This is a genomic window from Dysgonomonas sp. UBA7630 (genome assembly GCF_002483985.1).
Classification (GTDB): domain Bacteria; phylum Bacteroidota; class Bacteroidia; order Bacteroidales; family Dysgonomonadaceae; genus Dysgonomonas.
This window is the reverse complement of record NZ_DLIY01000016.1, coordinates 40,785-154,864: the sequence shown is the minus strand read 5'-3', so window position 1 is coordinate 154,864 and position 114,080 is coordinate 40,785. Positions and strand designations below refer to the sequence as shown.

Genomic DNA, 114,080 nt, shown 5'->3' with positions numbered 1-114,080 from the left:
ATACAAAAAAGACGCACTTTTGCTATTATAAGTCACCCCGATGCGGGTAAAACAACCCTTACAGAAAAGTTATTACTATTTGGAGGAGCAATACATGTTGCCGGAGCAGTAAAATCAAATAAGATAAAGAAAACTGCTACATCGGACTGGATGGAGATAGAAAAGCAACGTGGTATTTCTGTTGCCACCTCCGTTATGGGATTCGAATACGATGGTTATAAGATCAACATACTCGATACTCCCGGTCACCAGGATTTTGCCGAAGACACTTATCGTACCCTGACTGCAGTCGACAGTGTGATCATTGTTGTCGATTCTGCGAAAGGAGTTGAAGCACAAACACGCAAGCTGATGGAAGTCTGCCNNAATACCAGGAAAAATTAGACCTATACACTCCAAGTAAACAAACTGTTACAGAGTCGATAGGATTTAAAGATATAAACAGCCCAGAGCTGGAGACATACATTGGTGTACCTTTGGCTGCAAAGCTGAGAGATGACATCGAGTTGATTGACGGAGTATATTCCGAACTGGATATGGATACATACCTCAAAGGACAAATTGCACCTGTATTCTTTGGGTCGGCTCTCAACAATTTCGGAGTAAAAGAACTGTTGGATTGCTTTGTAAAGATAGCACCATCTCCACGGCCGGTAGAAGCAATTGAGCGTGAAGTAAAACCTGACGAACAGGCTTTTACAGGATTCATATTTAAGATACATGCCAATATGGACCCAAATCACCGCTCATGTATTGCCTTTGTTAAGATATGCTCGGGAAAGTTTGAACGGAATGTAAACTATAAACATATGCGATTGAACCGTTCGATGAAGTTTTCCTCTCCTACTGCCTTCATGGCCCAAAAGAAAGAGACCGTAGATGAGGCTTATGCAGGCGACATTGTCGGTTTGCCTGATACCGGAAACTTTAAGATCGGTGATACACTCACATCGGGAGAAGACTTGCATTTCAAAGGTTTACCTAGCTTCTCTCCTGAAATGTTTAAGTATATCGAAAATGCTGACCCGATGAAGTCGAAACAGCTTCAGAAGGGAATAGACCAATTGATGGACGAAGGAGTTGCCCAGTTGTTTACAAACCAGTTTAACGGACGCAAAATTATTGGGACAGTTGGTCAGCTGCAATTTGAAGTAATCCAATATCGTCTATTACATGAATATGGTGCTCAGTGTAGATGGGAAGCAATCAACTTGTATAAAGCTTGTTGGATAGAAAGTGACAACAAGGAACAACTAGCTGACTTTAAAAAGCGTAAGGCTCAATATATGGCAGTGGATAAAGAAGGACGAGATGTATTCCTTGCAGACTCTAACTATGTATTGATGATGGCTCAACAAGATTTCAAGGATATAAAATTCCATTTCACTTCTGAGTTTTAAGATGGTAGATATTGTTATTAATCCCGAATATAAATATCTGGAAGGTTTTGTAGAAAATCTTCCTGCCTCTTTTGCTTATGAAGGTGAAACACTATATGCCGCTCGGAATATTATAAAACTATTTGATGTAGATGGGTTTAAAGTAAATGTAAAGTTCTTTAAAAAGCCTATTTTTATCAATCAGATAGTATACAGGACATTTAGAAAGTCTAAAGCTCGACGATCATACGAATATGCCTTTAAGCTAAAGGAGAAAGGACTTCACACCCCCGACCCGATAGCGTATATAAAAGAGACTAAATTCGGGTTGCTTAAAAACAGCTTCTATATATCAAAGCATGAGCCTTTTGATGGCACAATGCGTGAACTAAAAACATCGCTCCTATCAGAAAAGGAAGAGCTGATAAAGCAGTTTGCGAGATATACAGCCGGCCTGCATGAACAGCAAATACTTCATTTAGACTACTCTTCAGGGAATGTCTTATATAAAAAGGAAGGAGACGATTATATCTTTTATCTGGTAGACCTTAATAGAATGGAGTTTGATAAACCCATCAGCATGGATACAGCTTGTTTTAACTTTAGACGATTATGGGGAAGCGATGATATGATTTTCTTATTTATTAAAGAATATGCCCAAAGCAGAAACTTTGATGTAGAAGATTGTCTTAAACGAACGTTATACTACAGAAAAAGATTTTGGGATAATTTCACAAAAAAGCACCCGGGATCATCACCATATAAAACTAACTACTAAATAGTTATTGAAGCATCTATTAATATTTATCTAACCCATTTTTACAATAGGTTCCTTCGCTATTAATAGTTTCCAAGAAGGTTTTGTGATTTTGATTGGCTTTATCTCTACTATTCACAGGATGATCAATATGATATTCTACAGCACCCATCTTTAAGAATTGTCTTTTTATTCCGGCAAAAGTAAGGCGTGCAGCTATTTCAGTATCTTCGTATCCCCAACCTATAATATCTTCGTTATATCCATTTACCTTTAGCAAATCTTCTTTCCAGAAAGCGGCATTGCAACCACGAACGAAGTAAGGATGATCGGCTTTGTATCTGAACCGAAAATAGTTTTGCAAGAACTTTGACCTTAATCTATTTGGTTGAAAGAATGATGACCATGAAAAAGGAATATCCACCGTGCCATTCCTTAAGATTTCCGCACTAGATTTTGGCGATAACTTCACTCTACTTCCTGATGTGAAGTAACCTTTTTGAGCAAAATAGTAATGATCTTCGACAAAATGTTTTTCTAAAATGATATCCCCATCTATTTGAATAATATAATCACCCGAAGCTTTCATTATAGCTTTATTTCTTATCTCAGACAACCTGAAACCATTGTCTTCATGCCATACGTGGATAAGTTTGCATGGGAAAGACTTTTGCATCTCTTCTATTAGTTCTCTTGTATCATCTCTTGAACCATCATCCGCTACGATTACCTCTATTGGTAAATATGTCTGATTGGTAACACTAAGCAATGAAACCTTAAGAGCTTCAGGCCAATTATATGTTGATATGATAAGTGTGATAGAAAAGTCGTTATTATTCATGAATACTATTTGAAGTTAATAGATATAAGATGTTAAGTCTTCTATATTTGTTATATTATATTTCTCGCAGGAAAATACGAACGTTTTGTTGGNNTAAATCACTTTTAAATCGATCCCGTAAATTTACCTCTATACCCTCCGGATGGAAGAGTAGCAATCCCGAATAAAATTCCGTTTTCTCAATCTCACGACTAAATGGGAAAGCATTAGTTATCTGCCCTTTATCATTTACCTCTATAATATAATTTTTCAGATATATATTCGGATATATAAAGGTATAATGCGAATAATAGCGTTTCATTTCAATACTTTGATGGTATAGGAATTTCGAGTTTTTAATTAGGTTCCGGACGACCTATACTTTCCTTACGGATATTATCTGTTGATCGGTTCGGTTGCCTTTTAGAAAGACCGTCTTTATGTCTTGTAACAGCTACTGAATCTATATAGCTTATATTATGTATCAAGACATTTGATCCACTACTTGTATTATTTTTAAGGTGTATATATCCTGATATGCTGTTCAGTAAGCTATCAGGCAACGAAGGTTTACTTATTGAATAATGACTATTACTTTGGATAGGAATCCGTGTTTTAACTAAGGTGTCCTTATAATTGAAATAAATTGCAGCCTCAGCTTTTTGCTTAGCACTCAATCCTTGTATATCAAATTCTAGGTGAAAATCGGAGATATTCTTTATACTCTTCATCTTCAATGTATCTATATTGAAAGAAAGAGTTGGAGTATAACTATTCAGATAGTAAAATGTAGGTATTATCAAATTACTGCGTGATCCCCTACTTAGCATCGCAGATCTTGAATTTAGAAGCGATTCATTTCTAAACTTGAGACGTGCGGCTACAGTATCATTTATTGCTGCATAATATTGTATATTATCCGAGTACCACAAAAGAGATGTATCTAGTTCGGCTTGAGTTATATTATGCTTTTTAAGCACTCCGGCCACTAACGCATCTTTCATGTCATCAGACCTGAATTGAGGATCGTCATTGAAAATAGATTGAGCTAGCCTTATATCATATAAGACATCTGTCATCTTATCGGGAGAGATTACATATCCCGGTCTTCTTCCGCAAGAGCTAAACAGAATAAGGATAGAAATAATGATATAAATAACAGATCGTTGCATAATTATGCTTTGCCGTTTTTTTCTAAAGATAATGCAAGAGTCTTACGATAGAAAAGAAGAAGGATGAAAATACCAACAGTAATAGCTGAATCAGCGATATTGAATATGGCACTGAAGAAAACAAATGGTTGTCCGCCCCATACAGGCACCCATGAAGGGAAAGTGCTTTCAATCAAAGGGAAGTACAACATGTCTACAACTTTGCCATGCAGCCAGCTCGAATATCCGTCTCCCAAAGAAACAAAGGATGCGACATGACCTGAGTAGCTAGCTGAAAATATTTCGCCGTAGAACACACTGTCTATGATATTACCAAATGCTCCGGCTAATATAAGCGATATACAGATAATATATCCTGTTTTGTATTCGCCATTAATCAGCTTGTATAAATAATAGCCAATAAAACCGATAGCTACGATGCGGAATATAGAAAGAAACATCTTACCGATGAATTCCATCCCAAAAGCCATTCCGTTGTTTTCTACAAAATATATCTTGAACCAGCTTGTTATTTCAAGACTCTCAAAGAGAGACATGTGGGTCTTCACCCAGATTTTAGATGCTTGATCTATTACAAGAACGAGTACTATTACTAGGATTGCTATCAGTCCTTGATTCTTTTTCTCCATATATCAGCTGATTCCTGTAAAGAAAGCGAAGAAAAAACAGGCATAATTCCCCCTTGCTTTTTCTTCCTTTCTTCTATGCTTTTTTTATTTAATTACTACTTATTTTACTCCGCTGTTCTTAGCCTCAATACTTAATGTAGCATGAGGAACAGCACGCAACCTTTCTTTCGGTATCAATTTACCTGTTTCGCGACAAACACCGTATGTCTTATTTTCGATACGAATAAGAGCCGATTGAAGATTTTGGATAAATTTCATCTGGCGTTGAGCCAAACGGCCGGCTTCTTCTTTCGACAATGTAGATGCACCTTCTTCCAGGACTTTGAATGTCGGTGAAGTGTCAGTAACATCATTCCCATCGGCATTTGTTATAGCCGCTCTCAACTCTTCATATTCTCCTTTAGCTTTATTTAGCTTCTCAAGAATAATATCGCGGAATTCATTTAATTCCTCATCAGAATATCTTGTTTTTTCTGCCATAACCGTTAGTTTTATAATTCCTGTTTCTTATTTTACTTAAAGATAATACATTTTCAGACTTTTTCAACAGATATCTGTAAAATATAATCATCCATATCAATATTTTGCCCATCTACAGACTCCAACAGTTCTATTTTGTCAGCAAGTACCTGTGACGCTATGTAATTATTATATTCCGAGACAGTCTCTCTTATCTGCTCCAAGTCTGTCAATTTTATATTTATTCTGTCAGTTATTTCCAGTCCACTGGATTTACGTATATTTTGTATACGGTTTACCAGCTCGCGGGCTATACCTTCTTTTCTCAGATCGTCTGTTATTGTCACATCAAGTGCAACAGTCAGTTTTCCTGCATTAGCAACCAACCATCCCGGTATATCTTCAGATATGATTTCAACGTCAGCCAATTCTATAGTAGCTGCTTGTCCATCAATATCGAATGTATATTTTTCTTCTTTTTCGAATGTAGCGATAGCTTCCTGACTCATTCCCTGCACTTCTGCGGCAAGCTGTTTCATGATCTTACCATAACGAGGCCCAAGTTTTTTGAAATCGGGTTTTACTTTCTTCACCAAGATACCCGCAGCATTATCTACATGCTTAAGTTCTTTGACGTTTACTTCATTCAATATCAGTTCGCGCACAGCATCCAAATCTTTTCCTTGCTGATCATTCAACACAGGTATCATGATTTGCGTCAATGGCTGACGTACCTTGATATTGGTCTTACGGCGCAAAGCTAAAACAGCGGAAGATATATCTTGTGCTATCTGCATACGTTCTTCCAGATTCTTATCTACTACTGATGCATCATAAGTAGGGAAATCCGAAAGGTGCACCGACGCTACTTTTTCATGCTCTGTTACAACAATCAAATCACAGAAAAGTTTATCGGCATAGAATGGAGATATCGGAGCCATAAGTTTGGCTATTGTCTCCAAACATGTATATAAGGTCTGATATGCAGATAATTTATCTTTTGTCATTTCTCCTCCCCAGAAACGTTTTCTGTTGAGGCGCACATACCAGTTGCTGAGATTATCATTTACGAAATCAGAGATGGCACGTCCGGCCTTTGTTGGTTCGTATGTATTATAATACTCATCCACATCCTTGACTAGGGTATTGAGTAACGATATTACCCAACGATCGATCTCCGGTCTTTCCGAAACAGGTATCAAGTCTTCCTTAAAGGAGAAGTTATCCACGTTTGCATACAGAGCAAAGAATGAATAAGTATTATAAAGTGTTCCGAAAAATTTACGGCGCACCTCTTCTACTCCCTCAATGTCAAACTTAAGGTTATCCCACGGCGATGCATTGGTTATCATATACCAGCGCAAAGGGTCTGAGCCATATTTATCTATTGTCTCAAAAGGATCGATAGCATTGCCTAAGCGTTTCGACATCTTTTGTCCGTTCTTATCCAATACAAGTCCGTTGGAAACAACATTTTTAAACGATATGCTGTCCTTGAACATTGTAGATATAGCATGTAGAGTAAAGAACCATCCACGGGTCTGATCTACACCCTCAGCTATAAAATCAGCCGGGTATACTTTTGAGAACTCATCTTCGCTGATATTCGGATAAAATACCTGAGCAAAAGGCATTGCCCCCGAATCAAACCAAACATCGATCAAATCTTTCTCACGTGTCATTGGTTGTCCCGAATCGGATACAAGTATTATATCATCAACATACGGACGGTGAAGATCTATTTTCTCATAGTTTGCCTTATCCAGATTCCCTACTTCGAAACCTGTCCAAGGTATTTCTTTCATCACACCGGCATCTACGGCTTTTTGCATTTCGGCATAAAGCTCTTTCATCGAACCGATGCATTTTTCTTCTTTTCCATCCTCTGTTCTCCATATAGGAAGAGGCGTTCCCCAATAGCGGCTACGGCTGAGATTCCAGTCCTGCAGGTTTTCGAGCCATTTTCCAAAACGGCCTGTACCTGTCGATTCCGGCTTCCAGTTTATTGTCTTATTGAGTTCTATCAAACGTTCGCGACAAGCAGTGGTACGTATAAACCAGCTATCGAGCGGATAATACAGCACTGGTTTGTCGGTACGCCAACAGTGCGGATAGTTGTGTACATGACGTTCTATTTTGAATGCGCGATTTTGTTGTTTCAACATCACGCAAAGATCGATATCTAAAGTTGTTGCATCAGCAGGAAGCGTATCGTCGTATTCGTTTTTCACATAACGACCGGCATATTCCTTATATAACTCAACATTTACATTATCACTAACAAAGCTAGGATCTAAATCCTCTAAGTTGAAATACTTCCCGGTGAGATCTACCATCGGACGTTGATTCTCGTCTTTGTCCAACAGAAGTAATGCAGGTACATTATTTGCTTTTGCTACACGGGCATCATCCGCACCAAATGTAGGAGCTATATGTACAATCCCTGTACCATCTTCTGTGGTTACGAAGTCTCCTGCAAGAACTTTAAATGCACCTTCTCCCGGATTAACCCATGGGATAAGTTGTTCATATTCCATTCCTGCCAAGTCTTTACCCTTCCATTCTCCTACAATCTTATAAGGTATAAGCTTATCTCCTACCTTATAATCATCAAGAGCTATGTCTTTGGCTTTCTCGTTGAACATACTGAACACAAGAGACTGTGCCATTACGGTAGTTATCTTATTTCCTGTATACGGATTGTAAGATTGTACCGCTACATAGGTTATCTCGGGCCCTACAGCTAAAGCCGTATTGGACGGAAGAGTCCAAGGGGTTGTAGTCCAAGCTAAAAAGAAAGCCTCTCCAAACTCAGACATTTCAGGTTTCGGAGACTTTATCTTAAACTGCGCAACACAGGTTGTATCTTTCACATCACGATATGCACCCGGCATATTCAATTCGTGTGTACTAAGTCCTGTTCCGGCAGCGGGCGAATATGGTTGTATTGTATAACCTTTATAAAGATAGCCTTTGTTATATAGTTCTTTCAGTAAGAACCAAAGTGTTTCTATATAACGATTGTCGTATGTGATATATGGGTCGTTCATATCCACCCAATATCCCATTATACGGGTAAGGTTTTCCCATTCCCCGGTATATTTCATTACCTCTTTACGACAGGCGTCGTTATACTCTTCTACTGTTATTTTCTTGCCGATATCTTCTTTGGTTATACCCAGTTTCTTTTCTACAGCAAGCTCCACAGGCAAGCCATGAGTATCCCATCCAGCCTTACGGTTTACAAGAAAACCTTTCATAGTCTTGTAACGACAGAAAATATCCTTAACCGATCTAGCCATAACATGGTGAATACCGGGCATACCATTAGCCGACGGAGGTCCTTCATAGAAAACAAATGATGGCGCTCCGGTGCGTATTTCCAAGCTCTTTTGGAATATGCCTTCTTTATCCCATTTTTCTAATATCTCTTTATTGACATCAGATAAGTTAAATCGATTATATTCTGAAAATTGTTTACTCATAATGTAAAATAACCTGCTTAAAAAATTGAGGACAAATATAATGAAAAAATCTATACGGTATAGTGTACGATTTTACGTTAGTTAATATAATAAGGTAAAAAAAGATAATTCACAATGATCACGACTGATTGCAAATAAATACAAAACTCATGCCAAAGAATAAAAACAAAAAAAGTAACAAAAGTAACAGATTCGTATCTGTTTTTTGATGTCACTTTTTATTTCGGATGTAAAAACCCTATACTTTATTAAGAGATAAATTTATGATGCATCGATAAACTGTCTCTTTACCCAATCCTTTCCCTCCGCCAAACGGGTTACCATCATTGCACAAACCACATTACCCGTAGAGTTGAGCAGTGTAGCCGGAACATCGATTATAGTACTTATAATCATCAATGTGGCTGCAAACTGTGGTGAAAATCCAAAGATAGAACAAATCAACAATTCGCCCGTCATGCCTCCGCTTGGGATAGCACCTACAACCGCAGCAGATAGTACGGCAACACCTATAATCATAAACATATTGGAAGAAGATGTTATCTCTTGCCCGAAAATAGTAAATAGAAATATGATCTTCAAAACACCGCCTATGATAGAACCATCCTTGTGCATATTTGTACCTAACGGAATCACTGTTTCGGCAATACGCGAAGGAATACCCATTCGCTTAGAAGCTTCTATATTGACAGGAATACACGCTGCGCTGGAAGATGTGGCAATCGCCGTAAGTAATGGAGTCAATATATTCTGCCAAAATGAAACAAAGCCTTTTTTACCTCCCGCCCAAAACACATATATAGAGTTGAGCCCGAAAAAGCTAATTCCTGTAAGGATAAGGAAAAGAATGAAAACATGCATATACCCATTCAGTATCTGTCCACCCAGATTCCCAACCGTATCGGCAAAGTAACAGCCTAGTCCGATAGGAGCCGCTTTCATTATTATATCCATCATTTTCATAATTACATGAGTGGAAGCATTTAAAAAGTCTGCCACTATTTTTCCTTTCGTACCCGAAAAAGAGGTAGCCAAGCCAAAGAAGATAGAGAATATAATAAGAGGCAGCAGATTCGCTTTTGTAAATAGCTGCTGAAAATCGGAAACAGTAAAAATATTCACAAATATTTCGGCAGAAGTCAATTGTTTTACAGTTTGTTGGGGCAGCCCTAATAAGAATTCCGACTGATTAACTCCACCTAGAGGATTATACAAGAGCGTAAAAAGATAGGATACCGCAGCAGCCACAACCCCGGTAAAAAGAAATACAAAAACAATGCTTCCTATCACTTTACCGACCATGTTAGAGTCGCGCATGTTGTAAATAGATGACGCTACACTAAAGAAAACAAGCGGCACGATGAGCACAAACATCAAATTGAGAAAAATATCCCCCACAGGCTTTACAACGCTAGCCCCTTCTCCAAAAATAATACCGCAAATACCACCAATCAGAATACCGAGAAGCAAAAAGATCGTAAATGCGTAGTTCTTCAAAACATTCATTAATCAAACTCTTATATAAGTCGACAAAAATACACTTTCATTTCGAAATATCTGTATTAAAAGAACATAGATTTTATAAGCGAAGAGTCTAAATAAAAAAGATTAAGATTTTTCATCATACCCCTTGCTAATACAAGAAAAATGCATATATTTGCACCGCAATTGCAAAACGGTGGTTGTAGCTCAGTTGGTTAGAGCGTCGGATTGTGGTTCCGAAGGTCGCGGGTTCGAGCCCCGTCTTCCACCCTAGAAAAGAAACTGTTAAATAAACAGTTTCTTTTTTTTATTATATATATCCAAACTTGGAATACTTCCTCTTTAATCCGTGATTGACTCTCATTCAATACAATAACAAAATCCCTTTCCAAAAAAGATCGAAGACTTATTCAACAACAATCAATATTCTTTTATTAAATTTGAATATTGTATTTATAAAAAATAAACATTACATTTGCAAACAAACTTTGACACGAACTCATTTAACATAACAAACTTTATAAAACAAAAATTAAACCGTTCGATATAAGGAAATTTTACAAAATTAATACCCAGAGAAAATCAAATTATAGTCTTTAATACTAATAGATAATAAAATATTACTCTTTTATCTATTTTGTAATTTGTTTGCACAAAGCATTTTGGGCATACCATACACACAAACATATCATAATGAAATGTCAGGAATTTCAGACTTAAATACACAAACAATTAACTTTTACATTTATGACAACAAACAATTTACTTAATTACTTTTTAATTCACCTTAACGGATTAAAGGAAAAGACAAAAACAAGGAAAACCAAAAGTTTCGCTTACCTATGCATGACCTTTGCTTGCTTTATGATCGCAAGTAATGCTACGGCACAAGTAACAATAGGTTCGAATGTATCACCGGAGGGAGGTTCCGTTTTAGACATCAAGGAATTCACCCCCAAAAGTGAAAACCAAACATCAGACAAAGGTGTAGTTCTCCCTCGTGTTCTACTTACAAATAAAAATGAGCTATACCCGATGTATTGGAATACTTCTACAAATTCAGAGGTGGCTGAATACACAAGCAACAAAGCGGATTTAAAGAGAACGCATGTCGGAATGACAGTATTCAATGTAACAAACACCGGCGATTTCGTAAGTGGCGTACACACATGGACCGGTACAGAATGGAGAAAAATAGACGACAGCCCTGTAATACAACCTCAAATTACATCACTAATATGTAGTGGTTCTCAAATGACGCCTAATACCTACACGGCAAATGTTCCTTTTGAAGGAATACTAAAAGTACCTTATTTAGGAGGAAATGGAGGATCATACTCAGGAACTGTTGCGGCATCAATAGGTAACGGCCTGTCGATGGAACGAATTGGGGGCAAACTCGCCTACGGAGGAGGAGAAGTTATGTACCGAATATTTGGGACACCGACAGTATCATCACCAACAGCAACAATTATACCTTCTATCGATTTTTTGGGTCAGAGCTGTAGTAGTATAAAAATCGGTGACGGTATGATCGGTATAAACCTAAAAAACTTAACCAGTGATATTACTATCAGCACAACTTATAATAGTGTAAGTGGCGATCATTCTCAGGCAAATCAACTTCCATTCGGAGATATAACAATAACGGAATCGGGAAGCTATGCATTCTCCCTGCGACTTTACGGACGAATTGGAACAACCTCCCAGAACCGTTTACCATTCTATATATATCTTCAAAAGAATGACAAATCTACACTTATGGATGCTGCTGAAATTGACGTAGTAGTTTTAGGGCTACCAACTAACCAACAAGACTATAGTTATAGCGTAACATTAGGAGGAACATTTGATGCAGGAGATAAGGTTATTATCAGCATGCTTAGACCCGATTTATCGAACTGGACATTAAGACAGGGATTAAGTTCAAATAGTGCTATACGCACCAGCCTTATTTACTGGAAGCTTTAAACATAAAACACTATTAAACAGTAAAGTATAGAATAAAGCATATCGATTAACACATTAAGGTTAAAATAAAAAACTCAGAAAGTTTGTAATACATTAAGTCTATAATTGGAGTTGTCCTTTTCAATGACAACTCCTTTTTTATTGATGCAATAAGATTCAACCCTTCCATAAAAAAAAGAGTCATCGGAAAACCCCGACGACTCTTTTTGTAATATTTCTCTCTGGCTTTATTTCTTTATACCATTTCTTTCCAGCAATGCATTTACAGTAGGTTCTTGCCCTCTGAATTTAACATACAAAGTCATTGGTTCTTCGGTATTCCCTTTCTCTAGAATGTTTTCACGGAACGAACGAGCTGTATCTTTGTTGAAAATACCTGTTTGTTTGAACAATGCAAAAGCATCTGCATCCAATACCTCCGCCCATTTATAACCATAATATCCGGCAGCATATCCTCCGGCAAATATATGGCTGAATGATGTAGACATATTAGTGCCTTCTACTACTGGCAACAAGGCTGTTTTGTCCATTGCCTTACGCTCAAATGAGATCACATCACCTGTATATGGTTGCTCTAATGTATGCCATGCCATATCAAGGTATCCGAATGATAATTGACGATAGCATAGATATCCTGCATTATAATTGGCGGCATCTACAAGTTTCTTGACAAGATCAGCAGGTATTTTTTCTCCTGTTTTGTAATGAACGGCAAACTTATCTAGATATTCTTTTTCTGTTAACCAGTTTTCCATTATCTGAGAAGGCAGCTCTACAAAATCATGTAAAACATTTGTACCTGAAAGTGTTTCGTAAGTACATTTGGTTAACATACCATGCAAAGCATGTCCAAACTCATGAAGGAATGTTTCTACCTCGTCGAAAGTAAGTAAAGCCGGTTCAGTCTCTGTTGGACGTGTAAAGTTCATCACAATAGTAACAAACGGACGAGAGTCTTTTCCTTTTTCTACATACTGTCCCTTAAACTCAGACATCCATGCTCCTTGACGTTTTCCTTCACGTGGATGAAAGTCTGTATACAGAACAGCCAAAAAATTACCATTCTCGTCTAACACATCAAAAGCTTCTACTTCGGGATGATAAACCTGTATTTTAGTATTCTTTTTAAATGTGATTCCATATAGATCTGTTGCCAGACCAAAAACACCTTTCTTTACATTTTCCAATTCAAAGTAAGGACGCACCAATTCATCGCTTACACTATATTTGGCATCTTTAAGTTTTTCTGAATAGAAAGACCAGTCCCAAGGTTGCAGGTCAATTGCTTTTCCTTCCATCCCTACTGCAAAGCCTTCTACCATCTTCACATCTTCACGAGCCGCCTGCGCATAAGCACTAAACAGGTCGTCTAACAAACCGTAAACATGCTCCTTATCTTTTGCCATCTTGTTACGTAATGTATAAGTAGCATAATCCGGATAACCCAAAAGATTCGCTATTTGCATTCTGGTTTTAGCTATTTCTTTCACATTCTCCTGATTGTCGAACTCTCCACCTGCTACGCATTTTGTATTATATGCCATATACAGTTTCTGACGAAGGTCACGGCGAGTAGAATATTTCATAAATGCGATATAGCTAGGCGCAGAAAGATCGAAGATATATCCCTCTTTTCCTTTAGCCTTTGCTTTGGCTGCCGCAGCATCTTTCACCATCTGAGGCAATCCTGCCAAATCAGCCTCATCTGTGAGAAGCATCTCAAATTTATTACTTTCTTTCAAAGCATTCTGTCCAAAATCTAAAGTCAATTGGCTCAACTTTGTAGAAAGTTCTTTGTATGTATCTCTATCTTTTCCTACAAGTGTTGCCCCGCTATTTTCAAAGCCACGGTATGTTTTTTCTACCAAACGGATTTGCTCGGGTGTAAGGTTCGATTCCAGACGTTTATCATAAACAGCCTTCACTTTTTGAAACAAACCTTCATTCAATGTTATTGAATTGGAATGTTCCGAAAGTTTTGGTTGAATACGCTGTGCTATTTCCATCATCTCATCATTGCTCTCTGAGCTGAGTAGGTTAAAGAACACAGATGTTACTCTACTTAGCAACTTTCCGGACTCTTCCAAAGGAACGATTGTATTCTCAAAGGTAGGAACCGCCCTGATCATTACTATCTTGTTTATTTCAGCCTGATGCTCTGCTATTCCTTTTTCTATAGCAGGTTCGTAATGCTCGTTCTTGATTTTATTGAACGGCGGTGTATCGTAAGGCGTTTTATACGCCGAAAAAAACGGGTTTTGAGCTTGAATTGTAGTCATAGCTATTGTTAATAATAAAACGAAAAAACACTTTTTTTTCATATAATTCAAATATTTGAGGTTATCAATTATCTCTTTATTTAACTTCCATTATCAATTTTACCGATATATAAATGATTTGCTTGATTTAGGACTCTATTTATCGTTATAGTTTTAAATTAAATAATTCAATGGAAACATACAAAGGTACAAAAAGTAACACAAAAATCTTACCTTTGCCCATTAAATAAGAAGCCTGAATGGCAAACACGAACAAGAAAGATAGAGTATTTGATTTTTCATTTTTAGATTATTATTTAATGGCATACGCAAAGAGGCGTGATATAAGAATTTGGATTTGATAGCAAATATCCTTAATTTATTATGCGTATACTATATAAGACAAAAGTTAAACAACCTCTAAATCGTCTTGAAATATACTTTTTTTAATATTTACACGTTATAAATTAGTAAAATTTACGAACCGATTATGATAGATTATATAAAAGGGGATATCGCTGAACTGACCCCTACTTCCGCTACACTCGAAACACATGGTATAGGTTATTTTATAAACATAAGCTTAAATACATATACCAGTATATCAGGACAAAAGAGTGCCAAATTATACATATATGAGGCAATAAGAGAAGACGCCTACCAGCTATATGGTTTCTCCGAAAAACAAGAACGTGAGCTATTCATCTTATTGATAAGCGTTTCGGGCATAGGAGCAAGCACGGGTCGTATGATTCTATCGTCGATGACTGTGCAGGAATTAACAAACGTAATAGCCTCTGGCAATTCGGATATACTAAAAACCGTGAAGGGCATAGGCACTAAGACCGCCCAACGTGTAATTGTTGACCTGAAAGATAAAATCAAGGTCAGTGGAATTGAGTCTGTAGAGATGTTTGCAAAAACAAGTCAGGCCGGAGAAGAAGCTATCGCAGCACTGGTAATGTTAGGCTTTCCACAGCAGGCTTCGCAGAAAGCAGTATCCAAAATATTGAAGGACAAACCGGACAGCACTGTTGAGCAAGTAATAAAGACGGCACTAAAAATGCTCTGATCATTCACTCTATTTATATTTACCTTGTCGGATTGAAGAAGAAACTTACAAAATATTTGTTTTTTATCACGCTTTTAGTAAGCTCGATCAGTTTATTTTCCGGTATTTACGGAAAAAAGGAAATCGATATTGCCCAAAAAGAAAGCTCTTTGCTAGAAACAAATGATACTGTACCTCTCTTTCCGGTAAAGAAAACTCAGATAGAAACTTATAAAGACCTCAACGCTAATCCTCCGGCAGACCTCAAAGATCCCGACAACCTAAAGAAGTCTGTAGAATATGACCCGGCCAGCGGACTGTATATTTTCCGTACAAAAATCGGAGACCAAGAAATATCCACTCCTTTTTCTTTAAGTTCTGACGAATATATGGATTACACCCTCAAGCAATCCATGAGTAGATATTTCAGATCTAAAAATGCAGAAGCATACGACAAGAAGGACGAAAAAGATGAGTTTTCGCTGAAAGACATAAAACTAAACTTAGGTCCGGCCGAGCGGCTTTTTGGACCCGGTGGAGTAAAGGTGAGAACACAAGGATACGTTGAAACTACAATGGGCTTTAAGCGAAGTAGTACAGACAACCCTACCCTCTCGGAACGCAACAGAAGTCACACTACCTTTCAGTTCAAAGAAGATATTCAGATGAACGTAACAGCCTCAGTTGGTGATAAAATCAACTTCGGCATGAATTATGACACCAAGGCCTTATTTGATTTCGACTCTAAAAAGCTGAAATTGGGGTACGATGGAAAGGAGGACGAAATAATAAAGAAGATAGAGGCCGGAAACGTAAGCATGAGTACAACAAACTCGCTCATCAACGGAGGAACAGCCTTATTCGGGATCAACGCAGAACTTCAGTTCGGAAAACTACGGATAAATACAGTTATCTCTCAACAGGAGTCTCAGTCGCAGACAGTAAATACAAAGGGAGGAATACAAACAACCGAATTCTCTTTTAAGGCTGATCAATACGACGAAAACAGACACTTCTTCTTGGGATACTATTTCCGTGATAGTTACGATAATGCAATGAGTAGAATCCCTTATATCAACTCACCTGTATCAATCACTAAAATAGAAGTGTGGGTTACGAATAGGAGAAGCGACTTTATGCAGTCTAGAAATATTGTTGCCTTTGCCGATATTGCAGAGCGTGACAATATTAAAAATCCAAAATGGATAGGGACAGGCTCTGTAAAGACACCATATAATGCCGCTAATAACCTATATGGTACGATGACCACAGCACACACCAGGGCTAGGGATATTTCTCAAGTAACCAGCGAGTTTAATGGCTATATAGAAAGCGGACTCGACTATGAGAAAATAGAAAGTGCGCGAATGCTTAGTTCTTCGGAATATACATACAACGCACAACTAGGGTACTTATCTCTAAACTCTGCATTACAAGCCGACGAAGTACTTGCAGTAGCTTACCAGTATACAGTAAATGGAACTACATATCAAGTAGGAGAACTATCAACGGATATATCTGCCAATTATGAGTCAAGCAACCCCAAATCAGGTGCTTTGTTTGTAAAATTATTAAAGCCCATCTCTCTGTCTCCACGCTCATATACATGGGATTTGATGATGAAAAACATTTATTCCCTTGGTGCAAGCAATATACAACAAGACCGTTTTAGATTAAACATAGCCTATCAGTCAGACACTTTAGGTACATACATAAACTATCTGCCTGAGGGAAACATTAAAAATCAACTTCTGATAAAGGTGATGAACCTAGACAGATTGAACTCTCAGAATAAAGAAGTTACCCAAAAAGACGGAACAAAAGGCGATGGTATTTTCGACTATCTTGAAGGATATACCGTCCAGTCTCAGAACGGACGCATTATATTCCCTGTGGTTGAACCGTTCGGAAAGCATCTGGCGAATAAAATAGGCAGTCCTATTATTGCAGAAAAGTATGTTTACCCGCAATTATATGACTCGACATTGACCGTAGCCAGACAAATCGCAGAAAAAAACAAATTCAAGATATACGGTTCATTCAGAGGATCATCGAACAGTAAAGCTGAAATTGACCTGATGTCGACAAACATACCACAAGGATCAGTTAAACTTACAGCCAATGGTATGCTCCTCACCGAAGGAACAGACTATATAGTTGACTACACATCAGGTATAGTCACTATCATAAATCAGAACCTGATAGATTCCGATGCCAATATACAGGCTTCGTTAGAGGAACGATCGTTAGGTATGCAGCGAAAAACAATGATGGGGCTGAATCTGAGCTACGATATCTCAAAGAATTTCAACATCGGCGGTACAATTATGCATCTATACGAAAAACCCCTTACCACTAAAACAGTTATTGGCGAAGAATCTGTCAATAATACCTTATGGGGATTGAATACGTCATATAAAACCGAGTCGATGTGGCTCACCAACCTGATTGACAAGATACCGTTTGTGAATGCAACACAACCTTCTCAAATTAGTTTTATGGGTGAGTTTGCGCACATGATACCGGGACATTACCAAAATAAAGATACGGGTGGATTCTCTTATCTCGATGATTTTGAGTCGTCGCAATCACGCATCGAACTCAAAAGCCCTTATGCATGGAATCTTGCGTCAACACCGAAGGAACTACCTAAATATGTTTATCCTCCTACTATATCAGGGAATAAACCTTCGGATAGTATCCAATATGCAAAAAACAGAGCCATGTTATCTTGGTTTACTATCGATCCGCTATTTACACGCAAAGGGTCGTCACTTACACCAAGTTATATAAATAGTGACTCTTTATCAGATCACTATGTAAGGGAAATTGGTATCACCGAAATATATCCGAACCGAGATATCAGACAAACAGAATCGGCAACAATACCAACATTAAACTTATCGTACTACCCTAACGAAAGGGGGCCTTACAATCTGGATGGAGAAAAAATAGATTCGGATGGGAAATTATTAAATCCACGAGATCGCTGGGCGGGCATTACACGTAAAATGGATGTGCGTGACTTCGAAGCATCAAATATCGAATACATTGAATTCTGGCTAATGGATCCATTTGTAAAAGATTTTTCAAGTTCGCACAAAGGAGGAGACCTTTATTTCAATCTGGGAGAAATATCAGAAGATGTTTTGAAAGATGGGAAAAAGTTTTACGAAAACGGACTACCTGTCAATGATGATCCTACAGCATATACAAAAACTGTGTGGGGAAAAGTACCTACGCGCCAATCTACCGTATATGCATTCGATGATAATTTGGGAGCTATTGCCCGCGAAAAACAGGATGTCGGGCTAAATGGATTGAATCAAGAGGAAGAAAAAACATACGGCGTATATAAGGATTTCTTAGACAATCTGAAGACTAAGCTACCTCAAAGCACGCTTGATGAAATGGTAAACGATCCTTTCTCTCCACTCAATACTCCTTCGAGAGACTTATACCATTTCTATCGTGGCTCAGACTACGACCGCGACCGAAAAGGGATACTCGACCGCTACAAATACTATAACGGTACGGAAGGAAATTCGAAACCGACAGATCAGAGTGGCGAAAGGTATTCTACCGCAGCACGTGGAGTTCCCGATGTAGAAGATATAGATCAGGATTACACGCTGAATGAAAATGAATCGTATTACCAATATCGGGTATCACTGAAGCCGGATAGCATGAATGTCGGTCGCAACTATATTGTAGACGAACGAGAGGTTACTGTCCCGCTCCGAAACGGAAAAGAAGAAAAGGTAAGATGGTATCAGTTCAAAATTCCAATTCGCCAAGGAAAACGAATTGGAAATATTAACGACTTCAAGAGCATCCGTTTCATGAGAATGTTCCTGACTGATTTTGAACAACAAACAGTGCTGCGATTCGGAACCTTACAGCTTGTAAGAGGTGATTGGCGTGTTTACGATCAGGACTTAACAAGTGGAGCTAAGATGGGAAATGGGTCTATTGATATTTCGACAGTAAATATCGAAGAAAACTCTGAAAGAAAACCTGTAAATTATGTATTACCTCCGGGGCTAAGCAGATCATTAGATCCTGACCAAACGCAATTGACCAAAGAAAATGAACAATCGCTATCGATGCGCGTGACAAATCTCGATCCGGAAGATGCACGAGCCATATACAAGAATACATCTTACGACCTGAGACGCTATAAGCGTATACAATTATTTACACATGCCGAAAATCTTATAAATAGAACTGAGTTGGCAAATGGAGACATATCTGTATTTATGCGTTTAGGTTCTGACTACAAGAACAATTACTATGAATATGAAATACCTTTAACAATAACACCCGAAGGTAATTATGGAAACGGAGACAGGGCTGTGGTATGGCCTAAAGATAATATGTTTGATTTCCCTCTCGAGTTACTGAAAAATATAAAACTGAACAGAAACAGAGAAAAAAGAAAGTCGGGCTCAACAGTATCTTATACAACCCTATACCATGAGTATGATCCTGATAAGCCAAACAATAAAGTAAGTGTAATGGGCAATCCGTCTTTATCGGATGTTTACGTAATCATGATCGGTGTCCGAAACAACTCCAGACTAACAAAATCGGGTGAGGTATGGATTAACGAGCTTCGCCTGACCGATTTCGACGAAGAAGGAGGATGGGCGGCTCAGGGTAGCCTGAATGTTGCTCTTTCGGACCTGGGAAACATCAGCGTTTCGGGACGGAAGGAGACAGCCGGATTCGGAGCTCTGGATCAAAGCCTGATGGAAAGACGACAAGACGACTATCATACATACAGCATAGCCGCAAACATAGATTTGGGAAGGTTTTTACCTGAAAAGGCAAAGGTTAGTTTGCCGCTGTATTATTCATATTCCAATCAGACGACAACGCCTAAATACGACCCATTCGATCAGGATGTAACGCTGAAAGAATCATTCAGCTTGGTAGAAACTAAAGCAGAAAAAGACTCGATAAAAAGTCTTGCTCAAGAAAAGTCTACCACAAAGAGTATAAGCCTCAATAATATAAAAGTGAATATACAAAGTAAGACGCCGATGCCTTACGACCCGGCAAATTTCAATATCGGATATTCATTTAATCAGACTGAAATTAAAAATCCAAGTACAGTCTACGATGTTACTAAAAATTACAACCTGACTTTTGGATATAATTATAGCCCGATAGTAAAAACGTGGGAGCCTTTCAAAAATACAAAAAGTAAATCCGGCGCGGCTAAGTATGCCAAATCGCTCGGGTTCAACTACCTGCCAAGCAACATTGCCCTTAACTCAAGGATTACCCGTTATTATAGCGAGACGCTTTTACGTGACATAGAAAGTTACTCATTGGGCGGAAGTAATAATAATGAGTTCTTGTCGTGGAGTCAGTCTTTCTTGTGGGACAGAGATTTTAATATCAATTGGGATTTTACAAAAAATCTGAAATTCTCATTCCAATCGGGAACCAGAGCCGAAATAGAAGAACCATACTTACAGGTAAATAAGAAACTGAATCGAGAGCATTACGAAATATGGAAAGATTCGGTTATGCACAGTATCAGAAACTTAGGCAGCCCCCTATCCTATCGCCAGATAGCCAGAGTAACTTATCAATTGCCATTCAAGAACATTCCGGCTACCGACTGGCTCACATCCAATGCCAGCTACACAAGTGGCTATCAGTGGGATCGAGGAGCACAAGTAGAAGGAATAGAGGTAGGAAATACCATAAGCAATAATGTAACCCTAGACTTTACCAATCGCATCGACATGGTTTCTCTATACAATAAATGGGGATTTCTCAAAAAAGTAAACGATCGATTCGATTCGAGAAGAAGACAGTCTCCAACTCAAAGACAGCAAGAAAAGAGACAGCCTGAAAGAAGGCGCTTTACTCAGGATATTACATTGCGAAAGGATACAACATATACTCTAAGGCACGGACTGAATACGAAAAATATACAGGTATCAGCAAAGCTAGACGGTAAACCGTATTCTGTAAAATTCAAAAAGACAGATACAAATACAATATTAATAACGAATAAAGACTCTGCAAATATCCTGATCAACGTCGAGAGTAAGATCAATGATCCGAATAGCTCACAGCTTCTGACTGATATCTTAGATTATTCGGCTAGAGGCTTAATGTCATTACGCACCCTGAATATTAATTACTCGAAACGAAGAGAAACACATCTTTCAGGATTTATTCCAACCATTGGAGACATGTTTGGGCAGAAAGACACAAATGAGTACGGACTTGTTCCGGGTCTGGGGTTTGCATTCGGTCTCGAAGGTGGAGAAAAATTCATCAACAAATCGTTGAGTAGAGATTGGTTGGTGATGGATACTATGAATATCTCGCCTGCTGTATATAACAGTGCCGAAAAGTTGGAACTAAGAGCTCAGATAGAACCTATCAAGAATCTCAAAATAGAGCTTAATGCCAATTACGAAAATAATAAGAGAACTGAAATCCAATATATGTCGAAAGGGATGCCACGCACACTGGGCGGAAACTTCTCTATGACTACTATTGCTTTAAAAACAACACTTAGAGGCAGCAACTCAAAAAATGACTATCAATCCGATACATTCGACAAATTCTTAGCTTATAAGGAAATAATTAAAAACAGGCTACAAAAACAGTACAACAATGTAACCTTACCCGATGGCTTGGCAAGTGGAAATGCCGCAACAGTAAATGCAAACTCGGGAGACGTACTTATTCCTGCTTTTATAGCAGCCTATACAGGGCGCGATGTAAACAACATCTCCATGTCGGCATTCCCATCTATATGGTCTATCCTGCCGAACTGGAACATAACCTACGATGGCTTAAGCAATATACCTCTTATTAAATCTAAGTTCAGATCGTTGAGGCTGAGTCATTCCTATAGCTGCTTTTATCAGGTAGGAAGTTACAGCTCTTTCTCCGGCTGGCAACAAGCCATAGGCGGAGGTGATGACTTGGGGTATATACGTGATGTACTCGGAGGTAACCCTATCCCATCATCGCCATACAATATATCATCAGTAGGTATTACGGAATTGTTCAGACCATTGATCGGAGCCGAAGGAATACTCAACAACAACATGAATATCAACGCTCAGTACAATAGTGGGCGTACACTTACGCTGAACATGTCGTCTTATCAGATCATCGAATATCTCGAAAAAGAATTTGTATTGGGATTCGGTTACCGTATCAATGAATTTAATAGGGTAATAGGATTAACATCCAGAACACCGAAGAATTTCAACAACGACCTGAATATAAAAACAGAGGTATCTTACAAATCATCAGAAGCCTTGTTGAGAAAAATAGAAGAATATTTTACCCAAGCCACCAGTGGGGTTACAGTTTTTACATTAAAGATATCAGCCGACTATACTTTGAGCCGTGCGCTCACCCTAAGGGCATTCTATGACAGGATTTTAAATAAACCGTTGATTTCAGCATCTTCTTATCCAACAACAAATAGTAATTTTGGAATAAGTTTAAAATTTACACTTGTACAATAAAAAATATTGATAAGTTTGCATAAGAAAAAAAAATCATATAAGTTTATTTCCTCAAATGTTAAACAATATCTTACTCTCAATTGTTAAATAGTTGTTCAGTGCAAAAGGTTAATGTTTGATAATTATCGCATTATTTAATTGACTAGAGAAGACTGAGGATATTAAGAGAAAATGAAAAAATCGACAATTTGGATACTCGCAGCAATAATGGCTGTAGCATTCTTTGGTCTGTTGTATTTACAAATAACCTATTTACGCGAATCAATAAGATTGAGGAGCGATCAGTTTAATGAAGCGGTAAACCGTAGTTTGGCTCAAATTTCAAGAAATTTGGAACTCGATCAAACAAAAAAATATCTGGATGAAGCGTTCATTGAAACACAGAAGAAGGATGCAGCGGCTTACAATCGCTCTATGGCATTAAGAAATCAGCCACAGGAAGAAACTGTTACACAGCAGCAAAGAACAAAGATGACCGCGCCCGACGGTACAGTCATTTATATGGAACACAATGTGACTACGGTACAAACAACACCGCCTAAACAGGTATTCCAGTCGCCTAAAAGCGGCACAAATGCGATCTCAAAAACATTCTTCGACCTACAGGAAGAGCAGATAAAGAGATACCTATATGAAAAAGATATCATGAATGATGTCTTGAACAGGATTTTCAAATCGGCAAGTGATGTGCCTATAGAAGAAAGGATAAACTTTAAAGATCTGGAGACTAAGATAAAGAATGAATTAAAAAACAATAATATAGAGTTACTTTTCCAGTACGAAGTTGTAGATAAAAATGATAAGCCGGTTTATAGGCAACCACGTTTTCTGGATAGAGACAAAAAATATGCATATCAACAAGTACTATTTCCGAATGATCCGCCCAATAAAGTTACCTATCTGAAAGTTTACTTTCCCGATAAAGGGCACTATCTATCAAGCGAGGTATCATTCTTGTATCCAGCCATAATATTTACTTTTATCTTGTTGGTTACATTTATAATAATAATATATATCACATTCCGACAAAAGCGTTTATCGGAAATGAAGAATGACTTTATGAACAATATGACCCACGAATTGAAAACACCGGTATCGACTATATCTTTAGCCGCCCAGATGTTAAAAGACGGGGCTATTACAAAATCACCCGAGGTATTTAAACATATATCCGGGGTAATAAACGACGAAACGGAACGATTGAGTTTTCAGGTAGAAAAAGTTCTTCAGATGTCGCTATTCGAAAAACAAAGAGCTACACTAAAACTCAAGGAACTGGATGCCAATGACATTGTGGTAGGGGTTGCAAACACATTCCAAATCAAAGTTGAAAAATTTGGAGGAAATCTCGATATCGATTTAGAGGCTACCGAATCTGCAATCGAAGCAGACAAGATGCACATTACAAATGTATTGTTCAATCTGCTCGATAACGCCGTGAAGTACAGAAAAGAAGATGTTCCTTTGCAACTGATGATTCGAACGTGGAACAGCAATAATAAATTGTACATCGCTGTAGAGGACAATGGTATCGGAATAAAAAAGGAATATGTAAAGAAAATATTCGAACGGTTTTATCGGGTATCAACAGGTAACAGACATGATGTCAAAGGTTTTGGACTAGGACTTGCATACGTAAAAAAAATAATAGAGGATCATAAAGGAACAATAAAAGCCGAGAGTGAGCTGGGGAAGGGCACCAAATTTATAATTTGCCTGCCTATAATGAAGAGTAAAAGTTAGTTAAGCAAAATAAACTGTAAATAAGTAAGTTATGGAAGAAAAATTGAAACTGTTTTTATGTGAAGATGATGAAAATCTTGGTATGTTGCTAAGAGAATATCTTCAGGCCAAAGGGTACGACACAGACCTCTACACCGATGGTGAGGTTGGATACAAAGGCTTTGTTAAAGAAAAGTATGATTTGTGTATATTGGATGTTATGATGCCTAAAAAAGACGGTATCACTCTTGTGAAAGAGATCAGAGCAATCAATACAGAAATACCTATCATATTCTTGACAGCCAAAAATATGAAAGATGATATTCTGGAAGGATTCAAAGCCGGAGCAGATGATTATATCACGAAACCATTCAGCATGGAAGAACTTGTTCTTCGTATCGAAGCAATCTTCCGTCGTGTGAAAGGTAAAAGAAGCAAAGAACAACAGCTTTATCAGTTTGGTAATATGAACTTTGATACTCAAAAACAAATTTTGACGATCAATGGAGAAAGCACTAAACTTACAACTAAAGAAGCAGAACTTCTTGCTCTATTGTGTGCTCATGCCAACGACATTCTGGAAAGAAATCATGCCCTAAAGCAAATTTGGGTGGACGATAACTACTTCAACGCTCGTAGCATGGATGTTTACATCACTAAATTACGTAAGCTATTGAAACCTGACCCAAGTATTGAGATCATCNNGGTAAACGAAGAAGAAAGCGCAGAGTAATAAATGCAATTATATATGAGAGGCTAATGATAGAATATGATCATTAGCCTTTCTTTTTAGTAATTCTATAACCTTTGCAAGAGGCAGCAAAAGCATTATCTACATCAATCCAAAATAATAATATTGAAAAGTGAATTAAGAAGTAAAGTATGTCTTTTTAACTCATACTTTTTTTATTTGTGCATTATCAGTGTCTTATATCTCATTTTTTTACTAATTTTGCACCCTGAATTGAATTGCTTATATAAATTATAAATATTGAAAATGAAAGCATTTGTATTCCCAGGGCAGGGAGCTCAGTTTGTAGGAATGGGTAAAGACCTTTACGAAACATCTCCTGTTGCTAAAGAAATGTTCGAAAAAGCGAATGAGATTTTAGGTTTCCGCATAACAGATTTAATGTTTAACGGTACTGACGAAGATCTCCGTCAGACTAAAGTTACTCAACCGGCTATTTTCCTCCATTCGGTAATATTGGCTAAAACAATTGGCGATGAATTTAAGCCGGATATGGTTGCGGGTCACTCTTTAGGAGAGTTCTCTGCTTTGGTTGCTGCCGGCGCCATGTCTTTCGAAGATGGTTTAAATCTTGTTTATAAACGTGCTCTTGCTATGCAGGAAGCATGCGAAATGAATCCTTCTACAATGGCAGCAGTGTTAGGATTGCCAGACGCTAAAGTAGAAGAAATATGTGCATCTATCAAGAATGAAGTAGTTGTACCGGCTAATTATAATTGTCCCGGACAGGTGGTAATATCAGGTTCTAATGCAGGTATTGATGCTGCATGCGAATTGTTACTTGCTGCCGGAGCAAAAAGAGCTCTTAAGCTGAAAGTAGGAGGAGCATTCCACTCTCCATTGATGGAGCCTGCAAAAGTAAAATTGTCGGAAGCTATAAACAATACAATTATCACAGTCCCTACATGTCCTGTATATCAGAATGTGTCTACAGTAGGAGAAACAGATCCTGCCGTTATAAAGGACAATTTGATAGCACAATTAACAGCACCTGTAAAATGGACTCAATCTGTAGAACATATGGTTGCAGATGGAGCTGTTGAATTTGTGGAACTTGGACCGGGTAATGTTTTACAAGGTCTTGTAAAGAAAATAGCACCACAGGTATCTGCAACAGGCAAGCAACAATTGGTTAGCTGCATTTAAAAAATAAATCAAAATGGCTTTTTTTTCAGGAAATAAACAAGCCGACGATCAAGATGAAACAGCGAAGAATATTTTTCTGTTCGAACTCGTTCAGAAAAATATTCTTGTTACAGGATCTAACGGACAGTTGGGAAATGAGATAAGACGAATATCGGCTAATCATGAAAACAACTTCCGTTTCTTCTTTACAGATGTAGCGGAGCTTGATATAACCGATCTTAGGGCTGTAGATTCCTTTATAAAAGAAAATAATATAAAGTATATTATCAACTGCGCAGCTTATACAGCTGTGGACAAAGCAGAGGATGATGTAGATTTATGTTATAGAATCAACCGTGATGCTGTTGCCAATTTAGGATTGGCAGCAACAAACAACAATGCTAAAGTTATACATATATCCACAGACTATGTGTATGATGGAACAGCAAACAAACCTTATGTTGAGACTGATACGGTAAACCCTCAGTCTGTATATGGCAAATCGAAGCAAGAAGGCGAAGCTGAATTATTGAAAGCTTGTGCTGATAGTATTATCATACGAACAGCATGGTTGTATTCCATTTTTGGGAACAACTTTGTGAAGACAATGATAAAGCTAGGCAAAGAGCGCGAAACACTAAACGTTGTAGCCGATCAGAACGGCACACCTACCAATGGGACAGATCTGGCCAAAACAATTGTAAAAATACTTGATTTCAGTGAAGCTAACGGATTTAAACCCGGTATATACCATTACTCCAATGAGGGAGCTACTACCTGGTACGATTTCACATTAGCAATCCACAAAGAAGCGGGTATCAATACATGCAAGGTGAACCCTATAACGACCGAACAATATCCGGTAAAAGCCACAAGACCTAAATATAGTGTACTGGACAAAACCAAGATAAAATCTACATTCAACCTTACTATCCCTAAATGGGAAGAAAGTTTAAACAATTGCATCAAAGAATTGTTATCTATTTGAACTTAGTTAATTTACAATCACATTCTAGCTACTAAAATGAAAAAGATTTATCTTTTCAGTTTTATATTTTTGGTCACAATCGTATCCTGTCAGAATAAACAGTCTGAAAATAAGCAAGCTCAGTTGGATACATTAAATGTTGAGCTTTCAGAAACCCAGTTAAGCAATAAGGCAGACAGCATGGATCTGACGGATATCGCCAGACTGACTGAAAAAGAGTATACCGATCTGCAGTTGTTCAATGTTAAAGGTTTAGAAGGTTACAGTGCCGAAGATTTATCGATGGGGCGCATTTTACTGGCGAATGAGAATGGTAAAATATTAACCGTCCTAGTGATAACAGATGGTGAAATAACCGAATATTTGTTAAGCTACGACAAAAGCGGAAACCTGCAAGATAATTTGCTTGTCGCTTACGAAGATATGGTAGAGTATTACAGCGAAGTATCATCAAAGATAAATAGCAAAGAGATTATTGTTCAGACTATAAATTTCACCTATAGCGACAACGATGATGACCAAGTGGAAAAATCAGATACTGCTTTTGTGAAATATCAAATTACTCCTGAGTTTAAATTTATAGCAAATTAGCATATCCAATATTAAAGAATAAATCAACAGAGGTTTTCCTACAAAGAGACCTCTGTTTTTATTTATAGGCAATAACATTGAGCTCTGACGTTTGACTACAGATATCAGAACCTTGTATTTTCTAATTATTAAATTGTCTTATATTAAAGATCGTTAGCATTATTGAATAAAGAAAAAGGTGACAACAAATAATATACTTAAAAGTGTTACTTTTGTTACTTTTTCTGTTTAATTTATTTTATATATGGAAGTTAAGAGAAAAGGAGCAAAATCCTTAAAAGATATACCGGCCGAAGTATTGCAACAACTGAATCTGGGTACGATAGAGTCTGTTAATCTGACAGAGTGGCTGGCTGTTGACCAAAAAGAGCTTTTGAAAAACGTTCTGCCGGAGAAATATGCGACGGCCTGTTTATCAGACCTTGAAGTGTTGGAAAAAGCAAGCACAATGCAAACAATACGCAGAATCGGAGAAACGCTTTTGAGAGAAACACTTCAAGAAACAGATAAGAAGCTGTTGAAAGAACTAAAAAGTCACATATCCGATAATGTACGCTGTTGGGCTGCTTATATGATAGGTCTAGACAAATCAATATCTTTTGCCGATAAATTGGAAGCGATCAAAGATTTTGCAGCCGATGGTAATTTGGGGGTAAGAGAGATTGCATGGATGGCCGTTCGTGAAGATATGAATCGCAATATAGAAAATGCTATACCAATATTATTAGGATGGACTAGAGACAAAGATCATAATATTCGCAGATTTGCATCAGAAGCTATACGTCCGAATGGGGTATGGAGCAAACATATCGAAAAACTTAAGCAACAGCCCGAAATTGCTTTGCCAATTCTAGAAGCGTTGAAGTCGGACTCTGAAAAGTATGTACAAGATAGCGTAGGCAACTGGTTGAATGACGCAAGTAAAACCCGTCCCGATTTTGTAATTGAAGTTACAAGCAAATGGGAAAGCAATAATCCGACAAAGGAGACGAAATATATAATCAAGAAGGCACTTAGAACGATTAACAAAAAATAAGAGATCAACAATGAAAAGAACTACATATAATATACTCATTATATTATTCTTTCTGAATATCCTTTCGCTAAGAGGACAAGAGTCGATAGTCCCCGATTTGCAAAAATTGTATGAATATACAGACTCGCACTTTGTTGATCTGAGAGCAAAACAGCAACCATTGATCGGAGTCTCTGCAAGCCGCACAAGCAATGGTGGATCGAGCGTGCCCGGAACATATATAGAAGCTATTCTCAAAGCCGGAGGACGACCTCTTATTATCCCTGTGATGACAAAAGGANNGATATTGTAAAGGATCTTGACGGATTAGTAATGACCGGCGGTGAAGATTTCAACCCGCTATACTATAAAGAGCAGGCGATCCCGGATATGAATGACATAGATTCTATCCGTGACATTTACGATTTGGTACTTTTAAAGTTAGCGACAGACCGCAACATCCCTGTGTTGGGGATATGTAGAGGAGAGCAGGCGATCAATGTTGCTTTTGGAGGAACACTCTATCAAGACATTCCCACACAGCATCAGAATAAAAGCGTAAAACATAGGCAAAGTGAGCCTAAGGAAGTCGGAACACATAAAGTCTCTATTGCAGAAGAGTCTCAGTTGAGCAAGATACTTGGAAAAACAGAAGTATTTGTCAACAGCTTCCATCATCAGGGTGTAAAAGATGTGGCTCCCGGATTCAAATTGGCAGCAACAGCACAGGATGGCATTGTGGAAGCGATAGAAGCCTATCCCGACAGAAGAATAATCGGTGTACAATGGCATCCCGAAGGACATGTGGCCGGGGGAGATACTACGATGCTGAAATTCTTTAAATTCATAGTTTCTGAAGCCGAAACTTTCAGAAAGGCAAAAGAACTGCATAAACATATATTTTCTATTGATACCCATTGCGACACTCCTTTAGAATTCAAAAAAGCAGGATTCGATATCGGAAAAAGAGAAAACAATCAGGTGAATATTCCGAAGATGGAAGAAGGCATGCTAGATGCTATTTTCTTTGCTGCTTATACGGCTCAAGGGAAACGGGATAAAGTTTCATCGCAGGCTGCCGTCGACAAAATATACGGATTGATAAAGGGTATCCATTCGCAGGTAGAGAAAAATAACGATATCTGCGAAATAGCTTATACGACAGATGATCTTGCTAGAATAAAAAACGCAGGAAAAAAAGCTATTTTCATAGGAATAGAAAATGGTTATGGAATAGGGAAAGATATTGAAAATATTGCCCGATTCAAGAAAATGGGTGTGAATTATATTACGCTTTGCCATACTAAAGACAATGATATATGTGATACATCGAGTGATACTACACGTGAATGGAATGGGTTAAGCCCCTTTGGCAAAGAGGTAATAAAAGAAATGAACAGACAGGGAGTGATGATTGACATATCACATGCGAGTGAAAAGACTTTTTGGGATGTTATCAAACTCTCTACTCATCCTGTTATCGCTTCTCATTCGTCGGTACAAGCACTATGCTACCATGACCGAAACCTTACAGACAAGCAAATGCAAGCTTTAGCCAAGAACGGAGGAGTTGTGCAAATATGCTTGGTTGATCTCTTTGTGAATAAAGATCGTAAAAAAGCATCCCTATCTGATGGTATAGAGCATATCGATTATGCCGTAAAGGTCGCCGGAATAGATCATGTAGGCATTGCTTCCGATTTTGACGGCGGTGGCGGGCTTATTGGGTGCAATGGTAGCAATGATATGATTAATATTACGATGAAGCTTTTAGAGAAAGGTTATACGGATGAAGATATCGCTAAGATATGGGGAGGGAATTTCCTTAGGGTAATGGCTACTGTTCAAAAAGGAGCACAAAAGTAAGTAAGGATAAATAGAACTGCCTGAAAGGATTTTACCTTTTAAAACACGAGATGTTTCGCTTCGTTCAGGATGACAAAGAAGAGTAAGTTATTTACTTCCTTTCAGCCAGTTCTACTTAGTATCTAATTGTTCAAATATTTTTTAAGAACTCACACAAAGCCTTTGTAGCTAATGCTCTGTGACTTACGCTATTCTTCACCTCTGACCCTAATTGGGCAAATGTTTGATCGTATCCATCAGGTTGAAAAACAGGGTCATATCCAAATCCTGCGTCTCCCCTTTCTTCGGTGATAATACTACCCTTCACCTTTCCTTCGAACAGATATTCTTTACCATCCAATATCAGTGCGATCACAGTTCTGAACTGCGCTTTCCTGTTAGTAGTACCATCAAGCTCTTTGAGCAGCTTTTTCATATTTGCCTTCGAGTCATGATCTCCTCCCGCATAACGGGCAGAGTATACTCCCGGAGCACCGTTCAAGGCTTCGACTTCCAGTCCTGTATCATCTCCGAAGCAGTCATAGCCGTATTTATCTTTTACGTAGCGGGCTTTTATCAGAGCATTTTCCTGTAATGCCTCTCCCGGTTCTTCAATATCTTCGTGGCAGCCGATATCTTTTAGGCTGAGTATATCAAAACTGCTTCCAACAACTGCTTTTACTTCTTCGAGCTTATGGCTGTTGTTGGTAGCAAAAACTAATTTTCTTCTCATTTTTTATCTTTTGAATTATAGGCCTCTAAAGCTTTTTCTAATACAGTAAGCGCCTTCGCTAAATCTTCTTTATTAAGTACATAAGCAATACGCACTTCATTTTTCCCAAGTCCCGGTGTAGTGTAAAAGCCTGAAGCGGGAGCCATGAATATAGTTTGTCCTTCGTATTCGAAATCGGACAAACACCATGCGCAAAAGTCGTCAGAATCTTCAACCGGCAATCGGGCAACAGTATAGAATGCGCCCATAGGTATAGGAGAATATACTCCCGGAATACGGTTTAGCCTATCTATTAAGAATTTCCGTCTCTCTACATACTCTTCGTATATGTCGCGGATATATTCCAAAGAAGCATCCAGAGAGGCTTCCGCTGCTATCTGACCGATAAGTGGCGGACTAAGACGAGCTTGACACAACTTCATTACAGTTTTGCGAAGTTCCTTGTTCTTGGTAATCAAAGCACCGATGCGGATACCACATTCGCTATATCGTTTCGACACAGAGTCAATTAGTACGACATTCTCCTCAATTCCAACAAGGTGACAAGCCGAAACATAAGGTGAGTTGGTATATATAAAGTCACGATATACTTCGTCTGAAAACAGATAGAGATCATATTTTTGAACCAAATGTTTTATCTGGTTCATTTCTGTACGAGAATACAGGTAGCCAGTCGGATTATTCGGGTTACAAATAAGGATACCTTTAGTCCGCTCATTAATAAGCTCTTCGAATTTCTCTACAGGAGGTAGTGCAAACCCCTCATCGATGGTAGAAGACACCGTACGGATAACTGCTCCTGCCGATGCTGCGAACGCCATGTAGTTGGCATAAGCAGGTTCGGGAACTATGATTTCATCTCCCGGATCGAGACAAGCCAAGAAAGCGAATAATACCGCTTCTGAGCCACCCGTAGTAATAATAATATCATCGGGAGATACATTAATATTATATTTTGCGTAATATCCTATCAACTTTTCACGATAAGAACGGTAACCATCGCTTGGACTATATTCTAAGATCGTGCGGTCTATATTCCGAATCGCTTCGAGAGCTTCTTCCGGTGTCGGTAGGTCGGGTTGTCCGATATTCAGATGGTAAACTTTTAGACCTCTAGCCTTTGCAGAGTCTGATAAGGGAGCCAATTTTCTGATTGGCGAATTTGGCATATCTATTCCTCGTTGCGAGATACTTGGCATAATCGAATATATTATTTATACAATTTTACAATGAAGCACAAATATACGAATTATAGGAAAACTTATACCCGGAATGCAAAAATAGATTTTTAGTTCTGTGAGTTAGATATATACAACGTTATGCATTGAATATCAAACAATGTTAATAATCTTATTCTATTCAAACAACAAAAAGGCAGGTATTTATCAGAAAAAGGAATATATTTGCTTTTCACATAGTGGAAGACCCGGACAAAATTATCATATATCATATAGGGAAGTCGAATTAACCCGAAACGACCCTATCAAAAGCAGTGTAAAAAAGTGGAGCTTATTCAAGAGACAGTGAGGTTAACAGATAAAGAAACTCACGAAGCCCTGTTCAAAAGGTGGTATGAGCCTTTATGTAAATACGCTTATAGTATTCTCAAAGATCAGTTCGAGGCAGAAGATGCTGTTCAGAAAGTATTTTTTAAACTATGGGACGACCGCCTCAATACGAGTATAACCGTGTCGATAAAGTTTTATCTGTATATGGCTGTGCATAATATCTGTCTAAACCGAATTAAACAGATGAAGGTGCAACAGAAGCACAATCAACAAATAGCCTTAGACGAACCGGTTGAGCATAACGAGGTATATGAAGGCATAGTAGAAAAAGAACTGAATTATAAAATCACGATGGCGATAGCTCAATTACCGCCCCGATGCAGAGAGGTATTTGAACTTAGCCGATTCGAAATGATGAGCTATAAGGAGATTGCTCAAGAACTGGCAATCTCTCCAAATACTGTAGAAAACCAAATAGCTAAAGCACTGAAGATCTTGAGAGAAAACCTGAAAGAATTTATTTCCGTAGTAGTGTTATATTACTTAATAAAACTGATTGGGCTATGGTAACGAATGACACTGACAGATTATTAGCACGATATTTTGCAGGAGAGTTATCTCCTCAAGATAGAATACGCTTGGAGAAGTGGCTTGCCGAGTCGCAGGAGCATGAAGACTATTTCTTTGAGCTCACTTCGCTTTATCAAAATATGGGAACGGGCGAATACCCTTCCTTCGATGTACAAAAAGCGATTGAAATACTAGAGGAACATATAAATAAAACCTCTCTAAAGACGGTATCTCACAAAAGGAACAAAAGAAAGCCTCTAGCTTGGATAATCGGTGCAGCTGCTGCTGTAGCGATACTATTTTTTATCTTCAACAGCAAGCAAGACAATCCAATTACTAACATTACAGAGAAAGGGTTGTATTCTTTTTCCGACAGTACTAAAATTAATTTGATAGAAGGTGAAATCTCTTTTTGCAAAAACGGAATAAGAGATACTATTTATCTAAAAGGAAAGGCTTCTTTTGAAATGCAATCGGAAAAAGCAGAAAGCAAAATTGTAAAAGCAGGGAATGTATATGTAAAAGATATCGGTACAAAGTTTACAGTTGAAGCAAATACTCCCGACTCAGTTTTTGTGAGTGTTACCGAAGGCGAAGTATTGTTTTATTCGGACAACAACACCGGCATAAATCTTAAGATGAACCAAAGCGGATATTACTTGTCTAAAAACAATAAATTCTATACGGAAACAATGAGAGGTAATTTCCAGTTTAAAGGAACACCTCTAGGCGAAGTTATCACCCAACTAAATACATTCTATGGGCAACAGATAGAGCTAAAAGATAAAAGTATCCAAGATCTTCCGATTACAGTAACATTCACAAAAGAAGATTTGTCTACCATACTCGATGTAGTGGCTATTACATTAAACCTGAAAGTAGACCACATAGGCGATGGCTATACAATCGAATAGGGAAAGATCATAATTAAAGTCGAATGAAAAGAATAATATTTATATCATTATTTNNCATTATTTATCCTTATCACTGCTAGCTTGCGCTCTCAAAATATGGTAAACATAAAATTGCAGAATGAGAGAATAGGTGTGGCCATGAAACTTATAACCCAACAGACGGGTGTCGAGTTTTCGTACAATCCGAAGGTTGTTGATACGCATAAGAAGATTTCTATCAACATTGTCAACAAAGAGGTAACGGAGGCAGTATACATATTGCTGCACGACAAATATTTTTTTTATATTATAAAAGGTAAATACGTAATAATAACATCAGCCAAAACAACACCTAAGAAAATCACTAATTATGAGTCAGTTACAAAATACAATAAAAATATTGTAGATAGGAGTAGTGGAAATAACCTGCATAGTGGTCTTAGTAGTATAGGAAATAATAAAATCGCTGAAGAGCTGATAAGAAAAGATTTCCTTTAACTATAAACAATCAAACAAATAGAATCACTATGTCAAAAAAAACGCGAGAATTTCCACACTATATTCGAGAAGAAGGATAGTGAATATAATTAATGCAATTTTAAAGTTAATTCATCGAGAAAAAACATGCATTTATCGATTCCACCTTGTCTGTTAATATGATCTGCTCTAACTTTGCATTATCGAAATCAGATCCTTTATTTGTTAAATTACAAATGAATGAATACAATAAACATTGATTTTAATGGTTCTATTTTATAAAACCACTAAGATCTGAATAGATAAAAACTTATACATTAATATAAACAAATTGAACTTTGTTTAAAAATTTAAACCTACTTATGTTAGTACATGCAAATCTTTTACCCAAAAAGAATTGGGTTTCATTTCTATGGCTTTTACATTTATTCATAATTCCGGTTTTGACAAGTGCACAAACCTATAAAATTAGCGGGACGGTAGTTGACTCTCGTACAAAAGAAACCCTGATAGGAGTTCCAATTATAATAGAAAACCGAAATGGTAGCGGTGTATCGTCAGATGAGAATGGAAAATACGCCCTTACTCTTCCGAAAGGAGAATACACACTGAAAGTTGATTATATCGGCTTCGAAAAAAAGACCTTGAAGATTTCTCTTAACCAAAATATAAAAAAAGATATAGAACTTGTACAAACTACCATTGGTTTGAGCGAAGTTGTTGTATCTGCCGAGCGTCCCGACGCAAATGTATCTGCGCCACAAACAGGGATAGAGAAAATGGAGATACAAACAATAAATAAGATTCCGGTTCGACTCGGAGAACGTGACATCATAAAATCAATACAGTTAATGCCCGGAGTACAAGGTGCCGGAGAAGGCAGTTCAGGATTTTATGTCCGTGGGGGTAGTGCCGATCAGAACCTTATCTTACTGGATAATGTATCGCTCTACAATGCATCCCATCTCATGGGTTTCTTCTCTACGTTCAACTCGGAAGTATTACGTGACGTAACGCTCTATAAAGGAGCTATGCCGGCGCAGTATGGAGAACGCTTGGCGTCAATCTTAGATGTTCAACAACGTAATGGTGACAATCAGAAATATCATGTAGCCGCTGGCATCGGGCTAATTTCTTCTAATGTGAATGCCGAAGGACCGATACAAAAAGGGAAATCATCTTTCCTGATAGGGGCAAGACGCACCTATGCAGATGCACTGGCACGTATGTCGGGAGTAGAAGATGCTAAAAATGCTTACTTGTATTTTTATGATCTGAATATGAAGTTAAACTTCGCCTTGTCTGATAAAGATCAAATCTCAGTTTCGGGTTACTTGGGGCGAGACAAAATGGTACTAAAAGATGCAGCCGAGGTGAATTGGGGTAATAGTTTTCTGATAGCTAACTGGAGTCATACGTTCAACAACAAATGGACTTCTCGTACATCACTATCTTATAATCAGTACGATTACTACTTTGGGATGGAAGTAGGAATGAACCTGAATGGGACAGCTAAAATCAAAGACTATGGCTTAAAACATGAGTTTATCTTTCAGCAAAGTAGAAACAGCCAATGGCGCTTAGGGGTCAGCTCTACATACCATGATTTAGCTCCCGGGAACTATAATCTGGACTCGGAGCAAAAAAACTCGGTAGATCTGTATCATCGCTATTCGTCAGAAAATGCAGCCTACATATCCAATCAGATCAAGATAACAGACAATCTGGAGGTAGTATATGGACTTCGTGCTTCGGCATTCATGGCGTTGGGCAAAGGACAATNNACAATATTATACGCTAGATCAGGAGAATAATGTATTAGATAGCACATGGTACAAATCGGGAAAAGTAGTAAAAACATATATAAACCTCGAGCCCCGTTTTTCAGCTGCTTACAAACTGAATGAAGTATCTTCGATAAAAGCTGCTTATGCACGCACAACGCAGAATATGCACTTGCTGTCATACTCGGCACAAGGCACTCCCTTCGACCGTTGGACATCCAGCTCCAACAATGTAAAGCCACAGATAGCAGATCAAGTGTCGCTCGGATACTTTAGAAACTTCAACGATAATATGTTCGAATTCAGTATCGAAGGCTATTACAAAGATATGAGAAACCAGCTCGACTTCAAGGACAATGCCGACATAGAAGGATATGACGTTATAGAAACAGAGCTGCTATCTGGAAAAGGAAGAGCATACGGGGTAGAACTTTCGCTGAAGAAGCGTCAGGGAAGGCTTACGGGGTGGATAGCATATACTCTTTCGAAATCGGAGAAAAAAATAGATGGTATAAATGAAGACAGATGGTATAATGCATTCCAAGATCGCACTCATGATTTATCAATTGTGGGGATGTACGAACTCAATCCGAAATGGTCGTTATCTGCGGCTTGGGTATTCTATACAGGGAATGCGATTACTTATCCAAGCGGAAAATATCAAGTCAATGGTAAGGATGTGATGTATTACGCCGAGAGAAATGGCTACAGAATGCCTAATTATCATCGCCTCGATCTAGGTGCAACCTGTCTGCTAAAGAAGACCTCTAAATTTCAATCGGAATTGGTATTCGGTCTATACAACGCTTATGGACGAGAGAATGCTTATATGATTCAATTCCGTACCAACACGAAAGATCCGAGCAAGACAACGGCTTATCAATATTCACTATTTACATTTGTTCCATCTGTTTCTTGGAACTTCAAGTTTTAAACTAAAAAAGCAAGAAAATTATGAAAAGTATAAAAAACAAATATATAATAGTACTTTCGGCTTTAGCTGTAATGCTTGCAGTAACCTCTTGTGAAAAAGAAATAGATGTCGATCTTAATTCGGTTACACCACGCATACAAATAGAAGGTATTGTAAAACAAGATCAATTGGCTAAGGTAAGAGTAAGCCATACACTCGATTTTAATGACAACAGCGGCTACCCTTTCTTAAAAGGAGCGATTGTAAAAATCTCCGATGATGCAGGAAACTCGGAGACATTGCAACAAGACAATACAGGCTGGTATGTTGCACAAAATATCAAAGGAGTAATTGGTCGCAGTTATAACTTATCAGTAACCTACGAAGAAAAAGAATATACGTCTACCTCCAAAATTCCACCGTTGGTAAAGCTCGATTCTTTGTCGATGTATAAAATTCCGGTAATGAAATATGCTATTCCGATGATTCACTTCTCCGATCCTAAAGGAGAGACCAATCAGTATTACCGCTGCCTTGTATATATCAATGGAAAACAATTGCCGGATGTAAATGAAATGGTGCTGAGTGCTGAGTTTATGGACGGCAGCCCGATACATCAGTTTTTACCGGTATTCATCAACGATGATGACGTAGACCCAATCAAACAGGGAGATGAGATTGAAGTAGAATTTCAATGTATCGATAAAGGAGCTTACACTTTCTTTTATACATTAAGCAGAATTGAAGATTCGAAGACAAACCCAACCTCCAATATCAAAGGGGGGGCATTAGGCTACTTCTCTGCATCTACTGTAGATAAAATGACTATCACTGCCGAGTGGAAAGAATAGAAGGATGAGTCAAAAGTAATTTAGGTTTCAAATTGTTACTCTCCGTTTGACATGACAAAGAGAAAATCTAAATTACTTTTGACTCACTCTTTTTTATGAATGCAATCAAGTATTTGAATATCGAAAGCCAAGACACACAAGCAATAATACCACTGTAATAATATAGTTTAGAAAGTTAAGAAGTCTCCTTATACCCATTTGTTCTATATTTTGACTATTTTTGTACTTAATATCACTATATTTTGCAATGAAACAATATCACGACTTACTGAAACGTGTGCTGGCTGAAGGCACATTCAAAGAAGATAGAACAGGTACAGGTACAATAAGCGTTTTCGGACATCAGAGCCGCTATAACTTGGCGGAAGGATTCCCTGTACTGACCACAAAAAAATTACACTTAAAATCAATCATATACGAGCTCCTTTGGTTTTTGGCTGGTGATACCAATGCCAAATATCTGCAAGATCACGGGGTACGCATCTGGAACGAATGGGCTGACGAAAACGGAGACCTCGGACATATCTATGGATACCAGTGGCGTTCGTGGCCCGACTACAATGGAGGTTATATAGACCAGATAACCAATGCTGTAGAAACAATAAAGAACAACCCCGACTCGCGTCGTATTATTGTCAGCGCATGGAATGTTGCCGACCTGCCGAATATGAACCTTCCACCCTGTCATGCTTTTTTTCAGTTCTACGTGGCTGACGGCAAACTAAGCTTACAACTCTATCAACGCAGTGCCGACATTTTCCTTGGCGTTCCTTTCAACATTGCATCCTATGCCTTGCTCCTAAAGATGATGGCTCAGGTAACAGGACTGCAAGAAGGCGAATTTGTTCACACACTGGGTGATGCTCATATTTATACGAATCATTTAGATCAGGTAAAACTACAGCTCACCAGAGATTTCCGTCCCCTGCCTCAGATGATAATCAACCCTGAGGTAAAAAGCATTTTTGATTTTAAATATGAGGATTTCCAGCTTGAAGGGTACGATCCGCATCCACATATAAAAGGAGAAGTTGCTGTCTAATAAAATTAAAATCCAAAAGCTGCCTTTAAAGGACAGATTTAGAACAAAAGTGACTATAAATCAATCCAATTTACTTTTTTTTGAAATATCCTTCAAAAAAAGCTCATGCTATTTTTTGTTAATTGATTGATTATTTGTAATTTTGCGAGCCGATTATTACGAAATAAAACGTAAAAAATTGATTAACAAACGATTATCGCTTATCATATCTTAGCTCGATGAACGGATGATAGTTGTGTGAATCAAAAAAGTCATTAACCAAATTAATTTTTAATTAAGTGGATACTTTAAGTTATAAGACCATTTCTGCGAACAAAGCAACTGTACAAAAAGAATGGGTTGTGATTGACGCAACAGGCCAAACCTTAGGGCGTATGGCCTCTAAAGTGGCAAAACTTCTGAGAGGGAAGTACAAACCAAGTTTTACTCCACACGTTGACTGTGGCGACAATGTAATCATCATCAATGCTGATAAAGTTGTACTTACAGGAAATAAATGGAACGATCGCGTTTATCTGAGATATACAGGTTATCCTGGAGGTCAAAGAGAAGCAACTCCTGCAGTTTTGCTGGAAAAAGGAGCTGACCGCTTAGTGCATAAAGTAGTAAAAGGAATGTTACCTAAGAATCGTCTTGGTGCTGCCCTTCTTAAGAACCTTTATGTATATGCAGGAACTGAGCACAAACATGATGCTCAACAACCAAAAACAATAGATATTAACGCTCTTAAATAATTATTAATGGAAGTAGTAAATGCAATAGGAAGACGTAAAGCTGCCATAGCTCGCGTATTCGTAAGCGAAGGAACCGGAAAAATAGTGATCAACAAACGTGAACTAGACAATTACTTCCCTTCAACTATTCTTCAATATGTTGTAAAACAACCTCTAAGCAAACTTGCTGTAGATGGTAAGTACGACATAAAGATCAACCTTAACGGTGGCGGATACAAAGGACAGGCAGAAGCTGCACGCCTTGGTATCGCTCGTGCATTGGTTAAGATCAATCCAGAAGATAAGGCTGCTCTTAGAGCTGAAGGATTTATGACTCGTGACCCACGTGTTGTAGAACGTAAAAAACCGGGACAACCGAAAGCAAGAAAAAGATTTCAATTCTCAAAACGTTAATTTGGATATTATCTTACCCAATTACACTTTGTCGGCATATGCCGCTTAAAAGTTATAAGTTGGTTAATATATAATGATGAGTCGGCCTCATCTCTAAAATTACGTTTAGTATCTAAATTGCCGGGACTTCTGAATATGAGCTACCCGACAATTCGCTAACAGAAAAAGAAAGTAAACGAAACAAAAAAACTAAAAATGGCAAAATTAGAATTCGACCAATTATTAGAAGCTGGTGTACACTTCGGTCACTTAAAGAGAAAGTGGAATCCGGCTATGGCTCCTTACATCTTTATGGAGCGCAACGGTATCCACATTATCGACCTTTATAAGACAATAGCTAAGACTGAAGAGGCTGCTGCTGCATTGAAGCAAATAGCTAAATCAGGTAAAAAAATATTGTTCGTTGCTACAAAAAAACAAGCAAAACAAGTTGTTACAGACTTGGCTCAATCAGTGAATATGCCATACGTGGTAGAACGCTGGCCAGGTGGTATGTTGACAAACTTCCCTACTATCCGTAAGGCTATTAAGAAAATGTCAACTATCGACAAGATGATCAAAGACGGTACTTTCGATACTTTGTCAAAAAGAGAAAGACTTCAAGTAACTCGTCAACGTGCTAAACTTGAAAAAACATTGGGTTCTATCCAAGACTTAACTCGTCTTCCGTCTGCTTTGTTTGTGGTAGACGTAATGAAAGAACACATTGCTGTAAGAGAAGCTAATCGTCTTGGTATACCTGTATTTGCTATGGTAGATACAAATTCTAGCCCTGAAGATATCGACTTCGTAATCCCTGCTAATGACGATGCTGCAAAATCTATCGAACTTATCTTAGGAAGCCTTTGCGAAGGAATCAAAGAAGGTCTTGAAGAAAGAAAGATCGAAAAAGCAGATAGCGCTGCTGCTGAAGCTCAAGATGAAGAAGGAGCTCCAAGAAGAGAACGCAAAGCAAAAGCAGGTGCTAAAAAAGCTGTAACTAAAGAAGACCAAGAAGCAATCAATGCGGCTGTAGCTAGCAAGTTTGCTAAAGAGGACGAAGAGTAATAGTATAAAGACTAAATAAATAGCCTCTAAGAAAGCCTTCTTAGAGATTATTTATTTGGTCTTTTTTCTTTAAATCAATAGAGAATAATTATAAACCAAAATAAAAGGAGAAAGAATATGGCAATTTCTATGGCTGATATCCAACATCTACGCAAAATGACAGGTGCTGGTATGATGGATTGTAAAAATGCTTTGAACGAGGCTGAAGGAGATTTCGACAAAGCTGTTGAGATAATTCGCAAAAAAGGACAAGCTTTTGCTGCAAAACGTGAAGATCGTGAAGCTGCTGAAGGTTGTGTACTTGCAGCTACTCAAGGTGATTTCGCTGCAATCGTAGCAGTAAACTGTGAAACAGACTTCGTAGCAATGAATGCTGATTTTGTAGGAATGACTAAATCTATCCTAGATGCTGCATTAGAGAGCAAACCGGCTGATATAGACACACTGAAAGCAGTTGAAGTTAGCGGTCGTGCTATCACCGATCTTGTAACAGACAGAATGGGTGTTACAGGTGAAAAAATGGAGTTCAGCGTTTACAAACAAATTACAGCTCCTACAGTTGTTGCTTATGTTCACCCGGGTAACAAACTAGCTTCTATTGTAGGGTTCAACAAACCAAACGTTGACGAGCAAGTAGCAAAAGACATAGCTATGCAAATTGCAGCTATGAACCCTGTAGCTCTTGTTCCTGAAGAAGTATCTGAGGAAATCAAACAAAGAGAACTAAGCATTGCAAGAGAAAAAGCAATCGAGGCTGGTAAACCAGAAAACTTGATTGACAAAATTGCAGAAGGTGCACTAAATAAATTCTACAAAGAATTTACACTTCTTCAACAAGAATTCGTTAAGAATCCAAAACTAACAATAGCTCAATATCTTGCTGCGCACGATAAAGAACTTACTGTTGTCGGTTTCCAACGTTATACGTTGAACGCTGAATAATCAGAGATTCTAAAGAAAATAAAAGTGTAATCAGAAATGGTTACACTTTTTTTCTTTATATTTATTAGCATTTCTGAAAATCTTCAAGACAATAAATATGAAAAATACATTTGGCTTCATCATTCTTTTATTTTTCGCATATTGTACATCAAAGAACAAAGTAGCACCTCAAACAATTCATAGTCCTTATATGGATAGTATCATTCCTTTCATGAATGCATTTTCACTAGATACTGCAATAATCTTTGACTGGAATGGTAATAAGCATGCACCTAAATCACACTTTAAGGATAGGTCTATAACGCACATAGTCGGAAAATTTATTGATAGAACAGAAATATTTGCACTAGAATATATTTCAAAAGATACACTTATTAACTTTTATCATTTTAAATCTTGTGATTGGAAAATAATAAGTTCACATAGAGCCATTGGGGATGACATGACAACATTAGTTGAATTCATAGATATGAATAATGATGGAAACAACGAAATAATCGTTCGCACGCCGCCAAATATGAATGGGAACACGATACAAGATGTATTCCATTACTCTTCGGAAAATGATACTATTGAATATGCAGGTAGCTTCTTTTCTTGTGATTACAAGATCAATAGAGAAAAACAAACAGTAGAGGTCACATATGAAGGTAGTTGGTATATGCCTTTAATCAAAACAATTTATCAATGGCATAATAATAAGCTTGTTCGAATAAAAGAAATAAATTTAGACATCGTAGACATAGAACAAATAAATGATGAACGTATTTTGAGATACTATGAAAACACAAGCTATGATAAAGACTCATTAAAATTAATAAAAGAAGCCCCTTTCAAGGGAGAAAAATCTAAAAAAATGTGGGATTTTTTTTTTGATGAGCTTTAAATAATTAGGAACAATCTATTAGATCCCAATATTATAATTCTATAATAAAAAGCATCTAAGTAGACTAAGAGAGTAGTAATTTAAGACATTGACATATACATTATCTTTATATACATAACTAAAGAAAACTTACCTTTTTTTAGTAGCTTTGCGTTCAAAATAAAGTATTAAGATAAACTGTTCCTTGACAGGAGTCTATGAAGGAAAAATCATTAAAAGATAAAACCGTATCCGGACTGAGTTGGAGTGTATTGGATAAGCTACTCCAAAATGCCTTTGTTTTTGTTGCCGGAATATTACTTGCGCGCCTAATAGATAAAGAAGGCTACGGACTGATGGGCGTACTTGCCATATTTGTAGGATTAGCTAATATCTTACACGAAAGTGGTTTCTCGAGTGCTATTATTCGTAAGAAAAATATTACACAGGCTGATTACACAACTGTCTTCTATCTGAATATATCTATCGGTATATTCTTGTATCTGCTACTATTCTTTCTGGCTCCACTCATCAGCAACTATTACGATAAACCTATTTTGACAGACTTGTCAAGGTATTTATTCCTATCCTTCCTCTTTAACTCTTTTGCTGTAGTACAGAATGCCAAACTGATCAAAGAAATAAATTACAAGCTGATCACCAAGATTAATGCATTCTCAGTATTTACATCATACTCTGTAACGCTATTGCTTGCCTATTTTGGTTTTGGTGTATGGGCACTAGCTACACAGGTGGTACTGTGGACATTCCTTAAAGTTTGCTGCTTGTGGATATTCAGCAGATGGAAACCATCGGGATCATTTAGTAAAGAGTCATTCAAAGACCTGTTCGCATTTAGCTCGAAGCTGGTTTTGGGAAGTATCATAAATTCTGTAATGGTAAATATTCCCCAAAACATATTAGGGAAGTTTTACTCATTAAGCATCGGGGGATTATACAATCTAGCTTACCGAAATTATAATTCGGCCAACGATGTCTTAAACGGATCGATATACAGCGTCTCCTACCCTATCCTATCTTCGATACACGATGATGACCACCGATTGAAATATATATTCAGAAAATTTATCCGGATCAAAGCATTTGTCATATTCCCGATGTTTATGGGCATAATATTGGTAGCACAATCATTTATGTACATACTGGGAGAACAATGGCTCTCAGCAGCTCCCATCCTGCAACTGCTATGCATTGGCGGTATATTTGCAGGCCTTGAAACTACAAATGGAGATATATTAAGGATAAAAGGTAAATCGGGATTGATTCTTATTCTGACAATTATGCATGCTGTATTGATTTTCAGCTCTATATGTATCCCTTTTATTTTCGGGCTCAGTTACCTGTATTACATTGCGGGTATTTCGACAACCTACATTATCAGATACATTGTATCCTCTATTATGTCTAACAAGCTGATAAATTACAGTCTGGTTGAACTTATAAAAGATTTATTGCCTTATTTCGGAATATCATTTATTTGTATACTATGTGGCTATATGCTCAGGTTTGTGACATCCCAACCTGTTGTATTAATGATATGCCAAATAGTATTTGTAGGAGCTTTGTATATAGGAACTCTATATTTTTCAAAAGCCAGAATATTGAGAGAAGCCATCGAATATGTTACCAATAAAAGGATAAAGAAATGAAAGTCAGCATCTGTATCCCGGCTTATAAACATATTGATTTTCTAAAACGTTGCCTCAACTCTATTTTAGATCAGCGCTTTACAGATTACGAGGTCGTTATCACAGATGATTCTCCCGAAGACTCACTACAAAAACTGGTTGAAGAATATTCGGACGAGCGAATAAAATATTTCAAAAATGAAAAACCTTTAGGCTCTCCGCTGAATTGGAATGAAGGAATAAAAAAAGCGCAAGGAGAATATATCAAAATTCTTCACCATGATGATTGGTTTTCTTCTCCTGACAGCTTAGAAAAGTATGTCCGTCTGTTAGATGAAAATCCAAATGCAGACATTGCTTTTTCGGCAAGTTGTGACTTGGATAATCATAATACTCGAAAGCCTCATATAGCAAGCAGCGAATTTATTTCAGAACTTCAGAATGATGCTACAATAATATACACCGGCAATAGGCTGGGTGCTCCGAGTGTATGTATTTTCAGGAATAAAGGCTATCTTTTCGACCCGAACCTGATATGGCTGGTAGATATGGACTTCTACATGCAGGTGATCAGGGCTAGAGATAATACATTTGTATTTACACCTGAAATATTGGTTTATATCGGAATAAGTGAGTTTCAAATCACGCAGCAATGCCTTGCAGAAACGAAAGTGAAAATATCAGAGAAAATATATCTTTACAAAAAGTACAGCTTAGAAAACAAACCGGCCAAGTATAAAAAAAGCCTTCTGAAATATATGGGACGAGAAAAAATTCGAAGGACATCCGACCTCAGAGATATTCTGCCAGATTCAGATTTTACCTTCTCTAGGTCAGATACTTTCCGGGCATATATATACTATGCAAGAAAGAAGATTAGAAGTCTTCTTCCTCGATAAGCAACAAAAACCTTGGTATAAGTGTTTTAACAATGCAATATCTGTTCCTACAATAAATTTACATTATTACGAACTTATAAAGAAATAAAAATATGATTATAATAATGTCTCCTGCAAAGTTGCAGGATTTTGAAAAGCCGGCTCCAATAAAAGAGTCAACCACCCCACTCTACGCGAAAGAAGCTAAAGGATTGTACAAATCGATGGAAGGTATTACTCCCGGAGAAATAGCGTCTCTAATGAGCATTAACCCTCAACTGGCACACGATGTATACCAATACATCCACGCATATCCTCTAAGCAAAACGCCACAAAAACAGGCAGCATTTGCCTATAATGGGATAGCATACAAGGGGCTAGATGCACAATCATTTTCTGCCAAAGATATTGATTTTGCTCAAAAACATTTACTACATATTTCAGGACTGTATGGCGTGCTCCGCCCTTTAGACCTGATTAAACCATATCGTCTCGAAATGCAAATTCCGATAGTGAACGATAAAGGGAAAGATTTGTATGCATTTTGGTCTGACACCATCAGTAAGTACATAGCCAAACAAATGAAAGCTGACGACAATATCCTTATCAATCTGGCTTCGAAAGAATACGCCAAAGCTGTAGATAAAAAGCTGTTGCCGAAAGGACATAAGATCATAACCCCTATCTTCAAACAACAGACAGATAAAGGATATAAACAAATAGTAGTTTATGCAAAAAAAGCAAGGGGTATGATGACTCGCTTTATTATACAAAATCAACTGAAAGATATAGAACATCTGAAGGGTTTCGATACCGAAGGATATACTTTTGCACCACAGCTTTCGGATGATAAGGAGTGGGTATTTATTCGATAAGATCGACTTGCTATTCCGCTATAATTTAACTAACTTTGCGTAGTTGGAAAATAATAATTAAAACAGTAAATAAAGATGAAAAAAGTAGTATTAATTCGCCACGGAGAAAGCGTTTGGAACAAAGAGAACCGCTTTACAGGATGGACAAACGTTGACTTGTCGGAGCAAGGAGTACAAGAAGCTATAAAAGCCGGAAAACTATTGAAAGAAGAAGGTTTCAAATTTACACTAGCTTATACTTCTTATCTGAAAAGAGCTGTTAAAACGTTGAATAATATCCTTGACCAAATGGACTTGGATTGGATTCCTGTTGAAAAAACATGGCGTTTGAACGAAAAACATTACGGTATGCTTCAAGGCTTGAACAAAGCTGAAACTGCTGAAAAATACGGCGACGAGCAAGTACTTGTTTGGAGACGTAGCTACGATGTTCCACCTGCTGCACTAGAGCCAACAGACCCTCGTTCAGCTTCTCAAGATCCTCGTTACGCAGACGTACCTAAAGCATATATCCCTGAAACAGAAGCATTGAAAGAAACAGTAGATCGTATCCTTCCATACTGGCAAGAAGTTATCTACCCATCATTGATGTGTCACGATGAAATTATCGTTGCAGCACATGGAAACAGCTTACGTGGTATCATCAAATATCTGAAAGGAATTTCAGACGCAGACATCGTAAGTTTGAATCTGCCTACAGCTGTACCTTACGTTTTTGAATTCGACAATGACTTGAACCTTGTGAAAGACTATTTCCTTGGCGATCCGGAAGAAATTAAAAAACTGATGGATGCGGTTGCTAATCAGGGAAAAAAGAAATAAGATAAACAACTCAGCCTTCATACAGGCGTGGAAGTTTTATAATAACTAGTCTGACTAGCTGAAAAATAAAAAGAGACTAAACCAACACTTTGGTTTGGTCTCTTTAGTTTTAACACTATAGAGTGAAAATAATTTATTTCTGTACCCAATTTTTTATACTTTTGGTGTTCAATCCTAAAATTAAATGTTACGCAAAAAACTTTATAACAGATTCCTTGTCTGGAAGACCCAAAATGTAAAAGAGAAACAGATGGTCTTGTTCGTAAGTTTCCTGATCGGAATATTTACAGCATTAGCAGCTTTTATCCTTAAAAGTGCAATTCACTTTATACAACATCTTCTTACTTCTCCTTTCCTCACAGAAGGTGCTAACTATATGTACCTCATATATCCTATAGTTGGTATTTTAATCGCCGGAATGTTTGTTCGCTACATTGTGAGAGATGATATCAGCCACGGTGTTACAAAAATATTGTATGCTATATCTCAGCGTAAAAGCTTTATAAAGCTCCATAACGTATATACCTCCATTGTGGCCAGTTCTATTACAATTGGTTTTGGGGGATCGGTTGGAGCGGAAGCACCTATTGTACTTACAGGATCGGCTATCGGGTCTAATCTGGGACGTTTCTTTAAGGTAGAACAGAAATACCTGATGCTGCTGATCGGATGTGGTGCTGCGGGCGCTATTGCGGGTATCTTTAAAGCACCTATTGCGGGATTGGTTTTTGTGGTGGAAGTATTGATGCTCGACCTGACAACGTTTACTGTTCTTCCGTTGTTGGTAACATCTGTAACGGCAGCTACCATTTCATATCTGACGATGGGGACTTCGGCAATGTTTAATTATGCCTATACAGAGCCTTTTACCCTCGAACGTATTCCTTATGTTATTTTGCTGGGGATTTTTTGCGGATTGGTTTCTCTCTATTTTACCCGTGCTATGGGGTGGACAGAAGGAATATTTCGCAAGATGTCATACTGGCAAAAGTTTGCATTTGGTGCAAGCATATTGAGTATATTAATATTTTTGATGCCTCCTCTTTACGGAGAAGGTTATGATACAATAGAGGCATTGATCAGTGGAACAAAGAACTACACCGGTCTGTTGGACAATAGTGTTTTCTTTGAATTTAAAGATACGCGTTGGACTATCGTCTTATTTCTTGCGGGTGTTCTGCTGATGAAGGTATTTGCGACCAGTGCAACCAACGGTGCAGGAGGAACAGGGGGGATATTTGCTCCATCCTTATTCTTGGGTTGTATTGCCGGATTTGTATTTTCTTTTACTATAAATCACTCACGACTAACAGGTTTTGCTCCGTTATTGCCGGAAGAAAATTTCGCATTAATGGGAATGGCAGGTGTAATGGCAGGTGTAATGCATGCACCTTTGACGGGAACATTCCTGATTGCAGAGCTGACGGGTGGATATGAACTATTACTGCCTCTGATGATTGTTTCTATCTGTTCTTACGTCGTGATCAAGTTTTTTGAGCCACATAGTATCTATTCGATGCGTCTGGCAAAGAAAGGGGAGCTTATAACTCATCATAAGGATAAAGCCGTACTTACACTGATGAATATTGAGAAACTGATAGAATCTAATTTTCAGACTGTGAGCCCTGATATGTATTTGGGCGATATGGTGAGAGTTATATCACAATCATCTCGCAATGTCTTTCCTGTTTTAGATGAGCAAAAGAGATTCCTGGGTATTGTTCTTATGGATAATATCCGAAATATTATGTTTCGCCCCGAATTATACAACCGTTTCAAGGTATCACGCTTTATGACATCACCTCCGGCTATTGTGGTTGTAGGTATGACTATGGAATCTATAATGAAGAGCTTTGACGAAACTAAGGCTTGGAACTTACCAGTGGTAGACCAGAATGATGTATATCTGGGATTTATCTCCAAATCGAACATTTTGGATGTATACAGAGGGGTATTAGCAGAAAACTTTGTGGAAGAATGACACTGCTTTTTCCTAAATAATATTTATAAATACACAAAGTTTGCTAGAGTTTTATATCTTTGCTTTTTAGAGTAAAACTTAAACAATTAGGTATTTATGAGACTGTTTATAGGTATTCTGTCGGCTGTAATTATTCTTACAGGTGCTACTTTAACTGTTTTGGCTCTCTGGGGAATTAAACCCATCGAGTGGGGCATTATCTGGCGTTCGGGGGCAACAATCGCTATAGCTTGTATTACATTTTTGGTTATGTGGCTTGTTAAGGCATTGTTTTTCAAGAAAGATCCTTTTAATATAGATAGGAATAACAGAAAAAATCAATACTGATAATATCTATATCAAAATAAACGAAGCGTAGAGATTGTTTGATTTATCAATCTTTACGCTTTTGCACTTTTAAGAATAGCGTTTTATCCTTAAATTTGCATTAAACAATCAAAAATAAATGGATAAGAAAGATTTACGTATCGTTTTCATGGGGACACCGGATTTTGCAGTAGAAAGTCTGAAAAAACTCGTTGAAAACGGATATAATATNGTGGGGGTGATAACCATGCCCGACAAACCAAGCGGCAGAGGATACAAAATACAGTATTCTGCCGTAAAGAAATATGCGTTGGAACAGAATCTACCTCTACTACAACCCGAAAAGCTGAAAGATGAAAATTTCCTCAGTGAACTAAAGGCGTTGGAAGCGGATTTACAGATAGTAGTTGCATTTCGCATGTTACCCGAAGTGGTATGGGATATGCCCAGATTGGGAACATTCAATCTTCATGGCTCGCTACTACCGCAATATCGTGGTGCGGCACCGATCAATTGGTCTATAATAAACGGGGATAAAGAAACAGGTGCAACCACCTTTTTCCTTACTCATGAGATAGACACAGGTAAGATAATTCTACAGGAAAAGATCAAGATAGGAGAAAATGACAATGCAGGTAAAATTCACGATGAATTGATGATTGTCGGAGCCGGGCTCGTACAAAAAACAGTTGATATGATCTTGGAGGGTAGTGTAGATGCTGTAGATCAGAAGCAGTTCTTTTCGGATGAAAAAGACTTGAAACATGCGCCCAAAATATTCAAAGAAACGTGCCGCATCGACTGGAATAAATCGGCGGGAGAAATACATAACTTAATTCGAGGCATGTCACCTTATCCTACAGCATGGACAGAACTTATTAGTGAGGGAAAAGAACCTCAAATGGTAAAAATATATCGTTCAGAGATTGTGACTTCTGCAAATACAGTAGTGCCGGGAACTATTCTGACTGATAATAAAACATACTTGCATATTGCATGCGCCGATGGTCTTATCAGCGTGGAAGAAATTCAGTTTGCAGGAAAAAAAGCGATGAATATAGATGAAGTATTGAGAGGATATAAAATAGAAGAAGGAGCTTATTTTAAATAATTTAGTTTTTCTGAATTTATCTTATTATATATAAACTCCGGAGTATAAAAACCAAAAAGTAACACAGATACAATAAATAAAAAAGTGTCACCTTTGTTACTTTTTAACAATAGTTCTTTAACCACAGATTCACATAAAGTTGAATCTGAAAGAGGCAAAGAAAAAGTAACAATAAAAAGGGATAACAAACCTGTTACTTTTGTCACCTTTTAAGAAAATAAAATAACGACAGATGCAGAAAGTTATAAAGTCTACAGACCTGAATAAAGATTTGTCTGATATCCTAAGCCGATTGTCTTTCGACAAATTGTTTTTGCTAACGGACGAAAATACCGAAAGGTTGTGTTATCCTCTGGTTAAAGATAATGCACAGATTGCAAAAGCCGGGAAAATCATAATAAAGGCCGGAGACGACAACAAAAATATAGAAACATTGTCTTCGATATGGAAGTATCTTTCAGAAAATGGAGCTACCCGACACTCTTTGCTCATCAATCTCGGAGGTGGAATGCTAACAGATATCGGAGGGTTTGCTGCGGCCAGTTTCAAACGAGGCATTAAGTGTATCAATATACCCACTACCCTACTCGGTGCTGTTGATGCTGCCGTAGGCGGGAAAACAGGGATAAACTTCAACGGATTGAAGAACGAAATAGGAGCTTTCGCTCCTGCCGAAACAGTGCTGATTGATTCAGCTTTCTTCAAAAGCCTCGATCATCAGAATTTCTTGTCGGGCTATGCAGAGATGATAAAGCATGGATTGATAGACAGTGATAAAGAGTGGCTGGCAACTATGTCGTTTGACACCGAGGAAATTGACTATGAGAAGTTGAAACAGTTGGTTGTAGACTCTGTTGGGGTGAAAGAGCGCATCGTAGAAATTGATCCTTTCGAAAAGGGAATACGCAAAGCTCTCAATCTGGGACATACCATCGGGCACGCTTTCGAAAGTATGTCTTACGAACTAAACAAACCTGTTCAACACGGCTATGCTGTTGCATGGGGTATCATTTGCGAGTTGTATCTTTCTCATCGATTCTGTGGCTTTCCGAAAGAGAAAATGTATAAGACCATTTATTTTATCAAAGACAATTATCATGGTTTCTACTTCGATTGCGACCATTACGAACGGCTCTATGAATATATGAAGCATGATAAGAAAAATGAATCGGATACAGTAAACTTTACTTTCCTTTCGGATGTGGGTAAGATAGAAATCAATCAAACGGCGAGCAAAGAGGACATCTTCGATGCCATCGATTTCCTTCGCGAGAGTGTAGGGTTATAATAAATCCCCAAGGAAAATATATTCCCTGAGGAGTTATAAAAAAATAGTGTCTGATATGAAGAGTTGTTATCTTCCAAATCGGGAAGTATCCACCTCATCTACTTTCGGCTTTTTGTAATTACCGAACCGATAAGTAAATGATAGTTTAAATACCGGAGCATTGGGATGTAGCTTCATCGTACTATACTGTGTCATATAATCGATCTTTGTTGTTGCACCGTTGCTTTTAAATATATCCTGAACCTGTGCCATGAGTTCGGCTTTGTTGTTTAAGAATGTCCATTTGGCACCGGCTGTTATATCCCACATGCGCTTGATATCATATATCCCTTGGAGAGCTCCATGCATATAAAACCCTGAAACATCGAGCTTAATATTGGGTTTGGAAGATATATTAAATGTATTACGCAGCTGTGCTACAAAGGAATACATACTTCTCTTGTAAGGAACATCATAGAACTCATCGTCTTTCTCTTCTTGTCTGAAGAGGTTGATCGTTGCTTTGGTATCCCATACCCTGTCTATTGCAAAAGGTACAACGAGATATATTCCAAACTGCTTTTCGTAATCGACATTTACCATCTGGAATATATTCTCCAGACTACTCTGAGACTGGTATGGCAATTGTATGAATCTATCAGGAGTGTACTCATAATAAGCCCCAAGAACATATTTCTGCTTGTAGATCACATTCAGTTGTGTTCTGTACTCTCTTGAGAATTTAAGTTCAGGATTACCCTCTGCCGATGAGTAGGCGTTGATCTTAAAACGATCGGTGCTTAATGCCCAATATGGAGGATAGTTGATATCAGAAGAAAATGACAGTTGATACATTAACTGCGGGCTATGAGTATAACTAAGGTTTGCATTTACAAATGGTTGGAAATCATCCCACAATGTTTTCTTCTGGCCCATAATGTTTATCGCCGCACGAAAATAGTTACCGGATATTGAAGCCTGGGCAGATAGCTTTTCACCAAACTTCTTAGAGAATCCGGCAAATAAAGATGCATTGTACTCCTTCTGTTTAGTATCATTTATTGAATCTACAACGGTGTTATCAGGGTTCTTATAATAGTCATAACTATTGTTGTTTTTGGAAAATGAGAAATTGCCTCCATAATTAAAATCCCAGCCACTTTTGGTTGACACTGTATGATTTGCAAATAACAGAATCTTGTTTACACGCTGCGCCGTCTTGGTTTTAAAAGTAGTTTTTAATATCTGACCATCTTCATAATCGTAATATTTAGTTGTTGAAGGATCGTTATAGAAAGTATAATCAGCGCCTATATTTAGCTTCTTATGAGAGTTGTATTCCGCTTTTAGATTATGAAGATAATCATTCCCGACTACATCGTCTTTCGAATCTATGCTTGTATATGGATTACCATCTTTTAGATATTTTGTTTGCGAAGTATGGCTTGCATCATATTTGTCAAGGTTACCGGTATATACTATTTTTATTTTATCCTCATTTTTCAGATTGAAACTAAGTCCAAGCCGGGTATTCAAACTTTCGGGATTGGGCATAGAATAGTTTTTCTGGGAAATATCATATGTATGCCCATCAAACTGGTGTATTGCAAACATATCGCTGGTAGACCAGTTCTTAGCCTTATCTGCACCAATAGAGAAATCAATATTATATGAAGGTTTGGTATATAACAAACTTCCTCTTACACCAAATCCCGCATAGTGTGCTTGCTTATACTCTGCACTTGCCTCTCCTTGCAAAGTTGGTAAGTCGGGATTCTGATCTTTGAGTACAATATTTATAGCGGCACCTCTTACATTGTATTGAGGTGGTGCACTATACATGATTTCAATATTGGATATACGGGATGCCGGCATTGATTTGAGCATGCTTATTATTTGCTCTTTACTCATGCTGGTGAGTTGCCCATTGATCAGAATCGTATAGGCTGATGTTCCGATCAGGCTGAGATCGTCACCAACTCCGGTAATGCTTGGCACATTCTGCAAAGCTTCGAATGCATTTGAAACCACCTTATTCTTGATTAGTAAAGGAGCATCATAAATTAGTTTTCCCGCTTCCGATTTTACGATAGGACGCTCTCCGCTTACCACTATCTCAGTCAGTTCTTTATTTAACGAAAGAAGGGCGTATGGCGGAATTTCTATGTCAGTATCCTGTATCTTAATAGGATGTTCCTCCTTTTCGTATGTCATGTGTTGCAGGGTGAGTGTATACTCTCCATTAGGAATACCTTTGAATTCAAACGAACCTTGTGTATCTGTAATCGTTGTTTTCAGCCAAAGGCTATCCTTTGAATTTCTCATAATGCATGTTACAGCTTCTACCGTTTGGTTCGATTCATTCATTATTGTGCCTTTCAGCATATATCCCTGCGCATTGGTTACAACGGCAATACTTAGTAAGAGTGATAGTAAAAATGGCTTCATAGTTTTATTATATTCGTTTTGTATAGCAAAAGTAGATAACAGCAAGCTTATGATGTGTTTCCGTTTTACTACTTAGTGTTACCAAGTGTTATCAAGAGTATTTGAGAATGAGTTTTTATTATCTATCTTTGATTTACAGTCTATTTTTACGTAAACATATTAACATTACTAAAAAATAGTAAATCCATACAATAAAAAATTAACTACATGCAAAATTCATTCAAAAATAGAGTTGCTAAATTCTGGAGTTCTTTTTCGGAAGAAGAAAGTCAGATAAGAGAAATGATGAATAATAAAGTTGAGGGAGAAACTCTACTAAACTTTGTCGACAGCATATTACAAATCGCTTTCCATAAAATCTACTTCGAAATGGGGATAAACAATGAGGGAAAGTATGAATTAATATTAACTCCTGAAGGAAATCGCTCTCGCCTGATACAATTACACTACTGGCTACAACATGCTCCACAAGAACTGTGGGAGAAATGGAATTTCTATTCATCCAAACCGGCACATGCTAAGNNCTACACTTACAATGTATGGCATAGAAATCGGAGAAAATGATATTGAAATCTATCCCGAAATTGAGAACGAAAGACCCAAAGTGAATATTGAAATATATTCATCCAAACTGATGGATCTTGACGAAGACCAACGTTACTCTATGCTCTTTATATATTTAGATCAGTTCATAGGAGAGTTGTATACAATGGAATATATTGGCTCTATTGTTTTTGTGAACGAAAATAGCAAAAAGCAAACTGTAAAAATAACAGATTTAAGATCTTTTATAAACAAAACAATAGAAGAAAACAATTGGCCTAAATTTGATAATCCAACCGAAATATATACCGGATATCGTATAGAACCAAAAGAAAATAGTGATTGGACTTTGCGAGAAGATATTTTTTCGGGATACACCTCTTGCTCTTCCATCCTCAATGATTTCTATGGGAAAAAGACCGCTCGTTTTAATGAAGCAAAGCAAGACGGAGTCATATTTGGTTTCACATTCTTTGAAAATATAAATGTGCCTGGCGAAGACATAATAAATTTCAGAGGAGAGATAGAAGACAAGATCGTTGAAGAAACTGTACCCTATGGTATTGCCAATACGATAGGAGGCGCTACAGGCTTTCATTTTTCGTATATCGACTTCATTATATATGACTATCCTGCATTCATAAATATAGTAAAGAGAATTTTATCCACATACAATTTTGAAGAGTTCGGCTATTCAGACTTTTCTATAGAATCAAAACCTATTTTATTCAATTAAATTGTTAGGATAACTCCGGATAAAAGCTTAAAGAATTTAGACATGACTTCTTTTTTATTGATTTTCAATACAAAAAATCAATAAATTACGGCATTAAGATTATTTTTATTCTGCTATTTAAAACAAAATCACTACTTTTGCCGTTCAAAAGAGAATGTATTATTCGAGTACACTACGTTTAGTATGCTTGAATATAACACAAGCCTTGATTTAATTGTATGCAGAAAAATTTAGTTATTGTTGAGTCTCCGGCGAAAGCCAAAACTATCGAGAAATTTTTAGGGAAAGATTTTAAAGTTATGTCTAGTTACGGACATATTAGAGACCTAAAGAAAAAAGATTTAGGCATAGACCTGGAGAACAATTATACTCCCATATATGAGATACCTTCCGACAAAAAGAAAGTTGTCGATGAACTGAAAAAAGCGGCGAAAGAGGCAGACCTTGTATGGCTTGCTTCCGATGAAGACCGTGAGGGAGAAGCTATATCATGGCATCTGTATAAGACATTAAAGCTTGAAGAGAATAAAACAAAAAGAATTGCTTTCCACGAAATTACGAAAGATGCAATTCTGAATGCTATAGAAAATCCTCGAACAATAGACATCAATCTCGTAGATGCACAACAAGCGCGTCGCGTCCTTGACCGCATTGTAGGGTTCGAATTGTCGCCCGTACTATGGCGCAAAGTGAAGCCGGCACTATCAGCTGGACGTGTTCAGTCGGTAGCTGTAAGATTGATTGTTGAACGTGAAAGAGAAATACAACAATTCAAATCGGAAGCATCTTATCGAGTGATTGCCATTTTCACAAAAGAAGACAATGGCTCTCAGTACGAAATAAAGACAGAACTCAGCAAGCGACTTAAAACCAAGCAAGAAGCTCTAAACCTTCTTGAAAAACTTAAAGAAGCAAGCTTCAAAGTTGAAGATGTAGAGACAAGACCGATGAAAAAATCTCCGGCGGCACCCTTTACGACTTCAACCTTGCAACAGGAAGCATCTCGTAAACTAGGCTTCCCTGTTTCGCTGACAATGATGGTTGCTCAGAAATTATACGAGTCGGGGAAAATAACTTATATGCGTACCGATTCGGTTAATTTGTCGAGCTTGGCAATTAACACGACCAAAAATGAAATTGAAGCTGAATATGGTAAGCAATATTCAAAAGTTCGCCATTTCTCAACAAAATCTAAAGGAGCACAAGAGGCACATGAGGCCATCCGTCCTACATATATAAATGAACACTCAATATCGGGTACTGCACAAGAGAAGAAGCTATACGAACTGATATGGAAGAGGACTATTGCATCTCAAATGGCTGATGCAGAATTGGAGAAAACCACTGTAACGGTAAGTATCTCTAATGAGAAAGATATGAAATTCTCAGCAGTTGGAGAGGTTATTAAATTTGACGGGTTCTTGCATGTATATCTTGAAGGTACTGATGAAGAAATTATAGATAATGAAACAAGCCTGCTTCCTCCTGTAAAAGTTCAGGATGCACTACAAATGAAAGAGGCGACAGCCACAGAACGATTTACACAACGTCCTAGTCGCTATAGTGAAGCATCTCTTGTTCGTAAGCTGGAAGAGCTTGGTATAGGTCGTCCGTCTACTTATGCACCAACTATCTCTACGATACAGAACCGTGAGTATGTAGAGAAGTCGAATATAGAAGGAACAGAACGTCAGTATAATATCTTAGCCCTCAAAAAAGAAAAAATATCGGATACACAGAAAACTGAAATCACAGGTACAGACAAGGGCAAGCTTATCCCTACTGATACAGGAGTGGTTGTAAATGATTTCCTTATCGAATATTTTCCGGGGATATTAGACTATAATTTTACTGCCAATATAGAAAAAGAATTTGACCAGATCGCCGAAGGTGAAGAAAACTGGACAAAACTTATAGATAAATTTTACAAAGTATTTCATCCTATTGTAGAATCTGCAACAAATACTCAAACAGATCATAAAGTAGGAGAACGTATACTGGGTGTTGATCCGAAATCGGGACGTCAGGTATCTGTAAAGATCGGACGCTTCGGGCCAATGGTACAAATTGGTGTTCAAGAAGAAGAAGAAAAACCTCAGTTTGCCGGATTACAAAAAACACAATCTATCACAACTATTACACTAGAAGAAGCTTTGAAATTATTCGAGCTACCTCGTTCGGTTGGTGAGTTTGAAGGTAAAGATGTTAGTGTTGGTACAGGAAGATTTGGCCCGTATATAAAACATAACGGAAAGTTTATATCTTTGCCTAAAGGATATGATCCTTACAGTGTTGATTTAGATAGTGCGATTTCTTTAATTGAAGATAAACGCCAAAAAGACGCTGAAAAGATAATAAAGACTTTTACTGAGGACGCAGATTTACAAATATTAAATGGCCGATACGGTCCATATATTGCGTATCAAAAAACAAACTATAAAATTCCGAAAGGTGTAGTGCCTGCTGATTTAGATTTTGATGCAGCAATGAAAATAGTGAAGGCAACCGGAGAGAAACCTGCTACTAAAACAAAAGCAAAATCGAAGAAGAAGTAGCATTTTTTCCTTGAAAAATTATTATATTCAGCTGAATGAATAGATTTTTGGAAAAAATATTTGGATACAGGGGATTAAAGATTTTAATACCTTTGTTGGATTTAGCCATCGTATATGGTTCGATAATTTGGTCTTTCTACATTTTTAAAGATAGCCTTGACAACTTCTCCGAAAACTGGTTTTCGTTTGTTGCTATCTGGCCGTATATTGGTATTTGCTATCTAATCTTAAGCCATATATTTGAATTAGATAAACCAAAAGATTTTTCTTTTTTGGGTATAGGGTACACCGTATTTCTGGTTATAGTCTCTCTACTGTTTTGCACAATGGCTATAAGCTTCTTGGCCAGAGAATTTGCATTCCCCCGAAGTATTCTTCTTACTGCCTATGCCATGCAGATTGCAGCAATCACGTTCTGGCACTTTTTTGCCAATAGAATGCACTTTCGCCTGAATAAGGGAAAATCGGTACTCGTTATTGGCTATGAGAAGTCTCAACCTCTAGCATACAAATTATTGGAGGCAAAAGGAATATGGTCTAACTTGAAACATGTTTGCTCACCTGATCATCTTAATTTATATAACTATATCAACGAATGCGATATAACGTTCATTACCGAAGATGTTTCCGAAGAGCAGAAACAACATATTATCTTATATTGCATAGAGCGTAACCGTACGGTATTATACCAGCCTAAAAATTCGGAGATACTCCAATTTAATGCAAATTTCCTGCAAATAGACGATTCGCCGGTTTTAGATGTGAGAGAGTTAGGACTGGGACAAAGTAATGAGCTTTTTAAACGACTAACGGATGTATTCTTAGGAATTTTGGGGCTGATTGTTTTATCTATTCCATTCATATTTGTCTATTTGGCTTTAAAAATAGGCGGAGGATCGGCATTTTATGCACAAGAACGCATAACGCGTGACAACAAAGTTTTCAAGATATATAAATTTCGGACAATGGTCGAAAATGCAGAAGCTGCCTCAGGTCCTGTATTAGCTCAAGATGTTGACTGCCGGATAACTAAACTCGGACACTTCCTACGTGCTACCAGATTGGACGAAATACCTCAGATTTACAATATACTGATAGGCGATATGAGCATAGTAGGGCCACGTCCTGAACGACCATTCTTTGTAGAACAGTTCTGTGCCGAGATGCCTGAATATAAATTGCGTCATAGGGTTAAAGCCGGTCTTACAGGTTTGGCACAAGTGCAAGGTAAATATAATACATCGGTAAGGGATAAACTAAAATATGATCTGCTGTATATCAACGGCTATTCGTATGCCTTAGACATCAAACTGATCATGCAAACACTGAATATACTCCTTAGAAAAAGCAGTACCGAAGGTGTAAAATCGGTCAGTGAGATTGAAAAGGAAGTTGAAGAATTGACTCGCCGTTAATTTATATGTCCGGAGAGTAAAACCAATTAATAAAATAAGAATTTATAAACCATATTGACTTATGAATAATTTTCAAGATTTGGTAACAAATCGTCGGAGTATTCGTAAATTTACAGATGAACCATTGAAACCTCAGCAAGTAGAGACTATTCTCAAGGCGGGGCTAAAGTCGCCTTCATCAAAGAGTAAAAATCCTTGGCAGTTTCTATTAGTAGAAGATAAAGAAATGCTAAAGAAGCTGTCGCTATGCAAAAAGTCGGGGAGTAAACCGATAGAAGGTTGTGCTTTAGCTATTATAGTTATGGCAGATCCATTAACAAGCGACGTGTGGATAGAAGATGCGTCTATTGCTTCCATCATGATGCAGCTACAAGCGGAAGATTTGGGATTGGGAAGTTGTTGGATACAAATCAGAGAGCGATATACAGAAGAAGAGGAAGCTTCTAATGACTATATCAAGAGCTTATTTAATATACCGATACAGCTGCAGGTGCTTTCTGTTATAGTATTTGGGAATAAAGCGCAAGAGCGTTCTCCTATCGACGAAGAAAAGTTACAATGGGAGAAAGTGCATATCGGAAATTTTAATATAAATCAAATAATAGAATAGCTACTTATGGCCACTAATAGCAAGTCAAACGACCGTTTGTCGTATGGGATAACCATACTTATCTTCGGTATTTTATTTATGCTGGACAAGTTAGACGTATTAAGTAAAATACCTTATGCAGACAGACTAATAGGAGTAGGTTCTTTTTTGCTTATAGCAGGGATTGTGTTCTTATTCACTCAGCCTAAGAGAGTTTTAGGTTGGATATTCCTAGGTATAGGAGTACTGCTTAATGCTGATACGTTCTTTGGTTGGATGCATAATTATTCTAATCTTATTGTTCCGGGGTTATTGATCGTTGCCGGAGTGGCAATGGTATTGAGTGCCAAAAAGAAGAACTAATGAAAGTAGTATTGATAGGAGCAGGAAATGTTGCAACACAATTTGCAAAAGAGCTGTACAGCAAATCTTTTGATATTGTACAAGTCTATAGCCGAACATTAGCTTCTGCCTCCGCTTTGGCCAAGGAAGTGGATGCTGCGCCTATTACAGATATATCATTAGCTGTCTGCGATGCTGACTTATATATATTTTCGGTAAAAGATTCTGTTTTAGACGAATTGATTGCTAGTCTTCCGTCAAATAATGGCTTATGGGCACATACAGCCGGTAGTATGTCTATAAATGTCTTTAAAGGATATACTTCTCGATATGGAGTACTGTATCCGTTTCAAACATTTAGTAAAGATAGAAAAGTTGCCTGGGCGGACATTCCAATATTTCTGGAGGCTTCGGATAATCAAGCATTGGAAAAACTAAAAAGCATAGCATCTCAGTTGTCAACCCAAATATTAGAATTATCAACAGAAGAGCGAAAGTATCTTCACCTTACAGGAGTATTTGCTTGCAACTTTACGAATCATATGTACACTTTATCTAAACGGGTTTTGGCTAAAGTAAACTTGCCGTTCGATATTGCCTTACCGTTGATTGACGAAACTGCCTTGAAAGTACATTCTTTATCTCCCGAAGAAGCCCAAACAGGTCCGGCTGTACGCTTCGATGAAAATGTGATGGAGAAGCATTTGTCGCTAATTGATGATGACGAAATAAAACAAATTTATAAACTGATGAGTGAAAGTATTCATCGGTTTGGTAAAAAAGACATATAATGAGTACAATAAATTACGATTTGAAGAAAATAAAAGCATTTATATTTGATGTTGATGGTGTTTTATCTCCCGATTCAATACCTTTGTCTTCAGATGGGTCACCGGTAAGGATGGTAAATATAAAAGATGGATATGCTATCAACCTTGCAGTAAAAGCCGGCTATAGTGTGGCCATTATCACAGGAGCAGATACAGATAATATTCGTCTTCGCTTCAACAGGTTGGGGGTTAATGATATTTACCTCAAATCGAGGGTTAAGATAAATGACCTCAACGACTATATGGAAAAAACAGGCTATAAAGCCGAAGAGATCATATATGCAGGCGACGACTTGCCAGACTATCAGGTAATGCAGGCTGTAGGGTTGGCTGTTGCCCCGGCAAATGCTGCACCTGAGATAAAAAGTGTAGCCCAATATATTTCGCATAAAAATGGCGGAGATGGTGTTGCCCGTGATGTCATAGAGCAAGTGATGAAAGCACAAGGCAAATGGATGACACCCGAAATGCTAAGTTCGACAGCCGTATTCTAAAAACATAAAAAATAAAAATGCATAAATCAGGATTTGTAAATATAGTAGGCAACCCCAATGTAGGTAAATCAACGTTGATGAACCTGTTGGTCGGTGAAAAAGTATCAATTATTACTTCTAAAGCTCAGACCACTCGTCATCGTATTTTAGGAATAGTGAATACCGATGAATATCAGATTGTTTATTCTGATACTCCGGGTGTTTTGCGTCCCAATTACAAGTTGCAGGAGTCGATGCTTAACTTCTCGGAATCTGCATTAAGTGATGCTGATGTCTTACTATATATGACTGATGTTGTCGAAAAAATAGACAAAAACGAAGAGTTTCTAAAGAAAGTACAAGGTGTAGAAGCGCCTGTTTTGCTTTTGATTAATAAAATAGATCAAACAAATCAGAAAGAATTGGAAGACTTGGTCTTGCGGTGGAAAGAACTACTTCCCAATGCGGAAATATATCCGATTTCGGCATTGAACAAGTTTAACGCAGATGTGGTCAAGAAACGGATTATAGACCTTATTCCCGAATCACCACCTTATTTTGAGAAAGATGCATTAACCGATCGCCCTGCCCGATTCTTTGTAACAGAGATTATTCGTGAGAAAATTCTTCTTTATTACCAAAAGGAAATTCCATATTCGGTAGAAGTCGTTGTTGAAGAGTTTAAAGAAGAAAAAGATATAATAAATATAAGAGCTCTTATCATTGTAGAGCGTGACACACAAAAAGGAATTGTTATCGGACATCAAGGTGCAGCCTTGAAGAAACTCGGTACAATGGCACGGAAAGATATTGAGCGTTTTTTTGATAAAAAAGTATTCTTGCAAATATTCGTCAAGGTAGAAAAAGATTGGCGAAGCAGAGATAACATACTTCGCCAATTCGGATATCGTTTAGATTGATATATTATTTTTCCTCTATCGTAAATCCTACAGTTTTCAGGTCATTCCAATAATTTGGATATGACTTGGTAACTACATTCGGATGAGCCATATTGATATGCCCCATTTTTATTGCAGCCGGAGCAAAAGCCATCGCCATGCGATGATCTTCGTATGTACGGATAACAGCTTCTGTTTCTGGCTCACATCTTTCACCATTCCATTCGAGAATACTGTTTTGACTGTCATAAATAAGATATCCCAGCTTTTTCATTTCAGCTTTTAATGCTTCTATGCGGTCTGTTTCTTTTATCTTTAGGCTTTGTAATCCTGTAAACATAAAAGGAATATTCATCATACAACAAGTTACAACAAAGGTTTGTGCCAAATCGGGCTCATTCACAAAATTATGGAACATCTTCTTTGTTATTCTATCCGACTTAGTCAATATAACGCCGTTTTCAGTGAATTCGGTATTAACACCTAAATCCAAAAACAGCTCGGATACTTTAGAGTCGCCTTGCATACTTTCTTTGAACAATCCTTTCAGTTCTATATGCGCATTGTCTGTTAACGCAGCCATTTCGTACCAATATGAAGCAGCAGACCAATCAGACTCTACTACATAATGAGTCGGTCTGTATTCTTGTGGATGGATACGGATTATTTTATCTTCCCAGTGTGCTTTTACGCCAAACTGAGACATCATTCCCAATGTCATTTTTATATACGGGATGGATATAATATCTCCTTCTAAATGGATTGTCAACCCTTTACTCATTGTAGGGGCAATCATCAGAAGTGCTGATATAAACTGAGAACTGACATCTCCCGACAAATATATGTCACCACCATCCAGTGCCGTACCCTTTATCTTTAGGGGAGGATATCCAATATTCGCAATATATGAAATGCGGGCTCCCAATGAAGTAAGAGCTTCTACTAGAATATTAATAGGACGTTCCTGCATACGTTCTGTACCTGTTATTATCCATTCTCCGGGTGTTATAGCTAACAATCCTGTAAGGAAACGCATAGATGTACCGGCAGCCTTTACATCAATCAGGCTGCTGCCTGAACGGAAGGCTTCTATCATAACTTGCGTATCATCACAGTCGGAAAGATTTTCCAGAGTTGAAGCATTTAAACTTAGACCGTTCAGAATAAGAGCTCTGTTGCTTATGCTTTTAGATGCAGGCAGTGCTATTGTTGAATTTATGGCCTTTGGAGCCACTATTTTATATTGCATGATATAATTATTTATCTATACGAAATTAAAGTAAAAACCCATAAAGATCAAATTTTTAAACATGGATTAAGCATTTTCTACGAATAAAAATATTTTGATTTTTATGAGCTTTTACAATCTATATATTTTATCACAATGTTATCATCCTGTGTTTCGCATTCCGGCGGCAATACCCGATATTGTGATCATCAGTGCCAGTTCCAGTTCGGGAGAATGCTCACTGTCTTGTCTCGAACGATGAAGCAATTCTACCTGCAACAGATTCAACGGATTGGTATATATATTTCGCATTGCAATATTCTCTGCTATATCGGGTAGGCTCTCCATCAAGTATTCATCCTGAGATATTCTCAATGTAGATTTTATTGCACCCTCTAACTGCGCCCTAAGCCTTTTCCCTAAATCTTGCAACCTGTCTTCCACTAACCTTTCGTCATAATATGCCGATATACGAGGGTCTGCTTTGGCAAATACCATTTCCAACATATTAATCCTTGTTCCGAAGAAAGGCCAATCTTTGTACATGGTTTTTAATATCTCTACATTCCCTTCATCTATAACTTGCTGAAGGGCCTCTCCCGCTCCAAGCCATGCCGGAAGCATTAACCTGTTTTGTGTCCATCCAAATATCCAAGGAATGGCACGCAAACTTTCAACGCCACCATTGGGACGACGTTTCGCCGGTCGCGAACCTAATGGCAAACGAGCAAGCTCGGCCTCAGGGGTTGCCTGATAAAAATACGGAATAAAGTCAGGATTCCTGTGTACAGTATCTTGATATATAGTACAAGAAATATCCGACATCTTATTCATAAGGTCTCTCCACTCCTGTTTTGGTGCAGGTGGCGGAAGTAAGTTGGCTTCTAAGATTGCATCAGTATATAAAGCCAGCGTTTTTATAGCCAGATCGGGTATACCTAATTTGAAGCGGATCATTTCGCCCTGTTCTGTTACACGCAAACCGCCTTTTAATGAGCCCGGAGGCTGAGAGAAAAGAGCAACTTTGGCAGGTCCTCCTCCACGTCCGACAGTACCACCACGTCCATGGAATAAGGTCAAGCATACTCCCGCTTCTTGACAGCTTTTGATCAAAGCTTCTTGTGCACTGTATTGTGCCCATCCGGCAGCAATAGATCCTGCGTCTTTGGCTGAGTCAGAGTAACCGATCATTATCATTTGTTTGCTCTTGATAACACCTCTGTACCAACTAATATTAAACAATTGCTGCATAATACCATTGGCATTATTGAGGTCATTCAGTGTTTCAAACAATGGTGTTACGGGTAATATATAAGGACACTCAGCTTCTTTCAACAACAAATAAACCGCCAATATATCGGACGGAGTACGTGTCATCGATATAATGTAGGTAGGTATTACCCCTTCAGGAGTTTCTGCTATAACTTTGCATGTTTGCAGCACTTCTTTCGTTTGAGGACTTGGCTCCCAATTTTTTGGAACCAAAGGACGTTTAGAGTTTAGCTCTCTGATAAGAAAAGCTTGCTTCTCATCTTCCGACCATGTTTCATAATCTCCTAATCCTAAATAACGGGTAATCTCTGAGATTGTCTCAGTATGAATTGTACTTTCGTGACGAACATCTATTTGTACAAGAGTAAGCCCGAAGCATTTAACCCTGCGCATGGTATCCAATAGCTTATCATCGGCTATAATATCCATCTTGCAAGCCACTAACGACTTATAAGATTCATGCAAAGGTTCCCATAATTGCTCATTATAGTAGAGAATATCCTCTGTTAGTTCAGGATTTTTACCTGCTATACGGGCATCAAGGTAAGCTATAGTATTACGAAGCTGTGTACGCAACTTTTTCATTAGCTCACGATACGGCTCTTGTACTTCATAGTTTCCTATGTAGTTTCTGAATTCGAGCGTACAGGTTGCCATTGATAGTTCTTTCACCAGTATTTCTATATCTGATAAGAAAAGAGTTGCAGCACGGCGGCGGCTATCAAGTAGTACATCATGTGTAACTTTGGCTGTCACATTCGGATTCCCGTCACGGTCGCCCCCCATCCATGATGAAAAATGTATAGGACGCGCATCGATCGGAATACGATATGCAAGTGTATTTCTTATTTGCTGATCCAGTTCTCGGATGTAAGCAGGTACAGCAGCCCAAAGGCTATTCTCTACTACATCGTATCCCCATTTTGCTTCTTCGTTGGGAGTAGGACGATTCTGACGAATTTCATCAGTATACCAATATTGAGCGATCAGTTGTTTGAGCCTGCGCAATATTTGTACTTTCTGATGTTCGATCAAATCATCATGATCCAGTAGCTTGAGGCATTGATCTACTTGATTCAGATTATTGATCAACGAGCGTCTATTTATTTCTGTAGGGTGAGCTGTTAAAACCAAATCGATAGATATATCTTCTATTGCTTTGATTATATCGCTATCGCTATAGTTAGCGGCTTTAAGCTTTTCATATACTGCAGAAAAATTAACCGGGTTCTCAGCCCCTTGTGCGTGGGGAGAGATACTATTATATTGTTCTGCCGTATTTGTAAGGTTAAGAAACTGGTTGAAAGAACGTGCTACAGGCAAGAACTCCTCATCCCTAAGATTTTGCAATGTCTTAACCAACGATTTATGTGCTTCAATATCACCCGAGTGTGATGCTTTAGATAGCCTGCGGATTGTTTCTATGAGGTCGACCATATCTTGTCCTTTCGCCTCATTGATCGTTTTTCCGAGCAAGTGGCCAAGCATCTTGATATTGTCGTGCATCAAGGATTGTTGCATATTGTTCATAGGTTTATTCTAATTATTAGTTGTATTTTTCTCCGTTATAATATTTAACGCCATACATTATCAAAAGTTTAAGTAAGCGTTGAGTAGTCAGGCAAATTTTATCGAAGAAAGAGACGAGCTAATACTTAACTCATCTCCACTCCACTTAATCATTATTTATCATTGTAAACAACTCTTCTGCTGCCAATTGAGGTCCATCCTTAGTATGTCCGTCAATAGCAAGCGAGGTATATATCTCTCCTATTTTTACACCATTGTTATTCATATCATTAAAGAATTCTTTGATCAGCTTGCCTGCAAGCTCCTTTTCTTGTACAGGGCCAAAAGGATTGGCAAAATAGGATGTTACCAAACCATTTTCGGTCGTAGTACCTTTTGCTTTGCGGGCTCCGGCTTCAAATATTTTAATCGCTTCGTCGAGATTATCAAAAAACTCAATCTTCTGAGCAGATTCAGTATAGTTATTCGCATATAAGATATAATCTACTTTATATCCTTTAGAGATAACATCGTATGTTGCAGCAGGAATTGTAATGCGAGCATTTATTTTGTCAGGATTAGAATAGATACCTCTCTCTAACTGCTGGAACGCATACATAGGGTCAAGGTCGTCGATACGGACAAATGCTCCGATTTCGGTTCCATACCCCTTAATCGTACCATCTTCTTCTTTTTTGAGGTAACCCATATCGTCAAATACAATGCGCATATGACGTATATATTTCTCATTAAGCGTACGGAAAGCTTCCAAACTTTCAGATTTTCCGGCACCACTATCTCCTATAATAACGATATTGGCTTCTGTACCATTCTTGAGTAATATATTTACCATAGCTCCGTGTAGCGGCAATCGCCCTTGCTCCATTTGCTTCACGTTATGAAGTGTAAGAAGCATTTTTTTCATATAGCCAAAATAGTCGATATCGTCGCAATGATTAGCGTAACCGATAAGAATATCATTTTTCTTATCCTTATAGTAGAAAGTACGTTTCTCTTCTATTCCATCAGGATATCCGAACACGTATATTATATCGGGTTTTTTACCGATATATTCACCGGCTTTAGCTAGTTCAAAAAGATTGGATAAGGCAAATCCGTGAACCATATAATCCTTGTGGAAATAAACAAAGGTCAGCATATTCCCTACTTTAGCAGGAAATAAGAACCAGTCATCTTCATTCAGTATAATATTTTCTACAGGATTTGTCGTATGTTCTTGAAAAATGCCGTCGCGTGTATTTCTTTTTGTATACGAAATAAACGGAGGTTTAAACATAACAGAAGTAATGAACGGAATAGAAGTCAACCCATTGTATTCTATTGGGCAGTTCCAAGTAATGTCACTAAGAGTTAACCCTGCATTTGCACCTGCGGTAAGCTGGCGATACACAAGATGCTGATACCCCATTACGGTTTCTTGAATGCGGCGGTAGATAGAAAGTACCAATTCATTGAACAACTCGTTGGCATGCAAGAAACGTACACTTTGCAACCCGCTGCTGATGGAATTGTTATGCACTATAGTATAACGTTCCATTCTACGCCAGAAGCCATAGAGAAGCTCTATAAGCTCTATAAATAAATCTTTATCGTTGAAGAAGATAGCATACTTGTTATGTACATTTTGCACCTCATCGGGATTACATACAGTAAGTAGCTTAAATGCTTCTATCAATGTTTTTTGAAATTCTTCGTCAGTCTTGAATTCTTTGATATAATAATCGTAGATAATGACATCATTCTTTTTCAATCTTTGTATAAAAGCTTCAATAACCCGATGAAAACCGTAACTATTTAATATTTTTTGCCTCGTGTCGCAAAACTTAAGAGTGAAGTTGATAATCGCCTTTCCTTCGCCTAAAGTAAACTCTTGTAACATGTTTAATTTTATTTATTATAGTTATTATTTCTATCTGGTTCGATATCGATTTGCAATCTCCTATCTCCATTTGTGACAGGAGATTGCAAACTTCAATACTTGATTTGAAAACATTCAAACTGCGTTGTTTTCCAACATCAAATTTAAGGAAACTTACCTATACAATTAAACGAATTAAAGACTAAATTTATAATAAATTGTAAATTAAAAATAAGTTTTTGCTATTACCTTGTATTGGTGTTGCTTATAAATACTTTATTTTTTGTCTTTTATGAATTTAGGATTAACATCAAAGGCAAAAAAGTAAGTATTTGTTTCGCTTAAACACTTAGGACAAAGGCAGTCACTATAGTTATCTTTTATATAATCGCGCACCCCTGAAATTAAAGAAACTCTACGGCAGCTACACAATTCTACGCGATCTTCTCTACAGCTGAAAGCGGCCGAACATCTTTGACATATCTTTTTCATTGTTGTAAGTTTTTATTGTTATTGAATATATAATAAGATCAGGAGAAGGTTTATTTAAAATATACAACCTCATTTGCAGATACCGAAATATGACATTGCAAGAGATCATAGTATAAATACTTCAACCAAAATCAATTTTCTATAATCAGAGAAAAATCTCTTGAGCTTTCTATCTTTTTTCGCGAAAGATGAAATTTATTTTTTTGGCAGGTCTTCTGACTTANNAGCGGGTCTGTTCAGGATTTACACCTGATTCCCTTTTCATTATATATCCAAGACTTCGAATATATAACACCAATTATGGTAACAAAGATATAGAATTATAAATAAGAACAAATATAAATAAGAAAGTTTTTGATGGTATAATGAATTACTATTTCATAAGAGTGTGTTCTGCAAGGAATAAGTTTCGAAGAATAATTTCTGCTTTTAATCTTCCAAATCCCAATCATCAAAAAAAGAGTAATCCTCAGTAAACTGATCTAACTCTCGACGATCTTTTTTTGTTGGTCGCCCTGTTCCTCTGGCTCTATCTACAAAACCACTCACCTTAGACATTTCTAATATTTCAAGTTGAGATGCAGATGTCACATCTTTCATAAATTCGGGCACAAGCTTCGCACCCATTCTGTTTTCCGAAAGGTTGAGGACTTCAAAGGAATAAGTAACCGGAGGACGTCGCACTTCTATCACATCACCTACTTTAATTGATCGAGAGGGTTTTATAGTAACTCCTTTGATCGAGACACGTCCTTTTTTACATGCTTCTATTGCTATAGAACGAGTTTTGAAAAGACGAACAGCCCACAGCCATTTGTCTATACGTACTTCGTTTTTAGGTTCTTTCATAATAAAATCAGAATTTTGCCAGTACGTCCGTAAACAAGACCAGCTTCACTTCATTTATCAAAGTTATATATTAGAGACGAAAGATATCCGTTTCTAACTTCTTTGGTTTATTTATTATTGTATTGGTTCATGGTATTGTTGATACCTGCCAGACAAAAGCTTTTGATTATTTCGCCACAGGTTTCCAGTTTCACTGGAAGCTCTTTTTCCTCTTCGTCAGTGAAATTATCGAGCACATAGCCGACTTGACCACCCCGAGAAAATTCGTTACCTATACCAAAGCGTAGGCGGGCATAATCTTGAGTACCAAGAACAGATTGTATATTACCCAGTCCGTTATGTCCGGCACTACTGCCTTTTCCTTTGAGACGTAAAGAACCAAAAGGCAAAGCAAGATCATCTACAACAACCAAAAGATTTTCTATCGGTATCTTTTCTTGGTTGAGCCAATAACGAACAGCATTTCCGCTAAGATTCATAAAAGTAGATGGCTTTAGCAGAATAAGAGTACGTCCTTTGACCTTTAGTTCAGACACAAAGCCATAACGCCTGTCAGCAAAAACAATATTGGACGCTTTAGCTAAAGCGTCCAATACTCTGAATCCTATATTGTGGCGGGTATATTCGTATTCTCTACCAATATTACCGAGGCCGGCAATCAAGTATTTCATTCAATATATCCTATTATTAGCCGTTTTTAGCAGCAAGACCTCTTGCAGCACGAGTCAATTGAACGCGACAAACAACAGCATTTTTAGCATTTAACAGTTCAAGTCCTTCGAAGTGTAGTTCACCTACCTGGATAGATTTTCCAAGAGCAAGATTTGTTACATCAACGTGTACTTTCTCAGGGATCTTATCGTAAAGAGCTTTTACTTTAATCTTACGCAAGTCAAGTGAAAGTTTACCCCCTGCTTTTACACCTTCTGCAAGTCCGTCCAAAATAACAGGAACGTCCATTACAATTGGTTTGCCTTCAAATACATGGAGGAAGTCAAGGTGCAAGATAGCATCTGTTACCGGATGTACCTGTACATCTTTCAATATAGCTTTATAACTGTCTTTCCCTATTGTTAGGTTTACAAGGAAAATTTCAGGAGTATAAACAAGTTTGCGAACATCGCTGTTTGTAACAGTAAAAGCAATTGCTTCAGTTTGGTCTCCACCATAAATTACAGCAGGGATTTTGTCCTCTTTGCGAAATGCTTTTGTCGCTTTTTTGCCAAGATCTGTTCTGGCTTCTCCTTTTAATTCAAACGTTTTCATCTTTTAATTTTAAATTGTGTTACTCAAATTAAGGATTGCTTCCTTATTCCCATCACACGTACGGGCTTATAAAAGCGGTGCAAAGATAAATATTCTACATCTTTTTTCCTAATGTTTATGAAAGTAATATTTTATAGAAGACCACAATCGACAAATATTAAATGAAAAAGAGTACATTGAAAGTAGCCTGTTATATGCTATTGGTTATAAACTCAGCACTTGTTATTTCCGTCGACTTGTTTTTGTACGAATCTACTGCTATCACTTTTATTGTATACTTTGTAGCCGGTTGCAAGTCTGTAATATTTGTATCAAGGCTCTCAGGCATATCACTATTGAGATAGAAGCGAGAAAACAGTGTCATTTGCTTAAATACATTTCCATCACTGTTTACAACTTTTAGAATATAATGATGTACAACTTCATTGTCGGTAGCTTGTGGAAATGCCACCTTACAACTATTCGCTTTTATTTCACTTATTGTCGGCTTATCAGCATTTTTAAAAGAAGGAGCACTTCCTCCATTACGGTTGGCATAAGTAAACATTGTACCATTGTGCGGAGCCCATAAAATCCAATCGGGAAGTATTGCTTCATTTCGGTATGTATCCAATTTCTGTAATTTTACACTCATGTCTTCATTTACGGAAACTATAACTGCTTCTGTCACATAACCGTTCCCCGGGGGGTGCTCTCCCTCTGAAAAGCCTGCTTCGATTTCACTATAAGTAACACTCCCTAGGTTTACTGATGTGAATTTTGATTGATGGATAGACCGAGGGTCTCCTATCGGAAAGTGAGAGTGTCCCGAAAATAAAACAACCTGTGGATATTTTTCGAGTACCGAAGCTAAATGAGAAACGCCCCATCCTTCGTTCCAACCTGTACCATATACAGTATTTGTAACTCCTGCATGGGCAAATACGAATACGGGACTGTTTGGATATTTCTTGCTGGCATCTTCCAATGCAGCAGATAGAAAATCAACCTCTTTCTGAGTATAGAATAGATATGAAGTCATACTCCTAACGCTTATTGTAATAAATGGAAATCCTTTTATTTCTACATATTGATGTAAAGGTTGTTTCAGTTTACTTAAATATCGGGCTTCGGGATCACCATCCAGCCATACCTGATCGTGATTGCCGAGCATATAATAAACCGGTGTTGACTTCGGTACGTGAGCGTCAAAGAGTTGTATTAGTCCGTTGTATTGGTTTTCTGTTGACTGATCTGTAATATCCCCTACTACAAATATTCCGTCCAGCTGCTTGTCGCCACTCTGAATAAGCTTCAGCGTTTTAATTATTTTTTCTTTAGAATCGGGACGTCCAACATGTATATCGGATATAACAGCAAAATAAGGATATAAACTTTGTTCCTTAACAACTGAAGATTCTGTATCACTAGTACAAGATGCCATAGCTAGAAATGCAGCCATGACATATCCTAAATATCTCAATGTCTTCATCATATTAAAAAGAATAAATTAATAACTCTAAATTGTATGTATTGTAAAAATTGCATTCACGCATTATGTATCTTAGACACAATATAAGACAAATATATAAAAGCTTTTGAAAGAAGCGGTAATATTGATGAGGAATTGTTATTAATAAAAGAATTTAGAAGTATCTTAACCCAAAAACACACTCTATATTATCAAAGTTTTGATATCCTGGCTTTATATAAAAAAGAGGCTGTCCGCAACGAACAGCCTCTTCACAGTATCTTAGAAAAAGATTTTATGCCTTCAAGTAATTTACAATCCAGTCGCCTACTTGCGATGTAGAATAAGCTTTTCCTTCTTTCGATGCAATATCCTCAGTTACTACTCCTGCATCCATAGATGCATTAACAGCCTCACGAATCAGCTTACCTTCTTCTTTCAGTTCGAATGCATATTCGAACATCATTGCTGCCGAAAGAATTGTGGCTAATGGATTTGCTATATTCTTGCCTGCTGCCTGAGGATATGAACCATGTATCGGTTCAAACACAGATGTATGAATACCAATAGATGCTGATGGCAACATGCCTAACGACCCGGTAATTACAGAAGCCTCGTCGGTAAGTATATCTCCAAACAAGTTTTCTGTAACAAGTACATCAAAACGTTTAGGCCATTGAATAATCTGCATCGCTGCATTGTCTACAAACATATATTCTGTTTCCACATCAGGATATTGTTTTTCAATTTCCTGAGCAACCTGCCTCCATAGACGAGAAGTAGCCAATACATTCGCTTTATCTACCACTGTCACTTTTTTGCGACGCATCTGAGCATATTTATATGAAAGATGAAGGATACGCTCTACTTCTTCACGAGTGTATACGCAAGTATCATAAGCAGTATCTCCGTCTTCGCTACGTCCTTGCGGACGACCAAAATACATACCTCCCGTTAATTCACGCACACACATAAAATCAGCACCATCTACCAAATCGGAACGAAGGGGCGATTTATGTACTAGTGTAGGAAATGTACTTACAGGGCGAAGATTAGCATACAATCCCAACTTTTTGCGCATAGCCAAAAGTCCTTGTTCGGGACGTACTTTTGCCGAAGGGTTGTTGTCATATTTAGGATCTCCTATTGCACCAAACAGCACAGCATCAGAAGCCATACACAATTCATGCGTTCCATCAGGATACGGATTACCTACCTGATCGATTGCCGAAGCTCCAACAATCCCATATTCATAAGATAGTTCGTGACCAAATTTTTCACAAACTACTTCTGTCACTCTCAATGCCTGTTCTATAATTTCAGGACCTATCCCGTCTCCGGGGAGCACTGCAATGTTTAATTTCATCAATTTATATTTTAAAATTGTAATTATTTTTGAATCTGTTTATTCTTATATTTTCCTAAAAAAGTATCTGGTATTGAAATATATGCCCCATCACAACACATATTATACCCATGCCTTTTGCTATATCAACCCATCCAATCCGCTCTCCTTTCATTTGCAGAAAAGTCATTTACAGATCTTCGATCATATTCAGCATCTTTTCGGTAGCCTTTACCGCTGCTTCTGTCTGGTCGGCATCAAGACCTCTTGTCTTGAAAGTCTTTCCATTAAATTCCCACGTAATTACCGTTTGCACCAAAGCATCGGTACGCCCGCCGGGTGGTATATAAACAGCATAGTTCACTAACGTAGGGGTCGGCTTACCCAAACGTGAGTATATCTTATACAAGGCTTTCGAAAAGGCGTGGTACTGTCCGTCCCCCGGTGCAGTCCATTCATGTTCCTGCCCTTCAATCTCAACTTTTACCGTAGCTGTAGGACGTAAGCCCTTTGTCAATAAAAATGCAAATGACAATATCTTGATTTTTCTTTCCTTTTCGTTATTTTTCAAGACATCCGAAATGATATATGGCAAATCGTCTTGCGTAATAATTTCTTTTTTATCTCCCAGTTCTATCACTCGGTTTGTCACTTTAGTCATATCATCCTCGTCGAGTTCAATACCCAAAGCCTCAATATTCTTTCGTATATTAGACTTACCGGACAATTTAGCTAATGCGTATTCACGCACACGGCCAAAACGTTCCGGAAACAGATCGTTATAATACAAGTTATTCTTATTATCCCCATCAGCATGTATCCCGGCACACTGAGTGAAGACATTATCTCCCACAATTGGCTGATTAGCAGATATTACCTGTCCCGAATAGGATTCTACTACACGGCTGACCCTATTTATATTTTCTTCTTTTATTGAAGTCTTCAATTTCAATTGGTCGTGAAAAACTGCAATTACACTAGCCAAAGAAGCATTTCCTGCTCGTTCGCCCAGTCCATTCATCGTCAGATGCACACCTCTCACTCCCACTTCTGCCGCCACCATCGTATTCGCTACAGCCAGATCATAGTCGTTGTGAGCATGAAAGTCAAAATGGAGGTCGCTATAACGGTTTATCATCCGGCGACAACAGCGCCATACGCTATGTGGATTCAATACTCCTAAAGTATCGGGAAGCATAAATCGCTTTATCGGCAAATCCTTCATTCCATCCATCATATAATAGACGTAATCTTCGGATTTCACAATTCCGTTAGACCAATCCTCGAGATACACATTAACTGTTATACCCAATTTTTGAGCCAATTCCACTTCAGCCTTAATATCATCAAGATGTTGTTCAGGCGTTTTGCGGAGCTGTTCGGTCACATGCTTATACGAACCTTTTGTCAGCAGGTTTATAGTTTTACATCCTGTGTCTTTTATCCAATTGAGCGAAGCTCCCTTATCTATAAATCCTAATATCTCAATATTATCTATATATCCTGCGGATTTTGCCCAATTAGCGATTTTTTTTACAGTTTCAAACTCACCACTCGAAACACGTGCCGATGCTACCTCGATACGATTTACGCCGAGATCGACCAGCAACAAGTGAGCTATACTCATCTTCTCCTGAGCCGAGAACGAAACACTCGATGTTTGTTCGCCATCTCTCAGGGTTGTGTCCATTATTTCTATCATGGTAATCTTTAATTTTCTTAATTACTTAATATCAAACCGCACTTGCAAGACACCAACTGCACTGTCGGCTTTTGGCGTTAAATTCAATCTGATACTTTCTACAACAAAAGAATCTCCATCAGAATGCACAAGATTAAATTGATCTTTGAGCAAACTATATGAATCGGTACTGTATAATGGGAATGGCTTCCAAGAGCCTCTATCATCTTTATACTCCAAGTTCCAAACATCCGGCAAACGAACTCCGCCGTTGTCGTCATACCAATAAACCGAAAAGGCTTTTATATCAGTAGGCTTCTCGAAGGTAAAATCAATGCTTTGCTTTTCACCCTTTTTGTTCCAAGAAGTCCATCGATTGATTTCTGTATCCTTAGAATTCTTCGGATGCTTTCCGTCAACAATAGAGAATACATTTTCGCCTTCGTTTGTATAAGTCGCTTTTATATCTTTTATTGCTACAGGAAGAATAGCGACGCTTTCACGCACTTTCTTTTCATTCTCAGCAAACCAAATATTCATTGTCGAAACTCCTCGATTATTCCATGCATAATATGGAATAAGATTGAGTGAAGCCTGATGAACATTCCCTTTTACATCTATATAATCCGCCGAAACATTTTTTATAAGGTCTATCCCCTTCAATATTCCGGTATCATCTCTCTGTACCTTAGCATCTGTTGAAACTTTAGTCAGATAATACCTGTTCACATCTTCAGTATTATCAATACCCTCTGCACAATATACTAACGGACCTCTAGAGATAGCTACCCTGTCATTGTCTGCTTTCACTTCGTTTATAGCATGAGAAAAACGAACAGGCATAGGTAGTTTAAGCTCTACTTTATCCCCTTTCTTCCATTTTCTGGAGATAGAGACAAAACCTTTATCAAGAGAAACTTCACCTTTTTTAAAAGATAAATTTCCGATCTTCTTATCGTTTATATATAGTTCCCACGCTTTCGAATTATTATCAACATAGCGATACAATTTACCCGGGACAAACAGAGAACCGACCCACGTAGGAATTCGCATTTTTATTGAAAATGTCTGATCATTCTTTTCGGGGTTTACAGTTAATATGATACTTTCATCGAACGGATAATTCGTTTTTTGCTCTAGTGCCACTTTTCCAGATGTAAGAGCAAAATCTACTTTACTTCCGGTGTAGAAAGAACAATAAATTTCATTATCGGTATGCGCATACATCAAACCTGAAATTTGAGGAATAAGCCTCGCTAAATTTGTCGGACAACAAGCAGTTCCAAACCAATATGAACGATCGACTGTACCATCGGAGGCAAGAGGATTAACATAGAAAAACTTGTTTCCCTCAAGATTTACTCCCGCTAAAACATTGTTCAAGAGTGATACTTCGGCAACATCCATGTATTTCGCATCCTTTTCGAGAAGGAACATACGATGGTTAAAGAATACATTGCCTACAGCGGCACACGTTTCATTATATGCTTCCTTATTTGGCAAGTCATATTCAGGGCCAAAGCCTTCAATGCCATGTATAGCTCCCAGCCCACCTGTGATATGCATCCGTGTGTCCACAATATTGCCCCATATCTTATCCAAAGCAGGCGAAAGAGTAGTATCCCCCGTCAATGTACCTACATCAGACATACCCGAATAAAGATAAACCGCACGAACGGCATGTCCTACTGCTTTATCCTGCTTACGTACAGGCGCATGCTGCTGTGCATATTCGGGCGACATGGTTCCTTTACCATCGGGCACATAGGTTACACCTCGTATATCGATAAACTTTTTCGCCATATTGAGATATAGCGGATCTCCTGTCACACGATAAAGCTTCACCAATGCGATTTCTATTTCTTCATGTCCGGTAGCTTGATTTACAGGCTTACCACCATTGTAATTCGGATCCCCTTCAAAGAACACTTTATTTATATGCTTAGCACTCTTAGTCGCAATATCCAGCAGATTTCTTTTACCTGTAGCCTGATAGTATGCAGCCGCAGCCTCGTAAAGATGCCCCATGTTATACAATTCATGGCTGTGTACTACCCACGAATAAGGCTTATCGCCCATTCCTGCCCCACCCCACAATGGCGCAGTCTTATAAGCCCCTGTAATATGAGGAGGGTACAAATAGCCGTCAGGTTGTTGAGCCTGAGCTATAATATCTGCGATATCGTCTATCTGCTTTTCTAATTTTGGATCACGCTCCATCTTTAACAGATAGGCCGCACCTTCGATAACCTTAAACAAGTCGGAAGTGCTGAATCTGCTATCAGATGGTAAAGGCCCTTCGATCCCTTTCAGATAATTCGCTGTGCGTCGAAGATCTTCTACGGCAATTTCTGTCCGTTCGAATGCCACAGGAACCAATACTTCTTTTTGGATCCTCATTCTATTGTTCCAGAAATTATCGGTAAGAGTCACTTGCTCAAACGATACAGGAGTTAAGATATTCTGAGAATAAATATTCACAGAAGCCATAATAAAAATGAATATATAAATACCTTTTTTCATTTGGGGATATATCTCTTCTTATTCAGAACGATCTAGCTTTTCAACAATGATGACAGACATAATCTAATCGCAGATAGCTGCTTACTACATTTTTATAAAATTACAAAGGGCGTTCCGTTTCGTACTTTTCTGTCAATTCTTTTTTGGATAACAGATAGTCGATATCATCAAGTCCCTTCAATAGACATTCTTTCTTGTAAGGGTTGATTTCAAAACTTTCTGTTTTCCCCGTTACATTGTTTGTTATGGTTTGTTTTTCCAGATTGATTGTCAATGTGGCTTTTGGATCAGCATTTACACAAGCAAATATTTCGGAAAGAAACTCAGGTGTAACCACAACAGGAAGTACTCCGTTGTTTAGTGAATTGTTTCTAAAAATATCAGCAAAGAAGCTTGAAACAACAGCTTTGAATCCATATCCGGCAACAGCCCACGCTGCATGCTCGCGACTGGAACCGCTACCGAAATTCTTTCCGGCAACAAGTATCTCTCCGCTATATGTAGGGTTGTTGAGCACAAAATCGACTTTGGGACTTCCGTCTTTATTGTAACGCCAATCGGCAAAAAGATTATCACCAAAACCTTCTTTATCTGTCGCCTTCAAAAAGCGAGCCGGTATAATTTGGTCTGTATCCACATTCTCAATAGGAAGTGGAACGTATGTTGATGTAAGTGTTTGAAATTTTTCCATAATATAAATCAATGTGCCAATAAGATAATGTGCCGATATGTCAATTATCTCGATTTGGCGGTGTTTATTATTTTGTTAATTATCTTTTGTAAGATTTTTATATCTTCTAATAATTTGGTTTCAATAGGATACTGAATATTTACATATTGGCATATTAGAAAATTAGTCTTATTAAAGATTTCTAGGATCTGTAATCTTTCCTGTCACAGCAGCGGCAGCAGCCACAAGCGGACCGGCAAGAATAGTACGAGCTCCAGGACCCTGACGCCCTTCAAAGTTACGATTTGACGTAGACACTGCATATTTGCCGGCAGGAACCTTATCATCGTTCATCGCAAGACATGCCGAACAACCCGGTTGGCGAAGTTCAAAGCCAGCCTCCTTAAGAATATCATACAGTCCTTCATCCTTGATCTGTTGCTCTACTTTCCAGCTTCCCGGAACTAACCAAGCGATTACATTATCAGCCTTTTTCTTTCCTTTTACAAAGTTTGCAAACACACGGAAATCTTCGATACGTCCATTGGTACAACTACCTAGAAATACATAATCTATTGATTTTCCTTCTACCTTTTCTCCGGGTTTGAAGCCCATATAGTCCATAGACTTCTGGAAAGAGATACGTCCCGCCTCATCTATTTCGTCCAATGTAGGGATCGATTCATCAATACCCATACCCATACCCGGATTAGTTCCGTAAGTAATCATCGGCTTGATATCTGCGGCATCGAATGTCAACTCTTTATCAAATTTAGCACCTTCGTCAGTCTTTAATGTTTTCCAATATGCTAATGCCTTATACCACTCTTCTCCTTTAGGTGCAAATTCACGACCTTTCACATAAGAGAAAGTTGTCTCATCGGGAGCAACCAAGCCTCCACGAGCACCCATCTCGATACTTAGATTACATAGTGTCATGCGCTCTTCCATAGACATGTTGCGAATAGCCTCACCCGCATATTCTACGAAGTAGCCGGTAGCACCGCCGGTAGTCAACTTAGAGATCATATATAGAGCTAAATCTTTAGCTGAAACACCTTCACCCAATTTTCCGTTGAATGTGATGCGCATTGTCTTCGGACGTGTCTGAAGAATACACTGCGTAGCCAAAACCATTTCCACCTCACTGGTACCAATGCCAAAAGCAATAGCACCAAAAGCACCATGTGTAGAAGTATGGCTATCCCCACAAACAATAGTCATTCCGGGTTGAGTAAATCCGTTTTCCGGCCCTATAATGTGTACTACCCCATTTTTTTGATGTCCCAAAGGATAAAACAACTGAATTCCAAAATCTTGTGCATTTTTAGACAATGTATCCAACTGATTTCTCGAAATCGGATCTTTTACAGGCTGATCCTGATTGATAGTCGGCGTATTATGGTCGGCCGTTATCGTTGTTTTTTCGGGACGGTAGACTTTCAGCCCCCTCGCCCTAAGTCCATTAAATGCCTGAGGACTTGTAACCTCATGACAAAAATGGCGATCTATATACAATTGTGTGGGGCCATTTTCAACGGATGAAACCACATGTGCATCCCAGATTTTGTCGAATAGAGTTTTCATTTTTCAAGTTTATTTTTGTTGATTCAACTTTTGAATAATTTTTCGTCCCAAGTTTTGTCCCGGAACTTCAATAAATTTATGAGTAAAGACCGAGCATATATAGCCCGATGTGAATATACACAAATATGCTAATATAAAGTAAAATGTTGCAGATCTATCTAAAAAGCCATAATTTATAGCAATATAACAATAGATAAAAATTATTAGAACTAAATAAGACAATGTCCTTGGTCGACGGAAGTATTCGTTAGAAGTAAATTTACGACATAATGGAACGCCCCCCTTCTGAAAAGGAATATGAACCAGAATAACCATCAATATAGCTATTCCGCGAAGGCTGTCAATATATTCATATTTTTTAGTTTCCATTTACTGCTTTAGTATGAGAAATAGGATCCAAAGACAATTTTTTAATTAGTCTCTTACCTAAATTTTGCCCCGGCACTTCAATTATCCTATATGTTATACTGGATATGGCAAAAGCCACCCCCGCAACAACAATATACATCAATAGAAAATTAAGAAGCGATGTTGTAAAATCAGTAACCTCTATAATTCGGTAAAAACCAAATCTATTAAAAAGATACACAACGGCAAAATGCAAAAGATACATGCTGAAACTTACTTTTCCGACCTCTGCCAGAAAGCGATTAGAAAACAGCTTGAAGCTATATTTAGCCTGAATAATGAGTAATAATACAAACACAAGACTAAACATAATATGCTTCGGAACTGAGATATAACAAAATACGATCATCATTCCGATGAGGTACACCCATGTAAAAGGTTTTATTTCATGTTGTTCTCTATTCAAAAAGAAATAAGCTAATATCCCTAATGGGAATACCGGCAGTTGAACAAAAAAATTATACTCATGGAAATATGGATATATTGTATTCGCCTTGATGAAAGGATCAATAATCAACGCTAATGTCAAAGTAGACAGGAACAATAGTAGAGCAGCATTTACTGTTTTTACTTTACTGCATATAAACGGTAACATAAAGTAAAACAGGAACTCCACCGATACCGACCACCCTCCAGGCACATAATTATTGGTATGCTCAGGAATAAGCGCATTGGTAAAGAAAATGTTACTCAACACAGACCGAATTGGTATTGCCGAAAAATCGGGATTTACAAAATTGAATTGCAAGTACTTATCCAATGTAAAATAAATAATAGCTATATAATACATAGGTGCTATCCTAAAAAAACGACGAATAAAGAAATTCCGGTTTTTGTGTGGCTCATCCAGCCTATTGTAATGCGACATAGTCAATGTATATGCACTTACAATAAGGAAAAGTTGTACACCATATGCTCCATTCCCAATTATCGACAACAACAAACTATCTTTTGGAAAATAGTCGATCATGTTATCCAAAACTATACCAACATGAACAAGCACAACCAAAAGAATCGCTATTCCTCTCAAGCTGTCTATATATTGGTATTTTTGGGGCTCCATCTATTTTTACGTTGTCTGTGTCTTTTTTATTTTACAAATTTGTTTACTGCATTTATAAACGCCTCCGCCGAAGCAGTTACAATATCAGTATTTGCCGAAAAGCCGTAGTAATTTACTCCTTCGTGCTCTACCTGCATATGTACTTTTCCGATATCATCGCTACCTCTGTTTATCGCCTGAATCAGAAATTCTTCAATAACCATCTGACGTCGTATGATTTGCTTGATCGCTTTTATGGCAGCATCTACTGGCCCATTACCGGAAGCCGAGGCCTCAAATTTTTCGCCGGCAATATCAAGTCCTACATTCGCCACATTGCGTATTCCTAGTCCTGAGATCACCTGTAGATAATCCAACTTGATACGATGCATTTTATCTGTTTCTCTACCGGCTAAGATCAGAATATCCTCATCGGTAATATCTTTCTTCCTATCTGCCAAATCAAGAAAACGTTGATAATATTCTGCTAATGTATCATCATCGACTTCTATACCAAGCAAATTTAGTCTATTTTTCAATGCGGCACGTCCGCTTCTGGCAGTTAAAACGATGGCGTTATCATCAATACCGACGTCTTTAGGGTCGATAATTTCATAAGTAGAAAGATGTTTCAGAACTCCATCCTGATGAATACCCGATGAGTGAGCAAAGGCATTACGCCCTACCACAGCCTTGTTTGGCTGAACAGGCATATTCATCAGATTAGAAACCAAGCGACTGGTTGGATATATTTTTTGAGTATTGATATTTGTCTCAATTTTCAATTCTTTATGACTATGAATAGCCATAACAACCTCTTCCAAAGATGTGTTACCTGCACGCTCACCAATACCGTTTATTGTCACTTCCACCTGACGAGCTCCATTTAAGACACCCATTATAGAGTTTGCCGTAGCCATACCCAAGTCTTGATGACAGTGTGTAGAAAGAATAGCATTCTTCATATCCACATGATCAATCAGATATTTTATCTTAGCGCCATACTCCGTGGGCAAACAGTACCCTGTAGTATCGGGAATGTTTACAACAGTAGCTCCGGCATTAATTACGGCTTGTACCACACGTGCAAGATAAGCATTGTCGGTACGCCCTGCATCTTCGGCATAAAATTCAACGTCTTCCACAAAACGCTTCGCATATTTGACAGCAGCAGCAGCCCTTTCTATAATTTCGTCTTGTGTTGAATTAAATTTATGTTTAATATGATATTCCGAAGTTCCAATACCTGTATGTATACGTTTTTTCTTGGCATACTTTAAGGCTTCGGCAGCTACTTCTATATCTTTTTCCACAGCACGTGTAAGAGCACAGATTGTAGGCCAAGTAACAGCCTTGGATATTTCAACCACCGAGTTGAAATCTACAGGACTGGAAACAGGAAAACCAGCTTCGATTACATCAACACCGAGCATTTCGAGGGCTTTGGCTACTTCAATTTTCTCGATTGTGTTCAACTGGCAACCCGGAACTTGCTCTCCGTCTCTCAATGTGGTGTCAAAAATAAATAACTTGTCCATAACTGTTTTTAATTAAATCCTGATTATTCTACATAAAAAAAGCCTTTCTCATCTACTTTACAGTGAGAAAGGCTCTAGTTTTTTCTTTATCGTTTATACTACATAGCAATGCTCACTCTAAATTTCTCCAGAGCAGAATGAGTGAACTAATAATAACACTATGTAAATTCATATTCAATATTTACTTTATTGGCTGACAAAGTTATTTTATTTTTTCAGAAAAACAAATAAAAAGTTTTATTTTTTGATTTTGTTATGACATTTACACATTATAGGTAATTAAATCGATAAAACGTATCTTTGCACATATTTTACTAAATAAAATCATGATCACCACTTTTAACGAATATCTAAGCAAACATAATTATTCAGAATTTGATCTCAAAGCCGTACTTTTCGATATGGACGGAGTTCTGTACGACTCGATGAAATGGCATGCCAAATCGTGGAAAGAAACAATGGACGAATTTGATATACCAAGTACGCCCGAAGAATTCTACTTATATGAAGGGATGGTGGGTAGCCATACTATAAATCACCTGATGAAACGGGAAAAAGGAAGAGAAGCTAACGACAAAGAAGTAAATGCAATATATAAGCGTAAGACCGAGCTGTTTTCGGAATACAATGACGGAAGCCTGATTCCATGCGCTTACGACTTCGTTAAAAAAGTACATGACGAGGGTTTGACCTGTGCCGTGGTAACAGGATCGGGGCAACCAACTCTGATAGATAAATTGGAACATAATTTTCCGGGATTATTTAAGAAAGAACGAATGGTAACAGCCTTTGATGTGAAACATGGCAAGCCACACCCTGAACCTTACCTGATGGGACTGGAGAAAGCCGGACATCTGAAGCCAAACGAAGCGATTGTTGTAGAAAATGCACCTAGAGGAGTAGAAGCGGCGGTTGCCGCAGGCATCTTTACGATTGCTATAAACACAGGTCCGATGCCTGACAAAATATTAGCCGATGCAGGTGCAAACATCGTACTGCCATCGATGAAAGCCTTATATGAAAAATGGGATGAGTTATACAAATTAATAAAATCATAAAAGAAATAAGGGGACAAAAGAGCTGATAATACAACAAAATGACATTATTTACGTTTTTTAATTAGCGGTTCATTTTTTTTCTATCTTTGTGAGTCGATATGTATTGTATACAGTAGGAAAGGAAATGGGTAAATTATATGTTATACCTACCCCAGTAGGTAATTTAGAAGATATGACTTTCAGGGCAGTCAGACTATTAAAAGAAGTGTCTCTTATACTGGCTGAGGATACCCGAACAACAGGTATTCTGCTGAAACATTTCGAGATACAAAACAAAATGCAATCGTATCACAAGTTTAATGAACACAAGGCTGTGGCTCATATCGTAGAACGTATAAATACAGGTGAAGATATGGCACTGGTATCAGACGCCGGCACTCCGGGAATTTCTGATCCGGGATTTCTGATTGTCAGAGAATGTGTTGCTGCGGGTATTGATATAGAGTGTTTGCCGGGAGCAACGGCTTTTGTTCCGGCTCTTGTAGCATCGGGCATTCCTTGCGACAGATTCTGTTTCGAGGGCTTTTTACCTCAGAAAAAAGGGAGAATGACCCGCTTGAAGGTATTGGCTGAGGAAACAAGAACTATTGTATTATACGAATCTCCGCATAGGATATTAAAAACGTTAACACAATTAGCAGAATATATGGGGGAAGAACGATATGTGGCAACGTGTCGCGAAATCTCCAAAAGATATGAAGAAGTCTTAAGAGGCAGCCTCAAAGACTTAATATTACACTATACAATGAACGAACCCAGAGGAGAATTTGTTATAGTGCTTGCAGGTAAAGAAGAATAAATTTTTAAACTATAATAGAAAAAGAAATCTAACAACTTAAATATTAGTTTATGAAAAAATTAGTAGTTGGATGTCTATGCTTATTAGCATTAGCATCATGTAACGTAAAAAATTCGGATGAATATAAAGCTTTACAGGCTCAACGCGACTCTCTTCTTCAAGTTACGAGCAAAAGTAATAGCGAATTGGAGGAAATGAATACTTTGATTAACGATGTAGAAGAAAATTTCAGACAAATAAGAGAAGCTGAAAAATTCCTATCTATCGAATCTAAGTCTAAAGGTGAAATGTCGAATGATACAAAAACACGTATCAAAGACAATTTTGAAATGATCAATGAAATATTGAAAAAGAACAAAACTGATATTGACAAATTAAATAAAAGGCTAAAAAGCAATTCGGGACAAATGTCAGGCTTGAAAGCAACTATCGAACGTTTGAATTCTGAGTTAGTAGAAAGAGCTAACACTATTTCGGAACTTCAAAAATCATTATCAGCGCGTGACGAGCAAATAGCTTTATTGCAAACAGATGTACAATCATTAACTTCAAATGTAGAAACGCTGTCATCTCAGACTGCGGAACAAGCATCTAAGATTAAAGAACAAGACAAGGAGTTGAATACTGCTTATTATATGTTCGGCACAAGCAAAGAACTTAAAGAAGCTAAAATTGTTTCGGGCGGATTCCTTGCGTCTCCTAAGATTTTGAAAGAAAGCATTGAGAAGAGTAAGTTCATAAGAATAGACATTCGTGATACTCACAGTATTCCTGTTTACGACAAGAAAGCAAAACTCTTGTCAGATCACACTAAAGACAGTTATACTTTAGACAAAGATGCAAAAGGAACTATAGTTATCAAAATTACAGACTATAAGAGATTCTGGAGTTTAACTAAATTCTTAATCATCGAAGTAGGTTGATAATAAGAACGATATAATATCAAGAAGCGCTATCTGTAAAAGATAGCGCTTTTTTTGTAGCTAAATTCAAAAGCCAACACACTTTTTTCTATTATATTATTACTCTGAAGTGAAATACTCTCTAAATTTTGATAGAAAATAAATATTACTGTTATTTTTGTAACTTTGCATTATAAATGCATATCCTTTTGTTATGTCAAAATAACGAGGCTTCTCGTATCACTATCGATATGGGATACTTTGCTTCGTTTATCATAACAAAACAGCAACTTATTTTATCAATCACTTATACTTAGCGACAATGCCAGTAAATATCCCAAATAATCTTCCGGCTATAGAGATTCTAAAAAAAGAGAATATATTTGTTATGAGTCAATTAAGGGCTGACGAACAAGACATCCGTCCCTTGAGAGTACTCATACTAAATCTCATGCCGATAAAGATTATGACCGAAACGGATCTGATCAGACTATTGTCGAACAATCCGTTACAAGTAGAAGTTGACTTCTTGATGCTCGAAACACATGTATCAAAAAATACATCGGAAGAACATTTGCAGATGTTTTATAAAAGTTTTAGCGACGTAAAAGATGACTTCTATGACGGGATGATTATTACCGGAGCCCCGGTAGAACTCTACGAATTTAAAGAAGTGACATACTGGTCCGAGATATCTGCAATATTCGACTGGGCACGTACGCATGTTACATCTACACTCTATATTTGCTGGGCGGCTCAGGCGGCCATGTATCACTTTTATGGCATAAATAAATATATTCTTCCTGAAAAAATGTTCGGGGTATTCAAGCATGTAGTACATGACAAGAAGTTTCCACTATTCAGAGGCTTTGATGACGAATTCTACATTCCACACAGTCGCCATACTACGGTAAGAAGAGATGAAATACTAAATAGTGGCGGACTTAAAATATTGTCCGAGTCTGATGATTCGGGAGTAGGCATTGTGATGTCGCGCGGAGGGCGTGAGTTCTATCTAACAGGTCATTCAGAATATGCTCCTTACACGTTGAATAACGAATACGTAAGAGATGCAGAGAAAGGATTACCAATAAAAATTCCAAGCAATTATTACAAAAACGACAATCCGGCAAATCCCCCCGTAGTACGTTGGTCGGGACATGGAAATTTATTATTTAATAATTGGCTTAACTACTTCGTTTATCAAGAAACTCCATACGATAAAACTCAAATCAAAAATATGGGAGATCTTGATTTGATGAATGAAAAATAAAAAGGCATATCCTCTTTGTAAATTTATCTATATATAAGAAAGTTTCAACAACAAAAGGTAACACTCAAAAACAATAAAAAACGTGTTACTTTTGTTACTTTTTATTCAGAAACATAAAAGAAGACAATCACTTGCTTAAAGTACGAAAAATAGAATTACTCGCGCCTGCCAAGAACCTTGAATGTGGTATCGAGGCAATCAATCATGGTGCAGATGCAGTATATATAGGTGCTCCAAAGTTCAGTGCACGGGCTGCTGCCGGCAATACACTCGATGACATTAAGGCTCTGGCTGAATATGCACATTTGTATAATGCAAAGGTATATGTAGCTCTCAATACAATACTTAACGATAACGAACTGAAGGAAACAGAAGCACTGATATGGCAGCTATACAATAATGCCCGGGTAGATGCTCTTATTATTCAAGATATGGGCATTACGATGCTCAACCTCCCTCCTATTGCCCTACATGCAAGTACACAGATGGATAACCGAGGGGCTGACAAAGTAAAGTTTCTCGAAAAAGCAGGTTTTCAACAAATAGTACTACCCCGTGAGTTGACAATAGACGAAATACACGACATAGCAGTACAAGTGAACACACCTCTCGAAGTTTTTGTACATGGAGCATTGTGTGTATGCTATAGCGGGCAGTGTTACCTCAGTCAAGCTTTATCGGGACGAAGTGCGAATAAAGGAGCATGTACCCAATATTGTCGCCTACCTTATACTTTGAGTGATGCCAAAGGAGAAGAAATCATGGCAAAAAAGCATTTTCTATCGATGAAAGATCTCAATTTATCGGAGAACTTGGAAGAGCTGCTTGAAGCCGGAGTGAGTTCTTTAAAAATAGAGGGGCGACTCAAAGATATTTCGTATGTAAAGAATGTTGTTTCTTATTATCGTACCAAACTCGATCATATTATAGAAAGACATCCGGAATATATAAGATCATCGTCGGGAAAATCAAGTTATACATTTGAGCCAAATCTTGAGAAGAGTTTTAACAGAGGCTTTACAAAGTATTTCTTGCACGAACGCACAAATAATATGTGGTCGCTGGACTCTCCAAAGTCTGTAGGAGAACCGATTGGCAAAATCACTGAGGTTACAACAAGATATATCAAGATAAATAGTAGCAAAAAGTTGCATAACGGAGACGGACTTTGTTTTTTCAACAACAAGAAAGAACTCGAAGGTATTAATGTAAACCGTGTAGAAGGAGATACCATATATCCGGCAACTATCCCTGAACTAAAAAAGGGAACTTATGTGTATAGAAACTATGACCATGAGTTTGAAAAATTATTATCAAAAAAGTCTGCCGAACGAAAAATAGAGACATGGATAATAATAAAAAAAATAGCATTTGGCTTTTCTCTTCAGATTAGGGATGAGAATGATAATCACGCAACCATCAACTTTGAATTAGAAAAACAACCTGCTCAAAAAAATCAAACTGAAAATATACGGAACAATCTGAGTAAAACAGGTAATACAATATTTAAGGTGAACTATGTAATCTTTGACTTCGAAAACAGCTGGTTTATTCCGGCCTCTGTTCTATCGGAATGGAGAAGGCAACTCATAGACAAGCTATTATCTGTTCGAAGAATCAGATATCGTCAAGATATTATCCCTCATAAACAGACCTCTCATGCCTTTCCTGTTTCCAATATTACATATCTCGGAAATGTGATGAATGAGAAGAGTAAGCAGTTTTACGTTCAGCATCAGTCTGCGGTAACACAGCCTGCTTTTGAGAAGCAAGCACAGAATGATGTTCCTTTGATGTTTACCCGTCATTGCATTAAACAGTCATTAGGTTGGTGTCCTAAAGAAGGCAATGAAAAACATCCGTATAAAGAACCTTTTTATCTGGTATACAACAATACAAGACTGAGACTTTTTTTTGATTGTAAAAATTGCGAAATGAAGGTATTCAATGACTCCATTAATTAATATTTTATCTATCTTTAGCCCCCATAAACGTGGAACTCTATGTTAAGAAAAATATTCAGGTATACATGGCCTCCGGCAATAGTTGCCATTATTATATTTTATTTATGTTGCCTTATCGCTCCAAAAGATGTTCCCGAGATCGATTTTTGTCTTTTTATCCCCACAGATAAGATTGTTCATTTTTTGATGTATTTTGGGCTGGCCGGAGTAGCTTCGTTTAATTATATCTACGATAAGCGAGGTAAAATTATTATACTAAAGCTTATCCTTTTTGCACTATTGGTTCCTATTATATATGGAGGCCTGATTGAGATACTTCAAAGTAAATATTTTCCCGGAAGAAGCGGAGACTGGTACGATTTTTTGGCTGATGCCTTAGGAGCAATAGCATCCCTTCCATTCTCGTTTTGGTTTAGACGATTTTTATTAAATAAAGAATTAAGAGAACAAGAAATATGAAAAAGCTTTCAATTATTTTATTTTTATTATTTACATCCGTAAATATATTCTCACAAGAAAACATTGACTATCAATATAAAGTAAAAGTTGGTGATATAGCTCCTGACTTTGAGATGAGCTTACCATCGGGAAAGACAATCAAACTGTCATCTCTCAGAGGAAAGGTTGTAATGCTACAATTTACAGCCAGCTGGTGTGGTGTATGCCGAAAAGAAATGCCACATATAGAAAAAGATATCTGGCAAAAACATAAAAACAACCCCAATTTTGCTCTATTTGGAATTGATAGAGAAGAACCCGCAGAAACAGTTCTAAAATTTGCGAAGGCAACAGGTGTCACCTACCCTATCGGGCTTGATCCTAAAGCGGATATATTTGCAACCTATGCAGAAAGAGAAGCGGGCATCACCAGAAATGTTATTATAGACAAGGATGGTAAAATTGTGATGTTGACTAGGCTTTTCAAAATGGAGGAGTTCAACGAAATGGTATCGTTAATAGATTCGTTGTTAGCAAAATAAATACGGATATACAGTATAAAACCGTATAACTTTTATTTAGGACTATAACCAATGAATATAGTAATTATTAAATACAACGCAGGAAATATATTCTCGGTAGAACATGCTTTCAAGCGACTTAGCATCGAAGCTGTTGTTACACGAGATAAAGAACTGATACAGAAAGCTGATAAAGTAATTTTCCCCGGTGTAGGTGAAGCCAGTTCTACGATGCAACATTTACAACAAACAGGGCTAGATAAACTTATTCCGGACTTAAAGCAGCCTGTGTTAGGAATCTGCTTGGGAATGCAACTTATGTGTTCTCACTCGGAAGAGGGAAATGTAGACTGCCTCAATATATTCGACACGGAGGTCAAACGATTTGTACCGCAAAAACATGAGGATAAAGTACCTCACATGGGATGGAATACAATTTCCAATGTGAAGAGTGACTTATTTGATATCTCTTTAGAAAACCAATTTGTGTATTTTGTTCACAGTTATTATGTGGCTATTAGCGAACATACAGCTGCTGTAACCGATTATATACATCCCTTCAGTGCGGCGATGCATAAGGAAAACTTTTATGCAACGCAGTTTCATCCCGAAAAAAGTGGTAGCGTAGGTGAAAGTATATTAAAGAACTTTCTGAAAATAAAATAGATTTTCCCCCTCATGAAAAGGAATTATATATTTGAGGTTAACTTTGCAATTTATTAAGTATAGTAGTTTCTCTTTATATACTCTGATATCTTATTGATATCCACCGATGTTTGTCCCATTATATACATACACACGAGTTCACATTCTTCCATTTCGGTCAATTCATACTCCTTATGAGGGCTAGCTGCACGCCGCCTGATTATTTCTATGATTATTTTCTTTCTCAACTTCTGCATGACTATTTCGTCTTGCTTTGCCTTTTGATTTATCGTTCCATTCAGCGTGCTCATAATAGTTGTATTAGTTCATTCAGGTTCGGATTTGGCTAAGATAATGTAAAAGTTAATTACTTAAAAGAGATCGGAAGATGCTTTCTAACATAAAAGGAATACAGAAATGTAATATGATATGATTCGTGCATAATTTGTATGAAAAAAGACATTATAAATTTTGAAAAAATAAAAATTGCCTCTATATTTGCAGTCTCAATTGCGAAAGTAGCTCAGTTGGTAGAGCACGACCTTGCCAAGGTCGGGGTCGCGGGTTCGAATCCCGTCTTTCGCTCGAATGTGACAAAGGTCGCATTTTTTTGTTTTAAAGCAAGCGCACGTGGTGAAATTGGTAGACACGCTACTTTGAGGGGGTAGTTTCCGTAAGGATGTGCGAGTTCGAGTCTCGCCGTGCGCACTAGCATTCAAATTAACCCATTGATTAACAATAGTTTTTCAATGGGTTTTTTCATTAGGGGAAACGACTGGGGAAACGTTCGAGATTTGTCGATCATACCCATTGTGACTCATTGCCTGAAAATCTAACAAAGCTACTTCTTGTTCTAACGCTCTATTTTTACTCAAAGCATCTTGTAATTGTTTTCGTAATGAAGCTATTATTTTATCTTTTTCGTCCATTAGAATAATCTTAATTCATTTTCTGCATAATCACCTTGATATACTGTTCCGCCATTAGTATAACAGCTATATTTTCCATCCTCTGTATATCGTTTTACTCTCATTTGTTTTCCTGTTGCTAGAAGAATGACTAAATCATCTTCTTTAAACTTATTTTCATCCTCTGGTATTGATCCAAAATATTCTATTTTTTGAGAAGATTGAATTTGAGAATTATCATTTGAACCTAGATATTTGTTTTTAATTTCACGAATATCATTTGTCATACCCCAAATTTTGAAAAATAAAATAAGTTGTAATATTCCAAATACTAAAATAATAATAGCTAATAGTGGATCCATAATTCTATAATTAGATTTTACAATTGATCTCTTCTCAATTTACCGGCAACTTTATATAGATGTTTGATATCATTTATATAGATGTCTTTGTCGGGGTATTTACGCCTTCCATCAGGGTTTATTTCAGTATTATATGATGTCATGGTTATGTATTCATTTCCTTTAGAACTCTCATATATATTCTTGATATATCGATCTTCGTTTGTGATAACGACGTAGCATTGCCCGTAGTCAAAATCATTACGCCCTGCTATTGGACGTACAAAAACCACATCACCCGATTTAAAACGATCGTACATACTATCACCATAAACCATTATGCCGTAACAACCATCAAATTTTGGAATATTAACCCATTCTACAACTTCGTTTTCATTGCCCTCTAACCCCACACCATGACCAGCAGAAACACGTATATCGAGGATTGGTTGTTTGTTTATATTTGAAACAATTACTGGAGCAACAATATTGCCGCTTCTCAGCATCTCTCCGTCGCCTTTTAGTAGCCAATTTATATCGAAAATACCATCAAAAGTTTCATTAAACCTATTCAGAAATTTATCGGTCAGATAACTCTTGTTCCCTTTTAAGGCGTATCCTATATTAACATTATTAGCTGACATTTTATCTGCTAAATCCAATTGGGTATTTATGATACCTTCTCCCCGCAAATAATTAAATGCCTTTAAAAATCGTTCCCTCTTTTCCTTCATGCTAATTTATTTAGTATACATTTGTATCGTAATCAATTAAATTTTTTTCATTAACTAAAGATTGCTTCTATGTCAATTATTATATCATTCATATCTATTCTGATATCCATAGTCAATATTTGCTATATAGTCATATCTGACAGGAGATATCAGAAAAGAAATTATAAATCAAGGACCTGAATTCTCTCTTGATTATTACCTGATTCATCATCCCATATAAACTTTATTTCCGGAACATGTATATGTCCAACTATTAACATAATAGGTATCTCAAAGCTATCCATGTGATTTAATAATGGATATGGTAATACTCGATCTGGAATTCTTACCGAAATACCAGATTTTTCATAATCAAAAATAATCGATTCTATTCGGATATTTCTAGCAGTAGACACCCCTGTATTTGTTACTAAAATACTATATGAGCGCATACGTCTACCTTTGTTATCAAAGTATTCTTCAGTCTTAATTTCAGCACGAACACATGCTCTTTTCCTTTGCTCAATATCTTCTGTCTTAATTTTTATATCGAGTTCATTTATTTGCTTTTGTTGCTTTTTTATTCTCCACCCTGAAAATAAAAAAGAAGCAATTGCAATGAATAAGCTACCCGATGCAATTAAGTCTGATAGTCGAATCTCCATTTTCTTAATTAAAGTTAAATACTAAACATTTAAGTATCTCAATCGCTAAATACTAATTATTTTAGTATATTTGCACTTGTATTTCTAAAATACAGTATCAAATTTAAGTAAAAGGAAAATACTAACAAATAAAATTCAGATCTAAATGAATAAGTTAACGTCAGAAGGTCAAGAAGCAAAGTCATTCAGAGAATATTATGATTCCTTGCCTAATCAATTTGAGACACCTCCTCCCAAAAAAGTTTTTCGAAATCGAATGGCTGAGATAACAGGATGTTCTCTTTCTACAGTTAATGGTTGGATAGCCGGTGCATACCAGCCAAATGCTTCAGCTAAGATCCTTATTGAGAAAGAACTTGGTATTTCAGCCGAAGTATTATTCCCTGAAAAATCTATAGAGTCATGCGAGCAATAGAATTCTATATGACTCCTAAAGGAGAAGTCATGCTTAAAGAAGAAGGTAAGCCAGAACATCAGCTAAAAGAAACAGATTACGCGGTCATTTCTTCATTTCTTGCTGTACTCGAAGAGTTCTACCCCGAAGCGCACAAAAAGCTAATGGAAGAATATGCTCGCAGTGAAAAGCGACGGACTTATCGAGATTTCCTCGCTGTTCGTCGATTCGTTAAGTGTAACATGGGAAACTATGATAACACACTTGATTTGGACGAAAACTGGAATTTCAAATTTGAATTTGTAAGTTGTCCTCTTCGTGGAGAATGTACCGGACAAGGTGTGATATGCTCACCCAAATTCAATTCTAAGTTATCAGAACGTCAATTAGATGTAATGAAAATGTGCTACGATGGTAAATCCGATGAAGAAATAGCAGAAGAGCTATATATCACATTAGATACAGTAAAAAACCATCGAAAAAATAGCTTTCGTAAACTTTCAATACACTCTATGGCCGATTTTATAAGATACGCGAATAGGAATAATCTTTTCAATCCTTAACAATAATGGGTATAAAAGCGCAAACAGTCTATCAGATTGATGCTGAAGAAATGGAAAAATTCTTCAATCTTAAAATGGAAGGTAAAGCCGTGGATGCATTCTGCAATCGTTTTTCAAACACATTAGTTACTCCGGAAGATGTTGCTAAGATTCATAATGTAAGTATAGCTACTGTATATAACTATTGTAAAGATGGATTGATATTACCGGAACATAGAGAAAAAGATTATTGTGCTTATCGTTTTCGATTAAGTGAAATATTAAAATTAGACTTTTCAATTCTGAAAAAACAATTAAAGATTAGACAAAAATAATATTAATTAGGATACTTAGGCAAAGTGTTGTCAAAGGTTTACTAAAATATCGACTCGCTAAATCCACGATGAGTAAACAATCCTTGTAAAATTACAGATTATGAAAAAGATAAAGAATAAAGATAAACTCTATATAGCCTATTTCGCTCTTTCATGGGCTCCGCTGGCTATAAATGATGAAGCTCCGCTTTGGGCTATTGCCCTTGTAGTCTTAAATCTCTGGAATGCGGCAAGATTGATAAAACAAGTACCACTGAAAGTAGTAAACTGAAATGGAAATAATACTTCTGATATTGGCATTTGTGGCTTATATAATCTTCATTGCATTTATCGCTGTAGTTTTCGCTATATGTTGTATTCCAAAATATAAGACAAAAACTGAATATAATAATTCAAAATCTGATGAAAAGACCCACATACAACAATAAGAATTTTCTATTACCGGATAGCCCCAGAAGTATGGCTTCTTACCATGCAAAGGTTATGGAAGATAGCATCATGAAACTAACGATCCACGATTGTAAAGGAAGCATTCAACTTCACAACGACTTGAATGATCCTGAACAGGCGAAAGAAGCATACCTGAAATTAGAATCTCTTGCAACAGGTATAAAAAATCAACAGGAATACATTTCGAAATATTTCGATTTCAAATAATCAAAAAATAAACCAATGAAACTTATTATTAAAGCGTTAGGCCTTTTGAATTTCAAAGGGCAGAGAGATTACACTCTCAATCCGACAGAACATGTCACCAATGTACATGCAACAAATGGTGCCGGTAAGTCTACGATCTGTGATGCATGGTCTTGGTTATGGACCGGAAAAGATGCCAAAGGGCGTGCCGATTATGAGATCAAGACAAATGATATAAATAATGAACCTTTTCACCATCTGGAGCATACGGTTTCAGTTGATATGGATGTCGACTATTCAAACTACAAAGTGTCCCGGACATACAAGGAAAAGTGGGTCAAACCTACTGGAGAAGAAGAACGCAAGCTTGACACCCATACTACGACCTTTGTCTGGGATGGTATCCCTTTGACCTTGAAGAAAGACTTTGATATGCGAGCGAATCAACTATTCGGAAGTTCCGAACAGTTCCACCTGTTATCAAACCCTCGTTTCTTCCTGAATATGGAATGGCAGAAACGACGCAAGCTGCTAATGGAGTTGGCAGGAGTTACCGATGATGCAATTCTCAATAAATTATCGGCAACAAGTACTGATTTTGCAAAGCTTATTGAGGAGTTAGGAAAGAACAATCTTGATGATTTTCGAAAGAAACTAAATGCTGAAAAGAAAACTCTAAAATCGAAGATAGAAGAAATACCGGTTAAGATTCGTGAGGCTATCCTTGCTATTCCTGAAGAACCGGACTATGAAGCTATCGAGAAAGCTATCGAGATCAAAAACAAAGAGCTTTCAGATCTTGATTTACAACTCTCTGATTTATCTAAAGTATACGAGAGCCAAGCCGAAGAAATTAAAAAGCAGCAATCGGTTATACTTGAAAAGGAGCGTCGTATTGCAGAGATAAAAAGCAATACAGAGATAGAGGTTAACCAGTTCAACAAAGATCAAAGTAAAGAACTCGTAAAGCTTCAAAGTGATCTCACAGAGCTTGAAACATCTGCTCGTTCTCTAAATTCCGATCAAGCACTGATAATCACCAAGATTCATAATAAAGAATCGGAGATCGAGAGCCAAAAAGAGCTTTTACAAACGCTTCGTGCTGCTTATTCTGAATTAGATGCAATCGAAATGCACGAAGACGATAAGCATTGCCCTAGTTGTGGTTCTGAATTATCTGGAGAAAAGCTTGATAATGCAGTTGAGAAATTCAATGCAGATAAAGCGCAGAAGCTACAAGCGAATATAACTAAAGGTAAACGAGAAAAAGAGATTATTGAATCCTTAGTCGCTCAGTTGGAAGAGTTGAAAAAGCAGAAAGAAGCCATAACCTTTCAGATAGCTGATAAGAGATCGGAAGCAATTGGGTTGAAAGAAGCTATCGAAGCCGAAAGCAATAAAGAGAAACAACACTACGTTACTTCAGATCTACTTGAAAAGAATGCTGAATATCAACGTCTGGCCAGTGAAATAGACGAACTGAAAAAGCAAAAAGGTTCGATTCAACAACCCGATACAACAGAGCTTCGTCAGAAGAAAGCACTTGTCAGTCGAGATATAGACGAATTGAAAAAACAGCTCTATATCAAAACTACTGCAGAAACTCAAAAGAAACGTATTCAAGAGCTCGAATCAGAATTAAAAACACTCTCTCAAGAACTGGCTACACTTGAAGGCAAAGAGTTTATCGCGGACAAATTCAACCGAGCCAAGATTGAGGCTATTGAGAACGGTATCAACGGTCTATTCGCTACTATCAAATGGAAGATGTTTAAACCACTTATGACAGGTGGTGAAGAAGAATGTTGTGAGGCTCTTATCGATGGAACACCTTATCAAGCCGCGAATAATGCCGCACAGATCAATGCTGGTATAGAATGTATCAATACGCTGTCTAAGCACTTCAATATGTATCTGCCAATCTTCGTAGATAATGCCGAAAGCGTGGTTGAACTTATCCCCTCCGAATCTCAGATTATCCGTTTTGTTGTGGATGAGAGCTGCGAAAGGCTGACTGTAAAAGGGCGTGTTAGAGAATCATTATTTGCATAATGATATGGAAACAATTACAAAGTACAAGGCTGTTGATGGGGTTGAATTTTATACACACAAAGAATGCGAGGATTATGAGTTGCTAATAGAGGAGGTAGATAACATTATGTCTGTTCTACCCTCTCCAATCGAAACTTGCGATTTCTTTAATGGTAGCGGATATATCCAACACGATAAAGATACATTCGAAAGTGTTAGATTGAAATTCCTTCAATTATGTCAAAAACACATAGATCACAATTGGCTACAACAAACAATTGAAGGGAATTGCCATCCTTCATGGGTAGGGCGATTATTGGATGACTACAACATCAAGCCGCTTTATAAATCGTGGAATAGGTTATCACGAATTGACAAGCTGTATCGCGAGTGGGGGCAGCAATATTTTGTTGAACACCCCAACAAAGCTAAGCAAATTCAATTAAATCAATAAACAACAATTATCATGTCAACAGAAAACAAACAACAGGTAGCAGTACAACAAAAGAATATCACAGAAAAAGTACTTGCTAAGATCGAAACATTTAAACTAGCAGGCGAACTTCGCCTTCCATCTGATTATAGCCCCGAGAATGCTTTAAAAGCAGCTTATCTGGTACTCCTAGAAACAAAAACAAGAGAAGGTAAGCCCGTTATGGAAGCTTGCACACAAGAAAGCATCGCAAATTCACTTCTAAAAATGGTAGTCTGGGCCTTGTCTCCACTCAAGAAGCAGTGTGACTTTATAGCCTATGGAGATAAGCTGTCTTGCGATCCTGAATATACAGGAAACATTGCACTTGCTAAAAGATACGGAGGGCTGAAACACCATAAAGCAAATGCCATCTTCAAAGGCGATGATTTCAAATTCGAGGTTGGTGTTGATGGTAGACGAAGACTAATACATCATAAGCAAAGCCTTGAATCTATCGGCGGTGATGTGATGGGTGCTTATGTTACTTACGAGCTTGAAGATGGCACACAGGACATGGAGATTATGAATATAACTCAAATCCGTAATGCATGGATGCAAGGAGGTTCGAAAGGTGCTTCCAATGCTCACAAGAACTTCTCTGACCAGATGGCAATAAAGACTGTTTACAATCGTATGTGTAAGCTTCTTATTCGTGCCTCCAATGATGCTCCTTTGATGGGTGAAAACGGTTCTGATGATAACGACCAAAAGCCGGACATTATGACCGAATCAAGGCAAGAGATTATCGCCAAAGCCAATGCCGAAGAAATAAGCTTTGAGGATATTCCTGAAGCACCTCAATCCGACACGGGAAATCCCATATCGGGAGAACAAGCTTCTACAGAAGCATCTCAATCAACTAATTCTCAAACCGAAGCTCCTTATTGATTTAATGCCTTGGGCGGGCTTTGTAAAACCCATATATAAATATGAAAACATTTGGAATCATCACTGCAGTTGTATTGGCATCCGCTTTAATATTGGGCGGAATTATGTACGGAATACCAGTTTATAATGTTTGGCAACAAGAAATGTCTGGTAAAGCCGAAATGGCAAAAGCTGAACAGAATCGTAAAATTTTAGTAGAAGAAGCTAAAGCCAAACTTGAAGCGGAAAAGTTGAACGCTCAAGCAGAAGTTGAAAGAGCTAAAGGGATGGCAGAGGCTATGAAAGTCGAGAATGGAACATTGAATAGTACATATAATCAATACCTATTCATCAGAACTCTTGAAAAGCTTGCAGATAAAGGAAGTTTACCTCAAATAATCTATGTTCCTCAAGAGGGATTAACTCCAGTTATGGACATTAACAAGATAAAATGAAACTCCACGTCTTAGGTTCAAATAGAGAAAACTTATTTCAATCTATATTTTAAAGTAGTTCTAACGAGGTCGAAGCCGTTTAGAAAAAGAAATAAGAAATCCATTAATTATCAGGCGTGCCAGCTTCGACCCTATGCACTCCTTTTGATTGATGGATTTTCTCTTTAAATACAAAATCTCATGGAACAAGAAGTTTGGAAAGATATCAAAGGATTCGAGGGTTTATACCAAGTATCTAATCTTGGGAGATTAAAATCATTTAAGAAATACCCATTAGGTTATGTTCTCGCTAGTAAGAATCAATATGGTGATTATTTGAGATATGTCTTGAAAAAAGAAGACTGTAATAAAACCGTATTGGTGCATCGGTTAGTCTATGAAACATTTGTTGGAGAAATTCCTCCTAAACATGACATTGACCATATCGACAGCAATAGACAGAATAACAAGCTAAGTAATCTTCAATGTCTTGATAAGAAAAGTCACGTTGCTAAAACAATAGAACACAATCCTAATTGTCTTCGAGGAATGATAAATAGAAACAAGCACGAGCAAGATGGTATAATCCAATTCTCACTTGCAGGTAGATTTATTTCTATGTTCTCAAATGCTAAAGAAGCATCAATGCAAACAGGTGTTTGTGCCAGAAACATATTGCAAGTTGCCAAAGGAACTGAGTATAAGCCGGGCAAAGTAAGATCACAAGCAGGAGGTTTTAAATGGGAGGTTGCTCCATTAATTGGTATTGAATAATGAAATTAAAGGTATTAAACAGCAATAGCAAAGGGAACTGCTACCTATTCGAATCAAAGAGTGAAGTTCTTATTCTCGAAGCTGGAGTAAAGTTTTCTGAGGTTAAGGAGGCTCTAAATTTTGATATATCTAAAATACGAGGCGTGTGTATATCACATGAACATCTTTGACCATGCTGGGCATATAAAAGATTTTATCAAATCGGGAATACCTGTTTATACTTCACAAGGAACAATTGATGCAGTATCTCAAAAGCTGAATAGTGATTTTGGAATGAACCCTATACAAGCAGGTAGAAGATACCAGATTGGCAAGTTTGGAGTAATGCCATTCGATATACTGCACGATTGCAATCAGCCTTTCGGTTTCCTTATCCAACATGAAGAAATGGGATTATGCGCCTTTATCACCGATACTCACTACATCCCCAACACGTTCAAAGGACTCAATCAAATATTGATAGAAGCCAATTACGAAGAAAGGATATTGAATGAGAACTTAATTGACGGCAAGATTGACAATATGCGTTATCAGCGTGTTATCCGCTCTCACATGAGCCTTGAAACGTGTGTTGAAGCCTTGAAAAAGAATGATCTCAAAGGAGTGCAAAACATAGTCCTGATACACCTATCCCCTCAAAACTCCGATGCAAAGCTATTCAAAAGTAGAGTAGTAGAAGCGACAGGCAAGAATGCACACATCGCCCTCAAAGGGTTGGTGATAGATTTTAATAAAGAACCTTTTTAGTTATGACAAAGCAAGAAGCTATAATCGAAATGCAAAAAGGGATAAAGGTTATACATGCATATTTTTCTCCTTGGGAATGGATTACACTAAAAGATGGCGAGTTCCTGTTTGAAGATGGATACACAGTTAATCCCGATATGTTCTGGGAAGACCGACAAGACGAAGAATGGGAAATCGGATGGGATTATTATCCTGAATAAATAAAAAATTCTTACCGATATGAAATTCAATTTTCAAGATGATAAAGAAAAGATAAGGGCAGAAACCTATCTAAATAAGCTGAGAAGTACACCCACTATAAGAATGGTTGAAATAAAGGCCAAACGTAAGAAAAGGACTGACGATCAAAATGAGTGGTTATGGGGCTGTATTTATCCGATGCTCTTGTATGCTCTTATTAACGAAGGTTGGGAATATACAAACGTTGAGCAAGTACATGAGTTCTTTAAAACAAGATTTACAGCTGATGAAGTAATAAATAAGCACACTGGTGAAATCATTACGTTTCCAAGCTCAACAGCGTCAATGGATACGGTTACTTTCTCAAGCTATTGCGAACTACTTAGAACTTACGCATTGGAATATCTCGATTTAGAGATTCCCGATCCTGACAAAAATTGGAAAGAAAAAGAAGAGAACAAATAAAATCAAATCAAATGGAATTACAAAAGAAAACATTGCCAGTAGAAGAAGCCAACGGCTGGTATTTAATGCAAACAGAAAAACGGTATTGGACTGAAGAGTTTATTGATGAAGATACCGGTGATCGGTCTACAGAGGAACGAAGCGAAACCATTTGCGGAAAAGGTACTCAGATAAACGACATCATGAAATCGCTTCTTCTTGAAAACGGTATTAAAACCATTAAGGTATCAAATGTTCCTCTGCTTGGAGAACAAGATAAGAATCTCAATCTCTGGGAAACAGTTATCAAAGTTCTGACAGGAAAAGGAAACAAGAAAAGCTATATAGTGACAGCTGACAGTCCTGCGGCAGCCGAAGTATTCATTTCCGAATTTCTCGAAGTAAACATGGAAGCTGTCTTCAAGCTTATTAAAATCAATGAACAGGATTACAACAAGGTTATCAAGATCTATGATTCTGAGAAAGAGCAATTGGAACTGAATAAGAAACGTATCTGCTGGTACAAAGCTCAGATCTATTCTCTATTCGATGATGGAGAGGACGAAGGAGAAGGAAGCAGCGCAGGCTCTAGGAACGTTCTTGTACAAGCGACATCTTTCGATAAAGCAATGGCGGCTATCAAAGCTGTCATGACTCAAAACGAGTTCGACAGTATCTACAACACTTTCAAAAAAATCGAAGAACTCAATATCGTAGACGTTTTTATGCCCGATGAAAACTTAGTCTATTATTCGGACGAAGATCTTACTAAAATAACCGTAGAAGATTAATCCTATGATAACACTTCGTAAAAATCAGGTAGAACCAATAAGCAAGGCAACGGCGTTTTTCAAGGAGAAACGCCCGGCTCCTTCGCTCATAGTATTACCCACTGCTTGGGGTAAATCTATCCTTACCGCTTTCGTGGCAAATGAGATAGAAGATAAGCTTCTTGTGATACAACCCAGTAAAGAACTTTTGGAACAAAACTATAAGAAGTACGTTTCCCTATGTGGCGACTTCGGGGCACAAGCGGGTGTTTATTCCGCTTCTTTCGGTCGTAAGGATATCAATAAAATCACTTATGCAACAATCGGAAGTATAAAGAAAATCGGAAAGACTTTCAAGCAGCTTGGATTTAAGAAAATGCTGATCGATGAAGCACATCTTTACCCGCGTGAAGCCGATTCTATGCTCGGAACATTTCTTGAAGATAGCGAGATATCGCATGTACTGGGTATAACAGCAACGCCGATCAAGTTACAAGCAAATACAGGCCTCGATGGTGAACGGTTCTCTAAATTGGTAATGTTGACAAGTAGGTCCAAGAAAGGAAACTTCTTCAAAGATATTGTTCATGTGAGCCAAGTTCAGGAAATGATCGAATTAGGGTTCTGGAGTAAGCTTGTTTATAAAACATCCGGATTCGACAGTTCACAGCTCGTTTACAACTCTTCAAAATCTGAGTTTACAGAAGATAGTATGCAACGTGCCTTTGCGGCCAATGACATACATAATCAGATAAAACAAGAGCTTGATGTGAATAGTGCTCGAAAGCATATCCTGGCATTTGTCCCATCGATAGATGAAGCGATTCAATTTGCACAAGAGTACCCGAATTCGGCAGCCATTTATTCAGGTATGCACGCATCGGAACGTGAGCGAGTGATATCCGAATTCAGAAAAGGTAATATTCGTGTCATATTCAATGTGCGTGTTCTTTCAACAGGTTTTGACTATACCAAGATCGATTGTATTATTCTCGGTATCTCAACGGCTTCTATCGCTCTGTATTATCAGATATTAGGAAGAGGAACACGTATCGACGATGAGAAAGAGAATTGCTTAATATCTGACCTTGCAGGCAATGTAGATCGTTTCGGAAAAGTAGAAGATATAACATTCGAGAAAGAGCGAATCTGGAAGATGTACGGTACTGGAGGAAGGCTTTTATCTGGTATTCCTATACATGAGATCGGCACAGTAAAGAAAGGCGATGCGGAGAAGTCAATACAGCAAAATAACTCAATCGGCAAACCTCTTGATACTATGCCATTCGGAAAATATAAGGGCGAAAGTTTTAAAGATATTCCTAAAGAATACCGGGAATGGATGCTTAAATCATTTGATTGGCACGCTGCGAATATGAATTTGAAAGCGGCTATTGAGGGGAGTTTGTAATTTAAAAATGTGTAGTTATGGTTTACGGATATTTAAGAGTTAGCTCTGATGAGCAGGATGTGAATAATCAAAAACAGGGCGTGATTGATTTTGCAAAGAATAAAGAATGGGAAGTATCGGATTGGATTTCTGATGAAGGGGTGTCTGGAATAAAAGACCCCGAAAAAAGACAACTCGGTGTTTTGATGAAAAAATGTCAAAAAGGTGATATCATCGTTTGTTCGGAGCTATCCAGATTGGGTAGAAAGATGCTGATGGTAATGTCTATTTTAGAATATTGCATGAAGAACGAAATAATGATTTATACAGTAAAGGATAATTATGTTTTAGGAGATAATATTCAATCAACTGTATTAGCCTTTGCTTTCAGTCTTGCATCTCAAATAGAAAGAGACATGATAGCCTTGAGGACAAAAGAAGCATTAATGGTTAGGCGAAAGGCTGGCGTTCTTCTTGGAACCCCTCGAAGTCCCAAAAAAGTATCTTATGTAAGCGATAATGATTTAGGACGAATGATCGAGATGGCTGAAAATGGATTAAGCCTCACGTCAATAGCCGAAACTATAGGAATCCACAGGCTTACAGTTGGATATCATTTAACGAAAAGCAAAGTATTTAAAGGTGTTTTAGATGGGTATAATCTCACATACTCAAATGGGAACAAAATTCATATGACGAAAAGAAATGCAGTTAGTTATGGATTGTATTACAAGCATATTCAATCTGCATATAGAGAGAATAAGGATTTGTCTATAATAGGAATTGTGGGTATAGAACCTGTATATAGGGAAATATCATATCAGTATAATGATGCATTTAAGGTATCAGAACATGAAAATATTGAAAGAGATGCTATTGAGAAATATATTCTTGACAATCTTACTTTGCCTGAAATACATCAACGCTTTTCGGACAAAGTAGATTATGACACAGTCTATGATTACGTTGCCGATGATACCTATCTATCCAATGAGTATAGACAGAGAGGGCAACTAAGATGCAAATCTAAGAGAGAGAGGTACTAATGGCTTATAATATTAAAGAATTAACAGAACTTAAAGAGTATTTCAGAGAGGTATTCGGAGTAGGAATCGGCCAATTTATAGATACTCTTATGACTTCTGCTTGTGCTAAGATAATGATAGACATTGTTAAATTCGATGAATATCTACATAAAACACATCCAGATGATTCGGATTTATCATGTGATGAAATAATATTCAAATACTACGGCGATGAAGCGGCCGCCTTAATTGATGAACTTATATGAAAGCTAAACCTAAGATACCTGTTTCATGGTCGGAAGACGATATTAAATTCATTCGTAATAATTATTATCAAATGACATGGAAACAGCTGTTTGTAGCCATTAAGGAATTAAACAAAACGGCTACTATCCAAGCTTTACGACATCAATGTATTCGAATGAAGTTAGCAAAACAAGTGCAAATACGCTGGTGTAAAGAAGATATCCAATATCTTATTGATAATTATCAAACTAAAGGGGATAAAGAACTGGCTATAGATTTAAATAAATTAAAGCGGACATTCCGGGTTATAAATGGCAAGAAGGTATATCGTATATTCAAAAAAAAGCATATTGAAAAGAAAATGAATCTGCTTGGTTTAAAGAGATCTATTGATGAATATAATGCAATAAGAAAGCGTAATATTCAAATTGGACTCACACATGCATGGAGTAAAGATAAAAATGTATATACATTGGGGATAAAAGAAGTTGCTAAAGATGGAACAATCAGAGCATGGAAACATTATGGACGTATGCTAAAACATATTAAAGTTGATGGAAGATTCAAACACTATCATCGCTTTTTATGGGAGCAAGCTTTTGGCCCAGTACCCAAAGGATATAATGTAATATTTAAAGACGGTGATTCAATGAACTGTGTATTAGAAAACTTGGAATGTATTACCGATAGAGGGATACAGTTGCGTAATTCCGGAACTGTCAATTTAGCAGATGGCTTTGTAGCCTTTTGCCTACTCGGTCAGAAATCAACAAAAGATCAAAGAAATAAAATAGTAGAGTCCTATCCCGAATTGATAGAGATTAAAAGACAACAAATGATATTAACTCGTAAAATAAAAGAACAAAATGAGAGCAATTGACAGATTAAAACAAATGATCGGTAACGTTTACCGATATGAAAGCGGTATTGTAACCGTGCATGATGTAGAAATAGCAGAGCCTTTCGGAATCTTGAAAACCGATAATGGAGATATAAAAATATCTCTTGACGATATTGATGCAGAATTAAGCTTCTTCTCTCTGAAAAAAGATAATGAAATGGTTCGTAATCCTACCGTTATGCAAATGGTATCACAAAGCGGTGCTATGTACGAGCAGCTACAAAACACTTTACTCGATACCATCAAAAGGGTACAGGAAAATAAGGAATATATTCCTCAAGCTTCTGCGATAAATGAAACGATGAAATCGATTATCGATCTCGAGAAAGTGAAAGTGCAGACGTTACAATTATTGAAAGCGTAAGCTATGCCAATAGATTACAAACGTTATCCTCCGAATTGGAAAACAGAGATTCGCCCCGCGATACTTGAGAGAGCAAACAATTGCTGTGAGCATTGCGGGGTTGAAAACTATTCGATTCGAGACGGAAAGAAGATTGTGCTGACTATCGCACATTTAGACCATGACGAAGAAAACTGGAACATCTCTTATGATAGGCTTGCTGCTTTATGCCAAAGATGTCATTTGAGATATGATGCTAAAGAGAAAGCTAGGAGGAGAAATAACAAGCAAAATCTTATAGAACTAGGGTTATGATCAAATAAAGATAAGCTGTTAATAACTGGACTTCGCTTTATTCTCTTTCATCATTTATATAATATACATTTGTGTAAAACTAACATTAATTATGAAATTTAGAGACGGTGTAGAACGTGACCCTGAGGATTACGGATATCTTATTTTGAAACAAAAGGACTTAGATGTTATTTCCAAAAAGAGAAAAGATATACCTGATTACAAAAAGAGCCTTGAGTATGTAAAGGAATTTACACAAATACCTCCTGTTTATTTGTACAAGATAAAACTGAAGGATTTAGAAATAGGAGAAGGTTTCCACGATGCAAATATAAATTATGTCTGCAGAAGAAGTGAATAGATTATGCTGCCTCAATAATACTTTTATCTTTGGGATTCTTTTTTAGAAAGTCTTTATTGATAATATATGCGCTCATTTTATTGGCATCAAGAGGTTTTAACAACTCTTTGATGCCTTCTTTATTTAAATCCGGATCAATCCATCTTTGCTCGTCTTCAGATGATAGTATAACAGGCATACGTTTTTTTGTATTATGGATATATTCCATTAAAGAATTAGCCTCACTTGTTATTATAGAGAATGAATGGTATATTTCACCTGTTTGCGGATTGTTCCAAACATCGAATATTCCGGCCATAGAGAAAATATCTTCATTTTTCACCTGAATAAAGTAAGGTATTTTATCTTTCCCTTCATGTCGCCATTCAAAGAAACCTGTTGACGGAACGATACAACGTTTTGACATAATCGAATGTCTGAATGACGGTTTTTCGAACACGGTATCTGCCTTCGCATTGATTGTCATATTCTCGATCTCCTTCGCCTGTTCCTCAGATTTTACCCAAAATGGAACTAACCCCCAATGAAAAGCTTGTAATTCATTGTCACCTGTTGCGATTGGATATAATGGATGTGTGAAAGCATTAACATGGTAGTTTTCTTCAAGAATTTCTTTATATATCTCAACAATATCAGTCTTTAGATTATATCGAGCTGCAAGCTTCTTAGCTTTTGCACTCATGGAGTTATGAAAACACATAATTTTTCTATTAGAAACAATTTAATAATCAAAAAGTTGTAAGAGTCGTTTCTCATCTATAAAATTAACAAATGAACAATCGTTTATTAGAATTCGTTAAGTATATATCTACAAAAAGAATTCGGAGAATTGCCTAGAATAAATTGATATAAAAGTATTTATTATGCAGAAGAACTTCTGCTAGCTTAAATTTTTATTAAACATAAATCTATGCTTATGAAAAGGAATTTCTACATGGCTATTTTGTCGATAGCAGTTTTACTACTTGGCTGTACTGATAGTGAGAATGAATTAGTGACAGATGATTATTCTAATGGAAAAACGACCAAAGGAATGGTCAGTCCTTCTTTAGGAAAAGAATCATCCAGTAATCCCAATCTATATTATTATTGGGATGATTGGACTAAGGTGAACAACATCTTCCTCAACAGAGAAGGAGAAGTCGATCCTCCTTGGTATACTAATTTCGGAAATTCGATGAGAATACCAGAAAATATAAGAATAGATGTGAAAAAGGAGGATGGATGGATAATGTTGGGGCATACGTTAGAGAGATTGAATCTGGCAGAACCGAATTATATGCTTTTTTATAACAAGAGAACTGGTATCCTGAAAGGTTTTTACTTCTCTGATGCTGCAGAACAAAATCAGAATGTGAAGTGGGTTTTAAGTACATCACAACCTTCTTCTCTTTTACCTGCTAATGAAAGGTTTTCCAATCTAAGTAGTCAGGGACAGACGTATGCAATAACATCAAATATTGTCATTCNNGTTGGAATTGTTTTACTTTTGAATTACCTTATGGCACTTTAAATCAAAATCCAATTATCAGTATTACAGGATACAGTATTAACCGATACGAATTAACAGGAACAGGAACATTTTCCGGTCAGGTTGTGGTTCCGACAACAGTGACTTCTAACAGCTTGGATTCATGGAAAAGTTTTCTAAACATGACATCAAGCTTTACCGGAGCAACAAGTACTTTTGCTAATTTATTTAAAAAACCGAGTACTAAAACATCAAGCGAACTATTAAATGGCCATAATAAGTCAACTAAAAGTATTATAGGAACTATAGGGATTATAAATTCTGCAGTTTCAATAGCCTCCAGCTTACTTGGTGGTGCGTCTTTCTTTACATCAAAAAAGGAAACTGTCATCCAAAGATATGATTTCAGTGGTAATATTAAATTAACGGGAGAGGTTGTTGGCAAATTTGATGGATTAATTAAATCTATAGACAATATAAATCTTGGTCTTTTAAACAATAATGAAGTACTAGGTGTCTGGGGACTTAAGGAATTACCGAAAATAACTGTTAAAAAGTATGCTTTTGTAAACTCTTTTAGTGTTCCTGTAGATACTGAAAGGTATGATGTTGAGCGATCTCTTTACATAAAACCTGAAGTAAAAAAAGAATCAATAATAATCAATCCGGCCTTACTTCCTTTAATTAAAGACTATAAGGTAACAGTAGGTGATGTAATATCAGCTAGTAGCAGTGATAAAAAAATACGAGGTTTAAAATATGAGCAAATCCAAAATGACTGGTATAGTGCCAATACTGATAAGGGCAGTCTCAAATTACAGACTAAAATTCTCCCTGGTGGCTATATGTATTTACGTGACACAAGATATGTAGATTTTTATATGTCATTTTTGGATACTTTCCCTGAAATGTATGTTAGCGTTTTGGTTGAGATAGAATATAACGATGGAAGCGTCTTGTCTTCTAGTAGAGTTTTCAAAGTTAACGGGTCAATCTATGACAATAAATCTGATATTACGAGGTCAACTCCTAGATATACTCAAAACATATTCGTAAATTATCTTTTTATTGGTGAAGACCGTTTTTCTCTTTAAATAATAGGTTTCCCTTTTAAAATAAATTCCTTATTTTAAAAGGATAACATCACTCAGTTTTGTAGTATAACATGGGCTCAAAAGTTCACGCCGGAGAGTCCATGTTTTATTTGTTCCCTGTATCGCTAAGTTTAGAACATTGCGGGTAAATCCTTTATTCAGGTTATCTACAACTTTCATTAACCTGTTGTGTTTATCACGATCTACATTATCAAATAAATGTGTTTGAATTCCTGTATCAGGTGCTATTTCGGTAATAATAACGCCTGCTTTTTTATATTGATATCCCGGTTTGAATATATTCCCCAAAGCTTCTAATGCATACTTAGTAATCTCTAAGGTGCTGTTTGTCGGTACCGGCAATTCGATAACACTGTTTCTGAAATATTGAGGAAGATCTTCTCTGAAATTATTGGTGTGTATAAATACCATAAGCGAACAGGCACAAGATTTTTGCTCTCGCAATTTTTCCGAGCATAAAGAAGCGTAGTAGGCTACAGCCTCTCTCATTTGTTCTAGTTCGGTTACGGTCTTACCAAATGCTCTTGAGGTACAAATTTGCTTCTTATCCGGCTGTATCTCTTCCAGACTTATACATGATTCTCCTTGAAGTTCAAGCCAGGTTCGTTCTCCTACAACAGTCATATATTTACGCACCCATGATCGATGCATCTGTGTGAAATCATAAGCAGTGTTTACACCTTGCAATTTCAGTTTCTTCTCTGTACGATGGCCAATGCCCCACACATCACCAATCTCGGTCTTTTGAAGAGCCTTGATGCGTTTTTCATCGGTATCTATAATACATATCCCTTCGTATTTTTTATACTTCTTCGCAAACTTGTTTGCTATCTTGGCCAGAGTTTTTGTTGGAGCAACACCCATTGAAACAGGTATACCGGTCCATTTGGTAGTTGTATCAACAATATGCTTACCGTATTCTTTTAAATCGCTAAAACCTGATAAGTCGAGGAATGCCTCATCAATAGAGTATACTTCCATATTTGGAGTGAATGACGAAAGAATAGTCATTACCCTGTTGCTCATATCACCGTAAAGCGTATAATTTGAAGAAAAGACCTTTATTTCGTGTCTCTTTATTTCTTCTTTGATCTGATAAGCAGGAACACCCATTTTAACTCCTATCTTCTTGCTTTCGTTAGATCGTGCAATAACACAGCCGTCATTGTTGCTTAAAACAACGATAGGCACATTTCTTAAATCAGGGCGAAATACCCTCTCGCAAGAAGCATAGAAGTTATTACAATCAACTAGGGCAAACATATCAGAAGTCCATTACAGGCGGTTTCTTTATTATCTCTATTATCATACCCCAAATAACAAAGTCGTTTTCGGGTGTGACTTTTATCGGCTCATATTTATTATTTGCGGAGTGAAGCCAGATTATACCTTTATCCTTTTCTTTGAGATTAAGATATTTTGCTGTAAATTCCCCATCAATAAAGCAGATAGCCATTTTTCCATGAACAAAGGGTTCTGATTTATCGACTAAGACAAGATCACCTATATCTAATCCGGCATCTTTCAAACTATCACCTGTAACCTTAGCGATAAATGTAGCTGAAGGATGCTTTATTAGTTCCTTGTTTAGATCAATAGAGGAATCAATATAATCTTGAGCGGGGCTTGGGAATCCTGCTTTAACGCCTCCAACGAAGGGTAATAAAATTTCATTACTCGTCTCTACGGCTAAAAATGTAAGTGCCTTCTTTTTGTCCATTTATTTTGCTATTCGATGGCAAAAATATATAAGAAAATAGTTCTTCGATGTTAATTATATGAGTTTAACTAAAGATGAAATTTTTATATTTTAAATATAAAATGGCTCATGATCCTCAAAGCTGCATTGAATGCAAAAAACGAACCGTATCTGTAATATCTACTCCTGAAGGCCCGGTATGTTATCAGTGTTTTTCGGAAAAGAGAAATCCATCCCAAAAAGGCAAGAAGCATGATAAGCCGGAAGAACGAATGCAGACAGAGTTCTTCAATCAAGTACCGTTATTCTTTCCAAAGCTACCAAATAAACTCCTTCTGGCTGTACCCAATGGAGGTTCCCGAAATATCATTGAAGCAAAGAACCTAAAAGCACAAGGGGTAAAATCTGGTGTTAGTGATGTGCTACTGCTTATACCGAAAAAGGGGTTCTCTTGCCTTTGTCTTGAGTTTAAAACACCAACAGGTAGACAATCCGATGAACAAATAGAGTTTCAAAAACAATCAGAAAAAGCCGGAAATAAATATGTAGTTGTCCGATCTGCAAAAGAGGCTATCGATGCATTGAAGTGGTATTTGGGATAAATTAAGTATAAAAGTCAGTTATGGAGAAAGCAAAAATAAGCCGCATATCTTCCCAGACAAGCGACTCTATCGAGGAAATAAAATAAACATAAATATTTTGTTTATCTTATCTAATTAACAAAGAATCTAAATAAGGAGCAATAATTCTAGTTGCAACAATAGTTGTATTTCCAACTTCCTTCTCCATTTCTTTAAAAGAAATATTATAATCATCTCTTTACTAGATTTAATCCGCCCAAAATAAGTCTGACTAAATCTAGATGGGTATCTTTTATATTTGGTTATGATTTTTTGCCACTTTAAATATTATTTAAGGTTACAAAAATAGAAAATATTGACAATTATATGTATTTTTTTAATCTAAAAATAAATTTGGCTATCATATATTTAGCAAACTCATTCTAAAGATAAACATTAAAAAAACATTCAATCTCACGACTAAACGACTCCATAAGTTTAACCTTTAATAAATTAAAACCCATACTTCACACCAAACAAATGTCCGTTAGCCTGACTACTTAAACTCTTCTGATATTGATATTCAATGCCAATATCGTGATAGAACATACCGCCTCCAATTCCGACATAATTAAGAGTAGAGTAAGATGCAGAGATAAACGGCTGCCATGCTTTAGTCTTATAAATTGTCTGGCGTTCTATTACAGGAGTGAAGTTATAATCTAAAGCCGATAGTTTGTTATATTGGATTACGGGAAATAGCTCTAATTTTCCTTGCGTCTTATTATCGAAGGCTGTAAGCTTGTATGTTCGCTTTAGTTCATAATCAGCAATTATCGCAGATGTATCAACAGGAATGCTCAAATACTTTATACTCCCTGTGTCTTTATATTGGATATCCGGCTTTTCTTCTTTTATCGGTTCAAACTGTGTCGGACTTACTGATCCTGTAAGCGTTTCACCCTTTATATATTCTTTCTTCGGTTCGGAATCAATGGAAGATCGACCGATAAAGAAGCCTATAATCAGACAGACAATTCCACAGAGAACTATTAATGTTGATTTTTTCATAATCCTTCTTCTTTTACGATTTGTTCTACTGTATTTAGCATTGACAGAGCAGTCTTGACATATTCGGGACCAGTGGCATACTTCCAGCCAGTATCATCCATTAACCTTTTTACGAATTCTCTTGGATCATTCCTATATGGCCAAGCATCAGCATAACCCGATTTACGGAACAAAGCTTGATGGTCGTACAAACAATCTTCTAAAGTATCATACACTCGGAACAAACGATACACTATGTATTTGTAATTACCGTTCGATAGCTTTTCAGGAGTACCAACAACCATTTCAGGAGACTTAAAAGTTACATTCGGATTGCTGAAGTACTCTGTTGTTCTAACCAACTGTGTTTTTCCAGACCAAGAACTACCTTTAGTTATTCCGAACAAGTTATTCGGAAGCTTGCCATCTAAACTCCAACCACGTTCCAAAGCTGCTTGCATCGTTTCAAAGATCGGATGTATAGAATCATTCGGTTTTTCTTCATGCAGTCTCTTTGCTGCCGGATAAACCGCCTTGACAAAATC

Annotated in this window: 103 protein-coding genes, 3 tRNA genes, 3 pseudogenes and 1 riboswitch; of the genes and pseudogenes, 74 read left to right on the top strand and 35 right to left on the bottom strand. The window is 37.3% G+C overall.

What is annotated here, in order from left to right:
- From B3P17_RS15880 to B3P17_RS06750, 3 genes and pseudogenes are all read left to right on the top strand, one after another.
- Positions 1-363: pseudogene (locus B3P17_RS15880) on the top strand (GTP-binding protein); the annotation flags it as partial.
- Positions 364-377: 14 nt separating this feature from the next.
- A pseudogene (locus tag B3P17_RS06755) lies at positions 378-1,400 on the top strand (EF-Tu/IF-2/RF-3 family GTPase); the annotation flags it as partial.
- Between the two features lies 1 nt (position 1,401).
- Complete coding sequence (locus B3P17_RS06750) at positions 1,402-2,157, top strand: lipopolysaccharide kinase InaA family protein (RefSeq protein WP_252638973.1); 756 nt, start codon at positions 1,402-1,404, stop codon at positions 2,155-2,157.
- A 19-nt stretch (positions 2,158-2,176) separates the two neighbouring features.
- Here the strand turns inward: B3P17_RS06750 and B3P17_RS06745 are convergent, their stop codons facing one another.
- From B3P17_RS06745 to B3P17_RS06715, 6 genes are all read right to left on the bottom strand, one after another.
- Positions 2,177-2,977 carry a glycosyltransferase family 2 protein gene (locus tag B3P17_RS06745; protein ID WP_252638966.1) on the bottom strand — a complete coding sequence of 267 codons (801 nt, stop codon included), beginning with the start codon at positions 2,975-2,977 and terminating at the stop codon, positions 2,177-2,179.
- 335 nt (positions 2,978-3,312) lie between these two features.
- The gene (locus B3P17_RS06735) at positions 3,313-4,128 is read right to left on the bottom strand and encodes a DUF4296 domain-containing protein (RefSeq protein ID WP_252638963.1); all 816 of its coding nucleotides are present in this window, start codon (positions 4,126-4,128) and stop codon (positions 3,313-3,315) included.
- A gap of 2 nt (positions 4,129-4,130) precedes the next feature.
- Positions 4,131-4,757 carry a lipoprotein signal peptidase gene (locus B3P17_RS06730; RefSeq protein WP_252638962.1) on the bottom strand — a complete coding sequence of 209 codons (627 nt, stop codon included), beginning with the start codon at positions 4,755-4,757 and terminating at the stop codon, positions 4,131-4,133.
- Positions 4,758-4,856: 99 nt separating this feature from the next.
- Positions 4,857-5,237, bottom strand: coding sequence for a TraR/DksA family transcriptional regulator (locus B3P17_RS06725; RefSeq protein ID WP_006842933.1), 381 nt, complete (start codon positions 5,235-5,237; stop codon positions 4,857-4,859).
- Between the two features lie 53 nt (positions 5,238-5,290).
- Positions 5,291-8,701, bottom strand: coding sequence for an isoleucine--tRNA ligase (ileS, locus tag B3P17_RS06720; RefSeq protein WP_252638959.1), 3,411 nt, complete (start codon positions 8,699-8,701; stop codon positions 5,291-5,293).
- Between the two features lie 261 nt (positions 8,702-8,962).
- A complete protein-coding gene (locus tag B3P17_RS06715; protein ID WP_252638958.1) occupies positions 8,963-10,207 on the bottom strand; it encodes a dicarboxylate/amino acid:cation symporter in 1,245 nt (414 codons plus the stop codon).
- A 171-nt stretch (positions 10,208-10,378) separates the two neighbouring features.
- Here B3P17_RS06715 and B3P17_RS06710 point away from each other — a divergent pair.
- Positions 10,379-10,454, top strand: a tRNA-His gene (locus B3P17_RS06710).
- Positions 10,455-11,047: 593 nt separating this feature from the next.
- Positions 11,048-12,154, top strand: a complete 1,107-nt coding sequence (locus tag B3P17_RS06705) for a hypothetical protein (RefSeq protein ID WP_291104604.1) — start codon at positions 11,048-11,050, stop codon at positions 12,152-12,154.
- A gap of 227 nt (positions 12,155-12,381) precedes the next feature.
- On the opposite strand, the gene B3P17_RS06700 is transcribed toward B3P17_RS06705, so the two are convergent.
- Positions 12,382-14,475: a M3 family metallopeptidase gene (locus B3P17_RS06700; protein WP_252638955.1), complete on the bottom strand. Its 2,094-nt coding sequence runs from the start codon at positions 14,473-14,475 to the stop codon at positions 12,382-12,384.
- Between the two features lie 427 nt (positions 14,476-14,902).
- Between B3P17_RS06700 and ruvA the strand changes: the two genes are divergently transcribed.
- The 9 genes and pseudogenes from ruvA to B3P17_RS06655 all read left to right on the top strand — a co-directional run bounded on the left by ruvA (position 14,903) and on the right by B3P17_RS06655 (position 31,035).
- A complete protein-coding gene (gene ruvA, locus B3P17_RS06695; RefSeq protein WP_006842941.1) occupies positions 14,903-15,484 on the top strand; it encodes a Holliday junction branch migration protein RuvA in 582 nt (193 codons plus the stop codon).
- Positions 15,485-15,516: 32 nt separating this feature from the next.
- A complete protein-coding gene (sprA, locus tag B3P17_RS06690; RefSeq protein WP_291104597.1) occupies positions 15,517-22,977 on the top strand; it encodes a cell surface protein SprA in 7,461 nt (2,486 codons plus the stop codon).
- Between the two features lie 171 nt (positions 22,978-23,148).
- Positions 23,149-24,720, top strand: a complete 1,572-nt coding sequence (locus B3P17_RS06685) for a sensor histidine kinase (protein ID WP_252638951.1) — start codon at positions 23,149-23,151, stop codon at positions 24,718-24,720.
- Between the two features lie 31 nt (positions 24,721-24,751).
- A complete protein-coding gene (locus B3P17_RS06680; RefSeq protein ID WP_291104594.1) occupies positions 24,752-25,432 on the top strand; it encodes a response regulator transcription factor in 681 nt (226 codons plus the stop codon).
- A 264-nt stretch (positions 25,433-25,696) separates the two neighbouring features.
- The gene (fabD, locus tag B3P17_RS06675) at positions 25,697-26,596 is read left to right on the top strand and encodes an ACP S-malonyltransferase (protein WP_252638950.1); all 900 of its coding nucleotides are present in this window, start codon (positions 25,697-25,699) and stop codon (positions 26,594-26,596) included.
- 13 nt (positions 26,597-26,609) lie between these two features.
- The gene (gene rfbD, locus B3P17_RS06670; RefSeq protein WP_252638949.1) at positions 26,610-27,563 is read left to right on the top strand and encodes a dTDP-4-dehydrorhamnose reductase; all 954 of its coding nucleotides are present in this window, start codon (positions 26,610-26,612) and stop codon (positions 27,561-27,563) included.
- 36 nt (positions 27,564-27,599) lie between these two features.
- Positions 27,600-28,154 carry a hypothetical protein gene (locus tag B3P17_RS06665; RefSeq protein WP_135105115.1) on the top strand — a complete coding sequence of 185 codons (555 nt, stop codon included), beginning with the start codon at positions 27,600-27,602 and terminating at the stop codon, positions 28,152-28,154.
- A gap of 244 nt (positions 28,155-28,398) precedes the next feature.
- Complete coding sequence (locus B3P17_RS06660) at positions 28,399-29,190, top strand: DNA alkylation repair protein (RefSeq protein WP_291104591.1); 792 nt, start codon at positions 28,399-28,401, stop codon at positions 29,188-29,190.
- A 10-nt stretch (positions 29,191-29,200) separates the two neighbouring features.
- Positions 29,201-31,035, top strand: a pseudogene (locus B3P17_RS06655) (membrane dipeptidase).
- A 130-nt stretch (positions 31,036-31,165) separates the two neighbouring features.
- Here B3P17_RS06655 and B3P17_RS06650 read toward each other — a convergent pair.
- A complete protein-coding gene (locus tag B3P17_RS06650) occupies positions 31,166-31,747 on the bottom strand; it encodes a non-canonical purine NTP diphosphatase (RefSeq protein WP_252638944.1) in 582 nt (193 codons plus the stop codon).
- Positions 31,744-32,946: a pyridoxal phosphate-dependent aminotransferase gene (locus B3P17_RS06645; protein WP_006842951.1), complete on the bottom strand. Its 1,203-nt coding sequence runs from the start codon at positions 32,944-32,946 to the stop codon at positions 31,744-31,746. The genes B3P17_RS06650 and B3P17_RS06645 overlap by 4 nt, the downstream gene beginning before the upstream one ends.
- Before the next feature lie 303 nt (positions 32,947-33,249).
- On the opposite strand from B3P17_RS06645, the gene B3P17_RS06640 reads away from it, so the two are divergent.
- From B3P17_RS06640 to aroB, 19 genes are all read left to right on the top strand, one after another.
- Positions 33,250-33,825, top strand: a complete 576-nt coding sequence (locus B3P17_RS06640; protein ID WP_252638935.1) for an RNA polymerase sigma-70 factor — start codon at positions 33,250-33,252, stop codon at positions 33,823-33,825.
- A complete protein-coding gene (locus B3P17_RS06635) occupies positions 33,819-34,739 on the top strand; it encodes a FecR domain-containing protein (RefSeq protein ID WP_252638933.1) in 921 nt (306 codons plus the stop codon). The genes B3P17_RS06640 and B3P17_RS06635 overlap by 7 nt, the downstream gene beginning before the upstream one ends.
- Before the next feature lie 96 nt (positions 34,740-34,835).
- Positions 34,836-35,216 (top strand): hypothetical protein, encoded by a 381-nt coding sequence (locus B3P17_RS06630; RefSeq protein WP_291104586.1) that lies wholly within the window; start codon positions 34,836-34,838, stop codon positions 35,214-35,216.
- A gap of 341 nt (positions 35,217-35,557) precedes the next feature.
- Positions 35,558-37,009 carry a TonB-dependent receptor gene (locus tag B3P17_RS06625; RefSeq protein WP_291104583.1) on the top strand — a complete coding sequence of 484 codons (1,452 nt, stop codon included), beginning with the start codon at positions 35,558-35,560 and terminating at the stop codon, positions 37,007-37,009.
- A 924-nt stretch (positions 37,010-37,933) separates the two neighbouring features.
- A complete protein-coding gene (locus B3P17_RS06615; RefSeq protein ID WP_252638928.1) occupies positions 37,934-38,743 on the top strand; it encodes a DUF4249 domain-containing protein in 810 nt (269 codons plus the stop codon).
- 247 nt (positions 38,744-38,990) lie between these two features.
- On the top strand, positions 38,991-39,785 hold the full coding sequence (locus B3P17_RS06610; RefSeq protein WP_252638926.1) for a thymidylate synthase: 795 nt from the start codon (positions 38,991-38,993) through the stop codon (positions 39,783-39,785).
- A 278-nt stretch (positions 39,786-40,063) separates the two neighbouring features.
- Positions 40,064-40,519 carry a 50S ribosomal protein L13 gene (rplM, locus tag B3P17_RS06605; protein ID WP_006842959.1) on the top strand — a complete coding sequence of 152 codons (456 nt, stop codon included), beginning with the start codon at positions 40,064-40,066 and terminating at the stop codon, positions 40,517-40,519.
- A gap of 6 nt (positions 40,520-40,525) precedes the next feature.
- Complete coding sequence (gene rpsI / locus B3P17_RS06600) at positions 40,526-40,912, top strand: 30S ribosomal protein S9 (protein WP_006842960.1); 387 nt, start codon at positions 40,526-40,528, stop codon at positions 40,910-40,912.
- A gap of 195 nt (positions 40,913-41,107) precedes the next feature.
- Positions 41,108-41,959, top strand: a complete 852-nt coding sequence (rpsB, locus tag B3P17_RS06595) for a 30S ribosomal protein S2 (RefSeq protein WP_006842961.1) — start codon at positions 41,108-41,110, stop codon at positions 41,957-41,959.
- Between the two features lie 117 nt (positions 41,960-42,076).
- Complete coding sequence (gene tsf / locus B3P17_RS06590; RefSeq protein ID WP_252638925.1) at positions 42,077-42,901, top strand: translation elongation factor Ts; 825 nt, start codon at positions 42,077-42,079, stop codon at positions 42,899-42,901.
- 97 nt (positions 42,902-42,998) lie between these two features.
- A complete protein-coding gene (locus B3P17_RS06585) occupies positions 42,999-43,787 on the top strand; it encodes a hypothetical protein (protein WP_291104575.1) in 789 nt (262 codons plus the stop codon).
- Between the two features lie 197 nt (positions 43,788-43,984).
- Entirely contained in the window at positions 43,985-45,436 is a 1,452-nt protein-coding gene (locus B3P17_RS06580; RefSeq protein WP_252638922.1) for a lipopolysaccharide biosynthesis protein, read from the top strand.
- On the top strand, positions 45,433-46,314 hold the full coding sequence (locus B3P17_RS06575) for a glycosyltransferase family 2 protein (RefSeq protein WP_291104571.1): 882 nt from the start codon (positions 45,433-45,435) through the stop codon (positions 46,312-46,314). The genes B3P17_RS06580 and B3P17_RS06575 overlap by 4 nt, the downstream gene beginning before the upstream one ends.
- A gap of 92 nt (positions 46,315-46,406) precedes the next feature.
- A complete protein-coding gene (yaaA, locus tag B3P17_RS06570; protein WP_252638918.1) occupies positions 46,407-47,168 on the top strand; it encodes a peroxide stress protein YaaA in 762 nt (253 codons plus the stop codon).
- Between the two features lie 75 nt (positions 47,169-47,243).
- Positions 47,244-47,990, top strand: coding sequence for a 2,3-diphosphoglycerate-dependent phosphoglycerate mutase (gene gpmA, locus B3P17_RS06565; RefSeq protein ID WP_252638915.1), 747 nt, complete (start codon positions 47,244-47,246; stop codon positions 47,988-47,990).
- 184 nt (positions 47,991-48,174) lie between these two features.
- Positions 48,175-49,971 (top strand): chloride channel protein, encoded by a 1,797-nt coding sequence (locus tag B3P17_RS06560; RefSeq protein ID WP_252638913.1) that lies wholly within the window; start codon positions 48,175-48,177, stop codon positions 49,969-49,971.
- Positions 49,972-50,067: 96 nt separating this feature from the next.
- Positions 50,068-50,298: a hypothetical protein gene (locus B3P17_RS06555; RefSeq protein WP_252638911.1), complete on the top strand. Its 231-nt coding sequence runs from the start codon at positions 50,068-50,070 to the stop codon at positions 50,296-50,298.
- Between the two features lie 118 nt (positions 50,299-50,416).
- Positions 50,417-51,388, top strand: coding sequence for a methionyl-tRNA formyltransferase (gene fmt, locus B3P17_RS06550; RefSeq protein WP_291104565.1), 972 nt, complete (start codon positions 50,417-50,419; stop codon positions 51,386-51,388).
- A gap of 232 nt (positions 51,389-51,620) precedes the next feature.
- Positions 51,621-52,676: a 3-dehydroquinate synthase gene (gene aroB, locus B3P17_RS06545; protein WP_252638908.1), complete on the top strand. Its 1,056-nt coding sequence runs from the start codon at positions 51,621-51,623 to the stop codon at positions 52,674-52,676.
- 66 nt (positions 52,677-52,742) lie between these two features.
- Here the strand turns inward: aroB and B3P17_RS06540 are convergent, their stop codons facing one another.
- Positions 52,743-55,103 carry an outer membrane beta-barrel family protein gene (locus tag B3P17_RS06540; RefSeq protein ID WP_252638907.1) on the bottom strand — a complete coding sequence of 787 codons (2,361 nt, stop codon included), beginning with the start codon at positions 55,101-55,103 and terminating at the stop codon, positions 52,743-52,745.
- A gap of 1,497 nt (positions 55,104-56,600) precedes the next feature.
- Here B3P17_RS06540 and topA point away from each other — a divergent pair.
- The 7 genes from topA (at position 56,601) to era (ending at position 63,506) form a co-directional block, all read left to right on the top strand.
- Entirely contained in the window at positions 56,601-58,937 is a 2,337-nt protein-coding gene (gene topA / locus B3P17_RS06535; RefSeq protein ID WP_252638904.1) for a type I DNA topoisomerase, read from the top strand.
- Positions 58,938-58,972: 35 nt separating this feature from the next.
- Positions 58,973-60,352, top strand: a complete 1,380-nt coding sequence (locus B3P17_RS06530) for a sugar transferase (RefSeq protein ID WP_252638902.1) — start codon at positions 58,973-58,975, stop codon at positions 60,350-60,352.
- Between the two features lie 61 nt (positions 60,353-60,413).
- Entirely contained in the window at positions 60,414-60,962 is a 549-nt protein-coding gene (locus tag B3P17_RS06525; RefSeq protein ID WP_252638901.1) for a nitroreductase family protein, read from the top strand.
- Between the two features lie 6 nt (positions 60,963-60,968).
- Entirely contained in the window at positions 60,969-61,304 is a 336-nt protein-coding gene (locus B3P17_RS06520) for a LiaF transmembrane domain-containing protein (protein ID WP_135105092.1), read from the top strand.
- Positions 61,304-62,074, top strand: a complete 771-nt coding sequence (locus B3P17_RS06515; RefSeq protein ID WP_252638900.1) for a Rossmann-like and DUF2520 domain-containing protein — start codon at positions 61,304-61,306, stop codon at positions 62,072-62,074. Before B3P17_RS06520 ends, B3P17_RS06515 begins: the two co-directional genes overlap by 1 nt.
- Complete coding sequence (locus B3P17_RS06510) at positions 62,074-62,607, top strand: KdsC family phosphatase (protein WP_252638899.1); 534 nt, start codon at positions 62,074-62,076, stop codon at positions 62,605-62,607. The genes B3P17_RS06515 and B3P17_RS06510 overlap by 1 nt, the downstream gene beginning before the upstream one ends.
- Before the next feature lie 17 nt (positions 62,608-62,624).
- Positions 62,625-63,506 (top strand): GTPase Era, encoded by an 882-nt coding sequence (gene era / locus B3P17_RS06505; RefSeq protein ID WP_252638898.1) that lies wholly within the window; start codon positions 62,625-62,627, stop codon positions 63,504-63,506.
- 4 nt (positions 63,507-63,510) lie between these two features.
- Here the strand turns inward: era and B3P17_RS06500 are convergent, their stop codons facing one another.
- The 15 genes from B3P17_RS06500 to B3P17_RS06430 all read right to left on the bottom strand — a co-directional run bounded on the left by B3P17_RS06500 (position 63,511) and on the right by B3P17_RS06430 (position 84,224).
- Positions 63,511-64,734, bottom strand: a complete 1,224-nt coding sequence (locus B3P17_RS06500) for a 3-phosphoshikimate 1-carboxyvinyltransferase (RefSeq protein WP_252638896.1) — start codon at positions 64,732-64,734, stop codon at positions 63,511-63,513.
- A gap of 141 nt (positions 64,735-64,875) precedes the next feature.
- Positions 64,876-67,506, bottom strand: coding sequence for a phosphoenolpyruvate carboxylase (ppc, locus tag B3P17_RS06495; RefSeq protein ID WP_291104556.1), 2,631 nt, complete (start codon positions 67,504-67,506; stop codon positions 64,876-64,878).
- Between the two features lie 154 nt (positions 67,507-67,660).
- Complete coding sequence (locus tag B3P17_RS06490; RefSeq protein ID WP_252638893.1) at positions 67,661-69,394, bottom strand: phosphoenolpyruvate carboxykinase; 1,734 nt, start codon at positions 69,392-69,394, stop codon at positions 67,661-67,663.
- A 255-nt stretch (positions 69,395-69,649) separates the two neighbouring features.
- Positions 69,650-69,865, bottom strand: coding sequence for a cysteine-rich CWC family protein (locus B3P17_RS06485; protein ID WP_291104552.1), 216 nt, complete (start codon positions 69,863-69,865; stop codon positions 69,650-69,652).
- A 188-nt stretch (positions 69,866-70,053) separates the two neighbouring features.
- Positions 70,054-70,179, bottom strand: a riboswitch (cobalamin riboswitch).
- Between the two features lie 115 nt (positions 70,180-70,294).
- The gene (locus B3P17_RS06480; protein ID WP_252638892.1) at positions 70,295-70,714 is read right to left on the bottom strand and encodes an RNA-binding S4 domain-containing protein; all 420 of its coding nucleotides are present in this window, start codon (positions 70,712-70,714) and stop codon (positions 70,295-70,297) included.
- Positions 70,715-70,821: 107 nt separating this feature from the next.
- Complete coding sequence (gene pth, locus B3P17_RS06475; protein WP_252638890.1) at positions 70,822-71,385, bottom strand: aminoacyl-tRNA hydrolase; 564 nt, start codon at positions 71,383-71,385, stop codon at positions 70,822-70,824.
- 16 nt (positions 71,386-71,401) lie between these two features.
- Positions 71,402-71,980 carry a 50S ribosomal protein L25/general stress protein Ctc gene (locus tag B3P17_RS06470; RefSeq protein WP_252638888.1) on the bottom strand — a complete coding sequence of 193 codons (579 nt, stop codon included), beginning with the start codon at positions 71,978-71,980 and terminating at the stop codon, positions 71,402-71,404.
- A gap of 190 nt (positions 71,981-72,170) precedes the next feature.
- The gene (locus tag B3P17_RS06465; protein ID WP_252638887.1) at positions 72,171-73,454 is read right to left on the bottom strand and encodes a metallophosphoesterase; all 1,284 of its coding nucleotides are present in this window, start codon (positions 73,452-73,454) and stop codon (positions 72,171-72,173) included.
- Positions 73,455-73,725: 271 nt separating this feature from the next.
- The gene (gene leuB, locus B3P17_RS06460; protein ID WP_252638885.1) at positions 73,726-74,796 is read right to left on the bottom strand and encodes a 3-isopropylmalate dehydrogenase; all 1,071 of its coding nucleotides are present in this window, start codon (positions 74,794-74,796) and stop codon (positions 73,726-73,728) included.
- Between the two features lie 169 nt (positions 74,797-74,965).
- Positions 74,966-76,477 carry an alpha-isopropylmalate synthase regulatory domain-containing protein gene (locus B3P17_RS06455; RefSeq protein ID WP_291104545.1) on the bottom strand — a complete coding sequence of 504 codons (1,512 nt, stop codon included), beginning with the start codon at positions 76,475-76,477 and terminating at the stop codon, positions 74,966-74,968.
- A gap of 21 nt (positions 76,478-76,498) precedes the next feature.
- Complete coding sequence (locus B3P17_RS06450) at positions 76,499-78,979, bottom strand: glycoside hydrolase family 127 protein (protein ID WP_252638881.1); 2,481 nt, start codon at positions 78,977-78,979, stop codon at positions 76,499-76,501.
- Positions 78,980-79,079: 100 nt separating this feature from the next.
- Positions 79,080-79,670, bottom strand: coding sequence for a 3-isopropylmalate dehydratase small subunit (leuD, locus tag B3P17_RS06445; protein WP_252638880.1), 591 nt, complete (start codon positions 79,668-79,670; stop codon positions 79,080-79,082).
- Positions 79,671-79,841: 171 nt separating this feature from the next.
- Positions 79,842-81,236 (bottom strand): 3-isopropylmalate dehydratase large subunit, encoded by a 1,395-nt coding sequence (gene leuC / locus B3P17_RS06440; protein ID WP_252638878.1) that lies wholly within the window; start codon positions 81,234-81,236, stop codon positions 79,842-79,844.
- Positions 81,237-81,594: 358 nt separating this feature from the next.
- On the bottom strand, positions 81,595-82,707 hold the full coding sequence (locus B3P17_RS06435) for an acyltransferase family protein (protein ID WP_252638877.1): 1,113 nt from the start codon (positions 82,705-82,707) through the stop codon (positions 81,595-81,597).
- 26 nt (positions 82,708-82,733) lie between these two features.
- Positions 82,734-84,224, bottom strand: a complete 1,491-nt coding sequence (locus B3P17_RS06430; protein ID WP_006842998.1) for a 2-isopropylmalate synthase — start codon at positions 84,222-84,224, stop codon at positions 82,734-82,736.
- 326 nt (positions 84,225-84,550) lie between these two features.
- Between B3P17_RS06430 and B3P17_RS06425 the strand changes: the two genes are divergently transcribed.
- From B3P17_RS06425 to hisH, 8 genes are all read left to right on the top strand, one after another.
- Positions 84,551-85,282: an HAD family hydrolase gene (locus tag B3P17_RS06425; protein ID WP_291104539.1), complete on the top strand. Its 732-nt coding sequence runs from the start codon at positions 84,551-84,553 to the stop codon at positions 85,280-85,282.
- 124 nt (positions 85,283-85,406) lie between these two features.
- The gene (rsmI, locus tag B3P17_RS06420; protein WP_252638873.1) at positions 85,407-86,081 is read left to right on the top strand and encodes a 16S rRNA (cytidine(1402)-2'-O)-methyltransferase; all 675 of its coding nucleotides are present in this window, start codon (positions 85,407-85,409) and stop codon (positions 86,079-86,081) included.
- A 50-nt stretch (positions 86,082-86,131) separates the two neighbouring features.
- Entirely contained in the window at positions 86,132-87,004 is an 873-nt protein-coding gene (locus B3P17_RS06415) for a hypothetical protein (RefSeq protein WP_291104513.1), read from the top strand.
- A gap of 301 nt (positions 87,005-87,305) precedes the next feature.
- The gene (gene metA, locus B3P17_RS06410; RefSeq protein WP_135105072.1) at positions 87,306-88,256 is read left to right on the top strand and encodes a homoserine O-acetyltransferase MetA; all 951 of its coding nucleotides are present in this window, start codon (positions 87,306-87,308) and stop codon (positions 88,254-88,256) included.
- A 131-nt stretch (positions 88,257-88,387) separates the two neighbouring features.
- Positions 88,388-90,220, top strand: coding sequence for a peptidase U32 family protein (locus tag B3P17_RS06405; RefSeq protein WP_252638872.1), 1,833 nt, complete (start codon positions 88,388-88,390; stop codon positions 90,218-90,220).
- Between the two features lie 39 nt (positions 90,221-90,259).
- Positions 90,260-90,679, top strand: coding sequence for a VanZ family protein (locus tag B3P17_RS06400; protein ID WP_252638870.1), 420 nt, complete (start codon positions 90,260-90,262; stop codon positions 90,677-90,679).
- Positions 90,676-91,200 (top strand): TlpA family protein disulfide reductase, encoded by a 525-nt coding sequence (locus tag B3P17_RS06395; RefSeq protein WP_252638868.1) that lies wholly within the window; start codon positions 90,676-90,678, stop codon positions 91,198-91,200. Before B3P17_RS06400 ends, B3P17_RS06395 begins: the two co-directional genes overlap by 4 nt.
- Positions 91,201-91,251: 51 nt before the next feature.
- Positions 91,252-91,845, top strand: coding sequence for an imidazole glycerol phosphate synthase subunit HisH (gene hisH / locus B3P17_RS06390; protein WP_252638866.1), 594 nt, complete (start codon positions 91,252-91,254; stop codon positions 91,843-91,845).
- A gap of 53 nt (positions 91,846-91,898) precedes the next feature.
- Here the strand turns inward: hisH and B3P17_RS06385 are convergent, their stop codons facing one another.
- Positions 91,899-92,135, bottom strand: a complete 237-nt coding sequence (locus B3P17_RS06385) for a hypothetical protein (protein WP_252638864.1) — start codon at positions 92,133-92,135, stop codon at positions 91,899-91,901.
- A 201-nt stretch (positions 92,136-92,336) separates the two neighbouring features.
- On the opposite strand from B3P17_RS06385, the gene B3P17_RS06380 reads away from it, so the two are divergent.
- A tRNA-Gly gene (locus B3P17_RS06380) sits at positions 92,337-92,409 on the top strand.
- A 39-nt stretch (positions 92,410-92,448) separates the two neighbouring features.
- Positions 92,449-92,532 (top strand) — tRNA-Leu (locus B3P17_RS06375).
- Positions 92,533-92,570: 38 nt separating this feature from the next.
- Here B3P17_RS06375 and B3P17_RS06370 read toward each other — a convergent pair.
- The 4 genes from B3P17_RS06370 to B3P17_RS06355 form a co-directional block, all read right to left on the bottom strand.
- Positions 92,571-92,753, bottom strand: coding sequence for a hypothetical protein (locus B3P17_RS06370; RefSeq protein WP_291104505.1), 183 nt, complete (start codon positions 92,751-92,753; stop codon positions 92,571-92,573).
- Complete coding sequence (locus B3P17_RS06365; protein WP_291104502.1) at positions 92,753-93,094, bottom strand: hypothetical protein; 342 nt, start codon at positions 93,092-93,094, stop codon at positions 92,753-92,755. Before B3P17_RS06365 ends, B3P17_RS06370 begins: the two co-directional genes overlap by 1 nt.
- 17 nt (positions 93,095-93,111) lie before the next feature.
- Positions 93,112-93,807 carry a S24 family peptidase gene (locus B3P17_RS06360; protein WP_291104499.1) on the bottom strand — a complete coding sequence of 232 codons (696 nt, stop codon included), beginning with the start codon at positions 93,805-93,807 and terminating at the stop codon, positions 93,112-93,114.
- A gap of 161 nt (positions 93,808-93,968) precedes the next feature.
- Positions 93,969-94,451, bottom strand: a complete 483-nt coding sequence (locus tag B3P17_RS06355; RefSeq protein WP_291104496.1) for a hypothetical protein — start codon at positions 94,449-94,451, stop codon at positions 93,969-93,971.
- 145 nt (positions 94,452-94,596) lie between these two features.
- On the opposite strand from B3P17_RS06355, the gene B3P17_RS06350 reads away from it, so the two are divergent.
- From B3P17_RS06350 to B3P17_RS06250, 22 genes are all read left to right on the top strand, one after another.
- Positions 94,597-94,866, top strand: coding sequence for a helix-turn-helix domain-containing protein (locus B3P17_RS06350; protein ID WP_252639668.1), 270 nt, complete (start codon positions 94,597-94,599; stop codon positions 94,864-94,866).
- Complete coding sequence (locus B3P17_RS06345) at positions 94,854-95,408, top strand: helix-turn-helix domain-containing protein (protein WP_291104493.1); 555 nt, start codon at positions 94,854-94,856, stop codon at positions 95,406-95,408. The genes B3P17_RS06350 and B3P17_RS06345 overlap by 13 nt, the downstream gene beginning before the upstream one ends.
- A 5-nt stretch (positions 95,409-95,413) precedes the next feature.
- Positions 95,414-95,722, top strand: coding sequence for a helix-turn-helix domain-containing protein (locus B3P17_RS06340; RefSeq protein WP_291104490.1), 309 nt, complete (start codon positions 95,414-95,416; stop codon positions 95,720-95,722).
- Positions 95,723-95,822: 100 nt separating this feature from the next.
- On the top strand, positions 95,823-95,993 hold the full coding sequence (locus B3P17_RS06335; protein ID WP_291104487.1) for a hypothetical protein: 171 nt from the start codon (positions 95,823-95,825) through the stop codon (positions 95,991-95,993).
- Between the two features lie 131 nt (positions 95,994-96,124).
- Positions 96,125-96,379, top strand: coding sequence for a hypothetical protein (locus tag B3P17_RS06330; RefSeq protein WP_291104484.1), 255 nt, complete (start codon positions 96,125-96,127; stop codon positions 96,377-96,379).
- Positions 96,380-96,394: 15 nt separating this feature from the next.
- Positions 96,395-98,410 (top strand): AAA family ATPase, encoded by a 2,016-nt coding sequence (locus B3P17_RS06325; protein ID WP_291104481.1) that lies wholly within the window; start codon positions 96,395-96,397, stop codon positions 98,408-98,410.
- A 4-nt stretch (positions 98,411-98,414) separates the two neighbouring features.
- A complete protein-coding gene (locus B3P17_RS06320; RefSeq protein WP_291104478.1) occupies positions 98,415-98,843 on the top strand; it encodes a hypothetical protein in 429 nt (142 codons plus the stop codon).
- Between the two features lie 12 nt (positions 98,844-98,855).
- Complete coding sequence (locus tag B3P17_RS06315) at positions 98,856-99,752, top strand: recombinase RecT (RefSeq protein WP_291104475.1); 897 nt, start codon at positions 98,856-98,858, stop codon at positions 99,750-99,752.
- A gap of 41 nt (positions 99,753-99,793) precedes the next feature.
- The gene (locus B3P17_RS06310) at positions 99,794-100,186 is read left to right on the top strand and encodes a hypothetical protein (protein ID WP_291104472.1); all 393 of its coding nucleotides are present in this window, start codon (positions 99,794-99,796) and stop codon (positions 100,184-100,186) included.
- A gap of 180 nt (positions 100,187-100,366) precedes the next feature.
- On the top strand, positions 100,367-100,939 hold the full coding sequence (locus B3P17_RS06305; RefSeq protein WP_291104470.1) for an NUMOD4 motif-containing HNH endonuclease: 573 nt from the start codon (positions 100,367-100,369) through the stop codon (positions 100,937-100,939).
- Positions 100,939-101,109: an MBL fold metallo-hydrolase gene (locus B3P17_RS15875; RefSeq protein ID WP_409517026.1), complete on the top strand. Its 171-nt coding sequence runs from the start codon at positions 100,939-100,941 to the stop codon at positions 101,107-101,109. Before B3P17_RS06305 ends, B3P17_RS15875 begins: the two co-directional genes overlap by 1 nt.
- Complete coding sequence (locus B3P17_RS06300; RefSeq protein ID WP_291104467.1) at positions 101,096-101,686, top strand: MBL fold metallo-hydrolase; 591 nt, start codon at positions 101,096-101,098, stop codon at positions 101,684-101,686. The genes B3P17_RS15875 and B3P17_RS06300 overlap by 14 nt, the downstream gene beginning before the upstream one ends.
- A gap of 2 nt (positions 101,687-101,688) precedes the next feature.
- Positions 101,689-101,886, top strand: coding sequence for a hypothetical protein (locus B3P17_RS06295; RefSeq protein WP_291104464.1), 198 nt, complete (start codon positions 101,689-101,691; stop codon positions 101,884-101,886).
- A 19-nt stretch (positions 101,887-101,905) separates the two neighbouring features.
- Positions 101,906-102,331, top strand: coding sequence for a hypothetical protein (locus B3P17_RS06290; protein ID WP_291104461.1), 426 nt, complete (start codon positions 101,906-101,908; stop codon positions 102,329-102,331).
- 11 nt (positions 102,332-102,342) lie between these two features.
- Positions 102,343-103,101, top strand: coding sequence for a DUF4494 family protein (locus B3P17_RS06285; protein ID WP_252639417.1), 759 nt, complete (start codon positions 102,343-102,345; stop codon positions 103,099-103,101).
- Between the two features lie 4 nt (positions 103,102-103,105).
- Positions 103,106-104,491 carry a DEAD/DEAH box helicase gene (locus B3P17_RS06280; RefSeq protein WP_291104457.1) on the top strand — a complete coding sequence of 462 codons (1,386 nt, stop codon included), beginning with the start codon at positions 103,106-103,108 and terminating at the stop codon, positions 104,489-104,491.
- 17 nt (positions 104,492-104,508) lie between these two features.
- A complete protein-coding gene (locus B3P17_RS06275) occupies positions 104,509-105,516 on the top strand; it encodes a recombinase family protein (protein ID WP_291104454.1) in 1,008 nt (335 codons plus the stop codon).
- Positions 105,516-105,761 (top strand): hypothetical protein, encoded by a 246-nt coding sequence (locus B3P17_RS06270; RefSeq protein WP_291104451.1) that lies wholly within the window; start codon positions 105,516-105,518, stop codon positions 105,759-105,761. Before B3P17_RS06275 ends, B3P17_RS06270 begins: the two co-directional genes overlap by 1 nt.
- A complete protein-coding gene (locus B3P17_RS06265; protein ID WP_291104448.1) occupies positions 105,758-106,621 on the top strand; it encodes an HNH endonuclease signature motif containing protein in 864 nt (287 codons plus the stop codon). The genes B3P17_RS06270 and B3P17_RS06265 overlap by 4 nt, the downstream gene beginning before the upstream one ends.
- Entirely contained in the window at positions 106,608-107,006 is a 399-nt protein-coding gene (locus B3P17_RS06260; RefSeq protein ID WP_291104445.1) for a hypothetical protein, read from the top strand. The genes B3P17_RS06265 and B3P17_RS06260 overlap by 14 nt, the downstream gene beginning before the upstream one ends.
- Positions 107,007-107,009: 3 nt before the next feature.
- Positions 107,010-107,300, top strand: a complete 291-nt coding sequence (locus tag B3P17_RS06255; protein WP_291104442.1) for an HNH endonuclease — start codon at positions 107,010-107,012, stop codon at positions 107,298-107,300.
- Positions 107,301-107,391: 91 nt separating this feature from the next.
- Entirely contained in the window at positions 107,392-107,640 is a 249-nt protein-coding gene (locus tag B3P17_RS06250; RefSeq protein ID WP_291104439.1) for a hypothetical protein, read from the top strand.
- 1 nt (position 107,641) lies between these two features.
- Here B3P17_RS06250 and B3P17_RS06245 read toward each other — a convergent pair whose 3' ends face one another.
- A complete protein-coding gene (locus tag B3P17_RS06245) occupies positions 107,642-108,340 on the bottom strand; it encodes an SOS response-associated peptidase (protein WP_291104436.1) in 699 nt (232 codons plus the stop codon).
- 953 nt (positions 108,341-109,293) lie between these two features.
- Between B3P17_RS06245 and B3P17_RS06240 the strand changes: the two genes are divergently transcribed.
- Positions 109,294-110,205 (top strand): hypothetical protein, encoded by a 912-nt coding sequence (locus tag B3P17_RS06240; protein WP_291104434.1) that lies wholly within the window; start codon positions 109,294-109,296, stop codon positions 110,203-110,205.
- A 30-nt stretch (positions 110,206-110,235) separates the two neighbouring features.
- On the opposite strand, the gene B3P17_RS06235 is transcribed toward B3P17_RS06240, so the two are convergent.
- Together B3P17_RS06235 and B3P17_RS06230 are read right to left on the bottom strand one after the other, a co-directional pair.
- Positions 110,236-111,489: a Y-family DNA polymerase gene (locus B3P17_RS06235; protein WP_291104432.1), complete on the bottom strand. Its 1,254-nt coding sequence runs from the start codon at positions 111,487-111,489 to the stop codon at positions 110,236-110,238.
- Between the two features lies 1 nt (position 111,490).
- On the bottom strand, positions 111,491-111,946 hold the full coding sequence (locus B3P17_RS06230; RefSeq protein ID WP_291104429.1) for a LexA family protein: 456 nt from the start codon (positions 111,944-111,946) through the stop codon (positions 111,491-111,493).
- 74 nt (positions 111,947-112,020) lie between these two features.
- Here B3P17_RS06230 and B3P17_RS06225 point away from each other — a divergent pair, with 74 nt between their 5' ends.
- A complete protein-coding gene (locus B3P17_RS06225) occupies positions 112,021-112,527 on the top strand; it encodes a VRR-NUC domain-containing protein (protein WP_313609267.1) in 507 nt (168 codons plus the stop codon).
- 471 nt (positions 112,528-112,998) lie between these two features.
- Here the strand turns inward: B3P17_RS06225 and B3P17_RS06220 are convergent, their stop codons facing one another.
- Complete coding sequence (locus tag B3P17_RS06220; RefSeq protein ID WP_291104427.1) at positions 112,999-113,556, bottom strand: hypothetical protein; 558 nt, start codon at positions 113,554-113,556, stop codon at positions 112,999-113,001.
- The coding region (locus B3P17_RS06215) for a glucosaminidase domain-containing protein (RefSeq protein WP_291104424.1) at positions 113,553-114,080 on the bottom strand (528 nt) is incomplete at its 5' end. The genes B3P17_RS06215 and B3P17_RS06220, both read right to left, overlap by 4 nt.

Bases quoted from the DNA above. Each gene is read 5' to 3' on its own strand.
- B3P17_RS06750 (WP_252638973.1), top strand. From the start codon at position 1,402: ATGGTAGATATTGTTATTAATCCCGAATATAAATATCTGGAAGGTTTT.
- B3P17_RS06745 (WP_252638966.1), bottom strand. From the start codon at position 2,977: ATGAATAATAACGACTTTTCTATCACACTTATCATATCAACATATAAT.
- B3P17_RS06735 (WP_252638963.1), bottom strand. From the start codon at position 4,128: ATGCAACGATCTGTTATTTATATCATTATTTCTATCCTTATTCTGTTT.
- B3P17_RS06730 (WP_252638962.1), bottom strand. From the start codon at position 4,757: ATGGAGAAAAAGAATCAAGGACTGATAGCAATCCTAGTAATAGTACTC.
- B3P17_RS06725 (WP_006842933.1), bottom strand. From the start codon at position 5,237: ATGGCAGAAAAAACAAGATATTCTGATGAGGAATTAAATGAATTCCGC.
- ileS (WP_252638959.1), bottom strand. From the start codon at position 8,701: ATGAGTAAACAATTTTCAGAATATAATCGATTTAACTTATCTGATGTC.
- B3P17_RS06715 (WP_252638958.1), bottom strand. From the start codon at position 10,207: ATGAATGTTTTGAAGAACTACGCATTTACGATCTTTTTGCTTCTCGGT.
- B3P17_RS06705 (WP_291104604.1), top strand. From the start codon at position 11,048: ATGATCGCAAGTAATGCTACGGCACAAGTAACAATAGGTTCGAATGTA.
- B3P17_RS06700 (WP_252638955.1), bottom strand. From the start codon at position 14,475: ATGAAAAAAAAGTGTTTTTTCGTTTTATTATTAACAATAGCTATGACT.
- ruvA (WP_006842941.1), top strand. From the start codon at position 14,903: ATGATAGATTATATAAAAGGGGATATCGCTGAACTGACCCCTACTTCC.
- B3P17_RS06685 (WP_252638951.1), top strand. From the start codon at position 23,149: ATGAAAAAATCGACAATTTGGATACTCGCAGCAATAATGGCTGTAGCA.
- fabD (WP_252638950.1), top strand. From the start codon at position 25,697: ATGAAAGCATTTGTATTCCCAGGGCAGGGAGCTCAGTTTGTAGGAATG.
- rfbD (WP_252638949.1), top strand. From the start codon at position 26,610: ATGGCTTTTTTTTCAGGAAATAAACAAGCCGACGATCAAGATGAAACA.
- B3P17_RS06665 (WP_135105115.1), top strand. From the start codon at position 27,600: ATGAAAAAGATTTATCTTTTCAGTTTTATATTTTTGGTCACAATCGTA.
- B3P17_RS06660 (WP_291104591.1), top strand. From the start codon at position 28,399: ATGGAAGTTAAGAGAAAAGGAGCAAAATCCTTAAAAGATATACCGGCC.
- B3P17_RS06650 (WP_252638944.1), bottom strand. From the start codon at position 31,747: ATGAGAAGAAAATTAGTTTTTGCTACCAACAACAGCCATAAGCTCGAA.
- B3P17_RS06645 (WP_006842951.1), bottom strand. From the start codon at position 32,946: ATGCCAAGTATCTCGCAACGAGGAATAGATATGCCAAATTCGCCAATC.
- B3P17_RS06635 (WP_252638933.1), top strand. From the start codon at position 33,819: ATGGTAACGAATGACACTGACAGATTATTAGCACGATATTTTGCAGGA.
- B3P17_RS06630 (WP_291104586.1), top strand. From the start codon at position 34,836: ATGGTAAACATAAAATTGCAGAATGAGAGAATAGGTGTGGCCATGAAA.
- B3P17_RS06615 (WP_252638928.1), top strand. From the start codon at position 37,934: ATGAAAAGTATAAAAAACAAATATATAATAGTACTTTCGGCTTTAGCT.
- B3P17_RS06610 (WP_252638926.1), top strand. From the start codon at position 38,991: ATGAAACAATATCACGACTTACTGAAACGTGTGCTGGCTGAAGGCACA.
- rpsI (WP_006842960.1), top strand. From the start codon at position 40,526: ATGGAAGTAGTAAATGCAATAGGAAGACGTAAAGCTGCCATAGCTCGC.
- rpsB (WP_006842961.1), top strand. From the start codon at position 41,108: ATGGCAAAATTAGAATTCGACCAATTATTAGAAGCTGGTGTACACTTC.
- tsf (WP_252638925.1), top strand. From the start codon at position 42,077: ATGGCAATTTCTATGGCTGATATCCAACATCTACGCAAAATGACAGGT.
- B3P17_RS06585 (WP_291104575.1), top strand. From the start codon at position 42,999: ATGAAAAATACATTTGGCTTCATCATTCTTTTATTTTTCGCATATTGT.
- B3P17_RS06580 (WP_252638922.1), top strand. From the start codon at position 43,985: ATGAAGGAAAAATCATTAAAAGATAAAACCGTATCCGGACTGAGTTGG.
- B3P17_RS06575 (WP_291104571.1), top strand. From the start codon at position 45,433: ATGAAAGTCAGCATCTGTATCCCGGCTTATAAACATATTGATTTTCTA.
- yaaA (WP_252638918.1), top strand. From the start codon at position 46,407: ATGATTATAATAATGTCTCCTGCAAAGTTGCAGGATTTTGAAAAGCCG.
- gpmA (WP_252638915.1), top strand. From the start codon at position 47,244: ATGAAAAAAGTAGTATTAATTCGCCACGGAGAAAGCGTTTGGAACAAA.
- B3P17_RS06560 (WP_252638913.1), top strand. From the start codon at position 48,175: ATGTTACGCAAAAAACTTTATAACAGATTCCTTGTCTGGAAGACCCAA.
- B3P17_RS06555 (WP_252638911.1), top strand. From the start codon at position 50,068: ATGAGACTGTTTATAGGTATTCTGTCGGCTGTAATTATTCTTACAGGT.
- aroB (WP_252638908.1), top strand. From the start codon at position 51,621: ATGCAGAAAGTTATAAAGTCTACAGACCTGAATAAAGATTTGTCTGAT.
- B3P17_RS06540 (WP_252638907.1), bottom strand. From the start codon at position 55,103: ATGAAGCCATTTTTACTATCACTCTTACTAAGTATTGCCGTTGTAACC.
- topA (WP_252638904.1), top strand. From the start codon at position 56,601: ATGCAGAAAAATTTAGTTATTGTTGAGTCTCCGGCGAAAGCCAAAACT.
- B3P17_RS06530 (WP_252638902.1), top strand. From the start codon at position 58,973: ATGAATAGATTTTTGGAAAAAATATTTGGATACAGGGGATTAAAGATT.
- B3P17_RS06525 (WP_252638901.1), top strand. From the start codon at position 60,414: ATGAATAATTTTCAAGATTTGGTAACAAATCGTCGGAGTATTCGTAAA.
- B3P17_RS06520 (WP_135105092.1), top strand. From the start codon at position 60,969: ATGGCCACTAATAGCAAGTCAAACGACCGTTTGTCGTATGGGATAACC.
- B3P17_RS06515 (WP_252638900.1), top strand. From the start codon at position 61,304: ATGAAAGTAGTATTGATAGGAGCAGGAAATGTTGCAACACAATTTGCA.
- B3P17_RS06510 (WP_252638899.1), top strand. From the start codon at position 62,074: ATGAGTACAATAAATTACGATTTGAAGAAAATAAAAGCATTTATATTT.
- era (WP_252638898.1), top strand. From the start codon at position 62,625: ATGCATAAATCAGGATTTGTAAATATAGTAGGCAACCCCAATGTAGGT.
- B3P17_RS06500 (WP_252638896.1), bottom strand. From the start codon at position 64,734: ATGCAATATAAAATAGTGGCTCCAAAGGCCATAAATTCAACAATAGCA.
- ppc (WP_291104556.1), bottom strand. From the start codon at position 67,506: ATGCAACAATCCTTGATGCACGACAATATCAAGATGCTTGGCCACTTG.
- B3P17_RS06490 (WP_252638893.1), bottom strand. From the start codon at position 69,394: ATGTTACAAGAGTTTACTTTAGGCGAAGGAAAGGCGATTATCAACTTC.
- B3P17_RS06485 (WP_291104552.1), bottom strand. From the start codon at position 69,865: ATGAAAAAGATATGTCAAAGATGTTCGGCCGCTTTCAGCTGTAGAGAA.
- B3P17_RS06480 (WP_252638892.1), bottom strand. From the start codon at position 70,714: ATGAAAGAACCTAAAAACGAAGTACGTATAGACAAATGGCTGTGGGCT.
- pth (WP_252638890.1), bottom strand. From the start codon at position 71,385: ATGAAATACTTGATTGCCGGCCTCGGTAATATTGGTAGAGAATACGAA.
- B3P17_RS06470 (WP_252638888.1), bottom strand. From the start codon at position 71,980: ATGAAAACGTTTGAATTAAAAGGAGAAGCCAGAACAGATCTTGGCAAA.
- B3P17_RS06465 (WP_252638887.1), bottom strand. From the start codon at position 73,454: ATGATGAAGACATTGAGATATTTAGGATATGTCATGGCTGCATTTCTA.
- leuB (WP_252638885.1), bottom strand. From the start codon at position 74,796: ATGAAATTAAACATTGCAGTGCTCCCCGGAGACGGGATAGGTCCTGAA.
- B3P17_RS06455 (WP_291104545.1), bottom strand. From the start codon at position 76,477: ATGATAGAAATAATGGACACAACCCTGAGAGATGGCGAACAAACATCG.
- B3P17_RS06450 (WP_252638881.1), bottom strand. From the start codon at position 78,979: ATGAAAAAAGGTATTTATATATTCATTTTTATTATGGCTTCTGTGAAT.
- leuD (WP_252638880.1), bottom strand. From the start codon at position 79,670: ATGGAAAAATTTCAAACACTTACATCAACATACGTTCCACTTCCTATT.
- leuC (WP_252638878.1), bottom strand. From the start codon at position 81,236: ATGAAAACTCTATTCGACAAAATCTGGGATGCACATGTGGTTTCATCC.
- B3P17_RS06435 (WP_252638877.1), bottom strand. From the start codon at position 82,707: ATGGAGCCCCAAAAATACCAATATATAGACAGCTTGAGAGGAATAGCG.
- B3P17_RS06430 (WP_006842998.1), bottom strand. From the start codon at position 84,224: ATGGACAAGTTATTTATTTTTGACACCACATTGAGAGACGGAGAGCAA.
- B3P17_RS06425 (WP_291104539.1), top strand. From the start codon at position 84,551: ATGATCACCACTTTTAACGAATATCTAAGCAAACATAATTATTCAGAA.
- rsmI (WP_252638873.1), top strand. From the start codon at position 85,407: ATGGGTAAATTATATGTTATACCTACCCCAGTAGGTAATTTAGAAGAT.
- B3P17_RS06415 (WP_291104513.1), top strand. From the start codon at position 86,132: ATGAAAAAATTAGTAGTTGGATGTCTATGCTTATTAGCATTAGCATCA.
- metA (WP_135105072.1), top strand. From the start codon at position 87,306: ATGCCAGTAAATATCCCAAATAATCTTCCGGCTATAGAGATTCTAAAA.
- B3P17_RS06400 (WP_252638870.1), top strand. From the start codon at position 90,260: ATGTTAAGAAAAATATTCAGGTATACATGGCCTCCGGCAATAGTTGCC.
- B3P17_RS06395 (WP_252638868.1), top strand. From the start codon at position 90,676: ATGAAAAAGCTTTCAATTATTTTATTTTTATTATTTACATCCGTAAAT.
- hisH (WP_252638866.1), top strand. From the start codon at position 91,252: ATGAATATAGTAATTATTAAATACAACGCAGGAAATATATTCTCGGTA.
- B3P17_RS06385 (WP_252638864.1), bottom strand. From the start codon at position 92,135: ATGAGCACGCTGAATGGAACGATAAATCAAAAGGCAAAGCAAGACGAA.
- B3P17_RS06370 (WP_291104505.1), bottom strand. From the start codon at position 92,753: ATGGACGAAAAAGATAAAATAATAGCTTCATTACGAAAACAATTACAA.
- B3P17_RS06365 (WP_291104502.1), bottom strand. From the start codon at position 93,094: ATGGATCCACTATTAGCTATTATTATTTTAGTATTTGGAATATTACAA.
- B3P17_RS06360 (WP_291104499.1), bottom strand. From the start codon at position 93,807: ATGAAGGAAAAGAGGGAACGATTTTTAAAGGCATTTAATTATTTGCGG.
- B3P17_RS06355 (WP_291104496.1), bottom strand. From the start codon at position 94,451: ATGGAGATTCGACTATCAGACTTAATTGCATCGGGTAGCTTATTCATT.
- B3P17_RS06350 (WP_252639668.1), top strand. From the start codon at position 94,597: ATGAATAAGTTAACGTCAGAAGGTCAAGAAGCAAAGTCATTCAGAGAA.
- B3P17_RS06345 (WP_291104493.1), top strand. From the start codon at position 94,854: ATGCGAGCAATAGAATTCTATATGACTCCTAAAGGAGAAGTCATGCTT.
- B3P17_RS06340 (WP_291104490.1), top strand. From the start codon at position 95,414: ATGGGTATAAAAGCGCAAACAGTCTATCAGATTGATGCTGAAGAAATG.
- B3P17_RS06335 (WP_291104487.1), top strand. From the start codon at position 95,823: ATGAAAAAGATAAAGAATAAAGATAAACTCTATATAGCCTATTTCGCT.
- B3P17_RS06330 (WP_291104484.1), top strand. From the start codon at position 96,125: ATGAAAAGACCCACATACAACAATAAGAATTTTCTATTACCGGATAGC.
- B3P17_RS06325 (WP_291104481.1), top strand. From the start codon at position 96,395: ATGAAACTTATTATTAAAGCGTTAGGCCTTTTGAATTTCAAAGGGCAG.
- B3P17_RS06320 (WP_291104478.1), top strand. From the start codon at position 98,415: ATGGAAACAATTACAAAGTACAAGGCTGTTGATGGGGTTGAATTTTAT.
- B3P17_RS06315 (WP_291104475.1), top strand. From the start codon at position 98,856: ATGTCAACAGAAAACAAACAACAGGTAGCAGTACAACAAAAGAATATC.
- B3P17_RS06310 (WP_291104472.1), top strand. From the start codon at position 99,794: ATGAAAACATTTGGAATCATCACTGCAGTTGTATTGGCATCCGCTTTA.
- B3P17_RS06305 (WP_291104470.1), top strand. From the start codon at position 100,367: ATGGAACAAGAAGTTTGGAAAGATATCAAAGGATTCGAGGGTTTATAC.
- B3P17_RS15875 (WP_409517026.1), top strand. From the start codon at position 100,939: ATGAAATTAAAGGTATTAAACAGCAATAGCAAAGGGAACTGCTACCTA.
- B3P17_RS06300 (WP_291104467.1), top strand. From the start codon at position 101,096: ATGAACATCTTTGACCATGCTGGGCATATAAAAGATTTTATCAAATCG.
- B3P17_RS06295 (WP_291104464.1), top strand. From the start codon at position 101,689: ATGACAAAGCAAGAAGCTATAATCGAAATGCAAAAAGGGATAAAGGTT.
- B3P17_RS06290 (WP_291104461.1), top strand. From the start codon at position 101,906: ATGAAATTCAATTTTCAAGATGATAAAGAAAAGATAAGGGCAGAAACC.
- B3P17_RS06285 (WP_252639417.1), top strand. From the start codon at position 102,343: ATGGAATTACAAAAGAAAACATTGCCAGTAGAAGAAGCCAACGGCTGG.
- B3P17_RS06280 (WP_291104457.1), top strand. From the start codon at position 103,106: ATGATAACACTTCGTAAAAATCAGGTAGAACCAATAAGCAAGGCAACG.
- B3P17_RS06275 (WP_291104454.1), top strand. From the start codon at position 104,509: ATGGTTTACGGATATTTAAGAGTTAGCTCTGATGAGCAGGATGTGAAT.
- B3P17_RS06270 (WP_291104451.1), top strand. From the start codon at position 105,516: ATGGCTTATAATATTAAAGAATTAACAGAACTTAAAGAGTATTTCAGA.
- B3P17_RS06265 (WP_291104448.1), top strand. From the start codon at position 105,758: ATGAAAGCTAAACCTAAGATACCTGTTTCATGGTCGGAAGACGATATT.
- B3P17_RS06260 (WP_291104445.1), top strand. From the start codon at position 106,608: ATGAGAGCAATTGACAGATTAAAACAAATGATCGGTAACGTTTACCGA.
- B3P17_RS06255 (WP_291104442.1), top strand. From the start codon at position 107,010: ATGCCAATAGATTACAAACGTTATCCTCCGAATTGGAAAACAGAGATT.
- B3P17_RS06250 (WP_291104439.1), top strand. From the start codon at position 107,392: ATGAAATTTAGAGACGGTGTAGAACGTGACCCTGAGGATTACGGATAT.
- B3P17_RS06245 (WP_291104436.1), bottom strand. From the start codon at position 108,340: ATGTGTTTTCATAACTCCATGAGTGCAAAAGCTAAGAAGCTTGCAGCT.
- B3P17_RS06240 (WP_291104434.1), top strand. From the start codon at position 109,294: ATGACATCAAGCTTTACCGGAGCAACAAGTACTTTTGCTAATTTATTT.
- B3P17_RS06235 (WP_291104432.1), bottom strand. From the start codon at position 111,489: ATGTTTGCCCTAGTTGATTGTAATAACTTCTATGCTTCTTGCGAGAGG.
- B3P17_RS06230 (WP_291104429.1), bottom strand. From the start codon at position 111,946: ATGGACAAAAAGAAGGCACTTACATTTTTAGCCGTAGAGACGAGTAAT.
- B3P17_RS06225 (WP_313609267.1), top strand. From the start codon at position 112,021: ATGAAATTTTTATATTTTAAATATAAAATGGCTCATGATCCTCAAAGC.
- B3P17_RS06220 (WP_291104427.1), bottom strand. From the start codon at position 113,556: ATGAAAAAATCAACATTAATAGTTCTCTGTGGAATTGTCTGTCTGATT.